At 62.9% G+C, this 110036-nt stretch carries 109 protein-coding genes and 1 pseudogene (1 of these 110 running past the window's edge); 45 read left to right on the forward strand and 65 right to left on the reverse strand.

The window, feature by feature from the left end; genetic code table 11:
- The 4 genes from glmS to AC5E6W_RS17990 form a co-directional block, all read right to left on the reverse strand.
- The coding region (gene glmS / locus AC5E6W_RS17975; RefSeq protein WP_491753709.1) for a glutamine--fructose-6-phosphate transaminase (isomerizing) at positions 1-1738 on the reverse strand (1738 nt) is incomplete at its 3' end.
- 189 nt (positions 1739-1927) lie between these two features.
- Complete coding sequence (locus AC5E6W_RS17980) at positions 1928-5542, reverse strand: carboxypeptidase-like regulatory domain-containing protein (protein WP_491753710.1); 3615 nt, start codon at positions 5540-5542, stop codon at positions 1928-1930.
- Positions 5543-6037: 495 nt separating this feature from the next.
- Positions 6038-7540 carry a hypothetical protein gene (locus AC5E6W_RS17985; RefSeq protein WP_491753711.1) on the reverse strand — a complete coding sequence of 501 codons (1503 nt, stop codon included), beginning with the start codon at positions 7538-7540 and terminating at the stop codon, positions 6038-6040.
- A 96-nt stretch (positions 7541-7636) separates the two neighbouring features.
- Positions 7637-8083, reverse strand: a complete 447-nt coding sequence (locus tag AC5E6W_RS17990) for a response regulator (RefSeq protein WP_491753712.1) — start codon at positions 8081-8083, stop codon at positions 7637-7639.
- Positions 8084-8304: 221 nt separating this feature from the next.
- Here AC5E6W_RS17990 and AC5E6W_RS17995 point away from each other — a divergent pair, with 221 nt between their 5' ends.
- Complete coding sequence (locus AC5E6W_RS17995; protein ID WP_491753713.1) at positions 8305-8436, forward strand: hypothetical protein; 132 nt, start codon at positions 8305-8307, stop codon at positions 8434-8436.
- Between the two features lie 127 nt (positions 8437-8563).
- Here AC5E6W_RS17995 and AC5E6W_RS18000 read toward each other — a convergent pair whose 3' ends face one another.
- Entirely contained in the window at positions 8564-9298 is a 735-nt protein-coding gene (locus AC5E6W_RS18000) for an SDR family NAD(P)-dependent oxidoreductase (RefSeq protein ID WP_491753850.1), read from the reverse strand.
- 121 nt (positions 9299-9419) lie between these two features.
- Here AC5E6W_RS18000 and AC5E6W_RS18005 point away from each other — a divergent pair, with 121 nt between their 5' ends.
- Together AC5E6W_RS18005 and AC5E6W_RS18010 are read left to right on the forward strand one after the other, a co-directional pair.
- The gene (locus AC5E6W_RS18005) at positions 9420-10424 is read left to right on the forward strand and encodes an AraC family transcriptional regulator (protein WP_491753714.1); all 1005 of its coding nucleotides are present in this window, start codon (positions 9420-9422) and stop codon (positions 10422-10424) included.
- Positions 10425-10835: 411 nt separating this feature from the next.
- The gene (locus tag AC5E6W_RS18010; RefSeq protein ID WP_491753715.1) at positions 10836-11393 is read left to right on the forward strand and encodes a hypothetical protein; all 558 of its coding nucleotides are present in this window, start codon (positions 10836-10838) and stop codon (positions 11391-11393) included.
- A 44-nt stretch (positions 11394-11437) separates the two neighbouring features.
- Here AC5E6W_RS18010 and AC5E6W_RS18015 read toward each other — a convergent pair whose 3' ends face one another.
- Both AC5E6W_RS18015 and AC5E6W_RS18020 read right to left on the reverse strand, forming a co-directional pair.
- A complete protein-coding gene (locus AC5E6W_RS18015; RefSeq protein WP_491753716.1) occupies positions 11438-12181 on the reverse strand; it encodes a Type 1 glutamine amidotransferase-like domain-containing protein in 744 nt (247 codons plus the stop codon).
- 41 nt (positions 12182-12222) lie between these two features.
- Positions 12223-12921: a DUF4386 domain-containing protein gene (locus AC5E6W_RS18020; protein WP_491753717.1), complete on the reverse strand. Its 699-nt coding sequence runs from the start codon at positions 12919-12921 to the stop codon at positions 12223-12225.
- Between the two features lie 127 nt (positions 12922-13048).
- Here AC5E6W_RS18020 and AC5E6W_RS18025 point away from each other — a divergent pair.
- Positions 13049-13111, forward strand: a pseudogene (locus AC5E6W_RS18025) (DUF4259 domain-containing protein); the annotation flags it as partial.
- A gap of 36 nt (positions 13112-13147) precedes the next feature.
- Here the strand turns inward: AC5E6W_RS18025 and AC5E6W_RS18030 are convergent.
- The 3 genes from AC5E6W_RS18030 to AC5E6W_RS18040 form a co-directional block, all read right to left on the reverse strand.
- Complete coding sequence (locus tag AC5E6W_RS18030) at positions 13148-13804, reverse strand: hypothetical protein (RefSeq protein WP_491753854.1); 657 nt, start codon at positions 13802-13804, stop codon at positions 13148-13150.
- Positions 13805-13964: 160 nt separating this feature from the next.
- Positions 13965-14642: a peptide-methionine (S)-S-oxide reductase MsrA gene (msrA, locus tag AC5E6W_RS18035; protein ID WP_491753718.1), complete on the reverse strand. Its 678-nt coding sequence runs from the start codon at positions 14640-14642 to the stop codon at positions 13965-13967.
- Positions 14643-14893: 251 nt separating this feature from the next.
- Complete coding sequence (locus tag AC5E6W_RS18040) at positions 14894-16327, reverse strand: CCA tRNA nucleotidyltransferase (protein ID WP_491753719.1); 1434 nt, start codon at positions 16325-16327, stop codon at positions 14894-14896.
- Positions 16328-16511: 184 nt separating this feature from the next.
- Here AC5E6W_RS18040 and AC5E6W_RS18045 point away from each other — a divergent pair, with 184 nt between their 5' ends.
- Both AC5E6W_RS18045 and cysS read left to right on the forward strand, forming a co-directional pair.
- Positions 16512-17732 carry a tRNA (adenosine(37)-N6)-threonylcarbamoyltransferase complex transferase subunit TsaD gene (locus AC5E6W_RS18045; protein WP_491753720.1) on the forward strand — a complete coding sequence of 407 codons (1221 nt, stop codon included), beginning with the start codon at positions 16512-16514 and terminating at the stop codon, positions 17730-17732.
- Positions 17733-17860: 128 nt separating this feature from the next.
- Positions 17861-19369: a cysteine--tRNA ligase gene (cysS, locus tag AC5E6W_RS18050; protein WP_491753721.1), complete on the forward strand. Its 1509-nt coding sequence runs from the start codon at positions 17861-17863 to the stop codon at positions 19367-19369.
- Between the two features lie 98 nt (positions 19370-19467).
- Here the strand turns inward: cysS and AC5E6W_RS18055 are convergent, their stop codons facing one another.
- Positions 19468-20076: a cupin domain-containing protein gene (locus AC5E6W_RS18055; RefSeq protein WP_491753722.1), complete on the reverse strand. Its 609-nt coding sequence runs from the start codon at positions 20074-20076 to the stop codon at positions 19468-19470.
- 242 nt (positions 20077-20318) lie between these two features.
- On the opposite strand from AC5E6W_RS18055, the gene AC5E6W_RS18060 reads away from it, so the two are divergent.
- A complete protein-coding gene (locus AC5E6W_RS18060) occupies positions 20319-20939 on the forward strand; it encodes a hypothetical protein (protein WP_491753723.1) in 621 nt (206 codons plus the stop codon).
- Positions 20940-20965: 26 nt separating this feature from the next.
- Here AC5E6W_RS18060 and AC5E6W_RS18065 read toward each other — a convergent pair whose 3' ends face one another.
- The 5 genes from AC5E6W_RS18065 to AC5E6W_RS18085 all read right to left on the reverse strand — a co-directional run bounded on the left by AC5E6W_RS18065 (position 20966) and on the right by AC5E6W_RS18085 (position 26693).
- Positions 20966-21952: a DMT family transporter gene (locus tag AC5E6W_RS18065; RefSeq protein ID WP_491753724.1), complete on the reverse strand. Its 987-nt coding sequence runs from the start codon at positions 21950-21952 to the stop codon at positions 20966-20968.
- Positions 21953-22160: 208 nt separating this feature from the next.
- On the reverse strand, positions 22161-24980 hold the full coding sequence (locus AC5E6W_RS18070; RefSeq protein WP_491753725.1) for a TonB-dependent receptor: 2820 nt from the start codon (positions 24978-24980) through the stop codon (positions 22161-22163).
- Between the two features lie 282 nt (positions 24981-25262).
- Positions 25263-25628, reverse strand: a complete 366-nt coding sequence (locus tag AC5E6W_RS18075; RefSeq protein ID WP_491753726.1) for a hypothetical protein — start codon at positions 25626-25628, stop codon at positions 25263-25265.
- A 209-nt stretch (positions 25629-25837) separates the two neighbouring features.
- Positions 25838-26122: a hypothetical protein gene (locus AC5E6W_RS18080; protein WP_491753727.1), complete on the reverse strand. Its 285-nt coding sequence runs from the start codon at positions 26120-26122 to the stop codon at positions 25838-25840.
- 220 nt (positions 26123-26342) lie between these two features.
- Positions 26343-26693, reverse strand: a complete 351-nt coding sequence (locus AC5E6W_RS18085) for a hypothetical protein (RefSeq protein ID WP_491753728.1) — start codon at positions 26691-26693, stop codon at positions 26343-26345.
- Between the two features lie 175 nt (positions 26694-26868).
- Here AC5E6W_RS18085 and AC5E6W_RS18090 point away from each other — a divergent pair, with 175 nt between their 5' ends.
- From AC5E6W_RS18090 to AC5E6W_RS18105, 4 genes are all read left to right on the forward strand, one after another.
- Positions 26869-27048: a hypothetical protein gene (locus AC5E6W_RS18090; RefSeq protein ID WP_491753729.1), complete on the forward strand. Its 180-nt coding sequence runs from the start codon at positions 26869-26871 to the stop codon at positions 27046-27048.
- A gap of 98 nt (positions 27049-27146) precedes the next feature.
- Positions 27147-27902, forward strand: a complete 756-nt coding sequence (locus AC5E6W_RS18095) for an SIMPL domain-containing protein (protein ID WP_491753730.1) — start codon at positions 27147-27149, stop codon at positions 27900-27902.
- 176 nt (positions 27903-28078) lie between these two features.
- Positions 28079-28789 (forward strand): site-2 protease family protein, encoded by a 711-nt coding sequence (locus tag AC5E6W_RS18100; protein WP_491753731.1) that lies wholly within the window; start codon positions 28079-28081, stop codon positions 28787-28789.
- Positions 28790-28998: 209 nt separating this feature from the next.
- Positions 28999-29703, forward strand: a complete 705-nt coding sequence (locus tag AC5E6W_RS18105; protein WP_491753732.1) for an O-methyltransferase — start codon at positions 28999-29001, stop codon at positions 29701-29703.
- Positions 29704-29905: 202 nt separating this feature from the next.
- Here the strand turns inward: AC5E6W_RS18105 and AC5E6W_RS18110 are convergent, their stop codons facing one another.
- On the reverse strand, positions 29906-31936 hold the full coding sequence (locus AC5E6W_RS18110) for an alkaline phosphatase family protein (RefSeq protein ID WP_491753733.1): 2031 nt from the start codon (positions 31934-31936) through the stop codon (positions 29906-29908).
- A 127-nt stretch (positions 31937-32063) separates the two neighbouring features.
- On the opposite strand from AC5E6W_RS18110, the gene AC5E6W_RS18115 reads away from it, so the two are divergent.
- The 4 genes from AC5E6W_RS18115 (at position 32064) to AC5E6W_RS18130 (ending at position 35018) form a co-directional block, all read left to right on the forward strand.
- Positions 32064-32321, forward strand: coding sequence for an antitoxin (locus tag AC5E6W_RS18115; RefSeq protein ID WP_491753734.1), 258 nt, complete (start codon positions 32064-32066; stop codon positions 32319-32321).
- Positions 32318-32740, forward strand: a complete 423-nt coding sequence (locus AC5E6W_RS18120; protein ID WP_491753735.1) for a type II toxin-antitoxin system VapC family toxin — start codon at positions 32318-32320, stop codon at positions 32738-32740. Before AC5E6W_RS18115 ends, AC5E6W_RS18120 begins: the two co-directional genes overlap by 4 nt.
- A 104-nt stretch (positions 32741-32844) precedes the next feature.
- The gene (trpS, locus tag AC5E6W_RS18125; RefSeq protein ID WP_491753736.1) at positions 32845-34026 is read left to right on the forward strand and encodes a tryptophan--tRNA ligase; all 1182 of its coding nucleotides are present in this window, start codon (positions 32845-32847) and stop codon (positions 34024-34026) included.
- Positions 34027-34028: 2 nt separating this feature from the next.
- Positions 34029-35018 (forward strand): segregation and condensation protein A, encoded by a 990-nt coding sequence (locus tag AC5E6W_RS18130; protein WP_491753737.1) that lies wholly within the window; start codon positions 34029-34031, stop codon positions 35016-35018.
- Here the strand turns inward: AC5E6W_RS18130 and AC5E6W_RS18135 are convergent.
- From AC5E6W_RS18135 to AC5E6W_RS18145, 3 genes are read right to left on the reverse strand one after another with little or no spacing between them, the layout of a single operon-like run.
- Positions 34988-35380 carry a DUF2442 domain-containing protein gene (locus tag AC5E6W_RS18135; protein WP_491753738.1) on the reverse strand — a complete coding sequence of 131 codons (393 nt, stop codon included), beginning with the start codon at positions 35378-35380 and terminating at the stop codon, positions 34988-34990. The two genes, AC5E6W_RS18130 and AC5E6W_RS18135, sit on opposite strands and share 31 nt — an antisense overlap.
- Positions 35370-35615 carry a DUF4160 domain-containing protein gene (locus tag AC5E6W_RS18140; protein ID WP_491753739.1) on the reverse strand — a complete coding sequence of 82 codons (246 nt, stop codon included), beginning with the start codon at positions 35613-35615 and terminating at the stop codon, positions 35370-35372. Before AC5E6W_RS18140 ends, AC5E6W_RS18135 begins: the two co-directional genes overlap by 11 nt.
- Positions 35616-35640: 25 nt before the next feature.
- Positions 35641-36144: a GNAT family N-acetyltransferase gene (locus AC5E6W_RS18145; protein ID WP_491753740.1), complete on the reverse strand. Its 504-nt coding sequence runs from the start codon at positions 36142-36144 to the stop codon at positions 35641-35643.
- A gap of 84 nt (positions 36145-36228) precedes the next feature.
- Here AC5E6W_RS18145 and AC5E6W_RS18150 point away from each other — a divergent pair, with 84 nt between their 5' ends.
- Positions 36229-37140 (forward strand): LysR family transcriptional regulator, encoded by a 912-nt coding sequence (locus AC5E6W_RS18150; RefSeq protein ID WP_491753741.1) that lies wholly within the window; start codon positions 36229-36231, stop codon positions 37138-37140.
- Between the two features lie 168 nt (positions 37141-37308).
- Complete coding sequence (locus AC5E6W_RS18155) at positions 37309-38382, forward strand: purine nucleoside permease (RefSeq protein WP_491753742.1); 1074 nt, start codon at positions 37309-37311, stop codon at positions 38380-38382.
- Positions 38383-38456: 74 nt separating this feature from the next.
- On the opposite strand, the gene AC5E6W_RS18160 is transcribed toward AC5E6W_RS18155, so the two are convergent.
- Genes AC5E6W_RS18160 through AC5E6W_RS18170 form a run of 3 tightly spaced genes read right to left on the reverse strand, consistent with a single transcriptional unit; the run spans position 38457 to position 41145 of the window.
- On the reverse strand, positions 38457-39863 hold the full coding sequence (locus AC5E6W_RS18160; RefSeq protein WP_491753743.1) for a hypothetical protein: 1407 nt from the start codon (positions 39861-39863) through the stop codon (positions 38457-38459).
- Positions 39860-40765 (reverse strand): ABC transporter ATP-binding protein, encoded by a 906-nt coding sequence (locus tag AC5E6W_RS18165; RefSeq protein ID WP_491753744.1) that lies wholly within the window; start codon positions 40763-40765, stop codon positions 39860-39862. The genes AC5E6W_RS18160 and AC5E6W_RS18165 overlap by 4 nt, the downstream gene beginning before the upstream one ends.
- The gene (locus tag AC5E6W_RS18170; protein ID WP_491753745.1) at positions 40762-41145 is read right to left on the reverse strand and encodes a GntR family transcriptional regulator; all 384 of its coding nucleotides are present in this window, start codon (positions 41143-41145) and stop codon (positions 40762-40764) included. Before AC5E6W_RS18170 ends, AC5E6W_RS18165 begins: the two co-directional genes overlap by 4 nt.
- Before the next feature lie 348 nt (positions 41146-41493).
- Between AC5E6W_RS18170 and AC5E6W_RS18175 the strand changes: the two genes are divergently transcribed.
- From AC5E6W_RS18175 to AC5E6W_RS18195, 5 genes are all read left to right on the forward strand, one after another.
- On the forward strand, positions 41494-43128 hold the full coding sequence (locus AC5E6W_RS18175) for an inorganic phosphate transporter (protein ID WP_491753746.1): 1635 nt from the start codon (positions 41494-41496) through the stop codon (positions 43126-43128).
- 137 nt (positions 43129-43265) lie between these two features.
- Entirely contained in the window at positions 43266-44861 is a 1596-nt protein-coding gene (gene scpB / locus AC5E6W_RS18180) for an SMC-Scp complex subunit ScpB (protein ID WP_491753747.1), read from the forward strand.
- A 143-nt stretch (positions 44862-45004) separates the two neighbouring features.
- The gene (locus AC5E6W_RS18185) at positions 45005-46912 is read left to right on the forward strand and encodes a hypothetical protein (RefSeq protein WP_491753748.1); all 1908 of its coding nucleotides are present in this window, start codon (positions 45005-45007) and stop codon (positions 46910-46912) included.
- A gap of 180 nt (positions 46913-47092) precedes the next feature.
- Positions 47093-48649: an alpha-L-fucosidase gene (locus AC5E6W_RS18190; protein ID WP_491753749.1), complete on the forward strand. Its 1557-nt coding sequence runs from the start codon at positions 47093-47095 to the stop codon at positions 48647-48649.
- 168 nt (positions 48650-48817) lie between these two features.
- A complete protein-coding gene (locus AC5E6W_RS18195) occupies positions 48818-49678 on the forward strand; it encodes an aldo/keto reductase (protein WP_491753750.1) in 861 nt (286 codons plus the stop codon).
- 128 nt (positions 49679-49806) lie between these two features.
- Here AC5E6W_RS18195 and AC5E6W_RS18200 read toward each other — a convergent pair whose 3' ends face one another.
- The gene (locus AC5E6W_RS18200) at positions 49807-51192 is read right to left on the reverse strand and encodes a tRNA dihydrouridine synthase (protein WP_491753751.1); all 1386 of its coding nucleotides are present in this window, start codon (positions 51190-51192) and stop codon (positions 49807-49809) included.
- Between the two features lie 474 nt (positions 51193-51666).
- Here AC5E6W_RS18200 and AC5E6W_RS18205 point away from each other — a divergent pair, with 474 nt between their 5' ends.
- Positions 51667-52578: a hypothetical protein gene (locus AC5E6W_RS18205; RefSeq protein WP_491753752.1), complete on the forward strand. Its 912-nt coding sequence runs from the start codon at positions 51667-51669 to the stop codon at positions 52576-52578.
- Between the two features lie 69 nt (positions 52579-52647).
- On the opposite strand, the gene AC5E6W_RS18210 is transcribed toward AC5E6W_RS18205, so the two are convergent.
- The 6 genes from AC5E6W_RS18210 to AC5E6W_RS18235 all read right to left on the reverse strand — a co-directional run bounded on the left by AC5E6W_RS18210 (position 52648) and on the right by AC5E6W_RS18235 (position 57414).
- Positions 52648-52899: a hypothetical protein gene (locus AC5E6W_RS18210; RefSeq protein ID WP_491753753.1), complete on the reverse strand. Its 252-nt coding sequence runs from the start codon at positions 52897-52899 to the stop codon at positions 52648-52650.
- 713 nt (positions 52900-53612) lie between these two features.
- Entirely contained in the window at positions 53613-53846 is a 234-nt protein-coding gene (gene rpmE, locus AC5E6W_RS18215; protein WP_491753754.1) for a 50S ribosomal protein L31, read from the reverse strand.
- Positions 53847-54043: 197 nt separating this feature from the next.
- On the reverse strand, positions 54044-54760 hold the full coding sequence (locus AC5E6W_RS18220; protein WP_491753755.1) for a hypothetical protein: 717 nt from the start codon (positions 54758-54760) through the stop codon (positions 54044-54046).
- Positions 54753-55088 (reverse strand): PadR family transcriptional regulator, encoded by a 336-nt coding sequence (locus tag AC5E6W_RS18225; protein WP_491753756.1) that lies wholly within the window; start codon positions 55086-55088, stop codon positions 54753-54755. Before AC5E6W_RS18225 ends, AC5E6W_RS18220 begins: the two co-directional genes overlap by 8 nt.
- A gap of 58 nt (positions 55089-55146) precedes the next feature.
- Positions 55147-55893, reverse strand: coding sequence for an ethanolamine ammonia-lyase subunit EutC (gene eutC, locus AC5E6W_RS18230; protein WP_491753757.1), 747 nt, complete (start codon positions 55891-55893; stop codon positions 55147-55149).
- A 69-nt stretch (positions 55894-55962) separates the two neighbouring features.
- Complete coding sequence (locus AC5E6W_RS18235) at positions 55963-57414, reverse strand: ethanolamine ammonia-lyase subunit EutB (RefSeq protein ID WP_491753758.1); 1452 nt, start codon at positions 57412-57414, stop codon at positions 55963-55965.
- Positions 57415-57555: 141 nt separating this feature from the next.
- Between AC5E6W_RS18235 and AC5E6W_RS18240 the strand changes: the two genes are divergently transcribed.
- Together AC5E6W_RS18240 and AC5E6W_RS18245 are read left to right on the forward strand one after the other, a co-directional pair.
- Positions 57556-58689, forward strand: coding sequence for an ATP-binding protein (locus tag AC5E6W_RS18240; protein ID WP_491753759.1), 1134 nt, complete (start codon positions 57556-57558; stop codon positions 58687-58689).
- 93 nt (positions 58690-58782) lie between these two features.
- Positions 58783-59289, forward strand: coding sequence for a DUF2393 family protein (locus AC5E6W_RS18245; protein WP_491753760.1), 507 nt, complete (start codon positions 58783-58785; stop codon positions 59287-59289).
- A gap of 89 nt (positions 59290-59378) precedes the next feature.
- Here the strand turns inward: AC5E6W_RS18245 and kdsA are convergent, their stop codons facing one another.
- From kdsA to acpS, 6 genes are all read right to left on the reverse strand, one after another.
- Entirely contained in the window at positions 59379-60239 is an 861-nt protein-coding gene (gene kdsA, locus AC5E6W_RS18250; protein WP_491753761.1) for a 3-deoxy-8-phosphooctulonate synthase, read from the reverse strand.
- A gap of 100 nt (positions 60240-60339) precedes the next feature.
- A complete protein-coding gene (locus AC5E6W_RS18255) occupies positions 60340-61608 on the reverse strand; it encodes a lactonase family protein (RefSeq protein WP_491753762.1) in 1269 nt (422 codons plus the stop codon).
- Between the two features lie 110 nt (positions 61609-61718).
- Complete coding sequence (locus AC5E6W_RS18260; protein ID WP_491753763.1) at positions 61719-63104, reverse strand: beta-propeller fold lactonase family protein; 1386 nt, start codon at positions 63102-63104, stop codon at positions 61719-61721.
- A 372-nt stretch (positions 63105-63476) separates the two neighbouring features.
- On the reverse strand, positions 63477-65576 hold the full coding sequence (locus tag AC5E6W_RS18265) for a M13 family metallopeptidase (protein ID WP_491753764.1): 2100 nt from the start codon (positions 65574-65576) through the stop codon (positions 63477-63479).
- A 258-nt stretch (positions 65577-65834) separates the two neighbouring features.
- On the reverse strand, positions 65835-66920 hold the full coding sequence (locus AC5E6W_RS18270; RefSeq protein ID WP_491753765.1) for an MlaD family protein: 1086 nt from the start codon (positions 66918-66920) through the stop codon (positions 65835-65837).
- A 241-nt stretch (positions 66921-67161) separates the two neighbouring features.
- Positions 67162-67539, reverse strand: coding sequence for a holo-ACP synthase (gene acpS, locus AC5E6W_RS18275; RefSeq protein ID WP_491753766.1), 378 nt, complete (start codon positions 67537-67539; stop codon positions 67162-67164).
- Between the two features lie 191 nt (positions 67540-67730).
- Here acpS and AC5E6W_RS18280 point away from each other — a divergent pair, with 191 nt between their 5' ends.
- Positions 67731-68153 (forward strand): hypothetical protein, encoded by a 423-nt coding sequence (locus tag AC5E6W_RS18280; RefSeq protein WP_491753767.1) that lies wholly within the window; start codon positions 67731-67733, stop codon positions 68151-68153.
- An 18-nt stretch (positions 68154-68171) separates the two neighbouring features.
- Here AC5E6W_RS18280 and AC5E6W_RS18285 read toward each other — a convergent pair whose 3' ends face one another.
- Complete coding sequence (locus AC5E6W_RS18285) at positions 68172-68702, reverse strand: DinB family protein (protein WP_491753768.1); 531 nt, start codon at positions 68700-68702, stop codon at positions 68172-68174.
- 43 nt (positions 68703-68745) lie between these two features.
- Between AC5E6W_RS18285 and mutM the strand changes: the two genes are divergently transcribed.
- Positions 68746-69561, forward strand: a complete 816-nt coding sequence (gene mutM / locus AC5E6W_RS18290) for a bifunctional DNA-formamidopyrimidine glycosylase/DNA-(apurinic or apyrimidinic site) lyase (protein WP_491753851.1) — start codon at positions 68746-68748, stop codon at positions 69559-69561.
- Between the two features lie 64 nt (positions 69562-69625).
- Here mutM and AC5E6W_RS18295 read toward each other — a convergent pair whose 3' ends face one another.
- The 3 genes from AC5E6W_RS18295 to AC5E6W_RS18305 all read right to left on the reverse strand — a co-directional run bounded on the left by AC5E6W_RS18295 (position 69626) and on the right by AC5E6W_RS18305 (position 72217).
- The gene (locus tag AC5E6W_RS18295; RefSeq protein ID WP_491753769.1) at positions 69626-70138 is read right to left on the reverse strand and encodes a nuclear transport factor 2 family protein; all 513 of its coding nucleotides are present in this window, start codon (positions 70136-70138) and stop codon (positions 69626-69628) included.
- 297 nt (positions 70139-70435) lie between these two features.
- Positions 70436-70723 carry a putative quinol monooxygenase gene (locus AC5E6W_RS18300; RefSeq protein WP_491753770.1) on the reverse strand — a complete coding sequence of 96 codons (288 nt, stop codon included), beginning with the start codon at positions 70721-70723 and terminating at the stop codon, positions 70436-70438.
- Positions 70724-70891: 168 nt separating this feature from the next.
- Complete coding sequence (locus AC5E6W_RS18305; RefSeq protein ID WP_491753771.1) at positions 70892-72217, reverse strand: adenylosuccinate synthase; 1326 nt, start codon at positions 72215-72217, stop codon at positions 70892-70894.
- Between the two features lie 115 nt (positions 72218-72332).
- On the opposite strand from AC5E6W_RS18305, the gene AC5E6W_RS18310 reads away from it, so the two are divergent.
- Positions 72333-72611, forward strand: a complete 279-nt coding sequence (locus tag AC5E6W_RS18310) for a hypothetical protein (protein ID WP_491753772.1) — start codon at positions 72333-72335, stop codon at positions 72609-72611.
- Positions 72602-73084 carry a PIN domain-containing protein gene (locus AC5E6W_RS18315; protein ID WP_491753773.1) on the forward strand — a complete coding sequence of 161 codons (483 nt, stop codon included), beginning with the start codon at positions 72602-72604 and terminating at the stop codon, positions 73082-73084. Before AC5E6W_RS18310 ends, AC5E6W_RS18315 begins: the two co-directional genes overlap by 10 nt.
- 57 nt (positions 73085-73141) lie before the next feature.
- Here the strand turns inward: AC5E6W_RS18315 and AC5E6W_RS18320 are convergent, their stop codons facing one another.
- Positions 73142-73792, reverse strand: coding sequence for a TonB family protein (locus tag AC5E6W_RS18320; RefSeq protein WP_491753774.1), 651 nt, complete (start codon positions 73790-73792; stop codon positions 73142-73144).
- A 102-nt stretch (positions 73793-73894) separates the two neighbouring features.
- Here AC5E6W_RS18320 and AC5E6W_RS18325 point away from each other — a divergent pair, with 102 nt between their 5' ends.
- Positions 73895-74632: an ABC transporter ATP-binding protein gene (locus tag AC5E6W_RS18325; protein ID WP_491753775.1), complete on the forward strand. Its 738-nt coding sequence runs from the start codon at positions 73895-73897 to the stop codon at positions 74630-74632.
- A 12-nt stretch (positions 74633-74644) separates the two neighbouring features.
- Here AC5E6W_RS18325 and AC5E6W_RS18330 read toward each other — a convergent pair whose 3' ends face one another.
- Positions 74645-75367, reverse strand: coding sequence for an energy transducer TonB (locus AC5E6W_RS18330; protein ID WP_491753776.1), 723 nt, complete (start codon positions 75365-75367; stop codon positions 74645-74647).
- A gap of 182 nt (positions 75368-75549) precedes the next feature.
- Between AC5E6W_RS18330 and AC5E6W_RS18335 the strand changes: the two genes are divergently transcribed.
- The gene (locus AC5E6W_RS18335; protein ID WP_491753777.1) at positions 75550-75996 is read left to right on the forward strand and encodes a ComEA family DNA-binding protein; all 447 of its coding nucleotides are present in this window, start codon (positions 75550-75552) and stop codon (positions 75994-75996) included.
- Positions 75997-76363: 367 nt separating this feature from the next.
- On the forward strand, positions 76364-77125 hold the full coding sequence (locus AC5E6W_RS18340; protein WP_491753852.1) for a DUF4397 domain-containing protein: 762 nt from the start codon (positions 76364-76366) through the stop codon (positions 77123-77125).
- Between the two features lie 144 nt (positions 77126-77269).
- On the opposite strand, the gene ahcY is transcribed toward AC5E6W_RS18340, so the two are convergent.
- From ahcY to AC5E6W_RS18360, 4 genes are all read right to left on the reverse strand, one after another.
- On the reverse strand, positions 77270-78694 hold the full coding sequence (gene ahcY, locus AC5E6W_RS18345) for an adenosylhomocysteinase (protein ID WP_491753778.1): 1425 nt from the start codon (positions 78692-78694) through the stop codon (positions 77270-77272).
- Positions 78695-78720: 26 nt separating this feature from the next.
- Positions 78721-79074 (reverse strand): four helix bundle protein, encoded by a 354-nt coding sequence (locus AC5E6W_RS18350; RefSeq protein WP_491753779.1) that lies wholly within the window; start codon positions 79072-79074, stop codon positions 78721-78723.
- A gap of 96 nt (positions 79075-79170) precedes the next feature.
- Complete coding sequence (gene coaE, locus AC5E6W_RS18355) at positions 79171-79842, reverse strand: dephospho-CoA kinase (RefSeq protein ID WP_491753780.1); 672 nt, start codon at positions 79840-79842, stop codon at positions 79171-79173.
- 15 nt (positions 79843-79857) lie between these two features.
- On the reverse strand, positions 79858-80781 hold the full coding sequence (locus AC5E6W_RS18360) for a bifunctional 5,10-methylenetetrahydrofolate dehydrogenase/5,10-methenyltetrahydrofolate cyclohydrolase (protein WP_491753781.1): 924 nt from the start codon (positions 80779-80781) through the stop codon (positions 79858-79860).
- Positions 80782-81026: 245 nt separating this feature from the next.
- Here AC5E6W_RS18360 and AC5E6W_RS18365 point away from each other — a divergent pair, with 245 nt between their 5' ends.
- Positions 81027-81299, forward strand: coding sequence for a hypothetical protein (locus tag AC5E6W_RS18365; protein ID WP_491753782.1), 273 nt, complete (start codon positions 81027-81029; stop codon positions 81297-81299).
- Between the two features lie 81 nt (positions 81300-81380).
- Here the strand turns inward: AC5E6W_RS18365 and AC5E6W_RS18370 are convergent, their stop codons facing one another.
- The 5 genes from AC5E6W_RS18370 to AC5E6W_RS18390 all read right to left on the reverse strand — a co-directional run bounded on the left by AC5E6W_RS18370 (position 81381) and on the right by AC5E6W_RS18390 (position 84502).
- The gene (locus tag AC5E6W_RS18370) at positions 81381-81677 is read right to left on the reverse strand and encodes a DUF5076 domain-containing protein (RefSeq protein ID WP_491753783.1); all 297 of its coding nucleotides are present in this window, start codon (positions 81675-81677) and stop codon (positions 81381-81383) included.
- 148 nt (positions 81678-81825) lie between these two features.
- Entirely contained in the window at positions 81826-82839 is a 1014-nt protein-coding gene (plsX, locus tag AC5E6W_RS18375; RefSeq protein ID WP_491753784.1) for a phosphate acyltransferase PlsX, read from the reverse strand.
- Positions 82840-82967: 128 nt separating this feature from the next.
- On the reverse strand, positions 82968-83153 hold the full coding sequence (rpmF, locus tag AC5E6W_RS18380) for a 50S ribosomal protein L32 (RefSeq protein ID WP_491753785.1): 186 nt from the start codon (positions 83151-83153) through the stop codon (positions 82968-82970).
- A 118-nt stretch (positions 83154-83271) separates the two neighbouring features.
- Entirely contained in the window at positions 83272-83820 is a 549-nt protein-coding gene (locus AC5E6W_RS18385) for a YceD family protein (protein ID WP_491753786.1), read from the reverse strand.
- 88 nt (positions 83821-83908) lie between these two features.
- Entirely contained in the window at positions 83909-84502 is a 594-nt protein-coding gene (locus AC5E6W_RS18390; protein WP_491753787.1) for a thiamine phosphate synthase, read from the reverse strand.
- A 216-nt stretch (positions 84503-84718) separates the two neighbouring features.
- On the opposite strand from AC5E6W_RS18390, the gene sthA reads away from it, so the two are divergent.
- Positions 84719-86116 carry a Si-specific NAD(P)(+) transhydrogenase gene (sthA, locus tag AC5E6W_RS18395; RefSeq protein ID WP_491753788.1) on the forward strand — a complete coding sequence of 466 codons (1398 nt, stop codon included), beginning with the start codon at positions 84719-84721 and terminating at the stop codon, positions 86114-86116.
- Between the two features lie 97 nt (positions 86117-86213).
- Positions 86214-87161, forward strand: a complete 948-nt coding sequence (locus AC5E6W_RS18400; RefSeq protein ID WP_491753789.1) for an ROK family protein — start codon at positions 86214-86216, stop codon at positions 87159-87161.
- 102 nt (positions 87162-87263) lie between these two features.
- On the opposite strand, the gene AC5E6W_RS18405 is transcribed toward AC5E6W_RS18400, so the two are convergent.
- Together AC5E6W_RS18405 and AC5E6W_RS18410 are read right to left on the reverse strand one after the other, a co-directional pair.
- Positions 87264-87614 (reverse strand): hypothetical protein, encoded by a 351-nt coding sequence (locus AC5E6W_RS18405; protein ID WP_491753790.1) that lies wholly within the window; start codon positions 87612-87614, stop codon positions 87264-87266.
- 365 nt (positions 87615-87979) lie between these two features.
- Entirely contained in the window at positions 87980-88561 is a 582-nt protein-coding gene (locus tag AC5E6W_RS18410; RefSeq protein WP_491753791.1) for an HIT family protein, read from the reverse strand.
- Positions 88562-88999: 438 nt separating this feature from the next.
- Between AC5E6W_RS18410 and AC5E6W_RS18415 the strand changes: the two genes are divergently transcribed.
- Positions 89000-90946, forward strand: coding sequence for a 30S ribosomal protein S1 (locus tag AC5E6W_RS18415; RefSeq protein WP_491753792.1), 1947 nt, complete (start codon positions 89000-89002; stop codon positions 90944-90946).
- A 174-nt stretch (positions 90947-91120) separates the two neighbouring features.
- Here the strand turns inward: AC5E6W_RS18415 and AC5E6W_RS18420 are convergent, their stop codons facing one another.
- Positions 91121-92515 carry a hypothetical protein gene (locus AC5E6W_RS18420; RefSeq protein ID WP_491753793.1) on the reverse strand — a complete coding sequence of 465 codons (1395 nt, stop codon included), beginning with the start codon at positions 92513-92515 and terminating at the stop codon, positions 91121-91123.
- 127 nt (positions 92516-92642) lie between these two features.
- Here AC5E6W_RS18420 and AC5E6W_RS18425 point away from each other — a divergent pair, with 127 nt between their 5' ends.
- Entirely contained in the window at positions 92643-94100 is a 1458-nt protein-coding gene (locus AC5E6W_RS18425) for a serine hydrolase domain-containing protein (RefSeq protein ID WP_491753794.1), read from the forward strand.
- A gap of 187 nt (positions 94101-94287) precedes the next feature.
- Positions 94288-94584: a hypothetical protein gene (locus AC5E6W_RS18430; protein ID WP_491753795.1), complete on the forward strand. Its 297-nt coding sequence runs from the start codon at positions 94288-94290 to the stop codon at positions 94582-94584.
- A gap of 24 nt (positions 94585-94608) precedes the next feature.
- Here AC5E6W_RS18430 and AC5E6W_RS18435 read toward each other — a convergent pair whose 3' ends face one another.
- On the reverse strand, positions 94609-94821 hold the full coding sequence (locus AC5E6W_RS18435) for a hypothetical protein (protein WP_491753796.1): 213 nt from the start codon (positions 94819-94821) through the stop codon (positions 94609-94611).
- A gap of 231 nt (positions 94822-95052) precedes the next feature.
- Between AC5E6W_RS18435 and AC5E6W_RS18440 the strand changes: the two genes are divergently transcribed.
- From AC5E6W_RS18440 to AC5E6W_RS18450, 3 genes are all read left to right on the forward strand, one after another.
- Positions 95053-95427: a BlaI/MecI/CopY family transcriptional regulator gene (locus AC5E6W_RS18440; protein WP_491753797.1), complete on the forward strand. Its 375-nt coding sequence runs from the start codon at positions 95053-95055 to the stop codon at positions 95425-95427.
- Positions 95427-96770, forward strand: coding sequence for a M56 family metallopeptidase (locus tag AC5E6W_RS18445; protein WP_491753798.1), 1344 nt, complete (start codon positions 95427-95429; stop codon positions 96768-96770). Before AC5E6W_RS18440 ends, AC5E6W_RS18445 begins: the two co-directional genes overlap by 1 nt.
- 148 nt (positions 96771-96918) lie before the next feature.
- Positions 96919-97608, forward strand: coding sequence for a hypothetical protein (locus tag AC5E6W_RS18450; protein ID WP_491753799.1), 690 nt, complete (start codon positions 96919-96921; stop codon positions 97606-97608).
- Positions 97609-97612: 4 nt separating this feature from the next.
- Here AC5E6W_RS18450 and AC5E6W_RS18455 read toward each other — a convergent pair whose 3' ends face one another.
- On the reverse strand, positions 97613-100396 hold the full coding sequence (locus tag AC5E6W_RS18455) for a ribonuclease R family protein (RefSeq protein ID WP_491753800.1): 2784 nt from the start codon (positions 100394-100396) through the stop codon (positions 97613-97615).
- Positions 100397-100800: 404 nt separating this feature from the next.
- On the opposite strand from AC5E6W_RS18455, the gene AC5E6W_RS18460 reads away from it, so the two are divergent.
- Positions 100801-100959 carry a hypothetical protein gene (locus AC5E6W_RS18460; RefSeq protein WP_491753801.1) on the forward strand — a complete coding sequence of 53 codons (159 nt, stop codon included), beginning with the start codon at positions 100801-100803 and terminating at the stop codon, positions 100957-100959.
- Between the two features lie 110 nt (positions 100960-101069).
- A complete protein-coding gene (locus AC5E6W_RS18465) occupies positions 101070-102026 on the forward strand; it encodes a hypothetical protein (protein WP_491753802.1) in 957 nt (318 codons plus the stop codon).
- 86 nt (positions 102027-102112) lie between these two features.
- Here the strand turns inward: AC5E6W_RS18465 and AC5E6W_RS18470 are convergent, their stop codons facing one another.
- The 5 genes from AC5E6W_RS18470 to dnaB all read right to left on the reverse strand — a co-directional run bounded on the left by AC5E6W_RS18470 (position 102113) and on the right by dnaB (position 105402).
- Positions 102113-102838 carry a helix-turn-helix transcriptional regulator gene (locus tag AC5E6W_RS18470; protein ID WP_491753803.1) on the reverse strand — a complete coding sequence of 242 codons (726 nt, stop codon included), beginning with the start codon at positions 102836-102838 and terminating at the stop codon, positions 102113-102115.
- 29 nt (positions 102839-102867) lie between these two features.
- On the reverse strand, positions 102868-103248 hold the full coding sequence (locus AC5E6W_RS18475; protein WP_491753804.1) for a VOC family protein: 381 nt from the start codon (positions 103246-103248) through the stop codon (positions 102868-102870).
- A gap of 86 nt (positions 103249-103334) precedes the next feature.
- Complete coding sequence (locus AC5E6W_RS18480) at positions 103335-103850, reverse strand: PIN domain-containing protein (protein ID WP_491753805.1); 516 nt, start codon at positions 103848-103850, stop codon at positions 103335-103337.
- Entirely contained in the window at positions 103744-103995 is a 252-nt protein-coding gene (locus AC5E6W_RS18485) for an AbrB/MazE/SpoVT family DNA-binding domain-containing protein (protein WP_491753806.1), read from the reverse strand. Before AC5E6W_RS18485 ends, AC5E6W_RS18480 begins: the two co-directional genes overlap by 107 nt.
- 21 nt (positions 103996-104016) lie before the next feature.
- Positions 104017-105402 (reverse strand): replicative DNA helicase, encoded by a 1386-nt coding sequence (gene dnaB, locus AC5E6W_RS18490; RefSeq protein WP_491753807.1) that lies wholly within the window; start codon positions 105400-105402, stop codon positions 104017-104019.
- 70 nt (positions 105403-105472) lie between these two features.
- Between dnaB and AC5E6W_RS18495 the strand changes: the two genes are divergently transcribed.
- The gene (locus AC5E6W_RS18495) at positions 105473-105727 is read left to right on the forward strand and encodes a hypothetical protein (RefSeq protein ID WP_491753808.1); all 255 of its coding nucleotides are present in this window, start codon (positions 105473-105475) and stop codon (positions 105725-105727) included.
- 53 nt (positions 105728-105780) lie between these two features.
- Here AC5E6W_RS18495 and AC5E6W_RS18500 read toward each other — a convergent pair whose 3' ends face one another.
- Positions 105781-106971: a pyridoxal-phosphate-dependent aminotransferase family protein gene (locus tag AC5E6W_RS18500; RefSeq protein WP_491753809.1), complete on the reverse strand. Its 1191-nt coding sequence runs from the start codon at positions 106969-106971 to the stop codon at positions 105781-105783.
- A 132-nt stretch (positions 106972-107103) separates the two neighbouring features.
- Here AC5E6W_RS18500 and AC5E6W_RS18505 point away from each other — a divergent pair, with 132 nt between their 5' ends.
- On the forward strand, positions 107104-107583 hold the full coding sequence (locus tag AC5E6W_RS18505; protein ID WP_491753810.1) for a GatB/YqeY domain-containing protein: 480 nt from the start codon (positions 107104-107106) through the stop codon (positions 107581-107583).
- 76 nt (positions 107584-107659) lie between these two features.
- Here AC5E6W_RS18505 and AC5E6W_RS18510 read toward each other — a convergent pair whose 3' ends face one another.
- From AC5E6W_RS18510 to AC5E6W_RS18520, 3 genes are all read right to left on the reverse strand, one after another.
- On the reverse strand, positions 107660-108205 hold the full coding sequence (locus AC5E6W_RS18510; protein ID WP_491753811.1) for a DUF6580 family putative transport protein: 546 nt from the start codon (positions 108203-108205) through the stop codon (positions 107660-107662).
- A 52-nt stretch (positions 108206-108257) separates the two neighbouring features.
- On the reverse strand, positions 108258-109511 hold the full coding sequence (locus AC5E6W_RS18515) for a metal-dependent hydrolase (RefSeq protein WP_491753812.1): 1254 nt from the start codon (positions 109509-109511) through the stop codon (positions 108258-108260).
- Positions 109512-109660: 149 nt separating this feature from the next.
- Positions 109661-110036: the final stretch of a L,D-transpeptidase family protein gene (locus AC5E6W_RS18520; protein WP_491753813.1), read on the reverse strand. Its footprint extends 1466 nt past the window's final position; 376 of the gene's 1842 nt are visible here — the last part of the coding sequence; the start codon falls outside the window, past its right edge; the stop codon is at positions 109661-109663.

Raw genomic sequence — 110036 nt, forward strand, 5'->3', positions numbered from 1 at the left:
TTTCGTCGATGAGGGCGTTGGGGCCGTGCTTCATCTCGCCGGCGGGGTAGCCTTCGGCGTGGATGTAGGAGATCTCCTTGAGCTTGAGGGCGCCTTCGAGGGCGATGGGGTAGTGGATGCCGCGGCCGAGGAAGAGGAAGTCGCGCGCGGTGGAGAAGGACTTGGCGAGCTCGCAGCACTGGTCGTCGACGGTGCGGAGGACTTCTTCGAGTTTTCCGGGGATTTTGGAGAGCTCGGTGACGAGGTGGAGGGAGTGCTCGAAGGTGACGGTGCCGCGGACCTGCGCGATGTAGAGTGCGAGCGTAAAGAGGGCCGTGAGCTGGGCGGTGAAGGCCTTGGTGGAGGCGACGCCGATCTCGGGGCCGGCGTTGGTGGTGATGACTCCGGCAGCGAGGCGGGTGACGGCGGAGCCGACGACGTTGCAGATGGCGAGGGTCTTGGAGCCCTTGGCGATGAGTTCGTGCTGGGCGGCGATGGTGTCGGCGGTTTCGCCGGACTGCGTGATGAGGAGGCCGAGCTCGAGGGGGTTGGGGATGGGGTCGCGGTAGCGGTACTCGCTGGCGTAGTCGACGTCGACGGGGAGGCGTGCGAGGCGTTCGATCATGAACTTGCCAGCGAGGCCCGCGTGCCAGCTGGTGCCGCAGGCGGCGATGGTGATGCCGGTGGTCTTGCGGAACTCGTCTTCGGAAATGTTGAACTCGTCGAAGAAGACCTTGCCGGTATCGAGGGAGACGCGGCCGAGGGTGGTGTCGCGGACGGCGCGCGGCTGCTCGTTGATTTCCTTGAGCATGAAGTGCTTGTAGCCGGCTTTTTCGGCCTGGATGGGGTCCCAGGTGATGCGCTGGGTTTTGAGGGGCTTGAGGCCCCCTTCGAAGTCGGTGAGGATGATGCCGGCGGTGGTGAGGGTGGCGACCTCGAAGTCCTGGAGGAAGTAGATCTCGCGGGTGTGGTGGAGGATGCCGGGGACGTCGGAGGCGACGAAGTATTCGCCGTCGCCGATGCCGAGGACGGCGGGTGGGCCCATGCGGGCGGCGACGAGCTTGTCGGGCTCGTGCGCGGAGAGGACGCCGATGGCGAAGGCTCCGGTGAGGCGCTTGACGGCGCGGCGGACGGCCTCTTCGAGGGGCAAGGGTTGAGGGCCAAGGGCCAAGGGGCCAGAGGATTCTAGGACGGTTTGGGATTCGTTGGAGTCAGCCGGGTCCGTGGCTACGCGGGCGTCGGTGGTGATGGGGGATTCGGTGGAAGACCCCACCCTTTGCGATGAAGCTGCAAAGGATGGGCCACCCGGATTTGTCGCGGCTAGCTCTAGTTCGTCCTGGATGACGTGGGCGATGATTTCGGTGTCCGTTTCGGACATGAACTTGTGGCCCTTGGCGATGAGGGCGTTCTTGAGGGCGAGGTAGTTCTCGACGATGCCGTTGTGGACGACGACGAGGGAGCCGGTGCCGTCGCGATGGGGGTGGGCGTTCTCTTCGGTGGGGCGGCCGTGGGTGGCCCAGCGGGTGTGGCCGATGCCGTAGGTGCCGTGGACGGGATCCTTTTCGAGGATGGCGGCGAGGTTGCGGAGCTTGCCGGGAGCGCGGCGGAGCTGCAGCGGGTTGGGCTTGCCATCGGGCGTAAGGCCGCCGGCGACGGCGATGCCAGCGGAGTCATAGCCGCGATATTCGAGGCGCGCGAGGCCTTCCATGATGACGGGAACACAAGCCTTGGGTCCGATGTAACCAACGATTCCGCACATGCTGAGAGTGTACTTGGGTGGCGAGATTGATCGCGTGGCGGAGGAAGGATTCTGTTGAGGTACGAGGTGTTGAGCGATGAGCTATGAGGAAAAGCACAAGGCCCACGCGGCGGTACGCGCGGGCCCTGGGGTGGGATGAGACGTAAGCCCGGGTCGAGACTCCGGACCCGGGCACGCTTTGTGCTGCGATTAGAAGGTGACCTTGATGGAACCCTGGAAGACGCGGGCGTTGTTGGAGGTGGAAGAGATCTGGCCGAAGGTGGAGGAGCTGAGGGCGGCGGCGCTGCCACTGTTAGCGGCAACCGTACCTGTCGTGGCGCCAGAGGGCGGATTGAAGTTGGGGTGGTTGAGAGCGTTGAAGGCTTCCAAGCGAAGGGTGGTGGAGAGGTTCTCGTAGATCTTGAAGACGCGCGAGATCTGCGGATCGAATTGGTACTGGGGTAGACCGCGGAAGCTATTGCGGCTGATATTGCCGTACGCTCCGGAGGCGACTGGGTTGGAGCAGGGGCTGGAGGTGGTTGAGCTGCCGCAGAAGGCTGCGGGGTTCAGATACCCGCGATTGATGGCGCCGGAGCCGGAGCGATTCGGGATGTGAATGTAGACCGGAACGCCTGGGATGAGGTTGGGACGATCGTTGCCGATGTCGGTGAGGGAGATGTCGGTGCCGGTGGTGACGGTGAAGGGTTCGCCGCTGGTGATGTGGGTGAGGGCTGCGAATTCCCAGCCGTTGATCAGGGTGCGGACGATGCTATTGGTCAGATGGAAGCGGCTCATCGCGACGAGGGAGATGTTCTCGACGTCACGATAATCCGAGCCGCAAGGACCGTAGTCCATACCAGGGTTGTAGGGGTTTTCGACGCCGGTGCCAGCGTAATCGCCTTGAGCGTCGTAGATGTTGAGGCACTTGGACCAGGTGTAGTTGGCCAGGACGCTGAAGCTGTCGGAGAGACGATGCTGGATGCTGGCGACCATGCCGTTGTAGTTACCCATGGCTCCATAGCCCACCTGCACCGAGCCACCACCGCCGCCGGCGTACTGATTGCCCTGGTTGGGATTCTGCTGCGTGAGATAGAAGCGCGAGTTTTGATTACCAGTGGTGGAGCACGGTGTGCCCGCAGCGCCGGGCTTCACCGCCGCCGCCCCGGTGGTGACGATGCCGGCGCAACCAGTACCGCCCGCTCCCCAAACGCCGGGGATGTAGATTGCCGGACTCAGCGGAACGCCGAGCGGCATGTGGGTGGTCTTGTTGCCGATGTAATCGACCGACAATTGCCAGCCATGGCCGAACTGGCGCTGGATGCTGGCGGTCCACTGCATGGTGTAGGAGGGATGGAACTGCGTAGGCATGACGATGTACTGCGATTGCGGATAGAAGAAAGCCGTCGTCGCCGTGGGAACCTGCGGCTGTGGGAAGGGGTTGGTGGTGAGGGAGCCGGAGGACCAAGGTGCGCTGAAGCTGACTGGACCTGAGCTCGAGGTCTGGGTCTGGCTGATGGCGGTGGCGAAGGGCGGGTTCTGCTGGGTACGCTGGCCGGTGAAGAAGTTGACCTCGTCGTAGATCAACTCGGTGCCGGCGCGGATGACCGTCTTGCCTTTGCCGCCGATGTCATACGCCAGCGCCACGTTGGGCGAGAACTGCCAGGGCGAGTTCTTGGTGAACTGGCGCGAGACGCCGTGATCGCCGTAGTAGTACGAGCCTGCAGGAGCGTTGGGATAGACGGTGCTGACCTGGTTGGCCAGGAACGCGCTCATGCTGAAGGTGGTGCCACGATTGAAGAAGTCGACGGGAAGATATTCCGGCGACCAGCGGATACCAGCCACGAGGGTGAGTTGCGGGGTGGCATGGAAGGTGTCCTGCGCATAGAGGCTGGGCACATTTCCGCGCAAAGCGTTCTGCTGTTCCTTGCTCTGCTGGAACGGGGGCGTCTGGCCGCTGGCGGTCATGGCGCCGCGGAGAAAGTCGAGGCCACCGTCGCCGACAGTGGTGCCACCGGCCGGACCGCTGCCGCTGGCAACCGCGCCGAACTCGAAGACGCCGTTGGCTTCATACGAGTTGGTGATATTGAGTTGGTTGTGGGCCCACTCACCGCCAAACACGATCTGGTGCTTGCCGCGCAGCATCGTGACATCGTCGTTGAAGGTGATGGTGTTGTCATTGAAGTGGGCCACTGAGTTAGTGCCACCACCCATGGTGAACTTATTGGCGACCGCGAGATAGAGACCGTTAGGGACTGCCTGATAGATATTCACGCCGAGGGTAGCAGCGTTGATATCGCTGGCTGCGTAGCCACGGTTATTGAGGCGGCGCAGACCGGTGAGATGGGCACTGTTGACCGTCTTGCTGCTTATCGTCCAGTTCTCGCCAAAGGTGATGCTCTGGGTGCGCTCCACGTTGCCGGAGGCGGTGGTGACGAGGATGTTATTGGGGAAGAAGAACGCCGGGGCCTGATAGCCATCGATGAAGTAACGGCCATAGAAGTTGTGTTTGGCGCTGATGTTCCAGTCGACGCGAGTATCAAATTCATTGTCGAAGACATCCTGCGGAATGGCGTAGCTGACCAGACCACAGCCATAGGGATCGACCGTGGGGCTGATGGCAGGCAGATACTTCTGCAGCGCGAGCGACTGGGCGTTCCATGCGGGCGGGGTAGCGTACTTGTTGCCAGGGATGGTGGCGCCTGTGAGGGGGTCGACGAGCTGAACAGTTTTGGTGTTGCAGGAGGTTGAGGTGATGGTCGTACCTGGAGGAGGGGACGTCACCGAGAAGTCGCCGGCGAGGTTGGCGGCGGTAGGCACGTGAGCCTGCGTCGAGGCGGAGGTCTGCTTGCTGATCAGGTGCTGGTACGCGACGAAGAAGAAAAGCTTGTCGCGACCATTCAAGACCTTGGGGATCCATACCGGGCCGCCGAAGGTGCCGCCGAACTGGTTCTGATGCAGTTGGTCCTTGGTTACAGAGAAGAAGTTGGTGGCGTCGAGATAGTTGTTGCGGATGAACTCAAAGCCTGAGCCGTGGAACTTGTTGGTACCGGAGCGGGTGACGGCGTTGACGAGGCCGCCGGAGTGCATGCCGTCCTGCGCGCCGAGTGCGGTGGACTCTACGCTGAACTGGCTGAGAGCATCGGGGAATGGGAAAGGCAGATTGCCGTTGCCCATGTAGTCGTTGTTGTCGCCGCCGTCCAGACGCCAGAGGGTGGTGTTGCCGGCGCCGCCGGCCACCGAGATGGAGATGGTCTGGTAGGAGTACTTGCTGCCGGTGAAGTCGCCTGCGGGCGCGGCGGTGGCGCCGCCGGTGACCAGCAGAAGACCGGTGATCTGGCGGCTGGCGGAGTTGAGCGGAAGCTCGGTGATGTCCTGCTGGTCGACGGTCTGCTTGAAGCTGGCGTCCTCGGTCTGGAGGGCGAGACCTTCCGCCTCGACGGTGACCGTCTGGGTCTCCTGACCGATGGTCATCTTCACATTGACGGCGATGTTGCTGCCGACTTCGAGCACGTTGTGCTTGCTGCTGAAGGTCTGGAAGCCTGGAGAGGTGACGGTGACCGTATAGCTGCCGATGGGGATGTTCGGGAAGACGTACGCTCCCTGGCTATCGGCTTGGATGGTCTGCGTTACGTGCGTCGATTCCGCCGTCAGCGTGATTTTGGCATTGGGGATTGTTGCGCCGGCAGGATCGATGACTGTGCCCTGGATGTTACCGGTACCGGCGACCTGGGCGTAAGTTGGGGACGTAGCGAAGGAGAGGACGAAGACAAGTAGCGTGGCGAGTCGGGTGGTAAGGGTCCGGCTGACACGGCAGAGATGGTCCATCGGGTTTTGCCTCCAGGCAACAAGGGCGACGCCGATACTGCCAACGCGTGCGTGGCTGATACGCCCACACTGTTATCGCGGCAGCACGAGGAGCATGCGGCGAAGGATGAAAACCAAGCGCGCGCATAAGTGAAGTTAGGCGCCGCCCGGTCGTGAACCGGTATAACCGCAGGCGACGCAAGTCTAGCTGGTTCTAAATCGGGAGACATAGTCCGCCCAATGGAATCCTTTTGTCAAGACTTGTTCTGCGATGGGGTACGGCGGCGGCAATGGGGGCGTGGAGAGGTCCGAAATACGCCTGAATGAGGGAACTTTCACGCGTGGGTGGGCGTCGTGCGATGCACGCGCTGACCGTCAGACGAAGATGGGATGGAAGGAAGCGCGGCCCTCCCGCTGCGGCGAAGAGGGCCCGGTACCGTGGCGCGACTTATCTGTGCGCAGTTACTCCTGCGATGCGACGACAACCGGCCTGACGGGTTGCGACGAGCAAGAGAGTTAGCTTCGTGTGCTGTAGAGGATGATGGCTGAGGCTGGGGGCACGACGCTGGCTTCATGGAAGCGGGCGGGCTCGCCGAGTTCGGCGGTGCGGGCTTCGAGGGTGGGCGCAGTTAGCGTGAGGCCGACGGAGTAACGCGCGAGGTCGATGACTAGGGGCTGGGTGCGGTCCTTGTTGATGAGAGCGACGGCTTGCTGGCCGGTGGGAAGGGTGGCGGCGTACGCGGTGGCGTTGACCGGGCCGGGATCGAAGTCGACGGCGAAGAGCTGAGCGCCGGCGAAGGCTCCGGCGAAGCGCATGCCGTAGCTGACGGGCTCGGCGACGTACTCCGTGCCGATGTGGGCGATGGGCGTGTAGTAGGGATGCGGGTGCTGGGCGGGATTGCCATGCGCGGCGAGGACGAGCTCATCGCCGGGCAGCTTGCCGCCGAGGGAGTTGGCGACCATCTGGCCATCGCCACCATGGAGATTTACTCCGGTGTAGCCGAGCGAGGCGAGCTTGAGCATGTAGTCCGCGGACCAGAGCGCGGAGGCGAAGACATCCGAGACTCCGGGCTTGCCGCCGCGATAGCAGGTGTTGCCTTCGGTCATGCGCCAGTGGGTGCCGAGCTTCTTCGCCGCGGTGGAGACCATCTGAGCCTGCTTGAGGACGGTGGGACTAGGGCCGAGGATCTTGTCGATGGTCATCTCGGGGTTCGAGGGCGGGCCGCCGATGTAGTAGTGGTGCGAGAGGCAGGCGATGTGGGAGCGGATGGGATCGTTCTGGAGGCGCTCGCCGATGGTGGCGAACCACTCGGCGTTGGAGGCGATGTCGGGCATGCCGAACATGGCGTCGGGGACGCGGGCGAGGATGGCTTTGGCGAAGGGGAGCCACTCGGCTAAGAAGGCATCGACGCCCCAGGTTTTGGGGTCGCGGATGGTGGAACCGAAACGGTCGGCTTCGTTGCCGATCTGGAGGTACTCGAGCTTGCGGCCGAGGATTTTGGTGACGAAGGCGGCTTCCTCGGCGGCGAGTGAAGGGATGTTGGTGCCGAGATTGATGCCGTAGAGGCAGGTCCAGCCGGTGACCTCGAGGAAGCCGTTGAGGTTGTGGATGGCCTCGGGCGTGACGGCGTAGGCGGTGTTGGGGTCGGGGTCGCCGACCTTGTACTCGCGGGGCTTGCGTGGCGGCATCTGGGAGTCGGGCGTAGGCTTCCAGTAGCCGTAGTCGGAGGTGTTGCCACCCAGGCGAAGGACGCCGCGCGGGGTGAGCGCGCGCAGCTGGGAGATGAGGCCGGTGTTCGCGGGCGAGAAGAAGGTGGGATCGGAGAGCTGCTGGGTCTCGTAGCTGAGGCCGAGGAAGCTGGCGGGGATCGTGGGACCGGGCTGGTCGGGATGCAGGACGAGCCTGGCCTTCGGCGCGGTCTGGGCGAGGGCCTTCCAGGGAGCGGCGCCGGCACAGGCGGTGGCGGCGAGCGACAGAGAGACGAAGCGGCGGCGGTCCAGAGGGCTACGAGAGGACATATCCCCAAGAGGGTACATGATGGCTCGCGGGGTTGGCGCTGTTTAAGCGTTCGTCTTTCGGGGGTGTGAGGGCCCGCTGGCGGAGCGGATGCCCTACTAGTCGCGGAGATGGCGAAGGAGCAGGGTGGGATGGATGGGTTTGGCGAGCAGCTCGAACTGGTAGCCGCGTTCGCGCGCGCGGGAGAGGATCTCGACCGTGGCGGCCTGGCCGCTGATGAGGATGATGCGGGTGTCGGGGCAGGCCTGGCGGATGGCGATGGCAGCCTCGACGCCGTCGATGTGGGGCATCATGACGTCGGAGAGCACGAGGTCGGGGCACTCGGTGCGGGCCAGCTCGATGGCCGCGGCGCCGGAATAGACAGCGGTGGCGCGGAATCCGTTGCGATTGAGGATCTGCGCGATGGTGTCCGCGATGAGGGTTTCATCGTCGACGACCAGAACCCGGGGTTTGCGGGGCTCCTGCGCGGCGGAGCTTTTCTCGTTAAAAAGCACTGGCGGCAGCTTGGAAAATGAGCTCCCACCGTCGAAGAGAATCGGAATCATGATCAGGGTCCTGGCAAGGGGACGATCGTGAGGCAGACGAGTGCGAGTCGTCGGCTCCGCTGGCTGCCCCAAGCGGGAGATCGAACGCCATCGTCGCAGCAACTGGCTGTGTCTCCGTTACACAGTCTAATCGACAACCGGCCGGAAGGAAATGCAAACCCTTCCGTACCTGTAGTTTCCTATGATGCGACAACACTTTTGTTCCATGGCATCATGCCACGATGGGCCTCAGCAGGCCGCTGCTGTCGATTGCGGATATTACGGGAAAGGGGCTGAAAGGTGCGGTGACGAGCGAGGCGGCGAGAGTTCCAGAGGTGGTGGCTGCTCCGGCGGTAGCTTACACGTTGCAGTAGAGCGGATGAGGGCGAACGGGCAGCGCAGGAATGAAGGACGCGCGTTATGCGCCCTCTCCGGTGCTGCTACCCGCTCCCCCCTCCGCCGACAAGCCGAGTTTCGTTGCCTATCCGGATTTCGGTGAGATTAGATCGCCGTCATGCCGCCGTCGACAGCCAACTCCACCCCATTCACGAAGCTCGAATCGTCTGAGGCAAGAAACAGCGCGACCGTTGCGATTTCCCCAGGCTGCCCCATCGTTCCCCGAGGGATCAGGGACTCGAACATCTCCTTCGCCTCCTTGGTGAGAACTTCTTCCTGCATCGGTGTGGCGATTGGCCCCGGGCTGAGCACGTTCACCCGGATCTTCCTGCCCTTGAGTTCGTTGAGCCACGTGCGTGCGAAGGAGCGCAGCGCCGCCTTGCTGGCCGCATACACGCCGAAGCCGGGGAAACCCTTCACCGAAGCGACGGATCCGGTCATGATGATCGATCCACCATCGTTGAACAGCGGCAATGCCTTCTGAACCGTAAACAACGTTCCGCGTGTATTCAGGCCGAAGGCCGTATCGAAGTGCTGCTCGGTGATCTCGCCCAGCGGTAGGGCCTCGCCGGTGCCAGCGCTCGCGTACAGGACGTCGATCTTGCCCTTTTCTCGCTTGACCGTATCGAACAGACGGTCGAGGTCGTCGAGATTGGCCGCGTCACCGCGCACGCCGGTCACGTTCCTGCCAATGAGCTTGACGGCCTCGTCGAGCTGCTCCTGCCTTCTACCTGTGATGAAGACGTAGGCACCCTCTTCAACGAACCGCCTGGCGCTGGCGAGCGCCAGGCCGCTCGATCCTCCCGTGATGACTGCCACTTTTCCTTCAAGCTTTCCCATCATTGCTCCCTTCGGTGGATGTCCAGCATCCATTCCTGAGGAGTAGAGTTCTTTGGTGATGGACGAGAACTGCTCAAGAGTCCTAGTTTTTTGTCCATTCGTCCAAAACAGGAGGATAACGTTGGACCCGATAACAGACATCTTCCGAACGATGCACGTGACCGCTTTCGGTCTGCACAGGCTCGAAGCCACAGCCCCGTGGGGCGTGAAACAGGAAAATCGGGCCGAAGAAAAAGTCACGCGTTCCGGTAAGGAGACCTACCCCACGGATTTGGCGCACTTCGCCATGCTTTCTCGCGGCAACTGCTGGCTAAGTGTGGAAGGGATTGCGGAGCCGATTCCGCTGACCGGTGGTGATTGCTTTTTGCTGGCTAAGGGGACTTCGATTGTTTTGCGCGACAGCCCGCGAACACGTCCGAAGTGGACTTTCCGTGAGATCGGGGCCAGGGCCAACGGCAATGTGGCACTTTGCGGCGGTGGCGGCGCACCGACGACCATCGTCTGTGGGTCGTTGAGTTTCGATCGCGCCAGTCTGAAGCCGATCAGTCAGTTATTACCGAGCTTCCTTCTGATGAAGGCCGATGAGGCACGCACGCTTGCTCTTCACAACACAGTGCAGGCGCTGGCTTCGGAGATGGCAGAACAGTCGCCGGGATCGGAAGTCGTCGCGACTCGGCTGGCGGAGGTTCTGTTTATCCAAGTGCTCCGGGCGCATATTGCGTCGGGACCGGAACGCAGTAAAGGATGGCTTCGCGGGATATTCGATCCTCAGATGGGCACGGCCCTGGGCGCCATTCACGACAGTGTGAATGCACCCTGGACGGTGGAATCCCTGGCCGAAGCGGCGGGCATGTCTCGCTCCGCGTTCGCAGCACGTTTCAAAGAGCTGCTCGGACAAACACCACTGGAATATGTCACCGAGTGGCGGATGCAGAAGGCGATGCAGTTACTCCAGCAGCGGGAGAAGAAGCTCATCGACGTTGCCCGGTTGGTCGGTTACGAGTCCGACGCTGCGTTCAGCAAGGCGTTCAAGCGGGTTGTCGGGGCCAGCCCTGGTGGATACCTGAAACGTGGTTTTGAGGGCCACGGTTATGCAGGAACGGTAGACCACGATCAGACCCGGTGAAGGGGTTTCTCGTCATCTATCGTCGCGGATGGATTACTCCTTGCCTGTAGTCGACGAAGAACTGGGGGAATCCTTTAGGGGATGTGCCTCCGCTGAAGCCGCTGGAGGGCGCAACGACGATCGCGGTGGCGAAGGCTCCTGAGGTGGCGGCTCCGGCCGCACCTTGCAAGCTGCAGTGGGGCGATAAGCGCCGTTGCTACATGAAGGTGTTACACCGTCTCGCCAAAGATGTATGGATGGGTCGTCCCCCTGCGCTCATCCTTAAGGAGTTTCGCGCTATCAAGTTTGCGGGGAGCGCGGCCGGTGGGTCGGGCGTTGAGGCTGCTGCAGTTCCAACACCGTCAACCTTTGAGTACGAGCGACATTGCATCGGGGAGATCATCCAGAGTCTCTTCCAGGTGGAGGAAAGCCTTGCTGAAATCTTTCGGGAATATCGTGTTTCTCGCGGTGGCACTGTGCTTCGCCAAGACGGTTGAGGCGCAAGCTCCGGCGATGTCCGCGGACGACACAGCTGCCTACATCAATGCGACGCTGCACAAATATCCGACGTTGGAGTTTGTCGATTCGGGATGTCCCGGCGATGAGCAGGTTGTCAGCATCTCAGAAGACCGGCGCAGCCTGATCATCAAGCAGACTTCGGGCACGGCTGCTGAAGGAAAATGCGATACCGTCCAAACGTTGACGGCGCCTATCTTCAGCTTGAACCTGGATATGCTCGGCACCTGGTCAAGGCAGGGTCAGCACTCTTCGTTTTTCCTGGATTGCGCTGGCCGCGTGGGTTGCTTCAGCCGCCGGTCTGACGCTCATACGCCAGTGGCCTCGGAAAACCAGTGGTTCCTGCAGGCGACAGCTCCCGACGTGATTTCGAACCGTCTGGCGAGAGCCATTCATCACCTTGTGGATTCGCTTTTGGCGGAGGCGAACATGCGAGTCGCTGCTAATGATCCCTTTTCCAAGGGTCCGCGCTAAGTCGTCGATTGTGCTCTGTGGCGAAGCGATGTGATGAGGGCTGATCAGGAGCCATCAGCGGTAAATCGCTTCCATGCTCCCTCGGAGATTACTTCGACGGAGTTGCCATCTACTTTGATGGCGGACTGATCATCGATTGCGTAGACGGGCACCGGTAACTTTGCCGCCCACATTGGCGCGTTCGCGAAAGAAGCATCCGGGCGATCTTCGTGGTTTGCGTGCGGGATCAAGGCAAAATCAGTGGATCCCGCACCCTTGGCCGTGATGAAGTTCATGGTGACGCTGTCTTCACCAGCGGGGAATGTCATGTCTTCGAGAGTAAGTCGGCTTCCGGTGCCCTCGTACGGTTTGTGATAGGTTTCGCCGAAGACTGGAGCTGCCACGATGCTGCCGGCGCTTACTCCGACATACACGACTGGCCGCTGCAAGGACGAAAAGAGATCCGGCAGGCCGGACTGGTGCATCCAGTAGCTGAGGTACAGCGGGTCGCCGCCCCAGACGAGGAGTGCATCGGTTTCCTCCACGGCGGGAACCCACGCACTTCGGTCGATGCTGGGCAACGCAGTAAGTTCGAGTAAGCCTAACGACTTCCAGCCCAACTCACACAAGGGCGTGCGGGCCTTTCCGCAGACCGCCTTATATGCCATGGCAGCGCCGACCGAGAAGGGATAGATGCCGGTAGGAACAACAAGGGCGTTGGATTCAGCAATCGGTTTGCCGAGGAGGTCCACCAGGGCCTGATGAATGCTCGGGTTACTGATGCCGGAAGAAGTAAGAAGAAGCTTCATGATGCTTGGCCTCCACCTCAGCGTGCTCGATGAGTTTACCTTTACGCATTTGCCGGGACAGCGGGGGCCTGTTCCTTCGCTCCTACGATGAGCAGCCAGAGCATGGCGACGATTTCGGCGAAGAATACTGGCTGGAAGTAGCGGAACAGCGTATCCGTGGAGTCGGGAGCGAGGAACCAGGTGATGCCGAGGATCACCCAGGCGACGCCGTCCACGAGAAGCCAGTATCCGAGCCAGCGTGGCAGGAAGCGGGAGCGCACGACCAGAGATCCAAACGGCAAGAGCCAGAGGCCCCAGAAGATCTGGTTGATGCTGTTGGCCTGCGAATGCATACGGATGAGAAGCATCCCGACGGCCTGACGCGTGGGCTCATCGAAGCCGGTGAAGGCGGCGCCTCCGCGAAAGACGAGGAGCGCGGATGCGTTGAAGACCAGGGTGACGAGGCTGAGGGCGGAGGAGACGAGTACCAGCGCCACGAGTTGCCGCGCGCGGTGGCGGTCTACGTCTTCGAAGAGGTGATAGAGCGCCAGGCTGAGGCCAATGAAGATGGCTGCCCCGAGCGATTCGGCGAGCATGCCCCAGCGGAAGAGCGTCTCGTTGGCGAGCACCCGCGCCGCTGTGGCAGCAGCGTCGTTGCGCACGATGGTGTGGGAAGGCACATAGAGCAGATAGAACGGTCCCAGCGTGAAGCCCAGATACCACAGCCCGGCGATACGAGCGGTTCGCTTCAGCGGTGTCATCGGCGTCTCCGGTGTGGAAGAGAGTACGCGATGGAGATGGATAAGTTCCGGGAAAAGGGTGCGGGGAGCGATCAGCCGATGTGGGAGCGGAGGCTGCGGCGAATTATGATTCGCCGTAGGGGGCGAGATGGGTGCGTGGGGTCCGGGGATCTACGAGAATGACGACGCAGCAGACTTCGTGACAGAGGTTATCAGCGGGAAGGGTCTGTCGGTCGGGGGGCCGTTCTTACCGCGTATGAATGACAAGACCCTGGCGTGCATGTTCAAGGAGCGCCTCTGCCGAGGCGGGCGACTCCGTTTCCAGATCGAGCCCGTTTGCGCGGACGGGGACAGAACTATCCTGCGGCAGGGCTTCCCCATAGATGATCATCAGCTCGCTGCGGTGATCGGCAGACGGTGAATGAAACATGCGCACGTGCGCAGCCCGATGAGGAAACGACAGGTGTTGCGTCTCGAACAAACGCTCGATCCCTGCCCCGTCCGACGCGGGATTCTTTGCCATCTCGACCAGGTAATCGGGCCAGCTTCCCACGTTGTAGACGAACGGAAGTCCGCCTATCTGTGTGGTCTGCTTTGAGCCGTACTTGTAGGTTCGATCGTTGGATGGCAGGAAGTGCTCAAACTGAATCCAGTAAAAGCTCGCTACCGACTTGTCGTGGCCGAGCCTTGCGAAAACAAACTGGTCCGCCTCCGCGACTCCGTAGAGGTTGACTTGTTGCGAACCGATGAAGCGATACCCCTTCCGGACACTCAGCTGTATGCGGGGAGACTGCTCTGAGAACAGCGTTCGGCCTCTGACGTGACGCACGGGCTTCGCGGCTGTTTCGTCGGCCCCGTAGGCAAACGCCGCAACCCCGAGCAGCAAAGCCGCCGCAGCGACCATTGTGGTTCTACTCGACCAGACGTGTCGTCCTAAGGGGCGCATCGACCCTCCTCAGTTTGAGGAAGATACGCTCGTCAAAACGAAAAGTTCCAGTTGAGTTTGCGCGGCGATGATGAGTTCCTGGAGACGCGCTTCGCCGCTCCGACCGTTTGCCTCGAGGCTATTTCCTGCCGGTGTATTCGACGAAGAGGTCGGGGAATTCGGATTTGAGGGTGGCGATTTTGGGACGGTCGCAGACGAGGATGTAGGTGTCGTTGGGGTTCTTGAGGGCGTAGTCCTGGTGATAGTCTTCGCCATCGAAGAAGCCGGAGTTCTTTGTGACCTCGGTGACGATCTTGTGGGGATATGCGTGGGCTGCGTCGAGCTGTGCGATGTAGGCCTGCGCGATGCGCTGCTGGCCGGGTGTGGTGAAGAAGATGGCCGAGCGGTAGCTGGTGCCGGTGTCGTTGCCCTGACGGTTGAGCGTGGTGGGATCGTGGACGGCGAAGAAGATCTGGAGGAGCTTGCCGAAGGTGATCTTCGAGGGATCGAAGACGACTTTGACGCTTTCGGCGTGCGCGGTGGCCTCGCTGGAGACCTGGTCGTAGGTGGCCGTGGAGGCGGTGCCGCCGTCGTAGCCGGCCTTGGTGTCGAGGACTCCTTTGACGCGCTCGAAGACGGCCTGCGTTCCCCAGAAGCAGCCTCCGGCGAAGATGGCGGTCTCGCGGCCAGGCTTCGCGGCGAGGGTGTCATCCTGCTTGGGTGCGGGGATGGGGTTGTGCGGGGTGGCCTGGCAGCCCAGGGTCGGGACGGTGAGCAGGGCGGCAACGAAGAGTGTGCGGAGCGGTTGCAGAGTCACGGGTGAGCCTCTGGGGATAAGACGTTGGGGCGGGGTGGGCGGATTCTATAGGGTGTTGTCGCCCATGCTGATGAGAAGCAGATCCTCTTCGAGGATGACAACAAGAAAGGCAAGAGCGAGGCTTGGGCTCTTCCGGGCGCGCTTATGCTCGTTAGCCCAGGTCCGAGAATCCGGACCCGGGGCACCCGTCGGGCGGGTCACTCAAGAAGAAGCAGATCCCCTGCGGGGATGACAACAAGAAAGACAAGGGCCTACCGCGGTGGGCCGAAGCGGTTGCGGAGCAGGGTGAGGCCTTCTTCGGGGGTGTGGATCTGGCCTTCGAGCTGGGCGTCTTCGGCGGCTACGAGCATGGCTTTGAACTGGGGGCCGGGTTGGTAGCCGGCGTCGATGAGCTCGCGGCCCGTGATGAGGAGCTGGGGGCGGAGTTCTTCGTGGCCGAGATCTTCGAGTTGCTCGAGCGCGTAGTTGTACGGGCCGAGGTTGCGGTTGGAGCTCATGACGTCGGCGTAGTGCAGCGCGAGGTGCTCGTCGAACTGCGGGAGGCGAAGGAAGCGCTTGAGGGTGGACTGCTTCATCTTCGTGATGTCGCCGAACTGCATGTGGTGCTTGATGAGCGCGAGGACCTGGTCGCACTCGTCGTTGGAGAAGCGGAGGCGGTTGAGGATGTTGCGGGCGATGGCGACGCCGACCTCGACGTGGCCGTTGAAGCGGATGCGGTCGCCGGGCTTGGAGGGATCGGGTGGGGTGAAGGTCGCGGGTTTGCCGACGTCGTGCAGGAGCATGCCCCAGGCGAGGGTGGGGCTGGCGGCTATTTTCCCTGAATTTCGCTCATTTTTCTTTAGATGATCGAGCAGCATCAGCGTGTGGATCCAGACGTCGCCTTCGGGGTGGTACTCGGGGGGCTGTTCGACGCCTTTCATGCGGGAGATCTCGGGGAGGATTTCGACGAGGAGGCCGGTCTCATCGAGGAGTTCGAAGCCGCGGCGGGCTCCGCCTTCGGTGAGGATGCGGGTGAGCTCGTCGCGGACGCGTTCGGCGGAGACCTGGTCGATGGTGGCGGCTTGCGCCTGGATGGCGGCGAAGGTGCGGGGCTCGATAGTGAAGTTGAGGCGAGCGGCGAAGCGGACGGCGCGCAGCATGCGGAGCTTGTCTTCTTCGAAGCGCTTGTGCGGCTCGCCGATGGCGCGGATGATGTGGCGCTCGAGGTCGCCGCGACCGCCGACGAGATCGAGGACGCAGCAGGCGGTTTGGCCGGGATGCGCGACGGTGAGGGGATCGCCCTGCTCGAAGGAGACGGGGTCGAGCAGCATGCCGTTGATGGTGAAGTCGCGGCGGAGGACATCGTGGCGTGCGTCGTTGGAGAAGCGGACGGAGTCGGGACGGCGGCCGTCGGAGTAGGCGCCATCGCTGCGGAAGGTGGCGACCTCGGTGGCGATGCGCTCGCCGGCGATTTCATTGATGACGAGGATGACGCCGAAGTGGGCTCCGACGCTTTCGGTGCGGAGGAAGGCGGCCTGCACGATGTCGGGGCGCGCGGAGGTGGCGACGTCGAAGTCCTTGGGCTCGAGGCCGAGGAGGATGTCGCGGACGCAGCCGCCGGCGAAGTAGGCGACGTGGCTGAGCTCATGCAGGCGGGCCGCGATGGCGAGCGCTGCTTCGTAGGCCGGATTGTGGAGGCGTGGCATCTCCTTGCTTCGATGATAGCCACTTGGCAGAGGGGCGATGTCTGGGCGGGCGTTGTTCGGAGGCGGCTTCGATCCCACCTCTCAAAATCGAGAGGTGGGGCACCCGGTCTCTTCGTGGGCATCCGCTGTTTGTCTGTAGAGCGATGAGGTTTCGAGCGATGAGCGACGAGGGGAGTCGCTTAAGATGGAAAGAGTGCAAGGCAGGCTCATTCTCGGGATTGAGAGCTCGTGCGACGAGACCTCGGCGGCGGTGGTGCGTGGCGGCAGCGAGGTGCTGGCGAACGTGGTGGCGTCGCAGCTGGTGCATGCGAGCTATGGCGGCGTGGTGCCGGAGCTAGCCAGCCGGGAGCATCTGCGGGCGGTGGTCCCGGTGACGCGCGAGGCGATGCAGCGGGCGGGGTCGGTGTTGGGTGAGGAGCTTCGCTACTCGGAGCTTGAGGCCATCGCGGTGACCGAGGGGCCGGGGCTGGCGGGTGCGCTGCTGGTGGGGATCACGTTTGCGAAGTCGCTGGCATTTGCGGCGGGGGTTCCGCTGATCGCGGTGAATCATCTCGAGGGGCACATCCATGCGGTGCTGATGGAGAGTGCGGCGGCGTTTGAGGGCAAGGCTCCGTTGCTGGCTGTCGTCGTGAGTGGCGGGCATTCGCATTTGTATTTGGCGGAGAAGGACTCGCAGGGGCTTTGGCGGTATCGCAATGTGGGGCGGACGGTGGACGACGCTGCGGGTGAGGCGTTCGACAAGGTGGCGAAGCTGCTGGGGCTTCCTTACCCTGGTGGGCCGTGGATTGATGCGCTGGCGCGGCATGGGGTGGCGGATCGCGAGCTGTTCGCGATTGCGCAGATCAAGCAGAAGGCTACGGGGCATGTGGCTCCGAAGCTGGTGAAGGATCGTGCTGCGGACGCCGAGGTTCCGGAGGACGCGACGCGATTCGATTTAAGCTTCAGTGGGTTGAAGACTGCGGTGCGGCGGTATGTGGAGCTGCACGCGATGCAGGGTGCGATTGCGGAGCGGTTCGAGGCGTTGAAGGCTGCGGGGCTGGACAAGGCGAAACCGCGTGGCGAGGCGCTGGAGGCGGCGGTTGCGCACTTCGATGCGGCGACGCTGAATCTGATTGCGAGCTTTCAGGATGCAGCGGTGCGGAACGTGGTGCGCGCGGCGTTTGGCGCGGCGGAGCACTATGGGGCGCAGGGGATTCTCGTGTCGGGCGGCGTGGCCGCGAATACGGCGCTGCGCGAGACGATGATCGCGCGGGCGGAGAAGCAGCGGATTGCGATTGCGTTTCCTTCGATTGCGCTCTCGACGGATAATGCAGCGATGATTGCGGCGGCGGCGTGGCCGAAGCTGCTCGCGGGGCGGTTCGCGGACGATACGCTGGAGCCTACGCCGCAGTTGAGGCTGGGGTGAGGGAGCGTTCTCCGTGCTCCGTTGACCGTTGTCCGCTGCAAACTAGCCCGGGTCCGAGAATCCGGACCACCCGAATTCCCCGGCTCTACAATAGAACTGCGAATTTCTACTGAGAAAGTCCCAGACACTTGCCGCTTAAACTTTTCAACACACTCTCCGGCCAGATCGAGGAATTGTACGCCTCCGATGGCTCGGCCGTTCGTTTTTATTGCTGTGGACCGACCGTGTATGACTACGGCCACATTGGCAACTTCCGCACCTTCCTGCACGTGGACGTGCTGCGGCGGGCGATCAAGCTCGAGGGCATGGGCGTGCGCCACGTGATGAACGTGACGGATGTGGATGACAAGATCATCCGCAACGCTGCGGCGGCGGGGCTGCCGATTGGCGAGTACACGGAGAAGTACACGCAGGCGTTCTTCGACGACTCGGACGCGCTGGGAATCGAGCGGCCGGAGGCGGTGGCGAAGGCTACGGAGAACATCCCGGAGATGGTGTCGCTGGTCGAGACGCTGGCGAACGAGGACATTGCGTACAAGGCCGAGGATGGCAGCTGGTACTTCCGCATCGCGAAGTTCCCGGAGTACGGCAAGCTTTCGAAGAAGGACTTTGAAGGCATCGAGGACGGCGCGCGCGTCGACGTGGATGAGTACGACAAGGACGCGGCGCGGGACTTTGCGTTGTGGAAGGGCGCGAAGCCGGGCGAGACGAGCTGGGAGACTCCTCTGGGCAATGGACGGCCGGGGTGGCACATCGAGTGCTCGGCGATGGCGATGAAGTTCCTGGGGCCGAGCTTTGATTTGCATGCGGGCGGCGAGGACCTGATGTTCCCGCACCATGAGAACGAGATTGCGCAGAGCGAGGCGGCGACGCACAAGCCGTTTGCGCGGCACTGGTTTCATGTGCGGTTTCTTCTTGTCGAAGGCCGGAAGATGTCGAAGTCCGAAGGGAACTTTTATACGCTGCGCGACCTGCTGCTGAAGGGCCACAAGGCGGCGGCGATCCGGTTCCTGCTGCTGAGCGTGCCGTATCGGCAGCAGCTGAACTTTACGTTCGATGGACTGGCGGCGGAGACGGCTGCAGTGGAGCGGCTGCGGACGTTCCATCAGCGCATCGTTGCGGGCGTGAAGGCGGGGACGTTTGCGGACACCGTGGCTGAGGGCGAGGGCACGCTGCAGGACACGATCGCGGCGAAGGATAAGGCTTTCGTCGACGCGTTGGAGAATGACCTGAACACGGCCGAGGCGCGGGCGGCGATCTTCGACGTGTTGCGCGCGGTGAATGCGGCGGCGGACAAGAACTCGCTGAGCAGGGCGGATGCGGAGGCTACGCTGGCGCTGCTGGCGAAGTTCGATTCGATCTTTGCGGTGCTTGAAGATCGCGATGGCGAGCTGACGAAGAGCGCGCTGAAGTGGGCCGAGGAAGAGGGCAAGCTGGATCAGGTAGCGCCGGAGGTGCTGGCGCAGTTCGGTGCGGGCTCGCTCAGCGATGCGGAGATTGATGCGCTGGTCGCAGAGAGAACGCAGGCCAAGAAGCAGCGGAACTTCGCGCGGGCGGATGCGATTCGCAATGACCTGCTGGCCAAGGGGATTGTGATTGAGGATTCGAAGGATGGGGTGCGGTGGAAGCGCAAGTAAACTTGCGCGAGTGAGTAGAGTGCAGTGAATAGTGAATAGTGAAGTAAAGCGCCCGCGGGAGCGATGTTGCGTTACTTCACTATTCACTTTTTCACTATTCACTTTTTCTTGGAGCCTATCAACGTGCGCAGGAATTCCTTTGTTGCCCAGGGGGCTTTGCCTGCGTAGCGGGCGATGAAGTCTTCGCCGGCTCCGATGACGACACGGTCGGGGGTGAACTCGGGTGAGAGGGTGTTGGCGGTGAGGGCGTAGGTTGCGCCTTTGCGGAGCACGAGAGCCTTCCAGCAGCCGGGTGGGACGGCGATGACGGGGCGTTCGCCGTGGGCTACGTCGCGGCCTAAGGTCTGCTTCTCGACGTGGCCATCGGGATGGAAGATGTAGTAGTCGACGGGGCCACCTTCGATGAAGATGTGGGTGTCGGCGGGCTCGAGCCGATGCAGGAAGTTGATGGGCAGGGCGCGGGTGAGCATGTAGTAGTTCTGGCTCTGGACGCTGAGCGCGCGGCCCTTCACATCCACTTGCAGAGGCGTGACGCCGATGATGCCGAGGTAGCCGGACTCTCGCGGAAGCACGCTGAGGTGCAGCTCGCGGATGAGCTCGCGGACGCGGGGGTCGGGCTCGTACGGTGTGGGTTGTTGGGCAGCAAGGCCAGCGAGGGCGAGACCCGCGAAGAGCAGAACGATTGATGCGCGAAGAGGCGGCCTCATGCTTTGCAGGCTAACAGGGGCATGGCTCCGAGGCTTGCGGCATGTAGTCGCTCCCGAATCGTTACTGTTGATTCGCGAATTCGACCGAGGCTCGTCACACCACGCGGTGTGGTTCCTAGACTCGATATGTGAGAGCTTTCAGGGGTCGTGTGCGGGCTGCGTGGGTTGTGGCCGTAATGATGATTTGCGCAGGGACTGGCTTTAGCGCGGCAGGGAGTTCGCCTCCGGTTGTTTCTGGTGGGATGTCGCTCTATGTCGAGCCGACGCTGCGGCTGACGATGAGTTACCCGAAGGGCTTTGTGCCGCGCGTTCCGGAGACGCTGGAGGCCGTGCTGGAGCGGGAGCATCTGAGCACGTCGGAGGACGCGCCGACGGAATGCATGCATACGATCTTCCGTGCGACGCGAAGCGCCGGGACGTCAGGCGGATCGACGCCGGAGACGATCCTGCTGATGGATGTAGATCGCTTCTGTCTTGCGGGGCGAATGAATGGCAGCCAGGGGCTGGCGATGGTGGCGGACACAGTGTTGCGCATGCGCGGGGTGATACCGCTGGTCGCGACGTCTGTTCGGCGAGTGAAGGAACATCAGGGCCATCCGATTCATGCGGGGATGTCCGCGGGGATGATGATCGCCGATGAAGCTGTGCCTGGCAGCGACGGAGCTGCGTTCGGTGTGCAGATGCCGGTGTACGTGATGGCGGCAAGCTTCGAGCAGCAGCAGCACTGGCTGCTGGTCCTGTATCTGAGTGGAGCGTACGGCAAACAACGCGCGACGATCGGAAGCATGAGCGTGAGCTTCGATGGGCAGCAGCAGGTGTCGCTGTTTCCCTTCCTCGCGGGACGGGCAGTGGACGGGGAGTAAGCGCGCCCATGCTGCTGATCATTTGATTATTCGACAGCTTGACCGGAGACGCCGACGATCTCACGCTTGCCGGGAATGCCGCGGCTGAGGACAACCATCGCTACGCCGGCGACGATGACGCCCATGCCGAGGAGCTGGATGCGCACCATGCGCTCGCCCAGGATGAGGAAGCCCAGCAGCACGGCGATGACGGGGTTCACGAAGGCGTAGGTGGAGACCTTGGTGACGGCGACGTTCTGCAAGAGATACGTGAAGGCGACCAGGCCGAAGAGCGAGCCGAAGATGGAGAGATAGACGATGGCGCTGCTTCCCTGCCAAGTCCAGACGGCGCGATGGAAGCCGCCGCTGGCGAGCGCGACGCAGAGATTGAAGAGGCCGGCTGAACCAATCTGCCAGCCGGTGGCGACGAGGGTGTCGGCCTGGAAGCGGCAGCGGCGGGAGAAGACGGAGCCCGCGGCGAAGGCGATGGCTGCGCCGAACAGCACGATGACGCCGAGGGTTGGATTGGAGTAGCCGACCATGCTCTTGTGGGTGAACTCGGCGCGGATGGAGGGCAGGACAAGGACAGCGAGACCGGCAACGCCGAGCAACGTGCCGAGCCAGCCGCGGCCGTTGAGCGGCTCGCCGCCGCGGCCCAGGCGCACCATCACGACTTCGATGAGGGCGATCATGATGGGCGTGCTGCAGACGACAAGGGCAGCGAAGCCGGAGGGGACCATGGTCTCGCCCCAGGTGAGGAGCATGTTGTTGGCGCTCATAAAGAGGATGCCAGCGACGGCGAGCCGCCAGCCTTCGCCTTTGGGGACGCGCAGGCTTTTTCCGGAGACGGCGCAGATGAGAATGATGAGCGCGGTGGAGAGCAGCGAGCGCGAGGCGGCAACGATAGGCACGGGGAGATGCTCCCCGGCGACGTGGATGGCGAGATAGGTGGATCCCCAGAAGAGGTACACGCTGGTGAAGGCGATGAGGATGAGCGTGTCGCGGGATCGTGCGGTGGAAGAGGGTTGAGACATCGAGTGTCTATGGTAGACGGCTCGGGAGCTGGGGTGGGATACGATGTGCGTCGAGGCTGCGGAAACCGGAGTGTGAGCTGTAGAGGTGTGAGGTGTCCAGGGAGGAGCGAGGAGTGAGGCGTCGGTTGAGATGACAGGTTCCCGCAGGAATGATGGAAAGACAAAGGCCCACTGCTCGCAGCGGGCCTTTTTCGCGTTGTTGTGCTGGTTAGAAGTGGAAGGCCAGCTCGCCGGTTACGGTTCTCGGGGTGACGTAGTGTGTGCCGGAGAAGGTGGAGAGGAAGTTGTAGAGCGCGTACTTGTCCGTGACGTTGATGGCGGTGACGCGGGTGGAGAACTTGTAGCGGTCGTGATGGAAGTGGAAGAGGTCGTCATCGCCCATGGCCATGTCGAAGAGGGCGCGGGGATCGATGCGGGTGGGGCCCTTGTCCGCGTTCTCAGTGCCCGGTGCGGGGATGTGGATGAGGTTCGAGGTGAGCTGCGAGGAAAGGCACTGGCTGAAGCCCGCGGTGGGCGTGGCGCTAACGCCGTTGCACGCAATGCCGGCCTGGAACTGCTGGTCGGGCGAGAGCTTGCTGAGGTTGAGAAGCGGCTGGCCGTTCTGCGTCAGCGGGGCGCCGTTGGCGTTGAGTGAGAACGGGAGGCAGTCCGTGTTGGCGCTGGAGTTGGCGTTGTAGCAGGGAGCGGCGCCGGCGACCATGCCGCTGTCATAGCGGAAGTTGACGCCGTACCAGAGCGACTTGCGGAAGGGCATGTTGTATTGCACATGCGTGGTCTCGTTGAAGCGCTCGTCGTGGTCGATGCGGAAGGGCGTGTAGACATGGGCGGCGGTGCTGGCCGAGGAGGGCACGGCTCCGACGCCGCCGATCTGCGGCGAGAAGAAGCGGGCGGCGACGCTGGAGGCGTTGAACTGGCCGGAGATGCCCTTCCAGTCCGTCATCGCGAAGGAGATGGCGTAGCCGGGGATCTTGGAGTTGTGCCACTCGATGGGGAAGGTGATGGGCGTGGTGCCGAAGACAGAGAAGTCGTAGGCATTGTGCGTGTACTTCCAGATGTACTCACCGGTAAAGACGAAGTGTTTGCCTGCGGACTGGCTGAGGCCGGCGTGGAACTCGTTGCGGAAGCCGGGATTGAACGGCGTCGCGGTGGTGGAGGTGCAGCCTCCGGTGACGTTGAAAACGGCGTAGATCACTGCGTCCGAGCAGCCGGTGGAGCTGAGGACGAGGTTCTCGTTGAAGGGCGTCTCCTGGGTGCGGGCGTAGGAGGCGCGGAGCACGGTGCCGGACTTCTTGATGGTGTAGCTGAGGCCGGTGCGGGGCTCGGCCTGACGCTGGATGGTGAGGCCGTTGTAGAAGTCGCCGCGGACGCCAAAGTTGATCTGCCAGGGACCGGCGGTGATCTGATCCTGCGCGTAGAGCGCGAGCTGCTTTACGTCGGCACGGCCGTGCCAGGAGTAGTAGCCGCCGCCACGGGTGAAGTCATAGCCGAGCAGTACAGGAGCGAACGGCGTGGGCAATGCGGAGGCGTTGGGATTGGCTGCGTTGTAGTTCGTGCCGTTGTTGGCGAAGAGCCCGGCTCCGGCGCACTGCGCGGTGGAGGTGAAGCCGTTGACGGGGTCGTTGCTGCTATCGAGGCAGGGAGCGTTGGCACCGGGATCGGTGAGGCCGGTCTGAAGGTTCTCGCGCAGGAAGGTCTGCGCATACATGAAGCCAGCCTTGGCGTTGTGGATGCCCTTCACGTAGGAGATGTCGCCGTGGGCGCCGGTGTTCATCAGCGAGCGCTGCTGGGCGACGGACTCCTGCTGCTGGGCGGGGGCGTAGTCCAGCAGGGGGTTCTTGCTGGGGTAGTAGTTATAGGCGTCGCGGCGGATGTAAACGCCGAGGTTGGAGACCGCATTGGCAGAGATCGTGTGCGTCCAGCTGGGAGCGAAGTCGACGGTTTCGATCTTGGAGCGCTGGTCGGTGTTGCCGAGGAGATGGCCGTTCTGGTCGGTGACGCCGAGGTTGGCGTAGTCGTTGGGGGTCTGGAACCAGGAGCGGGTGAACTGCACGTTGAAGTGCAGGGTGTCGGCGGCGGAGGGCTGTAGATCGACGCGGTCGAAGAGGTTGGTCTCGTTGCCCTGGTCGTGGAGGGCGGCGAACTCTGGGGTATCGAGGAAGCGGGCGGTGTCCATGCCGCTGGCGGCGATGAAGTTGCCCCAGTTCTTGCCGCCATAGGAGAGATCGCCACCGATGCTGGAGGAGCCGAAGCTGCCGTAGCTGGCGTTGATTTCGCCGGTGGGGGTGGTGACCCCCTGGCCGGAGCGGGTGGTGGCCTTGACGACGAGCGAGGTCTTGTCACCGTACTCGGCTGGCGGAGCGCCTTCGATGACTTCGAGCGACTGGACGGCGGCGGCGGGAACAGAGTTGGAGAAGACTTTGCTCTGCTGGTCGGTGATGGGCTGGCCATCGAGCGAGAAGGAGTTCTCGGCGTGATCGCCGAGGCCGTGCATCATGCCGTTGGAGTCGGAGCTGACGCCTGGTGAGGCCTGGGTGACGATGGAGCTGAGCTCGCTGGAGGCGCTTTCGAGGGGCATGTGCGCGATGAGTGAGCGATCGATGTCGGTGTGGGCGGTGGGATCGTTCTCGACGAGGTCCATGGGCGCCTCGACGGTGATGCTGTCGGTGGATGCGGCTATGGTGAGCGTCACCGGGAAGTTGACGGCGACGGGAGAGTCGACCGAGACGGGCTTGCTGAAGGAGCTGAAGCCGGGAGAGGCCGCGCTGAGCGTGTAGCCGTGGAACGGGACGTTGGGGAACTGGAAGTGTCCCTGGGCGTCCGAGGTGGTGGACTGCGCGTAGCCGCTGACGCTGTTGGAGAGCTTGAGCGTGGCGTTGGGGATGGCGGCGCCGGTGGAGTCCGTGACGAAGCCGGCGACGGTGCCGGAGTTCGACTGGGCGGTTGCCGCCAGGGCAAACGCAACGCCAAGCATGACCGAGCTAAGAGCCCGGAGGTGGCGTTGGAGGCGGCGAACGATAGAGCGTTGCAAGATCAACAAGAGACTCCTGTCTCACGGGCTGCGAGGCGACGTGGGCATCGCAGGCTCGGTATGGGGGCCCGGGGCACAACGAGAGCAGTGTGCGGGGGCCGGAACTGCGTCGGAGAAGGCCGTTTGCGATCGTCTGGAAACCAGTTCCAGGAGCGCGGTTGCGGTCCTTCCGGCGGAGGAGGCTCAGCATCCCGTTGCGAGGTAGGAGGAAGGTGTGTCCGGCGTGAGAGGGACACCTGGCCGGAACGAGTGCGGCACTTCCGCCTCCTGCAACGGGAGGAGCTATCCGAGTGGAACGGACAGAGCAGGCGGAGGCCGGGAGAACCCGGCAAAGTGCTCCGGCTCCTGCGCGAAGGCGAGATGCCCGGGGGTGTTCTCCGCGGTGAGCAGGCTCGGCGGAAGCGCGGCGTGGCCGCCAGCTACGGGAAGCGCCGAATGCATGGCCACGCAGAGCGGACAGACGGACTCGTCCGGCGCAACCGTTCCGGCGTGTTGCTTGGTGAGCTCCGGAGTGCGGCCAGGAAGGCCGACACCGTGAACATGCACCGCCTGGGCGGTACTCGCGAGCGCGACGAAGAGCAGGCAGAGCAACGCCACCCAAGGCGAGCTGCGGCGACCGTCCAGGTAGGACGGGTGGCCGGAGCTCAAACGGGTTCCGAAGTGGTGTCGCATGCTGATTGTCGCGAGGAGGCCCGCTGGGGCCAGTCTTACAGGATTGGACGCGGGAAGCTACCGGAAAGTTCTCTTGCGGCAACGCCGATAAAGCCAAAACGGCGAGCCTGTGGAGGGCTCGCCGTTGAGGATTTGACCGGTTTTGATGGCTTCAGCTCGCTACAACACCGGAAGAAGCCCGAAACCTAGTAGCTGAAGAACTCGTTGGAGCCGCGGCGGAGGCGCAGGCCGTTCATGAAGCTGACGATGGCGGCGAGCCAGAGGATGCCGTCCCAGTAGGCCATGGGGTGCGTCCAGCCGGGGCCATAGGTGAGGTCCTGGCCAGCCCAGAGGGTGACCAGCGTGGCGATGATGGTGAACTGGAAGCCCATGACCAGGAGGAGCTGGCCGCGGCGGCGGCGGCGGTCGAGGGCGTCGACCTCGGCCGGCGTCAGGGTGCGTTCATCCACGGGAATCAGCGTGTTGGCCATCGTACGTCGCTCCTGATGAGGGTGGTGCAGGAAACTGCCGGCGGGCTCGCGTGCGAGGCGAGGCTTGCCTAGCGACATTAGATCACAAACCGGGGCCGGGAAATGGCCGTTGACCGCACAAGGCCTTGCGCCTCAGCGGCTGAAGCCGCGTTGATTTCTGGCGGATTTTGTCACGGCTTAAGCCGTGACCTGCCGTTCGTGCCACATCGTCAGAGGTTCCCTAACCACCGATGCGGGATTTGCCGAAGGCGGCGCGGAGGCGGGCTTCGCGGTCTCCGGAGGAGGCGACGGAGGCTTCCTGCAGGGGCACGACGGACTGCAGGCTGGTGACCTCGAAGCGCTTGCGGCAGCGGATGTTCTTGCAACCGAGCATGTCGTCGCGGCGAACCATGTAGCTTTGGGCCTTGGCGAACTTGGCGCGGTCGAGCTCGTCGGCGCCGCGGGGCACCTGGGGACGCTTGCGGCGAACCAGCCAGCTGATCTGGTACTCATTGACCTGGCTGCAGTGGGGACAGGTGAGCGAATGATTCTTCTGCTCCGTCCGCTCCTCGAAAAAATCGCGCTCTTCCATCGGACTCCTTTGCGCGCCACACCGTGCGTTGCCGGGGGATTGAACGGCGCCGCGCCGGCACTCGAGTGCACGAATAAGTATCCCATACGGGATGCGAGATGATCTGTAGCTGCCGCCACAGAGGGCTGCGCGCTTGATAGGCTTGTGGGCACGCTGAAGGCGGAACGGAGATCGCATGTCCAAGGCAAAGAAGAAGGTTTTTTCGGTGGTCGCCGCGGTGAAGGCGGCGGCTCGCGAACACGTTGGCACGCCACCGGCGGAGAAGGTGCTGCCCGATCCGAAGGCGAAGGTGCTGGCCAAGCCGAAGCATAAAGAGACGCTTTCGGACCTGCTGAGCAGCGATCCGGAAGAGTAGAGAGCGGGGGATTGACGAAGTCCCTGCCTTGCCAAAGGTTCGCCGCGGCGTCTAAGTGTTCATCACCGAGACGAATTACGTCTCCGGAGGAACTACCGATGCGCACTCCCCGCTTCCCTCTTGCTTTGTTGCGTGCTTCCCTGCTGCTCGCTTTTCCCGTTGCCTTTGCGCTGCCCGCTCATTCCCAGATGAACGAGTCGCCGTCGCTTGCGATCAATAAGGACAACCGCACGCTCACGATCTCGGCGACGGACCATGCGGAGGCGGACGCGGAGGTTGCGGACTTGTCCGTGGGCTACACGGTGTATGGGGCTACGCTGCAGGCGGCGTACAAGGCGGCCTCGGAGAGCTCGAACGGGATTGTGAAGGCGATGCTGGATGCGGGCGCAACCAAGGCGGAGATGCAGAGCCGCGCGCAGCAGGTGGCTCGGCTGAACGACTATGAACAGAAGCAGCAGAAGGGCGCGAAGTTTCGTGTGAGCCAGACGTGGACGGTGAGCACCGAGCCGGGCAAGGCGGCGGTGATTCTCGACGCGGCGGTGCAGGCGGGAGCGAACCAGAGCGGCGACATTACGTGGCGGATGAAGAGCAATCTCGCGCTGGATGAAGCCGCGCTGCGCAAGGCCACCGAGCATGCAAAGGCATTGGCCATGACGATGGCGCAGAGCCTAGGAGCAACGCTGGGCAAGCCGGTGTATGCGACCAATAACGTGACGCAGACGGTGATTCGGCCGGTGTTTGCGATGCGCGCGATGGCCAAGACCGCGGATGCGAATGGTCCTGCGCCGCTGGACATCGAGGCGGAGCGGGTGCAGTCAACGGCTACGGTGCAGATTGTGTTTGCGATCGAGTAGGGATGTGCCGTGGACGCATCCTGCGAACCCACGTCTCAAAAATCGAGACGTGGGGCACCCGGAGTCTCGATGCCCCACAAATCTTTGCCACCGCCAGCGAGATACACGGGTTGCCCGCTTGCTACTCTCAGGGTCGGAATGATGGCGAGTCATCCGGTTCCCGTATCCTTGTCTTCATGCCGATGAGTCCTCTCAGCCTCGCCATCCTTGTGTTCACGCTGGTGGTGATGTATTTTTCGATTTCCCTGCACGATATGGCGCAGGCCTGGATGGCGAACCGGCTGGGCGATCCTACGGCGCGCATGGCGGGACGGATGACGTTGAACCCGATGGCGGGGTTCGACCCATGGGGCATGGCGTTGTGGCCTTTGCTCTCGCTGTTCGTGTTCCATAGCCGGCTGCCGTTTGGCTGGAGCCAGCCGGTTCCGATGACGTATCGCAACTTCCGGACGAAGAACGGCGAGGTGTTGTCGATCCTGGCAGGGCCAGCGGCGCAGCTGATCGCGGCTACGGTGTCGCTGATCGTGCTGGTGGTGATGAAGCACTATGCAGCGGGCGGACAGATCTCGCTGCAGGTGGCGTTCTATCTGGGCAAGGGAGCGCAGATGGATGCGCTGGGGCAATTGCCGGGCATCCTGCCCGTAATGCTGCTGCTGTACCTGTCGATCACGATGAACCTGCTGTTGCTGGCGCTGAACATCATTCCGTTTCCGTTCTTCGACGGTGGGCGCATTCTGGTGCTTCTGCTGCCGTACAACGCGGCGAAGGCGTTCGAGCAATACAGCATGTACTTCATGATCGCGTTCTTCTTTCTGGGCGGGCCGCTTACGCTGATGGTGTTTTCGCCGATGATTTCGGTGTTTGATGGGCTGTTGATGAGTCTGTAGGGAGTCGCTGTTTCACCACTCGCAGAGCCGAGCATCCGATCCCTCAGGGGCTAAAGCCCAGTGTTTCCGGGCCATGTGTGGCGGGGCTGAAGCCCCGACCTGACAAAGCTGGGCTGGCGCGGGGTAGCGGCCTGCCGGTAGCCGCTGCGCGGCTAGCGGTTCGCGAGAGACATTTTTCGGGGCCTTCAACAATCACGAAGGAGGAAGACATGGCTGCAACGCAACGGGAGTGGGTCGCCGTCGATGACTATGTTGGCGAGGTGATGCTGGGGCGGGATGAGGTGCTGGAGCAGACGCTGGCGGTGAATGGCGATGCGGGTCTGCCGTCGATCGATGTGTCGCCGGCGCAGGGGCGGTTTCTCGAGGTGCTGGCGCGGGCGTTGGGTGCGCGGCGCGTGCTGGAGCTGGGCACGCTGGGCGGGTACTCGACGATTTGCCTGGCGCGGGCGCTGCCGAAGGACGATGGGCAAGAGGGCAAAGGTCGCGGGCAAGCGCGGCTGATCTCGCTGGAGTTCAGCGCGCGGCATGCGGAGATTGCGCGGAGCAACATCGCGCGGGCGGGATTTGCGGATGTGGTTGAGGTTCGCGTGGGATCGGCTTTGGAGTCGATGCGGGCGCTGATCGCGGAGAAGCCAGAGGCGTTCGACCTCATCTTTCTCGATGCGGACAAGGACAACAATCCGCGTTACTTGGAGCAGGCGCTGGAGCTTTCGCGCGTGGGTACGGTGATCCTGATCGACAACGTGGTGCGCGAGGGCGAGTTGGCTGACGCAAGCAGCGATGACGCGCGCGTGCAGGGGCAGCGCAAGGCGGTGGAGCTGATGGGACGGCATCCGCGGCTGCGGGCGACGGTGATGCAGACCGTTGGCAACAAGGGGTATGACGGGTTTGCTATGGGTGTGGTGATCGCGTAGCTTCTGCGGCGGCTCGGTTGAGCTGTAGAGGAGTGAGGTCTTCAGGTTGCGAGGGGCGAGGCGCCTCCCATTCGCTACGCCCAGGGTCGGAAGGCGGGCTCACGCGAGCATTCGTGGCGGTGTTAGCCCGGGTCCCTTGAGGGACCAGGGGCAGACGGTTCGAAGAACAGATTCCAGCTGCCAGTTGGCCAGACTCCAGTGGCTACTTGCAGGTATGGACGTCTTTGGCGACGAGGCAGGCCTGGTCGTAGTACTTCACGCCGTTGAGCTGCTGGTACTCGAGGACGGTGTGGAGGCCGTCGGCGGTGGGTGTGGACTCGAGGGTCTTGTGGTCTCCGGTGGTGGGCTTGCCTTCCTTGAGGGCTTCGGTGGCGACGCGGCCTTTGAGAGTGCCAACGGAGGGCATGTCGATGCCGAGAATGTGGGCGATGGTGGGGACGAGGTCGATGTTGCCGAAGGGCGCTTCGTCGGCGTAGTGCTGCTTGAAGTCGGGGCCGATGGCTGCCATGTTGTTGAAGGTCTGATCGCGTGCGAAGCCGCCGTGCATGCCCTGGCCTTCCTTGAGCGTGTTGTCGGAGAGCTGGATGCCGGATTGCAGGTTGCCGGGCTCGAGATAGAAGTGCCTGAACGCGACGGCGATGGCGGGGCGCGGCACCTTGCTGTGGCCGACGAGGCCGATGTCGCTCATCTTGAGCGCGCCGGCGCAGGCTGAGGCGTCGGCGCAGTATTTGTCGTCGACGAAGATGCCGCCGACGTAGTCGAGCGAGGCGAGGACGCCGATGGTGTCCTTGATGAGCGCGGCGTCGTTCGAGGGGAAATACAGCAGGTCGGAGCCGCCGTTGGTGGCGACGATGAGCTTCGCGTCCTGGCCATCGAGGCGGGTGACCTTGTCGCCGAGCAGGGCGCTGCCACCGGACGGGAAGTGCGCCTTGTCGGTGAGCGGGACCTGCTCGTAGACGGAGGCGGTGGTGGTGGAGCGCTTGGCGGCGTCGAAGACGTGGAGGCCGAGCTGCGCGCCGAGGTCGAGCGCGAGGAAGCCGGTGGGGAGCATGTGCTCCTGGTCGTGGGCGAGAGGGTTGGAGGCGTCGTCCTGCATGCCAGCGGCGGGCGCGGAGGTGGTCGCGCCGGAGGCGTCGATCTCGCGACGGCTGATGGTGGCGAAGCCGTGATCGCTGGTGACGAGGACGTCGGTGTTGGCCTTCACGTCGGGATGCTTGTCGAGCCAGACGAGCAGTTCGCCGAGGCAGCGGTCGGCGTTGCGGAGCGCGAGGGTTGATGTGGGGCCGTTGATGCCGGGCGTGAGCGCGAGTGGACTGTCACCCTGGTTGTGCTGGGTGGCGTCAGGATCGCGGGACCAGAAGAGCAGGACGAAGGGCGCGGGCTTTTCGTCCGGGGATTGTGGCTCCTTCGTAAACATGGGCAGGAGGACCTTGGTGGTGACGTCGGCCATCCACTGCTGCTGGGTGAAGTTGGCTTGGAGGGTGCCGGGATTCTTCGCATCGCCGGAGAAGCCGTTGTTCCACTTGGAGCCGTCGGGATAGCCGTTGCTGCGCGTGGGGGCTTGGGTGGGAAGGCCAGCGGCTTCCATGGTTTCCTGCACGTCGATGGGCAGGACGAGGCCGGCGTCGGTGCCGGTGGAGTCGTCGATGACGATAGCGCCTTTGCTGTCGATGAAGCCGGTGGGATCCCAGGCGAGGGAGTCGTTCTGCTGGATGGCGGTGGGGCCGAGCTTGCCGACGGAGGCGACGTGGAAGCCCTGTTCGCGGGCGACGGAGAGCAAAGTGCGCTCGCCGAGGTAGTTTCCGTCGAAGACGGCGTTCATGTCGGCGAGGACTTCGTCGTTCTCGAGGAAGGGCGTGAGGAAGCCGAGGCCGGTGGTCTGGTCGGGTCGCGCGAGCCAGGCGCCGGGCCAGATGACGTTGGAGTAGTCGCCGGTGTCGCCGAGGCCGTGGCCGGTGGCGATGGCGGAGGCGTTGGCGGTGGTGAAGGTGGGGAAGACGGAGTGGCTGTTCGCGAAGTCGACGCCTTCGTGACGGAGCTTGTAGAACGCGGGCATGGTCTCGGGTGTGACCGAGTTACGGCGAAGGCCGTCGGCGACGAAGATGATGATGTTGTGGCGCCTGGCGTGGGGCTTTGCGGGCTGGGACGTTTCCTGCGCGGAGAGAGCGGCGGCAAACAAAGAGGCAGAGAGACACGCGGAGAGGACACGCGAAGGGGCTTTCAGGCGGGGCATAGGTCAAGGATAGGCACGGTGTACGCGGGACCGAACTTCTGTTTGGCAATATTCACGAGCGCGTAACGATAAGGTTCTTCCCTGTCGAGTCCTGCTGTCATATATCATGAGATATAGCAGGTGCGATATGGCGAACCAGGACAAGGCGAAGGTGTTCATGAGCGGTCGCAGCCAGGCAGTGCGGATCCCGGCGCGGTACCGCTTCAAGACGGACGAGGTCTTCATCCGGCAGGACCCTCATAGCGGCGTCATTACGCTGTCCGAGGCAGCTCCGCGCAGGCCGTGGGGCAAGCTCTTCCACGCACTGGATGAGGCTATCGAGAGCGAGGGCCCGCTGGAGATCGAGCGCGATGAACGCGAGGCTGCCGAGCGCGATGCGCTATGAAGGCTGCGCCGCTCTACCTGTTGGACACGAACACAGTCTCGTACATCCTCAACGGGCGCTCGGCGGAGGCGCGGAAGACGATGCAGCAGCGGTCGGCACACTCCGAGATCGCGATCTCGACGATTACCGAGGCTGAGGTCCGCTACGGATTGGCGCGGAAACCGTCGGCCACGCTGCTGCGGAAGCTCGTGGAGGAGTTCTTCGGCAGCCTGCAAGTGCTGGCGTGGGACAGCGCGGCAGCGGCAGCTTATGCCGATTTGCGTGAGCAGCTCCGGCGAAGTGGGCGGGCGCTCTCCGCGCTGGATATGCTGATCGCGGCACACGCCATCAGTGCTAATGCGGTGCTGGTGTCCGCTGATGGGGCATTTGCAAAGGCCGGCCCTCCTCTGCATACCGAGAACTGGGCGACAGATCTCTAAGGCCACCCAACTCCGGCGGCCGGGTCCTGTATTCTGAAGGTTCCGCGCCCGCGGCCGGTTTTGAGCAGCATCCGCGCCGGACGGTGGCGACCCCAGACCTACGCATGAGTGCATCTTCTTCCCGAATCGTTCCTCGCCCGCGCGTGCTCTCCGGCATGCGACCCACGGGCCGGCTGCATCTTGGCAACTACATGGGCGCACTGCACAACTGGGTGCGGCTGCAGCAGGACTACGACTGCTACTTTTTCATCGCCGACCTGCATGCGCTGACGACGGATTATGCAGAGCCTGGGGATGTACGGGAGAAATCATTCCAGATTGCGCTGGACTTTCTTTCGGCCGGGCTTGATCCCGAGCGCTGCGTGATCTTCAAGCAGTCGGATGTGCCGGCGCACTCAGAGCTGTTCCTGCTGTTCGGCATGTTTACGCCGGTGGCATGGCTGGAGCGCGTGCCGACGTACAAGGACCAGCAGGCGCAGCTGGCCGAGAAGGAGTTGAATACTTACGGCTTCCTGGGCTATCCATTGCTGCAGGCCGCGGACATCCTGCTGTACACGCCGGACTTTGTGCCGGTGGGCGCGGACCAGGTGGCGCATGTGGAGCTGACGCGCGAGGTCGCTCGCAGGTTCAACCAGCTGTATCCGGGCGAGTTCCTCCTGTCTCCGGATGCCGCGCCGTGGGAGATGCCGGCGATTCTGGAGAAGGCTCGGAAGCTGGCGGGCGAGCCCAAAGAGTCGACGCGTGCCGAGTTCAATGCGAGCCATCTTTACGCAGCAGCGCAGGCGACGAAGAAGATCTCGAGCTTTGGGCGGAGGGAGATTCTGCCTGAGCCGCAGGCGCTGCTGACGCCTTCGCCGAAGCTGCCGGGGCTGGATGGACGCAAGATGTCCAAGAGCTACAAGAACCACATTGAGCTGAGTGAGAGCGACGAGAGCCTGCGCGCGAAGATCAAAGGCATGGTGACCGACCCGGCGCGGGTGCGGCGTGACGATCCGGGCGAGCCGGACATTTGCCCCGTCGGTGATCTGCACAAGGTGTTCTCCAGCGAAGAGACGATGTTGAAGGTGTATGACGGCTGCCGGTCGGCGTCGATTGGGTGCATCGAGTGCAAGGGCTGGGTGGCGGATAACATTGTGACGATGATTGCGCCGATCCGCGAGCGTCGTCACGAGTTGGAAGCGAAGCCGGAGTATGTGAACGAGGTGCTCGCCCGTGGCCGCGACCGTGCTGCAGCACGCGCGAACAAGACGCTGGATGATGTGAAGCACGCGATTGGGATTGCATGAGCATGAGCGAAGAACAAGTGCGCGAAGAGCAACCCGAAGAAGAGATCACGAGCGCTGAGCAGGCGACGCCGGAGGTCGTGGTTGAACCTTCGGAGGAAGCTGTGACTCCGCGCGAGACGCTTGTGCTGGCGCCAAAGCCTGTGCCTCCTGCGCCGGAGCCGAAGAAGGTTGCGAAGGAAAAGCCAACGCCCGAAGAGGCATCGCAGTCTCCGTTTTCGATCACCATCGGGCAGGTGTATGACGGGCCGTTCGATCTGCTGCTGGATTTGATCCGCAAGCAGAACCTCGACATCTACGACATTCCAATGTCGAAGATCACGGCGCAGTTTCTGGAGTACACGCATCACCTTCGCGAGGCGGATGTGGATGTGGCGGGCGAGTTTGTGTATGTGGCGTCGATGCTGATCCACATCAAGAGCAAGACGCTGCTGCCGCGCGATCCGATGGACGTGGCTGCGGGAACGGATGAGGATCCTCGGCGCGAACTGGTGGAGCGGCTGCTGGAGCATGAGCGCTTCAAGGCAGCGGCGCAGATGCTGCAGCAGAAACAGATGCTCGAAGATGCGAGCTGGTCGAAGCCAGGGATGCGGGCGTTCCTGCGCGAAGAGGGCTTGGATTCGCCGGATGGAGAGCGCGAGATTGCCGCAACCACGAATGATCTGCTGCTGGTCTTCCGCGACATACTCAATCGGCTACGAGAGCGTCCGGTGCACTCGATCAACGAGGACTCGGTAACGGTCGCGCAGATGATCGACTTCGTGAAGCGCCGCTTGTTGATGGAAGAGAAGCCGATCAGCCTGCGCAAGATGCTGAACAACGTGAGGAGTGAGCGGGCGCTGATCTGCACGTTCCTGGCGATGCTGGAGCTGGTGCGGCTGCAGGCGATGTTGCTGCACCAGACGGAGGTCTTCGGCGACATCCTGCTGAAGAAGACGGAGCACTTCGACCAGGTATTTGCGGATCAGGCTGCGGTGCGGGACGACTGGGGCTGAGCAGGGGCGGCGAGCTTCTTCCGGCGTGCCGTTGACCGTTCCCGCCGTGCCTGTTGGTCCATCCATTTACGGGAGCCCATCAGTCCGCCCAACACACCCGGTAGCCAGATGCCTTCCTCGAGAGCTGGAAAGAACAGCTCGTATCCGGCCGCGTTGATCTCTATGTTCTTCAACGCGGACGGCTTCGCGTTTTCCAAGGCCTGGAGGCGGGAAGGATCGAGAGCTATCTCCAAACCATCGCTCAGCGTGACGAGGAGCCGGCGAACCTTCGGAGCGTAGGCCGCAGCGACAGCGTGAGGCACGTGACGCTGCATGTCGCGCATGCTGCGCCCAGCTGCCTTCCATTCGCGTTCAGTTGCCATGCAGTTCCCTCCACGCTTCGCACAGTAGGGTCAGGTTATCACCGACAAATTCCTCGAGGCGACGGATCGTAACGCGGCTCAGACGCGTCCGTCCTCGCAGGCGGACCTTCTTTGCCTGGCAATCCAACTCAAAGACGACGAGTTCCCTGCCCTTAACCGCATGAACGTGGATCGGAAGATGATCTTCGGTGTAGATCATGATGCGGAAGCCGAGAAATCTCAGGATGGTCGGCACGGCGGAAGTCTAACCGAAAACCGAGCTAGAGAAACAGCTCCATGAAGACATCGGCGCGCTGGTAGGGCGAGGGCCTGAGTTGTTCTTTGGGGACGTCGCGAAATCCTGCGGCAGTGTAGACATGAATGGCTGGCAGCAGGGCGTGGTTGGTTTCGAGGTAGAGGCGGGTGGCTCCGATGTTGCGTGCGGCTTCGACGATGGCGTGCATGAGTTGGTGGCCGATGCCGAGGCCGCGTGCGGTTGCGGTGACGCCCATCTTGGCGACTTCGTATTCGCCAGGCGCGATGGGGACCAGGGCTACGGTGCCCAGTGCGATGCCATTCCGCACGGCAAAGAAGATGCGGCCGCCCTTGCTGAGGATCTTCTCCTGGGGATGCTGGAGTGCGTACACGTCCGGTGGCTCGAGCTTGAAGTAGAGAGTGATCCACTCTTCGTTGAGGCGGCGGAAGGCGTCCTCGTCGCCGGGCTGGAATTCGCGGATTGTCACCTCGCTGCGCTGGGTCTTTGGATCTTCGGCTAACAGGTCCATCGGTCGATCTCCTCTCTTTCAAAGTACGCACTCGTGCGGCGATACGTCCAATCACTGAAAGCTATCCATTGATAGGATTTGTGTATGACTGACGAGATCGAGCTGCGGCACCTGCGGTACTTTCTTGCGGTCGCGGAGACGCTGCACTTTACGCGGGCGGCGAAGCAGTTGCACATTGCGCAGCCGGCGTTGAGTCAGCAGATTCGCAGGCTGGAGACGCTGCTGGGGCATCCCCTGTTTGTGCGTACGACGCGTGGCGTGCAGATGACGGATGCGGGTACGCTGCTGGCGCAGAGGGCGCGGGCGACTCTGGCCCGCGTGGACGATGACCTGGCGCAGGTGCGGCGCGTGGGGCGCGGCGAAGAGGGCACGCTGAGCGTGGGCTTCAGCGGGTCCGTGATGTTTACGGAGCTGCCGGCGGCGATCCGGCGATTTCGGAAGCGGTATCCGAAGGTGGAGTTGCAGCTGCGCGAGATGTGGACTTCGGCGCAGGTGGAGGCGTTGCGTGATGGGGCGCTGGATCTTGGCTTTCTGCGCGATGGCGAAGGCAGCGAGGGCCTGACGACGAGCACGCTGCTGCGCGAGCGTTACATTGCGGTGTTGCCGGAGTCGCATGCGCTGGCGGCGAAGAAGACGTTGCGCGTGGCTGACCTGCGGGATGAGCCGTTTGTGCTGTTCGCACGGCACATGGGGCCGCTGGCGTTCGATCGCACGGTGGCGTGCTGCGAGCGGGCCGGGTTCCGGCCGAATATTGTGCAGCTGACGCCGCAGTTCCCTACGCTGTTCCGGTTGGTAGCTGCGGGCATTGGTGTGTCGCTGGCGCCGGCGTGTATGACGCAGCTGATCGTGCCGGGCACGGTGTATCGCGAGGTGGCGAGTGCGTCGCGGACGAGCATTGATCTTGCGATGCGGCCCGGACTGGCGAGTCCGCTGGCGGAGAACTTTTTGCGTATCGTGCGGCAGCATCTTGGAAAGAATGAGCGTGGGCTGCGTTAGGCTAGAGTCATCAGCTCAAACGAAAGACCCGCCTGAATAGGCTCCCGGCATTATTTCCTCAGCGGCTAAAGCCGCGTTGTCCTCACTGCCTTATGGCGGGATTGAAGTCCCGCCCTGACAAAACCGGGACTCGTTCCGAGGCCCGCTCACTTCCCCTCGGGAGACTTCATGCGCCTCCATCGTCTTCGTGTCTCGCTGCTCGTTACGCTGGCGGCGTTACTTGTTCCCAACGTGCGTGCGCAGCAGAAGCCCTGGCCGATTCGGGCGGTGGTGATTGCCACGTTCGAAGTGGGCAAGGATACGGGCGATGTTCCGGGGGAGTTTCAGTTCTGGGTGGAGCGAGAGCACCTGGATGAGGTGGTGGAGTTCCCGGGCGGGGCGAACCTGCCTGAGGGTCAGCATGCGCTGCGGACCAACAAGGACCACACCATGCTGGGCATGCTGAGCGGGACGACGCTGGTGAACGCGACGGCGAGCATGATGGCTCTGGGGCTCGATCCTCGCTTCGACCTGACGCATGCCTACATCCTGATCAATGGGATTGCGGGCGTGGATCCGAAGTGGGGATCGATTGGGTCGGCGGCGTGGGCGCGATATGTGGTGGGCGATGTGGTGCGCGAGATCGATCCGCGCGAGATGCCGAAGAGCTGGCCGTACGGCTGGTTCCCGACGGGAGCGACGGAGCCGAATCCTCCGCGGACGGATGCGCCGACGTGGCATCGGTCGAACTTATATCCGATGAACGTGAAGCTGGCGGAGTGGGCGTATGCGCAGACGAAGGATTTGAACCTGGGCGATGACGACAAGGTGAAGGCATTCCGCGAGCAGTATGTGGGCTTTCCAAATGCGCAGAAGCCGCCGTTCGTGGGGCTTGGCGAGAGCTTTGCGAGCGACTACTACTGGCATGGGGCGATCATGAACCAGTTTGCGGAGGACTGGGTGCGGATGTGGACCGATGGCAAGGGCACATTCGCGATGACGGAGATGGAAGATTCGGGATTTATGGGAGCGATCGAGCGGCTGGCTCCGATGCATCGCGTGGATGCGCAGCGCGTGATGGTGCTGCGGACGGGATCGAACTTCGACATGCCGCGACCGGGACATGAGCCGGTGGAGTCGCTGACGGCGCCGTATATTGGCGGCAAGCTGGCGCTGGAGTCGGCGTGGCTGTGCGGGTCGACGGTGCTGCATAAGTTGATGGCGGACTGGCCGAAGTACTACGAGCACGTGCCGGGGGAGTAGGCGGTTGCTGTAGAGGTACGAGGTCTCCAGGTTTTGAGGGATGAGTGACCCTCGTTATTGTCGCGTTGATGGTCCTACAGCGCGCGGTACTGTCCGAGCTTGATCGCTGGCACATCGAGCGCGACGCGGAACATCCCCGCGGGGCCGTACTCGGTGAAGCGAAGGAGGTCTCCCGCACAGACTGCGCCCTTGATTGGCAAGGTGTCGTACATGACGGGATCGGCTGCGTTCCCGATGACATTCTTTAGCGCCGCCCAGGTGTCGCCGCTGCATGTCTTCGCTTCCACGCGGACGGGCGCGAACTGTTGGTAGGCGTGCCGACAATAGACCGTTCCATGGACCAGCGAGCAGAGCCCGTTCTTGGGTCCGGCAAATGTATCTGCCGCGACACTCTGGATCACGGGCAGAGGACGCAACTCGTCGGCGGCGAGTTCCAGATGCAGGTGCACATCCGTGTTTGCGAGGCGTTCGAACATAGCCATCGGCATGATGAAGCCAATGGCATGGTCGCTGACCATTGCGTCCTGCCAAGGTGGGGCGTAGTGGATTCCGGCCCCGTCGAGTTCGATCTCGAGATGCGCGTCGCGGACTTTGGCGTCGGCGGGCCAACCCTGGATCTGCACGGGAAGTTTCACCTCAACCTGGTTGCGAGGGATGCGCACCTCATCCTCGCGACGCTCTTCGTAGGGCATGGAATCCGTAAGCACCAGCCGTAAGGAATCACGCAGCGGATATTCCGCGCGGATCCATGACTTGATGGGGGCTCCGAAGCCGGCGGCGCCAACGCCAAAGAGCATCAGCAGACTGAAGGCGAGGACTCCCGCAACCGCGAGGCGCGAGTACACGGTGCGACGCCGCGCATACTGGTAGATCAATATCGCCAGCATCAGGACAGCAAACAAGGCTCCGAATAGCGCCAACGCATTCGGCGGAGAGACTCGTTCCTGCGTGTGCGACAGCACGAACGTGAGCAGCCCTGCCCAGGTGACCACGATGGCCACGAGCAATGTGAACATGGAGGCGAGGTTCTTCGTAACCGAAGCCAGGACGAAGAAGGACAAGAGCATCTGGATTGCAAAGCGGAGCAGCAATTTCGTTCCGGCCTTCGCCGCGAACGGAGGCAGTCCGCCCTCCAGCAGGAGAACCCACTGCATCGCGACGAACGGCAACGCTACGCACACCACCACGAACATTGTCTTGGCCAACAGCAGCGAACTCCAGCGATAGGGCCGGGTGATCCAGAACTGCTCTTCCCCCACGAGGCTGTCCGCTTGTACCGCTCGCGTAATCAGCACCATCCACAACACAGGCATCAGCTGGCTCAGCAGGGAGACAAACATGGTGAGGAATGGATTCGGGGGCTTTCCCGGCCACGTCTGCGGCGCGGCAATGGCGTAGGCCGCGAGCAGCAGGAGATACACGCCCTGCTCCATCCGCAAGTAGCGCACATCCTTCCAGAAGATCAGGCCGATCTGTTTCATGCGCGGTCTCCCTTGTTCAGCGCGAGGAAGATGGCGCGCAGATTCATAGGCTCGGACTGGACCTGCAACGCGTCCGGCATCAGTTCGCGGATTGCGCCTTCGTGATCCTCGACGTTGGCCTGCGTGTCGACGAAGCGGAGCATCGCGCCGTTCGCCTCCGCAGCGGCACATCCTTGAGGGAGCTTTGCTTTTGCAGCCTCTGCGGTCTCTCCTTCAAACGTCACCGTCACTTCACGACACCGCTCGAGGAGCGACTCGATGGGCTCGGCGAAGGACAACCTGCCGGCACGCATGAAGGCCACATGGGTGGCGAAGGTCTCTATCTCATCGAGATCATGCGATGAGATGACCACGGTCGTCTCCATGTCATGGGTGCGGTCCAACAGCGTTTGAACGAACTCAGACCGCACGGCGGGATCGAGGCCGGAGAAGGGTTCGTCCATGAGAAGAAGCTTGGGCTGAAAGGCGAGCACGCTGGCGAGGGCGAGCTTCATCCTCATGCCGCGCGAGAGGTGCTTGATCTTGCGCTCGGGAGGAAGCTGCAGGTCGCGGAGCAGGCCGGCATCGTTCCATCGGGGATACAAGGGGCGGAGATGCTGCATGAGCTGCCCGACGGTCATCCACTCGGGCATCTCCTGGTTTTCGGAGACGTAGCCGATGCGGGTGAAGACATCGCCGCGCAGGTCTACGGAGGGTATTCCGAGTACGGTTGCGTGGCCGGATGTGGGTCGAAGGATGTTGAGCAGCAGTTTGATGAGCGTCGTCTTGCCCGCGCCGTTGTGGCCGATCAGCGCGAAGATTGCGCCTTGCGGCACGCTGAGGTCCATGGGCTGCAACAACGTTGCTTTACCGATGCGCTTGCTCAAGCCGTGCACTTCAATCGCGAGGGATTGGGAGATCACTGATAGGTCTCCTCGCGAGCGGTGAGGCGTTTCCAGTGCTTCTCCAGCGCGGCCGTTACCTGATCGAGGTCGATCGAGAGGCGCTTGGCCTCGACGACCAACTGTTCGATCTGCCCATTCAGCAACTCCGTCCGTTCGGTTGAACTTGAGCCTGGAAGCTTCGCGACGACCGTGCCAATTCCGGGTCGAGACTCCAGCAGGCCGTCACTGAGCAACTGCGCAATCACTTTATGCGCCGTGTTGGGATTGATCTTCAGCTCGCGCGACAAGGTGCGCACAGAAGGAAATGGATCGCCGACGCGCATCTGTCCTGCCACGATGGCTCGGGTGGCGGCATAGACGGCCTGCTCATAGACCGGGACGCCGGGTTTTCCTGTCAATCGGAATGGAATCATGTGTACTAGTACAGATAGTACACTGCGCGGATGTTGTCAACAGCGTGCGCGATGAGACTTAGCGCGAGCTGTAGAGGTGCGAGGTCTTCAGGTTTCGAGGGATGAGGGAGCTGGTCGTTCGCAACCGGCATCGAGTTTGTCGGCGCGTTTCGATGCGCTGGGGTTCGCCAGCCTGGTTTCCACCCTCCTTGCACAGGATTTCCGGAGCGAATTAACGGGAATCCAACGGGGTTTTCCTGAATGTTCACGAGACTTTCAAGGTCGGCGTTACGGGCCGGGGCTAGGCTGGGTTCGCGCTCCCCTCATCCTCTGTACGAAAGAAGAACAAAGAACATGGCTACCAGCCCTGTCTCAGATCCAGTAGACGCACTGCTCGCAGAGCCGCAAGGATCGCTGCTCGACACCAAGTTTGCGCATAGCTCGCCCGGTAAGTGGGGCGCGATCGTGTTTGCGGGCGCGATGCTGGTCGGCGTGATCTATATCGGCCGCAATATCTCCACGGACCTTGCGCTGGTGCATTCGGCGAACGTGTTTCCGTTCATCCTGCTGGGCATCGCGTTGTTCATCGCGCTGGGGTTCGAGTTCGTCAACGGCTTCCATGACACGGCCAACGCCGTGGCGACGTGCATCTACACTCACTCGCTGGAGCCGCATGTGGCGGTGGTGTACTCGGGCATCCTGAACTTCATCGGCGTGCTGTTGAGCTCGGGTACGGTGGCGTACTCGATCGTGCAGCTGCTGCCGGTGGAGCTGATTCTGCGGGTGAGCTCGGGCTCGGGCTTTGCGATGGTGTTTGCGCTGCTGGTGGCGGCGATCCTGTGGAACCTGGCGACGTGGTGGAAGGGTTTGCCGGCGTCGAGCTCGCACACGATGGTGGGCTCGGTGATCGGCGTGGGCATCATGAACCAGCTCATCCATGGCCGTTCGGGCATCAGCGGCGTGGATATGGACCAGGTGATCAAGGTCTTCAAGGCGCTGCTGGTTTCTCCGCTGGTGGGCTTCGTGATGGCCGGCCTGCTGTTCCTGCTGTTCAAGCTGGTGGCGCGCGATCCGCGGCTGTACAAGGCTCCTGAAGGCACAGAGCCGCCGCCGTTCTACATCCGCCTGCTGCTGATCGGCACGTGCGGCGGTGTGAGCTACTTCCACGGATCGAACGACGGCCAGAAGGGCATGGGCCTGATCATGCTCATCCTGGTGGGAACGGTGCCGACGGCCTATGCGCTGAACCACACGGTGAGCGTGAAGGATGTGCAGACGTTCACGGCGGTCTCCACGCAGACGCAGAACACGCTGCACAACTACGAGACGCAGGGCATCACGATCGGCGACGCGCAGACGGAGCTGGAGCGGTTTGTCTCGGAGAAGAAGGCCGAGCCGCAGACGGTGCTGGCGCTGGAAGAGATGGTGGGTGACATCCGCAACGAAGCGACGAGCTATGGCTCGCTGGCGACGGTGCCTCCGGCGATGCAGGCGAACGTCCGCAACCAGATGTACCTGACCAGCGCGAGCTTGAACCTGCTGACCAAGGCGGGGCCAAAGATGAGCGCGGACGATACCAAGGTGCTGGCGAACTATCGCGGCTACCTGGATCGCTCGACCAAGTTCATCCCGACGTGGGTGAAGGTGGCGGTCGCGCTGGCGCTGGGCCTGGGAACGATGATCGGCTGGAAGCGCATCGTGGTGACGGTGGGCGAAAAGATCGGCAAGACGCACCTGACGTATGCGCAGGGCGCGGCAGCCGAGATTACGGCGATGATCACGATTTGGGCGGCGGATGCGTACGGCGCCCCGGTGAGTACGACGCATGTACTGAGTTCAGGCATTGCGGGCACGATGGCGTCGAACGGGAGCGGGCTGCAGGCCTCGACGGTGCGGAATATCGCGCTGGCGTGGGTGTTCACGCTGCCGGCGGCGGCGCTCCTTTCGGCGGGGCTGTACTTCGCGTTCAACAAGATGGCGGGTGGCTAGGCCACCATCGCGCTACCGCAGCGACCTGAACCAGTGTCAAGGGCGGCCGATGGCCGCCCTTGTTGCTTTTCTGGGGCATGTTGATTTCGCGGGCGAAATTGACGCGGGCCAGACGATACACTCGGTACTGCATACGCATGAGCCTGAAATCCAAGATTGAAGCCGTTATTTACGCCTCCGAAGAGCCAGTGACGCTGGTGCAGCTGATCGGGCTGCTGAGCGAAGAAGCGCAGGCCGAGCTGGACGCGATCGCCGCACAGCAGGCGGAGCTGGCACTCGATGGGACTGCCGGCGCGCCGGAACCCTCGTCCGAGCACACGGACGTGCCGACTGCAGCGGAAGATGCTGCGGACGACGAGTCGACGCCCGCTCCTGATGCGGATGCGCTGAACGCCGAGGTGCTGGAGCCGTCGGAGACCACGGAAGAGCTGGAGGGCGAGCCCTCATCGCCTGAGGTCGAAGAGGGTGGCGAGGCTGATCCTGCGGGCGATGCCGAGGCAACGGAAGATGCTGCCGAGGCGGCGGTCGTCGAGGAGATGGCCGACGCGATTGAGGCGGAGGAGGCTTCCGCCGAGGAAGCGGCTGCCGAAGCTGGTGGGGATGAGGCTGTGGAGGTCCAGGAGGCTGGGACGGAGGTCGGCCACGAAGTCTCGCCGGAGGTTGAGCCCGAGATCGAGATCGAGAGTGAGCCTGCTGAGGCAGAGCCGGTTGCGGCCGAGGCGAGCCATGAGGCGCCTGCTTCGCTGGCGGAGTTTCGGCAGACGACTCCGGAAGAGGATGAGGCCTACGCGAAGGCGTGGGCGCGGGCCAAGGAGCGGGAGCTGCGCAACTACCTGCGATCGCTGGTGGACCAGCTGATTGCGGAGTATGCGAACTCGGATCACGGGATTGAGATTCGCGAGGTGGCGGGGGGCTTCCGGTTCTCGACGAAGCCGGAGTATCACGACGCGGTGCGCGGGTTCATCAAGTCGCTGAAGCCGCCGATGAAGCTGTCGCTGCAGGCCCTGGAGACGCTGGCGGTGATTGCGTACAAGCAGCCGATCACGGCGCCGGAGATCAGTGAGATTCGCGGCGTGGATTCGGGCGGCGTGGTGGGGTCGCTGATTGCGCGCAAGCTGGTGACGACGGCGGGGCGCAAGCAGGTGATCGGCCGGCCGATCCTGTACAAGACGACCAAGGACTTCCTGGTGCGGTTTGGACTGAAAGACATCAACGAGCTGCCGAGCATCGAAGAGTTTGAGAAGATGGCCGGCGAGCTCGCAGACATGGAGCCGACGCAGGAGGAGATTCCGATGGATGTGGTCGGTGATGCGGAAGCTGAGGATACGGCCGCGTTGCGCGAGGCTGCGGAAGAAGCGGAGCCGATGGCGGATGAGCATGAGGCGCAGGCCGATGGTGTTCCCGACGGGGACGAGCCAGAGGAATCGGCTGGCGAGGATTCCGAAGACTTCAACGTGGACGCGGATGTGAATGTGTCGATTGATGCCGATCTGAAGCCGTTTGAGCACTCGGAGCTTCCCGCAGAAGGCGCGGATGAAGCTGGCGACGAGGACTCCGATGCGGAAGCCGAAGCGGATGCAGAAGCCGAGGAGCGTGCGGAGGAAGAGGGTTCGGCTGGCGATGTGGACGAGATCCTCGTCGATGGGCGGATCGCCGGAGTGGAAGGCGACGCTGCCGAGGAAGATCCTTCGGAGGCTGAGGCTGAGATTCAGGCGGAAGAGGGCGCGGAGTAGCGCGTCCTGATTCCGCCAGGCGTTGCCGCATAGAGTCTTCTGAGACCTTGTACCTGTACAGATGCTTTGTCTGTAGAGGTGCGAGGTCTTCAGGGTTTAAGGGGCGAGTGCGTTGGGGCCGCGCTGGTGGTAGCGTAGGCAGCATGTCTCCGCCACGAGTGGTTTCCGCGGACAACACGCCCTCGCAGACTCCTGAAGAGGTGGCTGCGGCGCTTGAGAGGTTCCTTGCGACGCATCGTGATGCTGCGGTGCTCGAAGATGGCAAGGTTGCATTCGACCTTCGCAACGCGCAGTACAAGCTCTCCACCGAACATGGCCGATGCACGCTGCACCTTTGGAGCGGCGAGCGCAGCGTGGTGAGGACGGTCGTCGCGACGGAAGAGCGTGGGACTTCGCTGCGGCTGACGACGCAGCGTGTGGGGCATGCGCAGACCAAGCAGATGGAGATGGTTGCGGCGAGCGACTCGCGCGCCATGAAGAAGACGGCGACAGTGCGCGATAAAGCGCGCAGTGAGTATCAGCGTGCGCTGGAGCGATTGTTGCCGCGGTTCTTTCCGGAGTGGAAGCCTGAAGGTCTGCGCACGGCGATGGACCTGGAGCGGAGTTTCGGGCCGGCGTATCTGCGCGGGTCGCTGGTGCGCGGGTCGCGGGCGTGGGCTCTGGTCGCGGTGAGCGAGCACGAGAGTGCGGCGATCATCGATGGCGCGCTGACGGTCGGCATCCTGTGGCTGGATCATTGCCGGCAGCGCGGCGATGGGCGCGTGTTGTATGAGGGCCTGAAGCTGATTGTGCCGCGTGGGGCGGCGATGCTGACTGCGGCGCGCATGGCCTGGCTCAACCCGAAGGCTGCGCAGTGGGAGTTGTGGGAGCTGGATCGCGTGCACGAGGAGCTGACGCAGCGCGACCTCGAGGACCAGGGCAATCTGCGGACGCGGCTGATTCATCGGCCTGATGAGCGCGCGGCGCAGGAGCGCTTTGCACGGGCGATTGAACAGGTGTGCGAGCTGGCGCCTGAGGGCGAGAGCGAGCGCATGGAGCAGCATCTGCGGAGTTCGACCGAGCTGGCGTTTCTGCTGCATGGACTGGAGTTTGCGCGAGCGCGCATTGAGCCGACATCGGTGGGCTTTGGGCATACGCTGAAGCTCACAGTGGGCGTGGGCGCGAATGAGACAGAACTTAGTTCGGTGACACGCGATGAGCTTCGCGAGCTGGTGGGCGATTTGTTTGCGCGACGTCGCGCGACGATGCCGGAGGTGGACTTCGGTGCGCGGCGAGGGCAGTTGAGCGGGCGGATTGGGTCGGCGACGAAGACGGACGCCGCGCATGCGCGGATGAATCTCGGCGTGACTGCGGGCAAGCGCCGCATACCCACGTCGCAGGATCCGCTGTATCGCGCAGCTCCGGAGAAGTGGCTGGAGAGTGTGTTGCGCGCGGACTTGAAGCCGCTGACGCGAGGGTTGGCTCCGCGGCCTGATTCGCTGTCGGCTCCGCATACGAGCACTGCGAACGAAGATCCGGACACGGTTGGCAATCGTGCGGACGATGCGACACAGGCTGTGCGAGGGAACGCGTGGGCTGACTTGCGCGCGCGTTCTACGCAGAAGACGGGGATCATTGCGCGGCTCGATCCGCAGCATTTGTATACGCAGGTTTCGGCGATTGCGGGCGCGGGAGACAAGGGGTTGCTTGATCTGCTGGGCGTGACCAGCGATGGACGGCTGGCAGTGATCGAGATCAAGGCCGATGACGATATGCACTTCGCGCTGCAGGGGCTCGACTACTGGGTCCGGGTACGGCATCATCACGTGACTGCGCCGGATGCAGCGACGGGCATGGGCGAGTTTCAGCGGCATGGATACTTTCGCGAGGTGGAGCTTTCTCCGCTGGAGCCGCGACTGTTTCTGGTCGCTCCCGCATTGCGGATTCATCCGGCGACGGAAGTGGTGCTGCGGTATCTCTCGCCGCGCGTGCCGTGGGAGCTGCTGGCGTTGGATGAGCGGTGGAGGCAGCAGGTGCGGGTGGTGTGGCGGAGGAGTGGGGGGAAGGCGTAAGGACGACGGGATTCGCGAGAGAAGCAGATCCCCTGCGGGGATGACAACAAGAAAAGCAAGAACATCCGAAAAGTGCAGGAGCTCCCAAAATCGCGAAAAGCTCAACAGTTAGCGGTTTGCGGTGGTGTGCCTGCAACGGCTATGCTGGCTGCGATGAAACTCTCTCGCAGATCTGTTTTGATGGGCGCTGGCGCGGTAAGCGCGGCGTCGATGATGAAGTCCAATGTGCTGCTTGCACAGACGGGCGCTCCTGCAGGTGCGCCGGATGCTTACGCGAAGCCGAAGCCAGATCTTGCGGGGCCGGTGCTGCCGACGTGGGAGAGCGTGCGCGACCACTATGCGACGCCGAAGTGGTTCAACCCGGCGAAGGTGGGGATCTTCATCCACTGGGGGGTGTACACGGTGCCGGCGCATTCGAGCGAGTGGTATCCGCGTTACATGTATACGACCGAGGTGAAGTGGCACACGGAGCACTATGGGCCGCCGGACAAGTTCGGTTACAAGGACTTCATCCCGATGTTCAAGGGCGAGCACTTTGACGCGGATGACTGGGTAACGTTGTTCAAGGAGGCGGGGGCGCGTTATATCTGCCCGGTGGCGGAGCATCATGATGGCTTCGCGATGTGGGACTCGGCGCTGACGCCGTGGTGTGCAGGCAAGATGGGTCCGAAGCGCGATGTGATCGGCGAGATGGCGAAGGCGATTCGCAAGCAGGGGCTGACGTTTGCTTGCTCGACGCACAGGATGGAGCACCACTGCTTTATGTATCCTGCAGCGGGTGTGCCGAACGATCAGTTCGATCCGAAGTGGGCTGGGTTCTATGGGCCGCCGATCGACGAAGGGATGAATGGGCCGAATGCTAGCCAGGCGTTCCAGGAGGATTGGCTGGCGCGGATCCAGGAGTTAGTCGATAAATACCAGCCCGAGATGCTGTACATGGATAATGGCGTGAACCCGCGACAGTATGACCCGATCAAGCTGCGGGCGGCGGCGTATCTGTTCAGCCGCGCGAAGGAGCAGGGCTATGAGACGACCCTGTGCACGAAGCAGTGGGCGTACCTGTTCGGCAATGTGTATGCGGCGGAGAGCAGCGGCGGCGCGCCGCAGTGGATCTATCCGGGAGCGTGGCAGTGCGATACGCCGATTGGCAACTCGTGGGGATACATCAACAACCTGCAGGTGTCGAATGGGTATCAGCTGGTGAACCAGTTGCTGGCGATCGTGAGTTGCGGCGGCAATTACATGCTGAATGTGTCGCCGCGCGCCGATGGCGTGATTCCTGACGATCAGCGGGCGTCGTTGCACGTGATGGGCGAGTGGTTGAAGCGCCATGGCGAGGGCATCTATGACTCGCATGCGTGGAGTGTTCCGGGCGAGGGGCCGCATGTGCCGCAGGAAGTTCCGCAGGACTGGCGCGGATATCCGACGGCGATGGATATGCCGCGGGTGAAGCGGAATAAGTATCCGGAGCGCAATCCCACGAGCGCGGACTTTCGATTTACGCACAAGCCCGGCGCGATTTATGCGTTTGGGTTGAAGGCTCCTGAGACCCGTGAGGTGAAGCTGTTTACGTTCCGCAGGGGTGTTGCGAAGATCGAGCGGGTCGCGTTAGTCGATGGGGCTCGGCCGTTGAAGTTCCGGCAGACGGACGAGGCGCTGGTGATCGAGGCGCCGCTGGAGGCGCTGCCGAAGGACATGCCGTATGGGCTGAAGCTCGAGGGCAGCGTGGCGATTTGAGAGTGCAGGACATATCGAGGTTCCCTATGCAAAGGCTGCAACCGGCCGCCTTTGTGTTTTCCGACCCATTTTTTGCTTAGGAGAAACTCTTTCGCGCTGGCCATCCAGATCCCGTGCGTCCCGAACGCCGCGGGTGACATCGAACCAAGCACAAGGAGAAATTTTCCGATGGCGACAACGACGGCAGTGGCAAAGACATTCAAGCTGGGTGGCGAGCTGGAGATTCACAGGCTCGGCTATGGCGCGATGCGCATTACGGGTAAGGGCATCTGGGGTCCGCCGGCGGACCTGGAGAACGCGAAGGCCGTGCTGCGGCGCGCGGTGGAGCTGGGCGTGGACTTTATCGACACGGCGGACAGCTATGGCCCAGCGGTGAGCGAGCCGTTGATCGGCGAGACGCTGGCGCCTTATAGCAAGGGCACGATCATCGCGACCAAGGGCGGACTGACGCGGCAGGGACCGGACAAGTGGCTGCCCGTGGGCCGGCCGGAGTACCTGACGCAGCAGGCGGAGATGAGCCTGCGCTGGCTGAAGAAGGACACGATCGACCTGTGGCAGCTGCATCGCATCGACCCGAAGGTGCCGGTGGAGGAGTCGCTGGGCGCGGCGGTGAAGCTGAAGGAGCAGGGCAAGATCCGGTTCATCGGGCTGAGCGAGGTGACGGTCGAGGAGATCGAGCAGGCGCGCAAGGTGACGGAGATTGTGAGCGTGCAGAACGAGTACAACATCGGCAATCGCAAGAGCGAGAAGGTGATGGAGTACTGCACGAAGGAAGGGATCGCGTTTATCCCGTGGTTCCCGGTGGCGTCGGGCAAACTGGCGGAGCCGGGCGGCAAGCTGGATAAGGTGGCCAACAAGCATGGCGCGACGGTGTCGCAGCTGTCGCTGGCGTGGCTGCTGCACCGCTCGCCGGTGATTTTGCCGATCCCGGGAACGAGCTCGATTGCGCACCTGGAGGAGAACCTGAAGGCCCAGGATGTGGTGCTGAGCGAGGACGAAATGGTGGAGCTTGAGGCGGCGGCGAAGTAAGACGTCGCTACGACCGAACAGCAAACGCTAAGGACGCGAAGTACACCAAGGTGCGCCACGGTATTCGTGGCGCACCTTGGCGTTTTTGTGGGCCTGAGTTGATTGTGGCGACGTGCTTGCCTTACAACTCAACCCCACGCGGCAGGTGCGGCGTCTAGCTCTGCGTCGGGCTCGGGAGCGAAGTGAATTTCCTGGGACTCGAGGGCGTCGGAGCCTAGCTTGTCGGCGAGCTTTTCGCGTTCGGCGAAGAAGTCGTCGACGCGGGACATGACTTCTGCGCCGCGTTTGGAGTCGAAGATGCCGCGGCGGAGGGCGGCTCCACCGGGGACGCCGTGGGTGAACCAGCTGGCGAACTGCTTCATCTTGCCGATGGCGTCGCGCTGGGCGGACTCGTGGTGGCGGCGGAGGCGCCTGGCTTCGTCGATCTCGGCTTCGGAGCCGGATTCGTCGTAGTCGGGATTGGGATGCTCTTCGACTTCGGCCATGAGGCGATCGAAGTAGTCGCGGATCATGCGGTAGCGGTCGGCGTCGGTGGGGCGCGTGTACGTGCCGACGCCGGTGGCGAGCTGGCTGGCCGTGTACTCGGCGATCTGGCGGAAGATCCAGGGGTTGCCGGGAGCGGCGCGGCCGATCATGACGGCGTCGCAGTGGGTGGCGGCGACCATGGCGACGGCGTCCTCGGGGGTGCGGATGTCGCCGTTGCCGATGACGGGAATCTTGACGGCATCCTTGACGGAGGCGATCCACTCCCAGCGGGCTTCGCCGGCGTAGCCCTGCTCGCGGGTGCGGGCGTGCAGGGCGACGGCGTTGAGGCCGCAGTCTTCAGCCATCTTCGCGAGCTCGACGCAGACGATGTTGGTGTCGTTCCAGCCCATGCGGAACTTGACGGTGAAGGGGATGTTGACGGCGGCGCGGACTGCTTCGAAGATCTCGCGGATCTTCGGGAGGTCGCGCAGGAGGCCGGAGCCTCCATTGCAGGCGACGACGCGCTTGGCGGGGCAGCCGAGGTTGAGGTCGACGATGTCGAAGCCGGCGTCTGCACACACACGCGCGCTTTCAGCGAGCGTGACGGGGTTCGACCCGAAGAGCTGCGCGCTGATGGGGTGCTCGTCCTCGTAGTAGGTGAGGTAGCGCTTGCGCTTGGATTCGCGCATGCGGGAGAGGCCGTCGGCGGAGGTGAACTCGGTCATGATGAGGCCGCAGCCGGAGGTCTCGTTCGACGTTGCGTCTTCGACGCACGTCGAAGAGGGTCCAGGGTCCAGGGCCAAGGGTCCAGAAGACAGCGGATCGGCACTCTGGACCCTGAGCCCTGAACGCTGAGCCGTGGCCGCCGAGTACATGCTGGCGTTCTTGATGAAGCGGCGGAAGACGGTGTCGGTGACGCCGGCCATGGGAGCGAGCACAGTCGCAGGAGCGATGCGAATGGGGCCGATGTGGAACTCGGCGGGCACACGGGCCTGGGCCGGCATGTTGCGGGCCTCGGTGGCGAAATCAGATGTCCAGCGCTTATCCATAGATACAGAAGACGAGAAACGAGATGCGAGAGACGAGATGCGAGAGACGAGATGCGAGAGACGAGATGCGGTTCGTCACAACTGTCTCTTCCAGTTTACCGGGCGGCGGCGGGTGCGGGACCGAGCGTTGCGGAGTGGACGTTGGACGCAGATGGGGAAAATTCGTGACCGGCGGCGGGAAATATTTTCTGCGACGCCGCAACTTCGCCAACCTGCCGGGTTAGTGCCGGAAAGTATTCTCTGCAATCTGAGGAATACCGGTTGGTTTGGGCCCCTGGTTCCACGACGAATTTCCGTCGCAGCACCGCACGCGTGTCACTGTGCGCAAGTGCCGGACGGTGCAGCCATGGGCCGAAATACGGTGCGCCGCTCGCGACGCCCGCAGCCGGACGCCCCGTTCGTTGTGAGCGTCTTCGTCGTGCTTTATGAAAGCAGTTCAGAAGAGAAGTTCATTTCCGTTCCGGGGGCACGTCCATGAAATGCAAGCTGTTCCTCACGCTTCTGGCGGCAGCGGCCGTCACGACCACCTCGGCCGCGCGGGCCGATCAGCTGATCCCCGCAGGCTCCGTCATCAGCTGCACTGTCGCGGAGGGCAAGATCTCCTCGAAGACGGAGCACGTGGGTGATCCCGTGCTGTGCACGCTGGGCCACAGCGAGGCCTATGGCCGAAGCTCGTTCCCGTATGGCAGCTACCTGATCGGGCACTTTGCGGCGTTCAAGGATCCGGGCCACTTTGTGGGTAAGGGCTGGATGGAGCTGGACTTCGACCGCATGGTCGTGCAGCCGGACACCATCATTCCCGTCAATGCGCGGGTGATCCAGGCGGCCAACTACAAGGTGGACGACCTGGGCCGCATCGACGGCAAGGGCCACGCGGTGAAGGATACCGTGATGTGGCTGATCCCGGTGTTGTGGCCGATCGACCTGATCAATCTTCCGCGGCGCGGTCCCCGGCCGGTGTTGAAGCCTGAGGACCGGCTGACGCTGAAGGTGATCGACGACTTCGGGATCCCGACGCCGCAGGAGAATGCCGTGCGTAACCCGGCGATTGCCAGCCGCGTGACGGCAGACGAGCCGACGTATCAGGATTACCAGTCGCCGCAGCTGCAGCGCAGGCCGATGACGCAGGAGGCTGCACCGATCCAGCAGGCCTACCAGCCGCAATACGCTCCTCAGCAGCAGTATTATGCGCCGCCGGTGCAGTATGCTCCGCAACCGCACTATCAGCAGCCGGTGGTGGTGAACAACTACATCCAGCCACAGCCACGGATGGCGTATGCGCCGCGGCCGCAGGTGATTTATGCGGTTCCGCCTCCTCCGCCGCCACCGGTGGTGTACGCGCCGTATCCGTATGCGTATCGCGTGGGACCTTACGGGCCGTACTAGATGTGCTTCGGGTGGAAACAGCAAGGCCTCCGCGGGTACGAGGCCTTGCTGTTTGCTCCTGATTTTCGTTCAAATTCGCACAAACATGTCGGGCTTTGCTCGATCAAGGAAGCGTTCGACGCGTGCGGCATCCGTGGGAGGCAAGCGGAATCGTTCCGGTTTGACGGCCAGTTCCACGCTCAGCAACGCGTCCTGGGTCTCCTCGATCATCAGCAGGCCAACTCGTCCGATACCGTCGGGAGAGAACATCAGTGAACCATCACCGAGGGTCAAGCTAACGGAGTTCTTATTCACCGTCAGATACTTGAAATGCGCTGGCACATTCTTGACCTCCTCAATCAGAGCGCGGGCCGCTGGGAGACTAATTGGGTAAGACAGAAACCTCACTTCGGCAGCATGGATGTCCCCACTCCCAGCTCCATCGGCCGCTACAACATCGACGCCCTTCCATAGAGCGGACTTAGGCTCTAGATAGACGTTGGGAACCCTCAAATGTCCCCGCAAGAAATCTGCGACTGCATTTACGGCTCGGCCGTGGCGGAGGCGCGCGTTAATTTTCGGCCTTCCAATAGCTCGCACGTTGGTCATGTCTTGATCAATGGCCGTACCCATCTCTCGAACCTTTCTGAGGCAATCGCCAAACGCATTGCCACCTCGATCGTCGTCCTCTCGCCACTGTATGACACCCTGGTCTTGGCCCTGACGAGATCCTCTAAATGCTTCACTCCGTCGGATGGAATCCGTCGAGAGGAACACTGCTTCCTGGTAACTCGCACCGACTCCATATGATCTTCGCCACGGTGATGGCGGCCAGTGACCTTGGACAGGAATGCATCATTCAGGGCGATGGCGCAGTGGATGGAGACAAGCGCGAGAGCCGAAGCATACTGGGGATCGTTATCCATGAGCCGTCGACTGTCGGCCAACTGGTTGCCCCGCTCAACAAAGACCTCAACCATGGCCGGATGATACAGCAACATCAAGGCCTCCGCGGGTGCGGAGGCCTTGATGTTTGTCTGGCTTGTGAAGCTCGCTTACTTGGCGGAAGCGGCCTTCTTGGCTTCTGTATCCGCGAACTTGCGGCGGAAGCGCTCGATACGTCCGGCGGTGTCGACCAGCTTCTGCTTGCCGGTGAAGAACGGGTGGCAGGCGGCGCAGATTTCGAGGACGATGTCGCCCTTATGGGTGGAGTGGGTCTTGAAGATCGAACCGCACGCGCACTTGACGTTGATCTCTTCGTACTGGGGGTGAATTCCCTGCTTTGGCATGATGCTTTCCTTTTCGAAAGGGCGGGAGGTTCGAGACCAACCCGCTGACTTTCTATCGCTAACCCGCCCGAGAACGGTCCGCTTGCATGGTTGTCGTCCTGGAGTGTTCACGGGAAGACGGGCGATGCATCAGATTCCTGTCGCGCTCGGAGCTTGAACCGCGTCTCATCGCGGTTTCAGGTGCGTTTCTTATTTTATCAGACGCGGGTGGCGTCGAAACGACTCCAGCGCTCCATCCTGGAGAGCACGGCGGCCTCGAGGAGGAAGCAGAGCAGGATCGAGGCCGAGCTGACCTCCGCCCGCGCCACGCCCAACTTCTCCATCGCGAGGTAGATCCCGGAGAGTACCGCGACGCCAACGAAGAAGCTCGACATGGTCACGAGGACGGCCGGAAGCAGCCGGCGCAGGCGGGCGTTGCGAAGCGCGAATCCGAGCGCCGCAAGCAGGACGACCGGGGCATAGACGATGGCGTACGGATCGAAGGCGAGGCAGCTGACAACCATCAACAGGAGAGAAACCGAGAGGCTGCTCAAGGCGAGCCGGCTAAGTACACCGTAGCGCACCACAGCGAGGCCAAAGACGCCCCCGGTTCCGGCCCCGAGAAGCATGGACAGCACAAAGAGCCAAGCGGCCACAGAAGTCGGCCAGAGGGTGACGAGGGCATCCCGGTGGAGCTCGGCGTAGGGCTTGAGTCCGAAGGTGATTCCCGGGGTGATGCTCGCGATCATGAGGATCGGCGCCAGGGCGACTGCAGGAATCCATCGCCAGGTCGAGGAGAAGACCAGGCGCAGTACCGTCCGCCACACCATCGCGGGCGATGCCTGCTGCTCCGTGAGGTCGCCGACGACCTCTGCCGCACGCTCGCGCGAGGTCACGCGGCGAAGAACGAACTCTGCTGCACGGTGATTAGCCATGTTGCTCTCCTAGTAGGTTGAGACCGCGAAGAAGTTGTTGAAAGGCAAGCTGGGCGGCCGTCAGGGCATTGCGTCCGGCGGGAGTGAGGCGATAGAGCCGGCGGGCGCGGCCTCCACGCTGCGCGGTAGGTTCTCCCTCGCGCACCGTCACAAGGTCCTTTTGCTCGAGGCGCTCCAGCGTGGTGTAGATCGCCCCAGGCGCCACCACCCGCCCGGTACAGGCATGGATCTCCTCACGAATCGTCACGCCATAGGCGTCGTCCTGCAGGCGAAGGATGGCGAGGAGGACGATCTGCTCGAACTCACCGAGGGGATTTGGCGCTTTCATGTTAACTACAATGTAGTACTAATCGAGCGATGTCAAGCGGAAATATGCGGATGGCGCGTTACCGTAGCCGTAGCTGGCCGTCGTCTGGATCCTTGAGGGCAATGCCGGTGGCCTGCATCTGCTCAGCCTCGCGCAGATACCAGGCGATGCGAGCGGCGGCGTGGTCGTACGAAAGGCCCTCGGCGCGGATGTTGGAGATGCAGTTTCGCTCGGAGTCGGCGCGGCCGGGGCGGGGGTTCCAGGTGAGGTAGGCGCCGAGGGAGTCGGGGGAGCTGAGGCCGGGGCGTTCGCCGAGGAGCATGACGGTCATGCGGGCGTTGAGGGCCTCGCCGATGGCGTCGCCGAGCGCTACGCGGGCCTGGGTGGCGAGGACTACGGGGCCGAGGGTCGAGGGCCAAGGGTCAAGGGATTGGCGAAGCGCGTCGAGTAGGGGCAGGGCGTGGCGTTCGACGGCCAGGGCGGAGAGGCCGTCGGCGAGGATGACTGCCAGCTGCGGCGCGGAGGTTTGCTGCGACGCGAGCTCGCGGAGGGTATTTGCGGAAGCGGCGTCGAGCTGGCGGCCGAGGTCGGGGCGGCGGAGGTACTCGCTGCGATCGCGCGCGGCGGAACGAACGTGCAGCGAGGGGATCCCGCGTTCGTGGAGGCCGCGCTCGAGCAGCGCCACATCGAGCGGCGTATGCACGGCGTCGCGGGCCATCGCGTGATCGAGCTGGAAACGGAGATGCTCGCGTACGGCGAGCGTGTCTCCCGTGCGCGCGAGGGCGATGCGGGCGGTGGTGGTCTGCCTTGTTAGCTCGTTGGGCATGGAAGAAAAAAGTTTGATTGAGTTGGGAGCTTCGAGCTCAGAGTTGGGAGTTGAGCTCCGGGGCGTGAATCAGGTTCCAGTGGGCCAGATGCCGGATGCCAGCTGAAGGAAGGATGCTGGGTTGGGGCCGAGGCGTTGGAGATCGGCGAAGTGATCGCCGGCGAGCCAGGCTTCGAACTCGGGGGCGGGGCGGAGGCCCAGGGTGCGGCGGAGGTAGAGCGCGTCGTGGAAGCTGGTGGACTGGTAGTTGAGCATGATGTCGTCGGCGCCGGGGACGCCCATGATGTAGTTGACGCCGGCGACGCCGAGCAGTGTGAGCAGGGTGTCCATGTCGTCCTGGTCGGCCTCGGCGTGGTTGGTATAGCAGACGTCGCAACCCATGGGCAGGCCGAGGAGCTTGCCGCAGAAGTGGTCTTCCAGGCCGGCGCGGAGGATCTGCTTGCCGTCGTAGAGGTACTCGGGACCGATGAAGCCAACGACGGTGTTGACCAGGAACGGGTGGAAGCGGCGAGCGACAGCGTAGGCGCGGGCTTCGAGGGTCTGCTGGTCGCAACCGTGGTGGGCTTCGGCGGAGAGGGCACTGCCCTGGCCGGTTTCGAAGTAGAAGAGATGGGACGAGGGCCAAGGGTCAAGGGCCAAGGGATCGCTGCTTGATGGGTTGCGGTGCAGCGATGCGGCCATCGCGTTGGCTTCGGCTAACAGATCGAGGGTGATGCCGAAGCCTTTGTTGGCGAGCTCGGTGCCGGCGATGGACTGGAAGATGAGGTCGAGCGGAGCGTTGCTGCCGGAAGCGGCAGCTTGCTCTATTGCCCGCATCTGCGTGGTGACATGCGCGAGCACGCAGCTTTGTGTGGGGATGGCGAAACGCTCGCGGGCGTGGTCGATCATGGCGAGCAGCTTGAGGACACTCTGCGGGCTGTCGGAGGCGGGGTTGATGCCGATGACGGCGTCGCCGGAGCCGAGGAGCAGACCGTCGAGGATGGAGGCAGCGATGCCTGCGGGGTCGTCGGTAGGATGATTCGGTTGCAGGCGTGTGGAAAGGCGGCCGGGAAGGCCAACGGTGGTGCGGAAACGGGTGATGACGGAGCACTTGCGCGCGACGGCGATGAGGTCCTGCACGCGCATGAGCTTGGAGACGGCGGCGGCCATCTCGGGAGTGAGGCCAGAGGCTAGTGCGGTGAGTTTGTCGGTTGTCGCGTTGTCGGAGAGGAGCCAGTCGCGGAGCTCGCCGACGGTGAGCGAGGCGATGGGGGCGAAGGCGGCTTGTGCTTCAACGCTCGCGTGCGTATCGACGATGAGGCGGGTGACGTCGTCGGCTTCGTAGGGGATGATGAGGTCTTCGAGGAAGGCGGCGAGGGGTACGTCGGCGAGGGCGTACTGGGCGATGGCACGGGCTTCGGCGGTGTGCGCAGCTACGGCTGCGAGCTCATCGCCGGAGCGTAACGGCGAGGCCTTGGCGAGCAGGTCGCGGAGGCTCGCGAAGGTGTGGCGGACGCCGCGCAGTGTGATGCTGTAGGGCATGGCTTGCGGCGATTGTAGCCTGGTCGCGGCTAAGAGTCGGGTGAAGCAGATCCCCTGCGGGGATGACAACAAGAAATGCAAAGACAGGGGCAGAAGCGATGCACACAGGACATCCTCTTTGGCACAGGAGTCCTGCGGGCTGTGGATCGGGGCGAACTGCGATACTGGTGGCTGGAGTTTGTCGCTGCGATGGAAGCTGTGTGCGAGATTTGCGGGGGTGCGGGGCTTCGGCTGGTGGAGCGGCCGGATGGGTCGCGGGTGGCGAAGGAGTGCCGCTGCCGGATCGAGCGCCGGGCGGAGCGGAGGATTGCGTCCGCGAAGCTGCCGGAGCGCTACCTGCACTGCACGCTGGAGGACTTCGACACGCAGTTCCCTTCCGCGGACCGCTCGCTGGCGATGGCGCTGAATATCGCAAAGAGCTTTGTCGAGGGCTACCCGGTGGCGACCGACCGGACGGGGCTGATGTTTGTCGGCACTCCGGGCCTGGGCAAGACGCACCTGGCGGCGAGCGTGCTGCGCGGGTTGATCGTCGAGCGCGGGGTGCAGGGGCTGTTCGTGGACTATCGCGACCTGCTGAAGCAGGTGCAGAACAGCTATGACCCGAAGGTGTCGGCGACGGAGCTGAGCATCCTGAAGCCGGTGTTTGAGGCCGAGGTGCTGGTGATCGACGACCTGGGCGCCTCGAAGCCGAGCGAGTGGGTCTTCGACACGGTGGCGCACATTCTGAACACGCGCTACAAGGACCGGCTGACGACGATCGTCACGACGAACTACACGAATGCTGCTGAGACCAATCGCGATGTGCTGGCGCAGATGAACGAGGCGCAGCGCGTGATGAGCGATCGCACGCTGGGTGACCGCGTGGGCAACCGCGTGCTGAGCCGCCTGCAGGAGATGTGCGTGGTGGTGGAGATGCGCGGCGTGGACTTCCGGCGCACGGTGAAGCGGGCGGACTTCGGGCGCGCATCGCGCGGGATAGCGTCTATGGTGACGCCGGGGCACGCTCCAGTGCAAGCTCCCGCGCAGGTTCCGGCTCCTGCCGCCATGCCTCGCTCTGCTGCGACGCCTCAGAACTTTGCCGCGCCACGGGCTACCTTTGTTCCGGAACCGGTCACAACGGAACAGGTGTCGCAGGAGGACGAGTTTATTCTCAAGGCAGACGGTAGTCTTGAGGTTCGGCGTGCGCCCGGGGATAGCAACAAGACTCCCGTGGGGCGCGCTCGCATGGGCCGCTTCGCTGCTCGAAATCAACCTCGTGACGACGAGCGCTGGTAAGCGTTCCCCGAGACAACAACATTGCCGACGACCGGAAGCAAGAGGAAGACAATGCCCAACTCCCAGCACATGCCCGAACGGAACAGCCCCCCGATGTTTCTCACTCCGAAGATGGAGGAGCGCGGCTTTCCGGCGACGGCGGTGGCCATTGGAGCGGGAGCGCTGGTTCTGCTGGTGGTGTCGCTGAGCCTGCTGGGGCGGCATGACCACGTCGCGACACAGTCGACGACATTGCGGCCGGCGGCGGTCTACGCCGCGAACCTTCCGCTCTCCAGCCTGGCCATGAGCGAGGCGAAGAGCTTTTCCGGCGCGAAGCAGATGTACATCGATGGCCGCATTACCAACAACGGCAGCTCAACGGTGACGGGAGCGACGGTGCAGGTGGTGTTCGGCAATGTTGTCGGCAACCCTCCACGGATCGAGACGGCTCCCGTGATGCTGATCCGCTCCCGCGAGCCCTACGTCGATGTGGAGCCGATCGGCTCCGATCCGCTGAAACCCGGCAAGAGCGATGACTTCCGGCTGACGTTCGAGAACGTGGACCCCAACTGGGACCAGCAGCTGCCCGAGGTTCGGATGATTCGCGTGGGGACGAAGTAGGGGAGAGCAGTGAATAGTGAGTAGTGAATAGTGAGTAGAGGGGCTTGGTTGACGCACCTGGCTCTCACGTTTCCCGCTACTCCCGCGCGTTACTTTGCTACTGCTGCGTGGATTGCTAGTAACGACTCCAGCACAGACTTGAGATTGTTGAGGTGCAGGGCGTTGGCGCCGTCGGACTTGGCGTGGGCGGGGTCGTCGTGCGTCTCGAGGAAGATGCCGTCGATGCCAGCCGCTACGGCGGCGCGGGCGAGCACGGGGATGAACTCGGGCTGGCCTCCTGAGACTCCATTGGCTGCGCTGGGGGTCTGCACGGAGTGGGTCCCGTCGAAGATGACGGGCGCGAAGCCACGCATGACCGGGAGCGAGCGCATGTCCACGACGAGGTTGTTGTAGCCAAAGCTGGCGCCACGCTCGGTGAGGCAGACACGGGCGGTGCCGTTGGTGAGTGCGGCGGTGTCGCTGATCTTGGCGATGTCGCTGATCTTCTCGACGGCGTGGCGCATGTCCCACGGAGCGACGAACTGGCCCTTCTTCACGTTGATGGCCCGGCCGGTTTCGGCGGCGGCGATGAGCAGGTCGGTCTGCCGGCAGAGGAAGGCGGGAATCTGGAGCAGGACTTCGGCGGAGCCGAGGGCGTCGCTGGCCTGCTTCGCCTGCTCGGGGGTGTGGACGTCGGTGAGGACAGGGAGGCCGTTCGACTCGGCAATCGTGCGCAGGATACGGCAGCCTTCTTCGAGGCCGGGGCCGCGGAAGCTGTGGATCGAGGTGCGGTTGGCTTTGTCGTAGCTGGCCTTGAAGACGTAAGGGATGCCGAGGTCGGCGGCGATGCGCTGGATGGCGTCGGCCATCTTGCGGGCGTGCTGCTCGCTCTCGATGACGCAGGGGCCGGCTATGAGGAAGAGCCTGGGCCCGCCGACGGTGATGGGGCCAAGCTGAAAGCTGTTTGCCATGGTGTTCCTTTCTCAGCGTGGGGCTGATCTGCCGCACATGCGAAGGCCCGCCAGCGATTGGAATCGTGGCGGGCCTTCGATTTCAGTTCCTGCTACCTGCTTACGGATTGACCAGCGAGCTGGAGTGCGATCCGTTGGCCACCGACGCGATGCAGACGGGCTGCGTTGTGGTCGGGAACGGCGAGTCGACCACGCCGGTGAGCTGGCCCGTGTTGGCGCTGAGCTGACCACCGGAGATGGAGCCGTCGAGGTAGTTGGAGGTGTACAGGTAGATGCCCAGAGCCGGCTCGATGGTGACGCAGGTGGGTCCGGTCTTGGTGCTGAAGCCCGAAGCGGAGGCGATGGATCCCAGCGAGCCGTTGGAGCTGTTGATGGCGAAGCCCGACACCGACCCACCGTTGTAGTTCGCGGTGTAGAGGTAATCGCCGCGCGGGTCGATGGTGAGACCCACGGGGAAGGAACCGGTGGTGTAGGGGCTGGAGACCAGCGGGGTCAGCGTGCCATTGGAGGTGTTCGCAGTGGAGTAGCCGATGACTTCGTTGGAGGTCTTGTCCGTGACGTAGACGAAGCGCCCGGTCGGGTCGACGGCGATCGCACTAGGAGTGACGCCGGCCTTGGCGCCGGTGCAGGTGCTTGGCGTGGCCGCGGTGCAGGCGCTGCCGCCGGTTGCGGTCAGAGCTCCGGTAGCGACGTTCTGCGCGAAGACAATGACGGACTGATCGCCCTGATCCACGACGTAGACGAAGACATTCTGGTTGCCGGCGCCGTAGGTGCCGGTGCAGGCCGGATTGGTGGAGCCCAGCGCGGCGGTGGGGGCGCAGGTGACCGCCGAGACCGCAACCGCGGCCGGATTCATGCCGAGATTGACATTAACCGCGGTGCCCAGTGTGCCGTCCGTGTTGATCGGGAAGATCGTGAGACCGCCAGGGCCGACCGAAACCGGTGTGTAGGCCTTCTGGTACTGGTAGGTGACGTACAGGAACTTGCCGGTGGTATCGACCGCAGCGGCAGTGGGGTAGGTTCCGGTGATGTTGTACGTGTTGGAGCCGTAGAGCTTGCCGTCGGTTCCGACGGCATACTCTTCCACCTCGGCATTCTGGGTTCCACCAATGAGATAGAGGTACTTGTTGTTGGGGTGGGTGACCAGGGTGACGGGGTTGGTGAGCTGGCTGGGGAACGGCGAGCCGTTGATCTGGGTGAGTACGCCGCTCTGGTAGTCGACACCGTACGCCGCGATTGAGCCCGTGGTGTTGGAGGGAGCGTAGACGTAGGCCGCCGTGTAATCACGGCTGCAGGCCGTGAATCCGAGGCTTACGGCCAGAGCGGCAGCCGCTGCCAGCGTGGGGCGAACCATCGTGTGGAACTTCATGTGTTTCCCTTGCCTGGAACCGCCTCGGCGGTCCGTGGTGTACCCGGCCTTGGCCGGAATGAAACAGGTTCGGGAGGGTGCGATCGACGCACCCTCCGCCAACTCGGGGCTTAGTCGACCGAGCCGCTAAGGGCCAGACACGTGGACTGTCCCGTGGCTGTGAAGGTCGATCCGCGCGAGAGCTCCAGCAGTCGGCCCGTGGTCGGGTCAAAGTGCTTGCCGGTCACCGTGCCGTCGTTGAAGTTTGAGATGTACATGTACTGGTTGGTCGGGTCCTCGACCATGCACACCGGGCCGGAGCCGACCGTATACGGTGCGTCCGAGATCGGGGTGAGCTGACCGTTGGTCGTGTTCACCGTGTACGCGGAGATGTAGCTGAAGGCCTGGGTCGAGCTTCCAGAGACGACCTGCGCATGGTTGAGCACGTAGAGGTACTTGGAGGTCGAATCCAGCAGCGTGTACACCGGGTCCGTAGCGCCCGACTCATTCGCGACGCTGCCGCCGGTGACCGGGGTCAGGGTGCAGCTGGTGCCGAGCGAGTACGGGATGATGGAGTTCAGCGTGTTGTCGGTCAGGTAGATGTACGAACCGCTGCCGTTGATGGAACTGATGCTCTTCGCACCGGAGATGAGGTAGTTTCCGGTGGAGCCGGTGAAGCTGAGCTGACCGCTGGAGCCGAAGGTATAGGGCGAGATCGAGTTGTCCGTAGCGTTGACGGTCAGCAGGCAGCTTCCCTGGCTCTTCATCATGAAGGGGCTTCCGCCGACCTCGAAGAAGGGGGAGTTGATGCTGCCGTTCAGAACCGTGGAGTTCGTCACCAAGCTCAAGCGACCAGTCGTGGCATCGATGGAGAACGACGTGATCGAGCCATTTCCGTCTTTGTTTTGAAGGTACGTTCCGCCAGTGTTGGCGCTGACGTTCTTATCGAAGCCGCAAATCAACGTACCCGACCCGTCATTGATCTGCCCGGAGACGGTGCCTGTGGTCGTGTTGCAGCCGGGCGAGTACTTGTCCAGCACGTAGAGGAAGCTGCCGGTGGAGTCGAGCGCGAGCCACTGGGGGCCGTAGCCCTGGCTCTGGTAGGTAGCCTGATAGGTCAGGGCTCCATCACCGCTCACGCTGAACACCGCGACTCCGGAGGAGTCCCATGGCGCCGCGTTGGGGCACGGGGTAGCGACTCCTGATGGGCACTTGGTGCTCGAGGGCGTGCCCTGGTTGAGCACGAACACGAAGCGACCGCCACTCTTGACCACAATGGACACCGGATTGGTGCCCTCAGAGGAAAAGGGCGAATGGGTCACAGCGGTGAGGTTTCCGGTGTAGTCATCCACCTTGAACCCAGCAATCTGGCTGTTGAAACCCGAGGCCGCGTTGTATTGCTGGCCGAGCACCCACAGATAGGCGATCGTACCGCCGCCGCAACCGGTCATTCCCAGACCCAGAACCAACGACGCGAACAGGGCCAAGCCTAGCCGGCCGAACAAACTCAACTTCATGCGTTTCCTTCGTTACCTTCCCGGCCCGGCAGCGCGCCCGGGCAGGAGGAAAACTTTCTCGGGGAGGAGATACAAACCTTCCCCTGATTGTAGAAGCTAGAACCTGTTTCTGCCAATTTGGACGCATGGCGCTGCAGATCGTTTGGGCAGCGGGAGCAGTTTGTGCAGAGACGGGGCCCCTAGCGTTAGCAAAGCCCCACGCACGCCGCAGCCGGAGCCGCGACCCCCGTGGGGCTCTGGAGCAAATTCCCTGTTCGCACGATACGGAAAGAGGAGTTCAGTACCGTTTTTTTTGAAGAAAAACGGACATGAGGCCCTGCGCATCGCTCTACACCTACAGGGAATTGGCTCTGTGGGATCACAAGAGACAGGCTACCAGACGCGGCAGCCCCCCGATACGGGCATCATCGGCTGGCCTACCTTGCAGCCAAAAGCCTTGCCGAACTGGTCGAAGTTCTGGACCGTGCCGTCGACACGCCACTTTCCGGAGCTGTGGGGGTCGGTTTTGGCGCGGACGCGCTCGATCTGCTCGGTCCGGTTTTCGCACCAGATCTGGCCAAACGAGAGGAAAAAGCGCTGATCGGCCGTGTAGCCGTCGACCTTTTCGGCAGCCTTCGCCCCCTGGCTGGCGAGCACGCTCTGCAGCGCCTGGAAGGCGATGCGAATGCCGCCATTGTCGGCAGTGTTCTCGCCGAGGGTGAGGTGACCATCGAGATTCTGCCCCGGAGCGACGTTGAAGCCGCTGTATTCGCTGGCCACGCACTCGGTGCGGTCCTTGAACTTGGAGAGGTCTTCGTCGGTCCACCACTGGCGGACGTTGCCGAGGAGATCGTACTTGGAGCCCTGGTCGTCGAAGCCGTGGGTCATCTCATGGCCGATGACGACACCGATGCCACCGAAGTTGACGGCAGCATCGGCGGAGTTGTCATAGAACGGCGGCTGCAGGATGCCGGCGGGGAAGTTGATGTCATTGAACGAAGGGCTGTAGTAGGCGTTGACGGTGGGCGGCGTCATGCCCCACTCGGTCTCGTCGACGGGCTTGCCGTACTTGGAGAGGTTGCGGCGGTACTCGAAGGTACCGGTGCGGTCCACGTTGCCGAGAAGGTCGTCGCGCCTGACCTCGAGCTTCGAGTAGTCGCGCCAGGTAGCGGGATAGCCGATCTTGTGGCGGATGGCGTCGAGCTTCTTCTCGGCTTCGGCCTTGGTGGCGGGGCTCATCCAGTCGAGCTGCTGGATGTCCTTGCCCAGCGAGACCTCGAGCGCCTTGACGAGCTTCTCCATGTTGTCCTTGGCGGAGGGTGGGAAGTTCTGCTTGACCCAATCCTGGCCGACGGCCTCGCCCATGGAGGCATCGACCAGCGTGGTGCAACGCTTCCAGCGGGGCAGCTGTTCCTTCTGGCCGTTGAGGGTCTGCGCGAAGAACTCGAAGTTGGCATCGACGAAGGGCTGCGAGAGCCACGGCGCGGCGGCGTGCACTGTATGCCAGCGGAGATAGCTCTTCACGGCATCGACGGGTTCCTTCACGAGCACGTCATTAACGGTCTTCACGTAGCTGGGCGAGGAGACATCGATGGTGGCGACGGTGCCCATGCCGAGGCCGGCGAGATAGGTCTTCCAGTCATAGTCGGGGCTCATGGACTGGAGCTCCGAGATGGTGACGATGTGGTAGCGCTTGGCGGGATCGCGCATCTCAACGCGGCTCATCGAGCCCTGCGCGAGGGCGGTCTCGATGCGGAGGACGGATGCGGCTTCCGCGGCGGCCTGATCCTGCGAATCGCCTGCGAGGCCAAACATCTTGGTCATGTGCGCGACGTACTGCTCGCGGATCTTGACCATGCGGGGTTCGGTGCTGAGGTAGTAGTCGCGATCAGGCAGCGAGATGCCGCCTTGATTGGTGGCGAGGATCTGCTTCGAAGCGTCCTTCTGGTCGACGGTGACGCCCACGCGATAGAAGCCTGCGCCGCCGCCGAAGCGTTCGATCATCTTCAGGTTCAGCGCGGCGAGATCCTTGTTGGACTTCAACGCGGCGACGGCGTCGAGCTCCCCCTTGACGGGCTCAAGGCCTTTGGCATCGATCGCTGCGGTGTTCATGCAGGCGGCAAAGTAGTCGCCATACTTCTTCTGCAGCGGCGTCTTGGGAGCGTCGGCGGCCTTCTTGAGGTCGGCGTAGAGGAGATAGTTGTTGTAGTCGGCAAGCTCGTTGAAGCGGCCCCAGGTGGTGCGGTCGGCGGGGATGGGATGGTTCTTGACCCAGTTGCCGCAGGCGTACTGATAGAAGTCGGTGCAGGGATCCGCGGTCTTGTCGATGGCGGAGACATCGAAGCTGAGGGGCTTGACCGGGACCGCGGTCGGTCCTGAGTTGTCAGCGGGAGCGCTGAACGACTGCGCCACGAGCGACTGTGCCATCAGCGACTGTGCCCTGCACAGGGGCGCGACGACGGCCAATAGAGCGAGCGAGAAAGAGGCGCGCATGAAGCTCCTTGAGGCTTTGGGGATCTGCGCTCAGCATACGCGCGGCGGCGGACGGCGCGCCAACGGGGAGACGGAAGCCCATCGTGCGCAGCCCACAGATTTGGACGGCGGGATGCAGAGCGGCCGTCCGTGGGCTTGGAAGATGATCTGTCGAGCTATGAGCTGCGAGGTATGAGGGGGATTGGGCGCACCTTCTCCTCGCGCAGACAAAACGCGGTCTCCGGAGCGATGTGGCTTGCGGCTTGAAGGCGCCGTAGCCTAGAAGATCTTCAGGTGGATCGTGAGGTATTTCTTGGGGTCTTTGCGGATGGTTTCGACGAGGTTGGTGCTCGAGGTGAGGAGGTTGTTCACGTTCTTGTACACCGAGTCATCCGTGGCGATCTTGCCCAGGGTGCCCTTGCCTTGATTCACGCCGGTCATCAGCGTATCGAGCTGGGTGATGGTGTCATCCAGCTTCCTGGCGAAGTTGGGGTCCTTGGTGAGCAGGCCGAGGCTGCCGCGGCCGGCGTCGGCTTCCGCGAGCAGCGAGTTCGCGTGCTTCAGCGTGGAGTTGAGATTGTCGTAGGCCTCGTTGTCGTTGATGAGCTTGCCGATGCTTCCCTGGCCGGAGTCGATCTTCCTGGTGATGTTGTCGAGGCGCAGCGTGGCATCGTTGAGGCGGTTGTAGGCTTCGGGGTCGGTGAGCAGCTTGCCGACGGCGCCCTTGCCGCCGTTGATGTTCGTGGTGAGGACATTGAGCTGGTGGATGGTGCTCTGGGTCTCGTTGTAGAGCGCGGGATCGGTGATGAGCTTGCCGACGGTGCCTTTGCCCTGCTGGATGTCCGTGACGACCGCGTCGAGCTTGGCCAGCGTCTGATTGAGGTTCTGGATGGTGGCCTGGCCGGCGGACATGAGCGAGGCGATGCCGCCGCCATCGGTGGTGTGGAGCTCCGCGCCATCGGCGATCTCGGGCCCGGTGGCGCTCTTGCTGTCGATGTCGAGGACGGTATCGCCGAGGACGCCGACAGTGGTGAGCGAAGCGACGGAGTCAGTGTGCAGGTCGGGCCGGAACTTGGGATTGAACTCGATGGTGACCTTGACGGGGGTCTGCTTGCGCGCCGGGTCGGTGATGATCTGGACCTTCTTGACCTCGCCGATGGAGACTCCCTCAAGGCCTACGGGAGCGCCGACCTTGAGGCCGCCGGAGTTCGACAGGTAGAGATAGGCGAACATCTTGTGGCTCCAGAGGCTGAAGCCGGCGGCGCTGGTCATGAGGAACAGCAGGATGCAGAGCAGCGTCGTGGAGACGATCACGATGACTCCGACCTTAAGCTGGGACCACTTGACTTCCTGCTGACTGGGCATAGCCCTCCCTTTCGCGTCGAGGTTGGCGGCGGTCCGTTGGTGCGCCAGCAGTTCCCCTCGAGCCTTGCAGCTCCATCGAGCAAGGTTCGAAACAGGGGGGACGTGGCTTGAGCCGGGCTGGAAACCATCGTACCAGCGCGGCACCGCCGGGACCTCAAGCGATCGAACCTGCAAACTGTCCCAGTTGGATGCGGAGGCAGTGCAACGAGATGCGGGGGTTGTGCGGCTCTGGTTGTACGGCTTAGTCTTCGGCGACGACGAAGGCCATGGAGAGCTCGCGGGAGTGGGTGATGGAGAGGGAGAGCCTCCGGATGCCCAGATAGGCGGCGATCTCCGCGGCGCGGCCGTTCAGGTGGAGCTCGGGGCGCTGGCCAGGACGACGCCGGACCTCGAACTCCCGCCAGCTGACGCCACGGCTGATGCCCGTGCCGAGCGCCTTGGCTCCAGCCTCCTTGGCGGCAAACCGGGCCGCGAAGCTTTCGGCGGAGAGCCTCTTGGCCTGGCAGTAGGCAATTTCCCCAGGGGTATAAACGCGGTGGAGGAACGACTCGCCGTAGCGTTCCACGCTGCGTTCAATGCGGGAAATTTCGATCAAATCTGTCCCCACGCCGACAATCATGGGGCCAGTGTACAGTCCTGCGACACGGCGCGATGTTTGGCGCGATCTCCAAGTGCAGGTTGTTCAAGGGGTTGGGATGGAGGTGTAGCAAACTGGGACAATATGACGCCAAAGGGTGATCATTAATGCCGCGCGACAGCGTTCCTGAGACAGCTTTGGCGGCTTCGCCCGCAGAGCCGATAGTTGGGCCCATGACTCCGAGGATCCAACCCGAGCCACACGAGCGACCCGTCGCTGCGACGTCCGGCACCCTCACGATTGAGGTCCGCTGCTTCAGCTACGAGGAACGCCGCGCGGTGCTTCCCGCGCTGCTCGACGCAGTGAACACCACCGGCGGCTGGATCCTGGATCGCCAGGTTCTGCCCAGCGGACGCGTAGAGTTCTGGTTCGAGGTGCAGCTTCGCTCCGTGATGGAGTTGTACTGCGCGATCGTGTCCTCGGGGCTCGAGTTCACGCGGGCTGGCCATCGCGACCTAACCGGGCTGTGCACGCTGCGCCAGAACACGTCGGCAGGCGGTGGTCATCGGCTGATCGGCATCCGGATGGAGGTCAGCTTCCTGGATGAAGACGACCTGAGCCTTCCGGTGGTGGCGTCGCGGTCGGCGGCTGCGTAGCTTCCCTCTCCCCCAACTTCAGCGGGGCGATTTCGCCCTGGGCATCGAAAGATCCAGGTCCGAGGCCGTGAGGCGCTTGGTCGCCATCACGATCTGCCCGGCGTGGTGATCGACGTGGCCGACGACCTTGTAGATGGCCTGCAGGATGGTGGGGTTGCGCCAGGTCCCGTTGGGCTGTGGGTCGATGACGATGAGCAGGCGGGCCGGATCGACGGCTTCGAGGATCGTGGCGGCCTCGGCGATGGTGGCGTCGAAGATCGCGCGAGCTTCCGCGGGCGTCTCGGTGGGGACGAGCGAGAACTCGGCATCGCGGGTGCGGACATCAGGATGGCCGGCGATGCCGTGCATGACCCACTGGCGCATGTTTCCGGAGAGATGCAGCAGAAGATTCGCGACGGAGTTGTCGAACTCCCCGGCGCGGGCGAGCATCTGCTCGTTGGAGAGCCGGTCGCAGCACTTCGCGATGACCGTCTGGAGCTCGCGCAGGCGGCGGGCGGAGTAGGCGAGGAAGGCGTCGGCGATGGCGTTGTCGGGCTGGATTGCGGACATGGCGGCTATTCTATCGGGCGCGCATGTCGCTATGCTGGAGGACGTGCCTGAGCTTCCCGAAGTCGAGACCGTAGCCAATGGTGTACATGCGCGCGTGGCGGGCCAGCGCGTGGTGCGGGTGTGGACCAGCGGCAAGCCGCAGACGTTCAAGTCTCCCGAGAGTGAGATTGTGGAGACGCTGACCGGCGCGACGCTGGCGCACATCCGGCGGGTGGGCAAGTCGATCGTGATGGACCTGACGCGGCGCAGGAAGCCTGCGGGTCTGTTCCTCGTGCACCTTGGGATGACGGGGCGGCTGCTGGTGTCGTCAGCGGATGTCGCTTTGCCGCCGCACACGCATGCCGTGCTTTCGCTTGCAGATGGGCGCGAGGTTCGGTTTGTCGACGCGCGGCGTTTCGGGCGGCTCTCGGTGGTGACCGATGCAGAGGGCTATACAGGCCCGGGCGTGGAGCCGACGACGGTCAGCGCGGAGGAGTTCGCGACGCTCTTCAAGGGGCGCAAGCTCGCCATCAAGGCAGCGCTGCTGAACCAGTCGATCCTGCACGGCGTGGGGAATATCTATGCGGACGAGAGCCTGTTCCGGGCTGGGATTCGGCCGACGCGTCCGGCAGGTAAGCTGACCCGCGCGGAGCTGGCGCGGCTGCATACGGCGCTGCAGCAGGTGCTGGCCCATGCGATCCAGCTGGGCGGATCGTCGGTGTCGGACTATGTGGATGCGGATGGCGTGCGGGGATTCTTCCAGCTGCAGCACAAGGTGTATGGGCGCGCCGGAGAGGCTTGCCTGGACTGTGGTGCGGGGCTGAAGAAGATCGTGGTGGGTGGGCGGACTACGGTGTACTGCCCCAGCTGCCAGAAGTGAGGTGGAGCAAAGCTATTAGCCGTTAGCTTATAGCTAGAAGCCAAGAGCTAAAAGCTGATGGCTTCTACCGCACCTGGGCGGAGGCGGGCTGGATTTCAGCCTGGCTGTTTTGCTTGCGGACTCGGGTGGCTTCGAAGTTGGTGAGCTTCCAAGACCCGCTGGCAAGCTTCTGGTAGACGCGTGTGGACCGAAAGCTGCCATGCATGGGCTTCATGTCCATGGTGCCGTCGATGTCGGCGATGGAGGTAACGATGGCGACCGCGCCGAGCAGCTTCACCTTGACGTCCGAGAGCTCCAGCCGGGTGAGCGCTATGGAGCGGTTGCGCATTCGATCCAGCTGCTGCAGCTTGGTGACAGCCTGGCCGCTGCCGGTGATGCCGAGGTAGTCGTCGGAGAGCAGGCGATCCATCGCGGCGGCGTCATCGGCGAGGATGGCGGAGCGCCACTGGCCGTCAAGGGACGAGACCTCTTCGCGCGCCAGGCGCTTGGCATGTTTCTGGGCGACGAGAGGTTGCGCGGCCAGGAGTGTGGCCAGAAGGAGAGCGGAGACCCGGCGGAGTAAAGACAAGCGATGCATGCGCGGCTCGCGATCTGTCCGCCGGGTCGGTTTGAGCGAGTCGCGGCGGGCCAAATGCGTACTGGATACTAGACCGATCTTCGAAGCAGCGTCAAAACATATTTCGATAACAATATGCGACGCTGCCTAGTGTGATGCAGGAATCGGAACCTACGTCCTCAACTGGCGAGAGACTCCCGATTCCTTCCAACGCACATGATCGTGCGCGGAGACTGCGGGCGCGGCTGTGATGCGCTTCACCGTCTACTCCATAGACGGTTCAGATTTGGGACTGTACGCACGCGACGCGGTACCTCTCTAGGCAACCGCGTGCAGGGTCTCGACGTGGCGCTCCAGCATCTTCTGGTAAAGACCGCCGACGGCGTATTTTGCGAAGTGCGGCGTCTGGCGATGGGCTTCCACCGCGGCCTCGTCGTTGTACTGCTCGTAGATCACGACGGTGTCCGGCTCGGACTCGACGAAGTGCGGGACGTAGGTGGCGCAGCCGGGTTCCAGCCGCGAGGCGGCGGTGAGCTGGCGCAGCACTTCGGCGATCTCCGCCAGATCCTCCTGGCGGAACTTCATGCGGACGGTGAAGGAAGTCATAGGTTTCAAGATACGAGAGGCGAGATACCAGAGGCGAGGAATGCCTGACTCCGGAGTGTGAATCTACGGTGACAGGCAGTCGGCGCGTTCCCAAAACGAAGATGCGAGACACGGCGGGGGCCGCATCTCGCATCTCGTATCTCGTATCTCATCTTTCGAATCTTTGCTTTAGCCGAGCAGTTCGGCGAAGCCTGGCAGGTTGATGGTCTGGACGCGGTCGGGGCCGGTGGAGATCATACCGATCTTGGCTCCGGACTCCTTCTCGATGAAGGCGAGGTACTGCTTGGCCTTCTGCGGGAGCTTGTCGTAGTCCGTGATGCCTTCGGTGGATTCCAACCAGCCGGGCATGGTGGTGTAGACGGGCTCGATCTTGCGGAAGCCGACCATATCGGCCGGAACCTCTTCGGTGAGCTTGCCGTCGATCTTGTAGCCGACGCAGACGGGGATCTCCGGGCACTCGTCCATGACGTCCATCTTGGTGACGACAAGCCACTCGGTGGAGTTGATCATGTTGGAGTAGCGCAGCAGCGGGATGTCCAGCCAGCCGCAGCGGCGGGGACGTCCGGTGACGGCGCCGTACTCCTGCCCGCGAGCGCGGAGAAGCTCGCCACTCTCGTCCTTGATCTCCGTCGGGAACGGGCCTTCGCCAACGCGGGTGACATAGGCCTTGGTGACGCCGATGACGGTGCCGATGCGGGTGGGACCGACGCCGGTGCCGGTGACCGCGCCGCCGGCGGTGCAGTTGGAGCTGGTAACGAAGGGATACGTTCCGTGGTCGATGTCCAGCAGAGCGCCCTGGGCGCCCTCGAACATGACGTTCTTGCCTTCGTTGAGGGCGTTGTTGAGCAGGTACGCGGTGTCGGTAACGAAGGGAGCGATGAGCTCGGCGGCGCGGGCATACTCCTCGTACATGGAGCGCGGGTCTAAAGGTTCAGTGCCAAACAACGCATGGGCAATCGTGTTCTTCTCGTGGCAGGCGTTGTTGATGTGGGTGCGCAGCAGCGAGGAGTTGAGCAGGTCGGCGACGCGGAGGCCGTTGCGGTGGATCTTGTCCTCATACGCTGGGCCGATGCCTCGGCGGGTGGTGCCGATGGGAGTGCGGCCGGGAGCGGTCTCGGCGGCCAGCTCGATCATGCGGTGGTAGGGCAGGATGACCTGGGCGCGGGAGCTGATGAAGAGCTGGCCGTCGACCGGGAGGCCGGCGTCCTTGAGCTTCTTGACCTCGCCGAGGAAGGCCATGGGGTCCAGCACGACGCCGTTGCCGATGACGCCGGTGCAGCCGGGGCGGAGCACGCCGCAGGGGATGAGCTGCAGCACGAACTTGCGGCCATGAATGATGACCGTGTGGCCGGCGTTGTGGCCGCCAGCGTAGCGGGCGACGATGTCGAACTTTTCGCTGAGGACGTCGACGATCTTGCCCTTGCCCTCATCGCCCCACTGGGCTCCTAGGATGACGGCGGACGGGCGGCTGCTTTGCTGCGCGGAATGACTCACGGGATGGTTGTCTCCGGAACGGGTGGTGCAAAGGGGGGAAGTGCGTGCGTCCACTCCGCGAGGGGAGGGCCACGCCCATGAGTCATTATACTGTTTGGGAAAGGAGGGCTGAGCGATGCTAAACGTAAAAGAGGCCGTCAGGAAGGCTCAGACGTACCTCCCTGAGGTCTTCGAGTCTGCCGCCGGTGCGAGTCTCCAACTAGAGGGCGTCGAGCTATCGGAGGACTCGAAATTCTGGCTAGTGACCTTCTCGTACTCCCTGTCACCCGATATGATGCTCGGTTTAGATGGCAAGCCCGCCATCACTCCGCGTGAGTACAAGACCATCAAGCTGGATTCCGCCAGCGGCAGTCTCTTTGGCGCTAGAAACGCCTTTGTCACCGCATGGGCGTGAGCTCCGGCCAGCCACAAAGAAGGCTGTTGCTCCTTGATACCTCAGTGTTGCTGCTCTGGCTAACCTGGCAGGCAGATCCGGGCATCATTTTCGAATTCAAGCGCGTTGCCAACTTCACGGCGGAAGATGGTGAGGAGCTCACCGCATTCGTCCGGAAGTTCCACGGATTCCTTTCGACGCCCCACGTTTTGGCGGAGGCAAGTAACCATGTCGATCAGGCGCCGATGAACCGTAGAGCAGAGCTGATGGACGCGTACAAAGACTTCGTCCGCAACGTGGATGAGATCTTCGTCGAGGCCTCGGAATTGATCGTGCCCGATCACTTCAACAGTCTGAGACTAACGGACTCGGGTCTCATCTCCCTCAGTGACCGTGCCACTATCCTGACTACCGACTGGCAACTGAGCAACAGGATTCTGGCGCTAGGAGGACTGGCCGTGAACTTCAACCACCTCCGACACCTGATCAGTTGATGACCCACGAAGCGGATAGCGTGGGACATGCGTATGCCGAGAGACGATGCTCTACGGCTACTTTTGCGCGTTCTTGTAGATGGACTCAGGAAGCGCGGGCTCAAAGGTGCCCATGTTGTAGGCGAAAGTGATGCAGAAAACCACGGGGTGGTCGATGCCGGCGGGGAGCGGCGGAAAGGCGTGGAAGGAGCTGATGGCGGCGAGCGCATGCTCATCGTCGTTGGTGTGGCCGGAGGTGGCTGTGACCTCCGGGTAGATCAGGCTACCGTCCGGCCGTATGGCGAAGCGTACGCGGAGGCTCTTACCGTGGGCCCAGGCGTTGCGCTGGCCCACGGACATGGTGTGGGCCCACTGGCCGTTGATGCGGGTAGAGACATCCTGGAAGTAGGCAGAGACCTGGCCGCGCAGGCTATCTGGGAAGTGACGGTTTTGTTCGGTGTACACGCCGCGCGGAGGCGCGCCACAGACCTCGGGGTCCTTCGGTTTGGGTGCAGGCGTGGCGGGCTCGTCCGGCGGGGGCGGCTGGTAGGTGGGCGAGGGCAGCGCGAAGCTGGGTTTTGCGGATGCTGGAGCTGCCGCGGCGGGAGCCGAGGGCGCGGACGGCAGCGGAGCGTCGGGAACCTGCGTCTGGGCTGGGGCCGGAGTGGCGGTGAGGACAAGAGCCAGGGCGAGGCCCGGCATGAGCAGGCGAAGGGGTTCGGAGGCCATGGAAGTGGGTACAGGGTAAACGATGTGGGTTGCTGGAAGCCCACCTCTCTTCGAGATAGGGGGCACCCGGATCAGGAGCGCGTCAACCTCGTCGCGTGGGTCATGCCCCGCGATACACTAGGCCTCGTGCCGATTATCTCTGCGCAGCACCTTGGAAAGACGTACCGTTCGGGCAAGCTGGAAGTCCCGGCCCTCCGCGATGTGACCTTCGATGTGGAGGCGGGCGAGTTTGTGTCGATCGTCGGGCCTTCGGGGTCGGGCAAGTCGACGCTGTTCTACATCCTGGGCGGACTGACGTCGCCGACATCGGGCACGCTCAGTATCCAGGGGCGGGATTTTTCGCGGCTGTCGGATGCGGAGCGGACGAAGCTGCGGAAGGCTCATATCGGGTTCGTCTTCCAGCGCTTCAATCTGCTGCCGACGATCTCGGCGCGGGCCAACATCGAGCTGGCGCATGACATTGGAGAGAGCGGCAGGGCGTTCGACGAGGGGCTGCTGCGGCAGCTCTCAGAGATGCTGAACATCGACGGCAGGCTGGACCATCGGCCCAATGAGCTTTCCGGCGGCGAGCAGCAGCGTGTGGCCATTGCCCGCGCGCTGATTACGCGGCCGGCGATCGTGCTGGCGGACGAGCCGACCGGCAACCTCGACACGGTGAACTCGAATGCTGTGCTGTCCATGCTACGGGAGAGCAGCCGCGAGCTGAACCAGACGGTCCTGATGATTACGCATAACCCCGAGGCCGCGCAGATTGCGGACCGCATCCTGCATATCCGCGATGGGCGGGTGCTGCGGATCGAGCAGGGGATGGGCAAGCTGCCGGAGTCGTTGCTGGTCTAGCTTGTGGCTAGGCTAACGTGCCGCGACTGATGGCCCGTTGATTTCGACCCTGAGCATGATGGTGGTCTCGATCTCGACCGGCTCGCCGTTGAGCAAATACGGCTTGTAGGTCCACCGCCGAACGGCGTCCATGACAGGGCCCTGCAGCGTTGGGGGTCCGCTGATCACGTGCAGGTCGGAGACTGTCCCGTCCCGGGTGATGACCGCGCTCATCACTACGGAACCGGACACATATCCATGTCCTGGAAATACGGGCTGTACTCGGTGCACAGGTTGCGCCGCCATCACGAAGCCGGGAACATGCAGCACGGTCGGTTGATCTGGCTGGGAAGGTGCAGGTGGTAATTCCTCACCGTTCGCGCGGAAGTTCAGCGTGACGGTAAGATCCATCGCGACCGGTTCACCGCCTACCCGGTAGGGTACATATCGCCATTGGCGGACCGCCTCCTCAGAAGCGGGAATCAAGATGGGAGGTCCAGTGAGGGGCCTCACCTCCTTGACACCTCCATCAATGCCGACCGAGACGCGGAGTTTTACCGTTCCACTGATGTGTCTGGCACGCGCCTCTTCGGGATAGATCGGGTTGGCCTTCGTAAAAGGCATTCCGGGCATGGGGCCAGATGCCAGATGCGGGTGGAGGGTTCCGGACGGGACGGTGGACGTCTGCGCCGACGAAAAGGGAGTCAAGAACGGTGCAAGCAGAAGGGATGCGGCGAAGGGGCGAAGGGTGCGCATGGAAGCTCCGGGTTTGCGTGCCCTACAGAGTACCTCAGGGGCTGAAACCCTGTTTCCAGCGCATTGTCTTGGCACGGTTGAAACCGTGCCCTGCCGTTCCTGTCGTCCCTGCGCCTGACGTTACGACGTGACGGGGAGTATGCTGGCCCGGACACGGCACACCGCATATGGAGCTTTACGCCATGCCGCTTCTTTACGCCATGCCGCTTCCGGGACTTCCAGTTCGCAGCGCTCTCCCGGCGCTTGCCTGGGCTGCGATGATGCTGGCGGTTCTCACTTCCCCTGCACCCGTGTGGGCGCAGGTGATGCGGGCTCCGGGGTACTATCTTCCTCCGCAGACGCCCCGGCCTGCAGCGGCGCGCAGCTCATCCCCTAGCGGCAACCTGTTGGACCTGAACACCGCGACGGTGGAACAGCTCAATTCCCTCCCCGGTATGGGAGCGATCTATTCCCGGCGCGTGATCGCGGGTCGGCCGTACCACGCGAAGAATCAGCTGGTGCGGCGGGGCATCCTGCCGGCGGAGGAGTATGCGCGGATCCGTGGGCTGATCGTGGCGCATCGCGCGACGGCGTCCGCTATCGGAGCGGCAGCCGCGAGCTCCAAGGCCACGAGCGCGCAGCAGAGATGAAGCGTCCGTCATGTTTACAAAACGCACAGTGATGCGAATTCCATCGAAAGATACAGGGTTTCGGGGGTTCGCTGGCCTTTCGATACCAGCTTGCGGGGGTAGGGTGAATACAGCAGCAAACAAGAGCTAGCCCTGCAGGTTGATGCCTTCGCTGAAGGCTCCCTGCAGGGCTGATTTTTCTCTCGGGCTAAAGGGCCGGGAGCGAGCGCACCGCGGTGCTGGGCTGCGGCAGCAGGGGGTGATCCCCTCGGCACTCCCCCGGCTGTGCCATTTTGCTGCTGCACAGGGCGCGATAGGGTTACATTGGAGCCAGCCCGTCTTCTTTGTCCGAGTGCACCGAGTAGACCGAGCCGGGCCCTTGACCTCTATGCGCCGCCTGACGTTTCGCCAACTTGCTTCTCCGCAACAGCTCGTGCGCGTTGGCGCGGGCCTGGCTGTCCTGCTGACACTCTCGGGCTGCCAGGTCGTGGATGTTGGCTTCGGCAACTATGCGCAGGTGCGCTTCATCCAGGCCTCGCAGAACGCTCCGGGTATCGATTTCTATGCCAATGCCGCGGCGCTTGCGTACAACGTGGGCTTCGATCAGGGGACCTCTTACGTTCCGGTGAACCCGGCTGCCTATACAGTGACGGCCGATACCGCGGGCAGCAAAACGCCGCTGGCTACCGCAAGCCAGGGCATGGCCGCAGGCAAGCAGTACACCGTCGTGCTGGGCGGAAGCCTGGCGACGCTGCAGGAGACGATCCTGACCGACCAGACGACGGCTGCGCCGAGCGGCAACATCTCGGTGCGCATTCTGGACGAGGCGACCAAGGTGAGCGGCGTGGATGTGTACCTGGTTTCGTCGGCGGGCAAGCTGGCGGGTACGTCGCTGATCTCGAACTTCACAGCGATGACGTTCGGCACGAACTCCGGCTACGTGAACCTGCCATCGGGGACGTATGCCATTGTCGTGGTACCCACAGGTACCGTGCCGACCTCGACGACGACTACGCTGTTGACCGGACCGGAGCTGGGCTACAACGGCGGTTCCGTGCGGACTGTGGTGATCATGGACGCGCCCAACGGCACGAGCACGCCAGGCGTGGCGGCGTATGTGGCCGTGGATTACGACTCGCCGAGCGCGTAGATCCTTTCGAATCCGTTAGAACATCGCAACAAAGTGAGTCGTGATCAATGAGTAGAGAGCAGTGAAGAAAAGAAAAGGCCGCCAATCGATTGGCGGCCTTTCTCGTTGCTGATCTCTACTCTCTACGCACTGACCTCTACCCGCTTAGTAGCGGTAGTGGTCCGGTTTGTACGGTCCTTCGACCGGCACGCCGAGGTAGTCAGCCTGCTTCTTCGAGAGCGTCGTGAGCTTCACGCCGATCTTCTCGAGGTGCAGGCGGGCGACCTCTTCGTCGAGCTTCTTGGGCAGGACGTAGACGCCGACCTTGTAGGTATCCTTGTTGGCCCAGAGGTCGAGCTGCGCGAGCGTCTGGTTGGAGAAGCTGTTGGACATCACGAAGCTCGGATGGCCAGTGGCGCAACCGAGGTTCACAAGGCGGCCCTCCGCGAGGAGGAAGATCGACGGGCCACCGGGGAAGGTGTACTGATCGACCTGCGGCTTGATGTTGAGGCGAACCGCATCCGACGACTCGAGCTCGGCCATCTGGATCTCGTTATCGAAGTGGCCGATGTTGCAGACGATGGCCTGATCCTTCATCTGACGCATGTGCTCGAGGGTGATGATGTCGAGGTTGCCGGTGGTGGTGACGTAGATGTCGCCAGTGCCGAGCGTCTCCTCGATGGTCGTGACCTCATAGCCTTCCATGGCGGCCTGCAGCGCGTTGATGGGATCGATCTCCGTCACGATGACGCGGGCGCCGAGGCCACGCAGCGACTTCGCCGAGCCCTTGCCGACATCGCCATAGCCGCAGACCACGGCAACCTTGCCGGCGATCATGACGTCGGTGGCGCGCTTGATGCCGTCGACGAGGGACTCGCGGCAACCGTAGAGGTTATCGAACTTCGACTTGGTGACGGAGTCGTTGACGTTGATGGCGGGGACGAGCAGCTTGCCCTGCTCCATCATCTTGTAGAGGCGATGGACGCCGGTGGTGGTCTCCTCGGAGACGCCGCGCCAGTCCTTGACGACGGTGTGCCAGCGCTGGGGGTTCTCGGCGTGGATGCTGAGCAGAAGCTTCTTGATGACGGCTTCTTCCGCGGAGTTCGCATAGGCGTCAACCCACTCGCGCTCGCCGTTTTCGAGCTCATAGCCCTTGTGGATGAGGAGTGTCACGTCGCCACCGTCGTCCACCACGAGCTGGGGCCCAAGACCGCCTTCGTGACGCAGCGCCTGATCGGTGCACCACCAGTACTCCTCGAGGCTCTCGCCCTTCCAGGCGAAGACCGGAACGCCGGAAGCGGCAATGGCCGCGGCAGCGTGATCCTGGGTGGAGAAGATGTTGCACGAAGCCCAGCGGACGGTGGCGCCGAGAGCCGTCAGGGTCTCGATGAGCACGCCGGTCTGGATGGTCATGTGCAGCGAGCCCGTGATGCGCACGCCCTTGAGCGGCTGCAGCGGAGCATACTTGGCGCGGATGGCCATCAGGCCGGGCATCTCCGCCTCGGCAATCGTCAGTTCCTTGCGGCCCCACTCGGCGAGCGAGATGTCCGCGACCTTATAGTCCAGCTGCTGCAAAACCTCAGTCGTCATAGCGTCTCCAATTCTCCTTGAGGATATCAAACTGCCTGCGAGCGGATCAGGCCGGTAAGCATCTTGCGAACTTCTACGAGGTCCGTTTGCATGGGATCGTAAGAGCCTTCGGGCAGGAAGGCAAGATCGCGGGCGAGGAGGAGCTGGTACTCGAGTTCTACCGAAAGGCCACGGGACTGGCGGAGGCATGTTGCGTATTCAGCAGAGGTATCGCGACCACAACCTTCAGCGATCTTCATCGTCATGTTCGTAGCCCAGCGGCGCATGGAGGCGGACAGACCGAAGGCCTCTGACTTTGGGAAGCTCTCCGTAATGCGATAGACCTGCAGCGTAAGTGCGTGGGACTTATGCCAGGCGTCGAGGTATCGATAATCTCGCAAGGATTCTCCGCGGTACGAGCGATTTAGGGATTTCTGTTCAGCCACGAGCTTTGAGCTATCGAGCGACGAGGTCCTCATTGCTGAGATCCTCGTGGCTCATGGCTCAGCAGAACCCCTCTGTGCGAGCGATTGTAGCGTTTCCCAGAGACGATCGACTTCCGCAGTCAGAGAGGTGAGGTCGCCGTTGTTCTCGAGGACGATGCAATCCGCGGCCTGTTCGGGAGTGATGGATTGCTTGCCGAGACGGGCGCGAGCGTCGGCTTCCAGGGCACGGCGCTGTTCGGGAGACAGCGCCTGGCCAGCCGCGGAGCGGTCGACGAAGCGGGCGATCTTCACCTCTTCGGGTGCGGTCACGAGCACGATGGCGTCGAAGCGATCATGCCAGGGTGTGACGCCGTCTCTTGCAGAAAAGATCAGTGCGGATTCGATGACGACGATGGCGTGGGGCTGCGTGCGTCGCAGGTCATCGATGAGACGGGCCTGCTCGCCGATGACGGCGGGATGCACGATGGCGTTGAGTTCTTCGACTCTGGGGCTTGTGGGATCGAAGGCGAGGCGGGCGAGTTCGCGGCGATCCAGCGAGCCATCCGCCTGCACGACCGAAAGCCCGAAGCGAGCGACGATCTCGTTGTAGACAGCCTGACCGGGCTGCATCATGGCGCGGCCCATCTCGTCGGAGGAGAGCACGATCGCGCCGCGCTGCGCGAGCATTCGCGCCACGGTGGACTTGCCGCTGCCGAGATCTCCGGTCAGTCCAACACGTAGCATTGGAGCGGTCGCAATCTAGGCGCGGCGCATGGCCGCAGCCTTTACGGTGTTGGCCATGAGCATGGCGATGGTGAGTGCGCCGACGCCGCCTGGGACCGGGGTGTACGCGGAGCTCAGCGCGAAGGCGGCGGGATCGACGTCACCGATGATCGTGGAGCCGCGCTTGATAAAGCCTTCGCGGCGCGCCTGGTCTGCGGAGAAGAACTTCTCGAACTCGGCTTCGCCGGTGATGCGATTGATGCCGACATCGATGATGGTGGCGCCGGGACGCACCATATCGGCGGTGACGAAGCCAGCGCGGCCGATGGCGGCGACCAGGATGTCGGCCTCGCGCGTGTAGTCGGCGATGTTCTTCGTCTTCGAGTGGCAGACGGTCACGGTCGCCGAGGCGTTGATGAGCATCGAGGCGATGGGCTTGCCAACGATGTTGGAGCGACCGAGGACCACGGCACGCTGTCCCGCAACGGGAATGCCGCTGCGCTCGAGGACCTCCATGATGCCCGCGGGCGTGCAGGGCGCGAGGACTTCGCTCATGGGAGCGCCGCTAAGCAGGCGCCCGGCGTTGATGGGGTGGAAGCCATCGACGTCCTTGCGTGGGTCTACCGCTTCGAGCAGCTTCGAGGTATCGACGTGCGCGGGCAGCGGAAGCTGGATGAGGATGCCGTCGATCTCATCGCGCTGATTGAGCTGGGAGACGAGGTCGAGGAGTTCTTCGGTAGTCACGCTGGCGGGGGGCGTGTGCATCTCGGAGTAGAGGCCGAGCTCACTGCAAGCCTTGATCTTGCTGCGTACGTAGATCTGCGAGGCGGCGACCTCACCGACCAGGATTACGGCGAGGCCGGGCGTGTAGCCCTTGTCCTTCGCGATGGCCGCGTCGCGCGCGACCTCCTGCTTGATCACCGAGGCAATCGCCACACCATCGAGTACACGCGGACTCACCGAAGCCACTGTTTCCACCACAGACGTCATAGAGAAAGGATATCGCGACGGCGCAGCAAACGCGCTTTCGCTGGGACTGCAACGCTGCGGGGTTGCCCGTTACTTCCTAGAATCTCGCTGCAACCCCTTAGGAGGCGATGTGTTCTAACCAGAGACGCCGCGCTGCAGAACAAGGCGGTTTGTGGGATCAGAAATTGGTGTCACCGCAGCACAAATCGGAAGCAAAGCACTCCCGGAGGTTGGCCGTGAAAGACACCATGAAGGATTCCCAGGCACGCGACGACCGTTCTCACGTGGAGAAGTTCACGCACTCCGACCTGATGACTCTGCGCACTGAGTTACTACAGAGCAGCGTGGATTCATTTCAGGCAGCGGAGATCGTATCGAACTTTCTCTCGGGGCGAGGCTATGGAGTTTGTTCGCAGGAGGCTCGCAAGATTGCGACCAGCCTGGAGTTGCACCACGCTACGCCGGAGACCATGCAGGCCGAGCTGGAGCGCGTTGCGAGAGTGATGTAGATCTCGTGATACGTTCTACGTTGTGCGTTCTACGTAAGACCGTCTCGCGCGTACCACGCAGGACGTCCCACCTATAACGCTCTACTGGATCTCGCCTTCGGGCTCATCCGTGGGCGACTCGATCTCGGCGTTGAAGCCTTCGAGGATGCGATCGAGGAAGGCTTCGCGATCGACGTCCTTGCGAGCGATGGCTTCCGCGTTGACGATATGGCGCGCGAGATCTGCAAGCACAATGCCCCACGCAAAGGGGTCTTCCCATACGCCGGAGCGCAGGCTGACGTGCTGTCCCTGCTCGGCCACCCAGACGCGCAGGAGCTCAAAGGCAGCCTTGTCGCGTGTGGCAGGTGGGGGCGGATCGAGAAACTTCTGCGTGTCCATCAATGGGCTCCTTGCTATCGAATTCTCAGAATGCCATGCGTCGGGAAAGGCGTCCTTGTCCCTCAGGGGCTAAAGCCCTGTGTGTCTCCGGATTGCTTGTGGCGGGGCTGAAGCCCCGCCCTTTCAAAGCAGAACTGTGCCGACTCCCTTAGCGATTGGCGAGAGCTGCTTCAATGCTGGCGCCGACGTTCGCACTGGCAAACTCGGCGGCGACGCGGATTCCATTCATGATGGCACGATCGTTGGAGCTGCCGTGGCCGACGATGGCCGCGCCGCGCAGACCCAGCAGCGGCGCGCCGCCGTATTCGGTGTAGTCGAGGCGCTTCTTGAAGGCCGCGAAGGCCTTCTGCGAAAGCAAGGCTCCCACCGTGGAGGTAACGGTCGACTTGAGGCTCTCGCGGAGGCTGGTGTTGACGAGCTTGGCGAGGCCTTCAGCAGTCTTCAGCGCTACGTTGCCGACAAAGCCATCGCACACGACGACGTCGACGCGACCGTTGAAGAGATCGCGCCCTTCGACGTTGCCGATGAAGTTCAGCTTGGTTTCGCGCAGCAGCGGGAGCGTGTCCTTGGTGAGGGCGTTGCCCTTGGAGTCCTCTTCGCCGATGGAGAGCAGGCCAACGCGGGGATTGGAGATGTGCAGGACATCGCGCGCGAAGCGGTCGCCCATGATGGCGAACTGGACGAGATTTTCGGGATCGCAGTCGGAGTTGGCGCCCACGTCGAGGACGAGGGTGGGCGAGCCGGTGGATGTCGGGAAGACCGTTGCCAAGGCAGGGCGATCGACGCCCCCGAGCGAGCCGAGGACCATCTTGGCTGTGGCCATGGCGGCGCCGGTGTTACCGGCGGTGACGAAGCCTGCCGCGCGGCCTTCGCGCACCATCTTCAGGCCGACGCGCATGGAGGAGTCACGCTTGGAGCGAACGGCCTGGGCGGCCTTGTCCTCCATGGTGATCCATTCGCTGGCCTGAACGAGGAAGACGGCGGGACGGTCCTGGCGGCGATAGCCACGGAGGGCCTCACGCAATTTTGGACGCAGGATCTCTTCCGGCCCAACGAGGTGGACACGGACATCCAGCGTCCGAGCGGCTAGAATAGCGCCACGAATCTCAGGATCGGGCGCTTTGTCCGACCCCATGGCATCAAGGACGATGTCGATCGGCATGGATGCGCTGCGCAGTCTCGTATCGGTTGGAGCGTTGGGACTCTGACAGAACGGGCCCGGCTGTGGTTACTAGCGAGGGCCCTGGAATGCAAAGGGATGCGCCGCCGGAAGGCAGCGCGGTCAGCAGCTTAAGCTGCTTCCTTGGCTACGCCGTAGGTGCTCTTGCCGTAGACCTTGCACTTCTTGCAGATGCGGTGGGGGAGCTTCTTTTCGCCGCAGTTGGGGCACTGGCTGGTGCCGGTGACGGTGAGGAAGTCGTGGCTGCGGCGCTTGGCGGTGCGCTGCTTGGAATGACGCCGTTTCGGATTAGGCATTTCAGGTCCTCTCGAGCAATGGGCTGGGACCTTGAAATCCGGCCACATCCATCCCAGGGCTCAAACATCGAAAATTCTGGCGGGCCTTTGGGGCTCGCAGCAGGTATGGCTCAGGGAGTCAGGCTTTGGGCGCGGCGAGATCGGCAAGCGCCTTCCACCGGCTGTCCACTGCAGGCTGCACGCAATCGCAGTTGGTGCGGTTGCGGTTCGCGCCGCACTGCGGACACAGTCCCTGGCAGTCCTGCTGGCAGAGCATCCGTCCGGGCAGGGCAAGGAGCACCTGTTCCCGTACGGCGTCCTCCAGCAACAGGCCGCTGGTTTCATAATAACCGATTTCCGTCTCGTCTTCGGTAATAGAATGCTCGCCGGCGACGGCATCGGCCCCGACAGGGCGGAAGATGAGGTCGAAGGTGGCTTCAACGCGCTGGTCGACGGGGTCGAGGCAGCGGGCGCAGAGCGCCTCGAAGTCGCCGGCGACCGAAGCGCGGAGGCGGATGTCCTCGACGAACTCCCTGGGTCCGCGGTGCTCGACGATGAGCTCAGCGCGGCCGTCGAGCTTGAGCGGGCCGACCTGCCGGATCTCCGGCGTGTAGTCGATGACGCCTGGTTCGAAGGTGACGTCCAGCGCGAGCGGTTCGTCGACGAGATCTTGCGGTTGAATGACCATGGCCCTGCCTCTATTTTCTCATGTATTGGACGGTGGGAAGCGGCGTAGGGTGCAGCGGGGGGACCGGCTCTGATCCCGGAGCCAAACGTTACTTCAGCGACGCAAAAAGGCGGATCGCGGCGATTCCGGCAGCGCCTGCGGCGAGACAGTCCGGCGTATTTTCCGCTGTCACGCCTCCGAGGGCGAGGACCGGAGTCTCGTCAGCAGCGGAGCAAGCCGCACGCAGGAGATCTATACCGCTTCCCTCTTGCACCAGCTCACCGTGGACGCGCTTCTCGAAGACCGGTCCGAAGAGGATGAGGTCCACTTGCTGGTCGCGGGCGCGGCGGACGTCCTCGAGTGTGTGCGTGGAGATGCTGACGATGGGCTTCGGCAGGCCTGCAGCAGCGTAGAGCGTGCGCACCTGTCCCGCGGTGAGCTCGCCGGGGCGTGAGGTGAGGTGAACGCCGTGGGCTTCGGCAGCGACGGCGACATCGGCGCGGCTGTTGATGAGGAGCCTGGTGGGGGCGTGATGGGAGGCGATGGCGGCGAGCATGGCGCGCGCGGCATCATAAAGTGCGCCTGCAGAGAGCGTTGGCTCACGAAGCTGGATGAGATCGATGCCGGCGACGGCCCAGCGCCGGGCCCGCGTAGCCAGCTCTGCCGGGGCGGCGCCATCGCCCGGCGTGATGGCGCAGCGCATACAAGCTGATAGCGCGAAAGAACCTGATTCCGCTGTGATGTCGAGAACGCTCATGCCCGGTCCTTCATGGTACTGAAGCAGTGACGTTCTATGATGAGGATTGAGTGCCAGGCTTTCTCGCTCCTTCTTCGTGAAGGCTTTCGAGCGCCTGTGGGGAACCGGACCCCGGCCCGAAGTGCTTTCAGGAATTTACCCAGGAGATATCCCACCGAACGTATGCCTGTAGCCTACGACCTCATCGTGATCGGATCCGGCCCTGCCGGACAGCGTGCGGCGATTTTTGCCGCGAAGTTGGGCAAGCGCGTCGCCCTGGTGGAGTCGCGCGAGGTGGTGGGAGGAGCGTGCATCAACACCGGCACGATTCCCTCAAAGACCATGCGCGAGGCCGTGCTGCACCTCTCGGGCTACAACTACAAGTCGATCTACGGGATGAACTATCGCGTGAAGGAACGCATCACGATGGCGGACCTCGCCTTCCGTGTGCAGCACGTGATCAAGACCGAGGTCGATGTGACGGAGGCGCAGCTCTCGCGCAACAACATCGAGATGCTGGTGGGCACCGCAAGCTTTGAAGACCCTACGCACGTGAAGGTGACGAACTCGCGCGGGGCCACGGTGTATGAGGCTACGAACGTGCTCATCGCCACGGGCACCAAGCCGGCGACTTCGGACAAGGTGCCGATCAACGGCACGACGATCGTGAACAGCGACCTGGTGCTGAACCTGAAGGAGCTGCCGAAGACGATGATTATCGTTGGCGGCGGCGTGATCGGCGTGGAGTACTGTTGCATGTTCGCGGCGCTGGGCGTGCGGGTGACGCTGATCGAGCGGCGGCCCCGACTGCTGGAATTTGCGGACCAGGAGATCGTCGAAGCACTGAGCTACCACCTGCGCGATGCGCGTGTGACCATGCGCCTGAACGAAGGCCTGGACTCGGTGGAAGAGAACGCCGACGGCATGGTGGTGGCGAACCTGGAGTCCAAGAAGAAGCTCTCCGGCGATGTGCTGCTCTACGCGGTGGGCCGCCAGGGCAACGTGGATGAGCTGAACCTCGGCTCGGTGGGCGTGGAGGCGGACAAACGCGGCCGCATCCCGGTGGACAAGGACTTCCGCACCAAGTGTCCGAACATCTTTGCCGCGGGCGATGTGATCGGATTTCCGTCGCTGGCGTCGGTGTCGATGGAGCAGGGCCGCATTGCAGCGGCGCGGTCGTTCGGAGACGTCACCATCGTCTCCAACCCGAGCTTTTATCCCTATGGGATCTATACGATTCCGGAGATCAGCTTCATCGGCAAGACCGAGGAGCAGCTGACCGACGAGGATGCGCCGTACGAGGTGGGCCTGGCGTACTACCGAGAGATTGCGCGTGGGCAGATTCGCGGCGATACCACCGGCCGGCTGAAGATCATCTTCCACCGTGAGACGCACGCGCTGCTGGGGGTGCACATCATCGGTGAAGGCGCCAGCGAGCTGCTGCACATTGGCCAGGCGGTGATGGCGCTGGGCGGCAAGCTGGAGTACTTCGTGGATACGGTGTTCAACTACCCGACGCTGGCGGAGTGTTACAAGGTGGCCGCCTTCAACGGGCTCAATCGCGTCTCGAAGCTGGATTAGGCTTCGCGGCGGCGATTGACGATCCGTCGCTTCAACAGCTACCGTCACCTAGCCGCGCCGCCCATGGCGCACTTGAGTTCGACGAGAGGATTTGACGATGAGCGAAGTCCCCCCCAACGAGGAACAGCGCACTGCGGTGACGATTGTCGGCGTCACGGTCGCGGAGCGCCTGTATGCCGGCGTGGTGACGGACCACGCGCTGGAGGGCCCGCTGGTGGCGTTTCCGGAGCGGCGTCCGGGAGACGAGGAAGACGATGCCCCACTGATCGAGATGCCTGCGGACCAGTTGGCGAGCTCTATCTGCGAGCTGGTGGCCAAAGTGATGGCAGGCCGCGAGAAGGAGCTGAAGGCGGTAGGGATTTCGCTGCCGGGCTACGTGCACAACGGGGTGGTGGAAGAGGCTCCGAACCTTCCGCAGCTGAAGGGCGCACGGTTCCGCGAGGTAGTGATGGCAGGGCTGGCGAAGCTCGGCATCGAGGTGCCGGTGGTGCCCTCGAACGATGCGGATGCGATCGCGGCGGGGCTGGCCTCGCAGCATGGCAAGCTGGATAGCTGCATTCGGGTGTGGACGCTGGGCACTGGCATCGGCTTTGGGATGTACCCCTTCACCGGCGAGGTGATGGAGGGCGGGCACAGCGTGGTCACGCTGGACGACAAGGAGAACTACTGCGGCTGCGGCGGGCGGGGTCACCTGGAAGGCATCATGGGGCATCGCGCGATGCGGCTGAGGTTCCTGGACATGGAGCCGGAAGAGGTCTTCGAGGCTGCCAACAAGCGCACGGATGTGCGCTGCGTGGAGTTCAAGCAGCTGTGGCACAAGGCGCTGGCGGCGGCTACCGCGAGCTCGATCCACTTTGCGGGGGCGGGCAAGTTTTATCTCTCCGGCTACAACGTGCGATTTGTGGATCTGCCGATGCTGCGGGACTACCTGCACCAGATGGTGAAGATGAGTTCGCTGCAGAGCTATTCGATCGAGATCGTCGCGGAGGACCAGGGAACGCGGATTGTCGGTGCCGCGGTCTTCGCGGAGCACGCCGAGCTTTAGCCAGGAAGATATTTGGAAGCAAAAAGAATGGCGGCCCGTGGGCCGCCATTCTTTTTGAATCAAGCTGGATTGTGTCAGGCGCGCCTGATCCGCCGCGTGCGGCTAAGCTACCTGGGTCTGAGCGACCTTGATGGCGCGTGCGCCGCGCTTCTGAGCTGGGACCGGGACGGCCGGAGCCATGACGTTGAGGCCGAGGACGCGCCGCATGAGCGAGCGGGTGCCACCGGTGAGGCGAGCATCTTCCGGCTCGCCCGTGAGTCCCGGAGTGGAGCTGCGCAGCGATGCCACGCGCGAGGCGGAGGCTTCAGTGGCGCCATCCTGCGGCTGGCGGAGGCGCATATCCTCCGGCCGCTGCGGCGTGGCGCTGGAGCCATGTCCCGACCGGCGCCAGCTCATCGACTCAACGGTCGATTCCTGCAGGCTGGTGGGTACGTTGTTACGAAACAGAGGCATCGTTCCTTGCATTTCTATGTCTCCGAACCATGAAGCTCTTGCTGAGACACCAGTGGTTTGCGCGCTGAAGGCGCGAGGAGTGGGGTCAAGATTGAAGCTGCTTGCTGCCTTAGACCGCTTGCTGCGGCTCACCCAGAGGGGCCGTAGATGCGAGGCTAGAGACCTCGAGGATCCGAAGTCCGGGAATGCGCGGGGTGCGCCGTACAACAATACGATGAGGCCAAAGTGCTCCCCGTTGCCCGATTTTTGTGCGAAGACATGGAGAATTTTGACGGACAGAGCCAATTTGGATCAGAAACAACAAAATTTCCGGCTCATGAAACGCCCGTGCTCCTGACATTTCAGGATGGGAGCAACACCGAGGGTTAGATTTCCTGCGGGATCGTCGCTAACGCCTCGCGGAGCTTGGTCCAGGCCTGGTCGATCAACTCAGGCAGGACACGAGTCTCGGCGAGCACGCTCATGTAGTTGGTGTCGCCGTTCCAGCGCGGGACGACGTGCCAGTGGAGATGATCGACGACGCCGGCGCCGGCGGCTTCGCCCAGATTGAGCCCCATGTTGAGGGCGTGAGGCTTATAAGCCTGACGGATAGCGGTTTCGGCGCGGCGCAGCATTCTTGTCAGCTCGTCGGCGGTAGCCAACTCCAATCCCGCAAGTGACGACAGGTGGGTATAGGGGACGGCCATGACGTGGCCGCTGTTGTAGGGATAGGCATTGAGCACGAGGTAGCAGGACGGGCCACGCTCCAGGATGTTGGCGGTCCGGTCGGCTTCCAGGGGATCCATTCCCCGCTCGACGGCCCACGCGACCGCGCCCAGCATGTTGCAGAAGACGCATTGCTTGTCTCCGGACCAGGCGCGCAGCTGGGGCGGAACGCCGCGGCGGGGGTCGGTCTTCTCGCCGCCGGCGACGTAGTTGTAGCGCCATGGAGTCCAGAGGTGATCCATCTCGCAACAGTATAGGTGGGGCTGCGCAGTATGGACGATGGATAGGATGAGGCGTCAAGGCGGGCAGCGGGTTTTCAGCGGGTCGACGAGGCAATGGACGGGAACGAAACTTTCTTCTCGCGTCATGCCGGTTTTCGCACGCTTTCCAGAAGCCAGAAGATAGGTGGCCGCGTCTATTTAGCGTGAAGGCCTCGTTGTCGTTGTTCCCGTTTGCAGGTTGCGTTGACCGGGCTTGTGGCGGCTGCTACACTGTATTTGACCCCCTGTGTGCGGGACCCAGTCGCAGGCGGTTCTTCCAAGGCTTCAATTCTCGCTCCCGCTGACATCTTCGACCTGACAGCTAGCCTTCCCTTTGAAGGCGAGATGTTGTGCCGCCGAAAATGCGTGCAGTACCTGCAGCGGAGAGCCGGAGCCACTGGGTCCGGAGTCGTTTGACCGATGGCCGAGACCGACCAGATATCCAACCACGAGAGTATAGCCCTGAACACCACACTCGAAACCACGCCCGAAACTCCTGAGACGACCGCCGACACGACGGCCACCACCCCGACCGCAGGTGAGCAGCTTTCCGCTGCCGCTGAGCAGCCCACAACCGTCCCGCAGGTCACTGCGTCCGCCGAACCGGTGGAAGCTGCAGAGCCCGAGTACGACGCCGAGGATTTTGCCAAGGCGCTGGAGAGCTTTGACCGTGAGCAGGCAGCCGAAAAGGATGCAGCTCAGGCATTGACCAGCGACGAAGCAGTCGTCACCGGAACCGTCGTCAAGATCACCGACAAGCATGTGGTGATCGACATCGGTCTCAAGAGCGAAGGCCTGATCCCCCTGGAGCAGGTGCTGGATCACACGGGCGCGCCGAAGGTGGCCGTAGGCGAGTCCATTGAGGTCGTTGTCGAGCGCGAGGACACCGAGAACGGTGGCTACATCGCGAGCTACGAGAAGGCCCTGCGCCACAAGGTGTGGGACAAGCTCGAAGAGGCTTCGAACACCAAGGTTCCGGTCAAGGGTATGGTTCTGGCCCGCGTCAAGGGCGGCCTGACGGTCGACATCGGCATCAAGGCGTTCCTGCCTGGATCCCAGGTGGAGATCCGTCCGGTGCGCAACCTGGATGCGTACATTGGCCAGGAGCTCGAAGTCCGCGTCATCAAGCTGAACAAGAAGCGCGGCAACGTCGTGATCTCCCGCAAGGAGATTCTCGAGGAAGAGCAGAACGCCAAGAAGGACGTCACGCTGTCCTCTCTCGAAGAGGGTTCGGTGTTCACGGGTGTCGTGAAGAACCTGACCGACTACGGCGCGTTCGTCGACATGGGCGGGCTGGACGGCCTGCTGCACATCACCGACATGAGCTGGGGCCGCCTGACGCATCCGCGCGACCTGGTCAACGTTGGCGATGAGATCCAGGTGAAGGTGCTGAAGTTCGACAAGGAGAAGCAGCGTGTCTCCCTCGGCTTCAAGCAGCTGACGCCTGATCCGTGGCTGGACGCCTCCGAGCGTTACCCGATCGGCGCGCAGGTTCGCGGCCGCATCCTGTCGGTGACCGACTACGGTGCGTTCGTTGAGCTCGAGCAGGGCATCGAAGGCCTGGTCCACGTCAGCGAAATGACCTGGTCCAAGCGGATGAAGCACCCCTCGAAGATGGTGAAGCCGGGCGATGAGGTCGACACGATCATCCTCGCGGTGAACCCGAACGACCGCCGCATCTCGCTGGGCATGAAGCAGCTCCAGGACAATCCCTGGGAGCAGCTCGAGAACAAGTACCCCACGGGCGCCATCGTCGAAGGTCGCGTTCGCAACCTCACCGATTTCGGCGCTTTCATCGAGATCGAGGACGGTATCGATGGCCTGGTGCACGTCTCGAACCTGAGCTGGACCAAGCGCATCAAGCACCCCTCCGAAGTCCTGAAGAAGGGCGAGAAGGTCAAGGCTGTAGTGCTCGGCGTAGAGCCTGAGAACCGCCGCCTGTCGCTGGGCATCAAGCAGCTGCAGCCGGATGTGTGGGATACGTTCTTCGACCAGCATCGCGTTGGCGACGTCATCAAGGGCAAGGTTCTGCGCACGGCGCAGTTCGGAGCCTTCGTTGAGATCGCTGAGGGTGTCGAAGGTCTGTGCCATGTCTCCGAGGCTGTCGACGAGACCGGCAAGCAGATCACGCTGGAAGTCGGCGGCGAGCACGAGTTCAAGATCGTCAAGATGAACCAGGAAGAGAAGAAGGTCGGTCTGAGCATCCGCGCTGTCGGCGAAGAAGCCAGCCGCGCCGAGGTGGAGAGCTACAAGGAGTCTGTCAAGGGTCCGAAGCAGGGAGGCTCTTCCAAGAGCTCCGGCTCGAGCTCGACCACGACCCTGGGCGATCTGCTCAACTGGAAGCGCGAGGAAGAAGAGAACCGCTAAGGTTCGCTTCTCCACTAAACAAGAAAGGCCGCCTTCGGGCGGCCTTTCTGCTTTGGGGCATGGCCCCGTGGACCGATCCTGTCCCGTTCCCTCAGCGGCCAAAGCCGGAGGTGTTGCCGAGCGAGGCGGCGGGCTGAAGCCCTGCCCTGACAAAACTCCGACTCGCGGACCTCCCTAGCGTTGCAGGGCGAAGTCTTTGATGGCGACCTGGGCTCCGGCGAGCGAACGCATGCGGCCGGGCTGGATGCGCACGGTGATGGCGTCGATGCTGCGGGTGTGGAGATACGACGGCAGTGGGAAGCTGACGCTATCGTCCACTGGCAGCCGCTTCAATGGCATCGGCGAGACCAGGCTGGTCTTGAGGTATTGCTGGCCAAGCGTGGCATTCATGGCCCTGCTCTTCCCTGCCGTCTCATGCAGGATGACTTCGACAGCGATCGGGCCAGCGACGGTATCGGCGTTGGTCACGTCGACACGCAATGTGCCGCAGCAGCTCATCGCGAGAGGACGTCCGAGCTTCTGGTGCGCTTCCATGATCAGCGGGAGGTTATCTGTAGAGCGGATGCGGTTCTTCACTGGGTCGCCGCGCATCATGTGCGGCGTGGGGCCTGGATCGGCTTCGGGAGACTTGAAGTACCAGTAGGCTCCGTCGAAGGGGATGACCTGCGGCTTGCCGGGAAGGATGCTGGTGGCGTCGCTCGCGATGGGGGCGACGATGGGATGCGGCACAGGAGGATGCACGAGGATCAGACCCATGAAGCCGCTGGACTTGCCGTGGCCGAGCTGCGGCGGTCTGATGGGCCTGCTGTGCGTGTCGATATGGATGAGGCCGGCGAGGACGCTCTCCGCGTAAGTCGCCATGAAGGGCATGAGCGCAAGCACCAGCAAAAGCCACACTACGACGGAGTTCGCGGATGCGGCGCGGTTTGCGGAGCGATCGCTGGAGAGTGCATCCTGCTTGCGTTGCGGAAACCGTCGCAGCGGATATATTGCCGCGGCTCCCAGTAGGCAGCCCGCGGTCCAGGCGTGGCCCGCGGCGAGCATCGTGATCCCTAGCTCGAGCGCGAGGGCGGCGCCAGCAGCAGGCAGCAGGGTGCGCCAGAGTTCGGTGCGCTCCGGGATATGGAAGAGCGCTCGGGGCTCGGGTGCTTGTTCGAACTCAAGCTGGGCGGAGGCGTTCGCTCCTCGCCAGCGCAGGAGCAACACCGCGAAGATTGCTGTTACGGGAAGAATCAGTGAGACCCAGGGTGAGTGCTCCGCGGTGAGCAGCGCCAGCAGGGGCAGCCACACGACGACGATCCACGCGGCCCAGATAAGGGAGAGCATGAGCCGCCAGCTGGAGGCTTCGCTCTCTTCGCGGACGCGGCAGACGCTCCAGATGGCGAGAGCATGCACACCGGCGGCAAGCAGCACATAGGCTGTGGCGAGCGAGAGGATCTGTCCCCACGAATGGAGCTTGTGCGCCGGTGGGGAGCAGACGAAGCCTGCGACCAGCGCCGTAGCAACACCGCTGACTGCAAGAGGCCATGCCAAAGGAAGCGAACGCTGTTTCGCGACTGCTGCACTCATGAGGAGCCCTTCCAGGTGAAGATGCCCAGCGAGAGGAACAGCTCGATGCTGGCATAGCCGCGAGGGTGGTGGCAACAGGAATCGCTGCAGGATAAAGCACACCTCACCCGGGTGATACGCTCCCACCATGTGTGCTCTTGTTTCAGGTCTGCTCCTTTCCATCGCATCCATCGCGCTCAACGTTCCAACCCATGCCCAGCTTCCCGACGACACACAGGCAAAGGTGGAAGCGCTTGCGGCCGAGACGCTGCGCTCGACGGGAGTTCCTTCGGCATCGGTCGGTATCGTCCGTGGTGGAAGCCTGGCGTACACGCAAGCTTTCGGGCTCGCGCATGTGAGTCCGGATGTGAAGGCTTCCGCGGCGATGGCCTATCCGATTGGATCGATCTCCAAGCAGTTCACCGCGACCGCGATGCTGCTGTTGCAGCAGGATGGCAAGCTCTCGATCGACGACAAGGTCGCGAAGTATTTCCCCGAGCTGACGCGCGCGAATGACATCACGATCCGCAACCTGCTGACCATGACCAGTGGCTATGAGGACTATGCTCCGCAGGACTACATCATCCCGGCATGGCTGAAGCCCGTCGATCCGTTGGCGCTGATCCATGTGTGGGCGGAGAAGCCGCTGGACTTCGAGCCAGGCACCGACTGGCAATACTCCAACACCAACTACGTGCTTGCGGGGCTCATCGTGGAGAAGGTCTCGGGCGAGCCGCTGATGACGTTTCTGCGCGAGCGCGTGTTCACTCCGCTGAAGCTGGAAGGCGTGGTGAACACCTACACCGAGCGCGAAAAGCTGCAGGTGACGGGCTACGTCTCCTACGCGATGGCGCCGGTGCGCGAGCAGCCGCTGGAGGCCGCGGGGTGGTACCAGGGCGATGGCGATCTTGCCATGCCGGCAGCGACGCTGCTGCAGTGGGACCTTTCGATCATGAACCAGACGCTGTTGACGCCGGAGAGCTATAAGGAGTTCGAGACAGCGTTTGTGCTGAAGAATGGCAAGGACTCAGGCTATGGGCTGGGCATCGATGTGCGCATGAGGAATGGGCATCGCATGCTCGCGCACAGCGGCGAGGTAGGAGGGTTTGTCTCCGACAACGTGCTGTTCCCGGAGGACCACTTCGCGGTGGTGGTGCTGACAAATGAGGTTGCGGCTTCTGCCGCTTCAACCATCGCAAATGGCGTTGCCGGCCTCATGGTGCCGGGAGTGGCTGCACGGCAGCCTGCAAACGCAGCCGCCAGCGTGACGGCCTCTTCGAATGAGCCCGAAACTGGCGTGCTGAAGGGCTTCGGCTCCAAGCTGACTACGATCCTCAATGGCTTCGAACGGAAAAAGATCGAGCGCAAGCTCTTCACTTCCGATTGCAATGCGTACTTCGATGCAGACACGCTGAAGGACTTCGCCGCGACACTGTCTCCGTATGGACCAGTGACCGGGGCGGTGCTGAACAGAACCGCGCAGCGCGGAGGGATGACCTTTGGAGCCTATACCGTGAGTTTTGCGCATGGACCTTCGGTCATGGTGACCGTCTACATCCAGGCTGACGGGAAGATCGAGCAGTTGCTGGTGACGGGCAAGGCGTAGCGGACCCTACCGATCCTGGTGCTCTTCCCAAAGAAGGACAAGCGTCCGCAACAAGGCTCGTTCGCCGCGGGACAGCGGTGATGCTGCCTGATCCCCCGCCGATAGGCGAGGCATGTTGCGTATCGTGCGCTCGTGGCTGGCCGCTTGTCTGTTCCTCAGCGCTTCCTGTTTGGTAGGCGCGACACCGATGGCTGCAGCAAATCTGAAGCGGCCTGAGGTCCAGCAACCGCACGCGGCGGAGCCATCGGATAGCGACCCGGTGCAGGCTGCGGAGCCAACGGCTGGCGTGGGCGATGATGAAATTGGAGAGCTGCCGCCGACCGAAGGCGCGCAACTCGGAACGACCGGCACCGGGCTCGGACCAGCCGACCATCATCCTCTTCCGATGAATGGTCCGTCCGATGGGGCTCTCTGGATGTATGCCCTGAGCGGGTGCGCCGCCGTCGGGCTGGTCGCCTTCCGGACCGGGGAACCGAAGAAATAGGCCGCCTGCGGTTCTCCCGCAGGGTTACGCTGAGCGTTCTCCGGTGTGTTCTTCGGCTGCGTCAGGTTCGGGAAAGTCCGAATCGGCGTCCTTCAGCATGGGATCCTGATCGCGATGGCCGAGCTGCCCACTAAGCGAAGACTGCGACGGTGTGCTCTCAACATCGGCAGGATCGTTCTCGACTGCGCCGAGCGAAGCGTCTTCGTCGGGTTGCACCATACTGTTGGGATTCGTCATACGCGTTGCCTCCATGGCAGCTGGGGGTTGGATGGTCTGAGCAGCGGGGACGTTGGCTTGTTCGAGATAAGTCGAGCGGTCACAGCGCAAGATGGATCCACGCCAGCCCTGAATCCAGATTGACCCGGACGCCATCCGTTGTCCCGTTGAAGCGGAATTTCCCCATCTCCTAAACTTTTAGTTGACAGATGCACTTCACGCGGCTAATGTCCTAATTCATTAGGAGGTACGATGGCAGCCGGCGATGACAAGAGCGGTTTCACCAAGCTTGAGCTGGATCTGATGCAGGTGATCTGGCGGCGCGGAGCGAGCACGGTCGCCGAGGTCCAGGAAGAGCTCGACCAGGAACTGGCTTATACGACGGTGCAGACCATGCTGAACATCCTGGAGCGCAAGAGCAAGTTGCAGCGCGAGCTGCGGGGGCGAGCCTTCGTCTATAGCGCGGTGGTGAGCGAGCAGCGGGCCAATGGCAATGCATTACGGGACCTCATCGACCGCATGTTCGGAGGCTCGAGCGAGGAGCTGGTGATGAGCCTGGTGAAGTCAAAGCAGATCAACCCCAAGCGGCTGGCGAAGCTGGTGCGCAAGCTGGAAGAGGAGGAGTAATGCGGGCTTTCGAGACGCTGGTGCTCAACTATGCACTCAACGCGGCGTGGCAGCTCCCCCTGCTGTTCTGCGCCGCGTGGGCTGCGACCCGCATGTTGCGCAGCGATGGGCCAGCCACGGAACATCGTGTGTGGAGCGCGGCTCTGTTCGTTTCGGCGATCGCTCCCGCCGCCTCCTCGGCAGTGCCGGCTCTGGCTGACCTCTTCGCCTCTGTTGTCGCGCTGCTGCAGCGACATCCCGCGACCGTTGCACGCGGCAACGTTACGGTTCGCACGGGGCCAGCATGGACGCATGGGTCGCTGACGTTCACGGGACCGCTGGCGCATGTAGCTGCCGGCTTGTGCGTCGCGATCACGGCAGTCTTCGCTGCGCGGCTGCTGTGGTCGTTGCTACAGACGCGACGGCTTGCAGGCACGGCCGAACCACTGACGCTGCCCGCAGAAGCTATGGCGCGCTGGATGAAGCTTTGTGAGCTGCTGCACGTAAAGGCTCCGGCCATTGCGACAAGTTCTGCTGTGAGCGGCCCTGTGGTGCTGGGCGTCATGCGGTCCCTGCTGCTATTGCCACGTGGGTTTCTCGCCGAGTTGTCGCACGATGAGTTCGACGCGGCGATGGCGCATGAGCTTGCCCATGTGCGACGGAGAGACTTCGCGTTGCACTTGATCGTGCAGGTCGCAGCTCTGCTGCTGCGCTGGCATCCGCTGACGTGGCTGCTGCTGGCGAGGATCGAGCAATCTCGCGAGGCAGCGTGCGATGCGGTGGCCGCCGAGGCACTCCATGGTCCACAGTCGTATGCGCGCTCGCTGTTGAAGCTGGCCGCGTGGATTGGCGATCGCAACTCCAACCCTAACCCGCACGCACTCGGGCTGTTCGAGAGCGGGCCGCTCGAAAGGAGAATCATGCTTCTCACCGAACGTTCTTCCGCTCTATCCCGCCGGTCCAGCGTGCTGCTGCGTGGCGCTGCCGCAACGGTATTGCTTGCGTCCTGCGCCGCAGCGATGGCGCTGCATCTTGGTGTTGCTCCTCACGCTCCGCAGGCCACAGCACCGAATGCACCGATCAACGTGAAAGCCGGCATCATGGCAGGGCAGATCGTGACGAAGGTCAACCCGGTGTATCCGCCTGACGCGAAGGCCGCGAAGGTCCAAGGCGCAGTGGTGCTGAATGCGGTCATCGCCAAGGACGGTACCGTCCAGGTTCTTAGTGTTGTCTCCGGACCAGAGGAGTTGCAGCGGTCGGCGATGGATGCCGTGAGGCAGTGGGTGTACAAGCCTTACCTGCTCAACGGCAACCCCACGGAGGTTGAGACGAAGATCACGATCACGTATTCGCTGGCAAATTGAGTATTCCCCGGAGCCCAGGGAGCTGAATGAGAGCCGGGCGTCGGACGGCCTGATATCTGCCGACGCCTGAACTCGCTTCTGCTTTATGAAGTATGCTTGGCGGCAGTAGGTCCTTGGTTGTTGCGTTCACAGTCGGAAGGAGAAAGCATTGAAGCAGCGGCGGAACATATTATTATTCTTTTCTTTGATTACCTCACTTCCGCTATGCGCCCAAACGACGACAACTCTCCCTTCCTTGATAGCTCAACACGTAGACGACAACGCCGCGCTCAAAGCAATTTTCATTGCAGATCAACGGGACAGAGGAAACGACCCATTTGCTCGCCCGGGTGATCCGCAACCGGTCGCGCTTTCTGGCGCGGCGATCCGAAAGAATGACGACGAGCGGGACGGAGAAGTCAGGAGAATGCTGAATGAGGGCTCCATTCGGACAGGAACCGACTTTTATAGAGCTGCACTCGTTTACCAACATTCAGGGACCCCAGAGGGCTTTCTCTTAGCCCACGTACTCGCAACAGTCGCACTTTCAAAGGGCAATCAATCAGCTCTTTGGCTCTCGGCATCAAGCCTGGACAGGTATCTCATCACGATTGGCAAGAAGCAGCTTTTCGGTACTCAATTTCATGGAGTTCCCAAACCGGACACATCAAAGGACTACGAGTACGTTCAGGATCCGATAGAGCCGAATCTCTTGAATGATGTTCTTCGCGCGCAGCTTTGTGTTTCCCCGCTCGCAGCCCAGACCAAAGGCTTGCCGGGACCACCACAAGGAACGAGCTTGCATCCCTGCCCGGCAGGAGAAGAACTGCGAGCGAGAGCGTCAGCAAGCTCTCACTAGGACGCTAGCGCTTCTTGCGACGATCCTTGGTGGATCCCTTGCGGTGTTGCTTCTTCGCGGAGGGCTTGGCCTTCTTCGCTTCGCTCTTGGCGCGGCGCATGCCTGGCGCGGGAGCTCCGGTGTTGGGCAATGGCTCCGTGCCGGGGAGCAGTGCAAACTGCAGGCGGCGCTGCTGGCGATCGATGCGATCGAGCACTACTTCCACGCGTTGGCCGATGTCGAAGATGTGCCCGGAGCGCGCGCCGACGATGGTGCGGTCGGTATCGCGGAAGCTGTAGAAGTCGCCGACGAGCGACGTGATGGGCACGAGGCCTTCGATGAACATCTCGTCGAGCTCGACGAAGAAGCCGTACTTGGTGACGGAGAGGATGACGGCCTTGAAGTCGTCGCCGACCTTGTCCGCCATGAACTTCATCTTCTTCCACTCGATGAGCTCGCGCTCGGCGTCGGCGGCGCGGCGCTCGGACTGCGAACTCTCGGCCGCAATGTCCTCGAGCTCCTTCGCGGCCATCGGGCCGTTGTCTTCGATACGCGGCCTATCGAATTGCTTCCCGCCCCAGGGCTGCGGCTCATCGCCATGGATGGGCGCACCGACAGGATCCGCTCCGTCGCGCAGCATGGCGCGCAGCAGGCGATGCACGATGAGATCCGGATAGCGGCGGATGGGCGACGTGAAGTGCGTATACGCAGGCGAGGCCAGCGCGAAGTGGCCTTCGTTCTTCTCCGCATAGCGGGCCTGCTTCAACGAGCGCAGCATGAGGTAGGCGAGGATGCGCTCCTCCGGATGGCCGCTGATCTTGCGCACGAGCTTCTGGTACATCTGCGGCGTGACGGGGATGGACTCAGGGATCTCGTGGACCTGCGGTGCGCGCGCGGTGCGGCCTCGCGACGCGTTGCTGCGGCTGTCGCGACGATCGGACTTCATCGTCATCTTCTTTACGGGAAGGTTGCCGATGCCGAGCGATTGGCCGAACTGCGAGGCGGTCTCTTCAAACTCGACGACGCGCTTGGGATCGGGCGTCTCATGGATGCGATAGATGGACGGGATGCCCTGAGCTTCGAGCCAGTGCGCGACGCACTCGTTGGCGCTGAGCATGAACTCTTCGATGAGGCGATGCGACCAGCCGCGCTCGGAACGGACGATGGCCTTCATGTTGCCATCAGGATCGAACTCGACGATGGGCTCAGGGAGATCGAAGTCGATGGAGCCGCGGCGTACACGCTTGGCGTTGAGACGCAGCGCGAGCTCGAGCATTTCATCGAACGCCGCAGGCAGGTAGGGGTGTTCGAGGCCGACACGCTCGCGCTCGGCGCGGTCTTCGGCGGAGGGCTCTGGGATGACGCGGCGGGCGTGTTCATGCGAGCCACGCAGCTCACCGGCGTTGAGGCAGTGCTGCACGGTGGTGTAGGTGCAACGGCGTGCGCTGCGGATGATGCCTTCCGCCAGGCGATAGGCCGCGATGTCTCCGCGGGCATCGATTTCCATCACGCAACTGAGGACCAAGCGATCTTCATTCGGAAGCAGCGAGCACATGCCGCTGGAGAGCTCGTGCGGCAGCATGGGCACGGCGCGATCTGGAAAGTACACGCTGGTGCCGCGCGTGCGGGCCTCGGTATCGAGCATGGAGCCAGCGAGGACGTAGTCGCTGACGTCGGCGATGTGGACCTGGAGCTCCGTGTGGCCGTTCGCCAGCGGGCGCACGAGGACGGCGTCATCGAAGTCACGCGCGGTCTCACCATCGATGGTGACGATGGGCAGACCGCGGAAGTCCTCACGCAGGGCTAGCTCTTCGGGATCGAGCGTGGCGGGACCGTACCCCGCTCGCTCGCGGGCCTCTGTTAATACGTGGGCCGGAAAGGCATGCGGGATGTGGTGCTTGCGGATGACGATCTCGACGTCAACCCCGAAGGCGTCAGGAGGACCGAGCACCTCAATCACTCGGCCGCGCGCGGGTTTGCCGGCCGAGGGAAAGCTCGTGACCTCGACGTCGACGGCCAGACCCTCGAGCGACCAGCGCGAGTCGTTCTCCCACGCAGAAGCCTTGGCTTCATCGCCGAGGGTACGGTGGGGTGAGTCGGGGGACTGCTGAATGACTTCCGCTCCCTCAGGAATCACGATGGGGCCACCGAGCCGCTCATCGATGGGATGAACGATATTCTCGCGGGCTCCGATGCCGGCCCAATCCCCGTTCCGACCGCCGGCACGAGCGTAGCGGAAGATGCCCACGATGGTGGGGTTGCGGCGGGTGAGCACGCGCGCGACGCGGCCGGAACGGCGGCCATCGCGGCCGGGAGGGGCCTCGTCGACCAGCACCACATCGCCCTGCATGGCGCCGTTGATCTCGTTGGGAGGGATGAAGATGTCGCCGGTTGCGCCTGGCGGGCCGCTGCCGGGATCGGCGCGGACGAAGCCGAAGCCGTCACGATGCAGGTCGAGGCGGCCGCTCACCAGGCGCTCGCGACTGGAGCGGGCAGTGTCCTCGAAGCCGGCCCACATGCCAGCGCCGGTGCGGAGCTTGCGGCCAGGATAGGGTTCGCCGGAACTGCGCGCCGCGGGGCCGGCAGCGTCGGGTTCGCGGCGGGGCAGAGCCCACGCCTCGTCGTCGACGCGGATCAACTCGCCGCGGGCGACCATGCGGGTGAGTTGCTCAAGCAGGAGCCGGCGCTCGCGCCCTCCGCCGAGTCCGAGCTCGCGGATGAGCTGCTTGTACCCAGCCCTGCCACCGGCGGAACGGCCGATGCGGGCGGCCAGATCACGGTCGCTGCGGGGATAAGGACTGCGGGCCATCTGTCCCGAGGATACCCTTCGGGCGGCCTTTTGGACGGGTTTGGTCGTCCGGGAGGCACCGGCCCTTTTTTATATCGCATCAGGGTATTTTTCCCAAATCGGTTGGCGTTGGGGGACTTACCCAGGTTGAGAGAGTGTCTCAAAACGGGAAATCGAAGCAGCGCAGAGGTCTTAAGGTGCACGCCTAAGGCATGTTACCTCAGTAACCTTAAACCATTGCATACTCCGTTAAGAAGCTGAGCACTATAGCTTTAGGTTCAGATACCCCTTATGTTGTAGGTGTCTCCCACGAAGGGAGGAGCTGTCTCCAACCTTCGTGGGACGGTTGTGGATCTCGCCGCCGGGATGTTGGAGCCGAGCACCACATTGCACCATTTCGGAACTTGGACCTAGGAGATAACAAAATGAAGATCACCCTCGTGCGTGCCCTCGTAGTTGCTCTTGCCCTGGCGGGCTTCAGCGCCACCACCGTTTCTGCAAAGACCACTGTGAAGTCTGGCACGAATGTAGTTCCCACCCCTCTGTGCGGCCCGCACGACCCGAACGGCTGCGGTATCGACTAGTCGTATAAAAATTCAGCCGATAGGGTGGATTTTTGTACCTAAAGTTGTACAGCGTTTTGCTTGTCGAAGCCCCTTATCCCGAGTACCTTCTGGGGTAAGGGGTTTAGTGTATGCAGACGAAAGTACTGCTTGAATACGCCAACATCGCTGAAGTCGCGTTGAGTGTCGCCGTACTTCTCGTGATGTGGAGGAAGCGGCTGCTGCGCGAATTTCCCGTGCTCGCGTTATTCCTGATCGTTCAGACCTTCAATGTCGCGACGTCCACAGCCCTGATCTTCTTCCGCAAGGAGTTGCATCTCGAAAAGGCGCAAGCGTACTACATCTACTTCTGTACCTACTGGTTTTGCTACGCGATCACAGCCATCCTTCTGGTGTTGATCATTCAGAGCGTGTTCCGCATCGCGATGAAGCCGATGGACGGCCTCCAGCAACTAGGGAAGATTATCTTCCGCTGGATCCTCGCCGTTTCGATCGTTTTGTCCGCGGTCGAAGTAGCCGGGTCTGTGGTCTCTTGGGGTACCCGGTCGGCCACCGAGATCGCAACGGCGATCGCCAGCCAGGTGCAGCAAGGTGTTTGCGTGTTGACCCTATGCCTGCTGCTCTTCGTCTGCTTTGCGGCACACCCCCTTGGACTGACTCCCCGCAGCCGGATCTTTGGTGTCAGCCTTGGCCTGGGCTTCCTAGCTTCGACCAACCTTGTCACCGCGGCCTGGTACACGAGCAATACTGCCCATTCGCTGTACTCGCCTATCTATCTCATCTCAATCGGCGGCGGCCTCGCCTCCCTGGTTATCTGGGGCGTGTATTTTGCCCTGCCTGAGCCTGAACGTCGCATGATCCTGCTGCCGACCACCTCGCCGTTCTTCTTCTGGAACAAGGTGTCGGAGGCGCTGGGTGACGATCCCGGTCAGGTTGCTGTCGCTGGGTTCACGCCTGACATGCTGGCGCCGGGCGAGTTGACCGTGTTAACGGCGATGAGCAGGGCCGCGCGCGAGCGTGAGCAGGATCGGGAGCATGCCTCCGAAGCGCTCGCGCATGTGAATAAGCCGTATACGATGGCGCAGTAAGTAAGCCCATACTCATCAGAACGAAGGCTCGGGTCCGGCTGCCGCCGGGCCCGATGTGCTTTTGTCCTGTCTCTCCTTGCATGGGTTCACGGTTTTGGTTCCTCGCGAAGCTGGCTGTTCGGAGCCTCGGCGCGCACGCGGCGCATGTAGTCCTCCAGCCGCTGCCCGCGCTTCGGGGTAAAGCTGCGCCCGGCCGGGACGTACTGCTCGATGCGGTCGAGGCGGAAGGTGCGGAAGTCCTCGCGCGTCTCGCACCACGCGGCCAGCGTCCAGACCCCGGACCAGAACGCCAGCGCGAGTGGCCAGACCATGCGCGGCTCGGCGCGAGAGTCGTCCTCGCCCAGGCGGGTATAGCGGAACGAAACGACATCGCGGCTGAGGCAGGCGGCGTGCAGCTTGTCCAGCAGGCGGCGGTGGGCCTGCTGCATTTTGTACCCCGGAGCGTAGAAGCGGATGGCCTCGAGCGGAGCGGAGAGCTCCGGCGGAAGGACCGCCTCGATACGCGCGAGTGCGGAACGGGCCGCGATGACGGACTCGGCGCCGCCCCAGGCCTCGACGAGGCGGGCTCCGAGGACCAGCGCGGTGAGTTCGTCGGGAGTGAACATGAGTGGGGGCAGGTCGAAGTCGCGTCGCAGGGTGTAGCCGACGCCGGCCTCGCCCTCGATGGGCTGGCCGGCGAGCTGGAGGTCGCGAACGTCGCGATAGATGGTGCGCTCGGAGACCTGGAGCCGTTCGGCGAGGGCGCGAGCGGTCTTGAGGCGTCCGGAGCGCAGCATCTGCACGATGCGAAAGAGGCGGTCAGCGCGACGCATGCTGGCCCCCTCTCTGTTGGGGGGTGGAGTTAGAACTCGCGGCTGTGCAGGCCAACGTGGTTGCCCTCGGAGTCCTCGATGCAGGCATAGAAGCCAAAGCCGCCGGGGATTTGCGTGCGCGGCACCAGGACCTTCGCGCCCAGCTTCTCCGCGCGCTTGATCGAGGCATCGAGCTTGCCGTCAGCGTTGAGGTAGACGACGGTACCATTGCTGTCCGGCTTTGCGGTGTCGCGGTGGATGATGCAGCCGCCCACGCCGCCGGGCTGCGAGGGAAACATGTTGCAGGGCTCGGGGCCAGGAAACGACTGCAGCTTGTCATCGAGCACGGTCTCGTAGAACGCGGTGGCGCGTGCAAAGTCGGTCGTCGGGATTTCGAACCAGGTGATGGCGTTGGCATCGAACTTCGTCATGGCGTGTCTCCTTCATGTCTCGTGCGAAGTGAACTACGAGAGTGAGAGTAGGAGAAGCCTGCTGACAGCATACTGTCAGGAGTGTGTCAGGAGTTCGATGTTTGCGGAAGAAAAGGATTGGTGATTTGTAGCGATCCGATCCGCTGCCCGTGTTGCATGTCCTCGGAATAGAGAACCGTGCAGCCCGCGTCTAACGCTGACGCGATGATCAGAGAGTCGTAGATTTTGTAGCCGTAACGCTTCGCGATCCGCAACCCTTCAACGTGGACAGCTAGCGTGATTGGCCGAGGCTCATCACATAGCAGACATATCTCCCCAATGAGGTCTGCGATATCATCCCACGACAACGAAGTCTTTCGGCGCGCCACCGCGACAAACTCATTCAGCACCTGGACGCTGATGCATCCGCCTCCAGCCAAGACTGCCTCAGCGATGTCCGATCGTCGGTCATCGGTGGCCATCAGATAGGCCAGCACGGAAGTATCAAAGAATATCTCACCGCGCATTCGCTTCGTCTCGATCAAACTCGAAGCCTGAGGGAAGCTGCCCTCTGAATCGACGGAGTCGCTCGATCGCACTCTGGCGGCGGCGGTCGACGCCAATTTCAAACTCCCGCGCCGACGCCACGCGAACTACGACCTCCGCGCCTTCCTTCAACTTGAGTTCCTCGACCACGCTGGATGGAATGCGTATGGCAAGACTGTTTCCCCACTTGGACACGCGCAAGGAAGACCTCCTGATATACATCACCTGGAGTATATCAACCGGCTAGTACGCGTCCCCTCCGCCGTCGTGCATGGTGTCGAGGTTTTCGAAGCGGGTGAAGTCGGAGAGGTAGGCCATCTGTATGGAGCCCGTGGGGCCGTTGCGTTGCTTGGCGATGATGATCTCGGCCTTGCCCTTCACGTCTTCGTTCTCGCGGTCGTAGTACTCCTCGCGATGGATGAAGGCGACGAGGTCGGCGTCCTGCTCGATGGAGCCTGATTCGCGGAGATCGGAGAGCAGGGGCTTCTTGTCGCCAGTGCGCTGCTCGGAGCCACGCGAGAGCTGCGAGAGCGCAATGACGGGCACACCAAGCTCCTTCGCGAGGCCTTTGAGACCACGCGAAATCGAGGCGACCTCCTGGGTACGGTTCTCGAAGCCCTTGCTGCTCTGCTTGGATCCAGTCATGAGCTGCAGGTAGTCGATGATGATGAGGTCCAGGCCACCTTCCTGCTGGCGGAGGCGGCGGACTTTGGCACGCATCTCGGCGAGAGTGATGCCAGGCGTGTCGTCGATGAAGAGCTTCGAGCCCATCAGGCGATCGAGTGCGGCGACGAGCTTGCCTTTGTCTTCGCGCGGGATGAAGCCGGTCTGCAGCTTGCGCGAACCGACCATGGCCTCGCTGGCGAGCATGCGTCGCAGCAGAGCTTCCTTGGACATTTCGAGCGAGAAGACAGCGACGACTTTGCCGTCTCGGACGGCGCAGTTCTGGCCGATGTTGATGGCCCATGCGGTCTTGCCCATCGACGGACGCGCCGCGATGATGATGAGGTCCGACTTCTGCAGGCCGGAGGTCATCTTGTCGAACTCGATATAGTGGGTGGCGAGGCCGGTGACTTCGCGGCCCTGCTCGTAGAGTGCATCGATGGTGCCAAAGGAGTTCGCGACGATGTCCGGAATGCCGGAGAAGCCGCGCTGGATGGCGGAGTCGGCGACCTCGGCGAGGCGGACCTCAACATCGTTGAGGACCTTGGTGGCCTCTTCGCTCTGGTCGGAGGCCGCCGCCATGCCTTCAGAGAAGATGGAGAGCAGCTGCCGCAGCAGCGACTTGTCCTTGATGATGCGGACGTAGTTCTCGATGTTCGGGTGACGAGGGATGCCTTCTGTGAGGAACGCGAGGTATGCTGGCCCCCCGACTGCGTCCAGTTCTTTCCTCTTTCTCAGCATCTCCGAGAGGGAAATATGATCGACCGCCTGCCCGACATTCAGCAGCTCCAGAATGGCGCGATAGATACGCTGATGGGAGTCTAGAAGGAAATCCTCCGCTTTCAGCCGTGCGGTCCCGTCCGAGATGGCAATTCCATCCAGAATCATCGCGCCGAGCACGGTGGTTTCCGTTTGAATCGAGGCGGGCAAGTGATCCGTTGACATCGGATCGGAGAAGGTGGCCATTGACCTATTTTAGTGGGCTTGTATGATCGACGATGACTTGAAACAGCCGTGTTTACAAGAGAATCCACACATGAGCGACAATTTGCAGAGATATTTGCCGGAGTATGACGACGACGAGGAACGCCAGAAGCTTGCGAGCTTCAGCAAGGAAGAATTGCTCGACATGCTGATCCGCGCTTACAAAGAAAAGCGGGTCATGGCGAAGCTCGCTGACGAAGAGCGCCACCGACTCGAGCGGATTCGCGACATTCTCGACGAGCCGTCCGCACTTCTTCAGATGCCGGACGTTCCAGGTCCGGACGATCTTCGAAACATGTTGAAGTAATCAAGAACGAACTGCGGCCCGAAGGCCGCCGCTCCCTTTCAGATACGTTGTTCTCAAGCCGTCTGCTCGGCGTAGACCTTCTGTGCCGCGATGAGGCCATCGCCGAACTTGGCGCCGAGCTGCGGCAGCGACTTGACCACCACCTGCTCGATGGCGCCGATGAGCGCGATCATGTCCATGTAATCGAAGTAGCCGAGGTGAGCGATGCGGAAGATCTGACCCTTCATCTCGCCCTGGCCGTTGGTGATGATGGCGGCAAAGCGCGACTTGAGCTCCTTGACGATGAGGCCGGAGTCGACGCCTTCGGGAGCGTAGACCGCGGTCGCGGCCGAGCCAGGGGAGTCGGTGAAGAGCTTGAAGCCGAGCGCGACCATCGCAGCGCGGGTCATCTCGGAGATGACCTCGGCGTTGTGGACGAGCTTCTTGCGGCCCTCGACGAGGTTGCCCGCGGGGTTGTCGGCCGTGGCCGCCTGCGCAGCGATCCAATCGAACGCCGCACCCAGAGCGGCGATGAGCGCCACCGCGGGCGTGTAGGCGCTCTCACCCTTGGCTGCGTTCTTGCGCTCCTTGCGGAGGTCGAAGTAGTAGCGCGGGTTCTTTGTGGATTCCATGCGAGCCCAGGCGCGCTCGCTGACGGCGAGGTAGCTGAGTCCCGGGGGAATCATCACGGCCTTCTGCGAGCCGCCAATGAGGACATCGATGCCCCAGGCGTCCATGTCCAGCGTGGAGGTGCCGAGGCCGGTGATGCCGTCGACGACCAGCAGCGCCTCGGAGTGGGTGTCCTTGAGCAGCTGCGCGATGGCCTTCACGTCATGCTGCGTGCCGGTGGAGGTCTCATTGGCCTGTACGAAGACCACGCGGGTCTCCGGCTTGAGGGCAGCCTTGACCTTGGCGAGATCGAAGGTCTGGCCGTAGGGCTCCTCGAGCACGTCGACGTTGCAGCTGAAGTTCTTCCCCAGCGCCGTCCACCGCTCGCCGAACTTGCCGGCCGAGAGCACCAGCACGCGGTCGCCGGGCGAGGTGAGGTTCGAAACCGAAGCTTCCATCGCTCCGGTGCCGGAGGAGGACAGCAGGATCACGTCGTTGGCGGTGCCGACGAACTCCTTGAGCTGCGCCAGCACGCGCGTGTAGAGGGCGCGAAACTCCGGCGTGCGATGGTGGATATCCGCAGCGGCCATTGCGAACTGCGCAGCGGGAAGAAGCGGGGTCGGACCGGGCGTAAAGAGGCGAGTCTTGCGAATCATGGTTTGTCTATTCTATCGGGTTTGGGAGGGACTCTCGACCCGGCCACCCTGCCCTGCAGAGGCTGATTCCATGGCGCACACAGCACCTTTGTCGTCATACTGTTGGATGAGAGTACGAGAAGGAGACGAACCATGGCAGAGATCGCCAACCGCCTGAATGCGGACATCATCACCGCGATGAAGGCCCGCGACGAGTTCACGCTCACCACGCTGCGCATGGTGAAGAGCGCGCTGAAGAGCAGAGAGATCGACACCCGCAAGGCGCTGACGGATACGGACGAGCAGAGCATCCTTACGACGATGATCAAGCAGCGCAAGGACTCCTTCGAGCAGTTCACGAAAGGTGGCCGCCCGGAGCTTGCGGAGAAGGAGCAGCGGGAGATCGCGCTGATCGACGCCTACATGCCCAAGGCGGCAGGCGATGAGGAGATTGCGAAGATCGTTGCGGGGGCAGTCGCGCAGGTTACCGCAGACAATGGCGGGACAAAGCCCGGCCCGAAGGATATGGGCACCGTGATGAAGATCGCCCGGGCGCGATCGCTGGCCGATGGCCTGCGCGTGGATGGCGGCAAGTTGAGCGAGCTGATCAAGACGGAGCTGGCGAAGGCGTGATCGTCGTTCGGACATCTTCTTCAGACAACGACGAACGCCGCGCACTGAGTGCGCGGCGTTCGTCGTTACAAGAAGACTATGCGAGGCGGTTGCCGAGACTCTGCGACTCCATCGACTCGTGCAGCTTGGCGGCCAGGACGGGCACGCCGAAGAGCACCGCGGCGAAGAACGCAGTCGAGGCCATGTCGTTCCAGAGGAACGGGAGCGCGGCTACGTAGCAGGCCTTGAGGCCGCCCATCGTGTGCGGATACATCGTGAGGAACGGCATGATGTCGCCGAAGACGTAGAAGCCTACGCTGGAGGTGAGCACACCCGCGACGACGCGCAGGAAGCTGACCTTGTGCAGCAGGCCGCTGGCCAGCAGGCAGAGCGCGGCGTACCACGCCCAGGTGATGAGGTAGCGCGAGGGCTGGAAGGCCATGCCGTAGACCTGCGTGGTCAGGTAGACATCGGTGAGCGCCATGAGGGCGGCGGCGATGAGAGCCTGCCAGCGCGCGCTGCGGGATCCGAAGAAGAGCAGGCCAGCGCCGACCGCCGTGAAGTTGAGACCCACGGCGTGGAAGTAGTGGTGCGGCAGAAGGCGGCTGAACGCTGCGGCGAAGAGTACGAGGAAAGCTGTCATAGGTGTCTGGACCTCCAAATGGAGCTCGAGGCTAGATTTTGATTGTACGCTTTCAGCGTGGAGAACCGCCTGCCAGCGGGTCCCCCAGCACGCCGCCGGCGCTGCGACCGTCGAGTGATTGGTCGATCACGCGGTTCTGTGGGTCGAGGTCGACCTCTCCGGTCAGGGGCGTGCGACCGTCGCGGTTGAGGAATGGGATGTCGCCCGCAAAACGCAGGTCGCTGAGGATGACGCTCACGCGGCCGGCCTGGTCGGGCTGATCCTGCTCCAGCAGTGCGGCAGAAGACCAGTCCAGGTAGACGCGGCCGAGGGGACTGGCCTCAGCGGCGAGGATCTGCGGCGTGGGCCGTGCCTTGGCCCGCGCCACGCCGTTGCCGGATAGGTTGTGATGCCACGTGTCCACGGTGTCGAGCTCGTAAAACGAGCCATAGTCGCCGATCGTGAACCACTTGAAGGGGTTCAGCGGATCGGGGCTGGCGAGGGCTCGCTGCGCTCCCATATAGATTGGCGGGGGAGCATCAGGAGTGAGCCCTGCGGCGTTCGGGTCGGCCTGGGTTTGGCTCACCTGGGCGAAGCCGACCTCCGGCGGAACAGCGACGGCCTGCTGCATCACCATCTCGACGGCGCGCGCGTGCTCGACCGTCCGCAGCCCCCAGTACGCGACGACGCAAACTAGCGCGGCGATGGCCCAGCCCTTCGCGCGGAACGGCTGCCTGCGCGTGCCGACCTCGCGCCCGATGAGGCCGAAGAGCCATGGCAGCGTGAGCGCGGCGAGCAGGAGAAGGAAGATGAGCGGATCGAAGATGAAGACGATCGAGCCGGCGTACCAGTGACGATCGAACGGGAAGAACGGCCGCAAACCGTAGTTGTTGGTGAAGTCGAGCAGCAGATGGCTGAGCAGCGCGAGGAGCGCGAAGCCATACAGCAGGCCCCAGCGAACGGGAGCCACGGTGAGCGGACGGATGATGCGCTGGTGGTCGTCGTAGTTGCGCGCTGTGGCATCGTAATTGGGCTCGGAGTCGGGTGGAGCGTCGGCGTACCTGCGGTGGTAGCGTGCCGCGCGCCAGCGATGCAGCAGCCACACGCCGCCAACGATCAATGCCGCTTCAAACGGGATGCCCACGAACGTGTGCGTGATGCCGCGATGGTGTGCGAAGCCGGCGACCGGTCCGCGCAGGCTCCACAGCGTGTCGATGTCCGGGAACTGCGCGGCGATGGCCATCGTCAAGGTCGCGTAGGCGGCCTTGCGATTGAGCCCTGTACGAGCGAGGCAAGCTCCGGTGAGGATGTGGGTTACCGGTTCCATGTGAGAAGTATCCTAGCGCTCTCGCACCCGTCGCTCGGAAAATCCTCGTCGCTCAATCCTGAATGCCTCATGGCTCTACAGACTTTCCTTGTTGCTCTGTAGAGCCATGAGGTCTTCAGCGATGAGCTGTGAGGGATGCCGCGCGATGGCTACTCGGTCTCGCCCGGAATCAGCTTGGGATTGATCTTGGCTTCGGCCCTGGGGTAGGGGCGGCCCTTCGCGAGCGCCTGCTCCAGCTCGCGATCGTAACCATAGATGTCATTGAAGAAGTTCACCGTGCCGTCCTCGGTGACGATGGCAGTGAAGTACATGATGGCGACCGGAATCGGCGTCTTCAGGTTGATGGTCTTGTTGTTGTTCTCCTCATTCTTCATCATGTCGGCGACCTTGTCTTCGTCCCAGCCGCCGTCGGGCTTGTCGGTGGAGAGCACCCACTGGGCCATCTGGTCGGCGTGCTGCAGGCGGACGCAGCCATGCGAGCGGTCGCGGCGTGTGAGGTTGAAGAGGTTCAACTCCGGCGTGGAG

Source organism: Bryocella sp., from assembly GCF_058498515.1.

What these genes read in the sequence shown, in the direction of transcription:
- AC5E6W_RS17980 (WP_491753710.1), bottom strand. Translation starts at nt 5,542, where the DNA reads ATGGACCATCTCTGCCGTGTCAGCCGGACCCTTACCACCCGACTCGCC.
- AC5E6W_RS17985 (WP_491753711.1), bottom strand. Translation starts at nt 7,540, where the DNA reads ATGTCCTCTCGTAGCCCTCTGGACCGCCGCCGCTTCGTCTCTCTGTCG.
- AC5E6W_RS17990 (WP_491753712.1), bottom strand. Translation starts at nt 8,083, where the DNA reads ATGATTCCGATTCTCTTCGACGGTGGGAGCTCATTTTCCAAGCTGCCG.
- AC5E6W_RS17995 (WP_491753713.1), top strand. Translation starts at nt 8,305, where the DNA reads ATGGGCCTCAGCAGGCCGCTGCTGTCGATTGCGGATATTACGGGAAAG.
- AC5E6W_RS18000 (WP_491753850.1), bottom strand. Translation starts at nt 9,298, where the DNA reads ATGGGAAAGCTTGAAGGAAAAGTGGCAGTCATCACGGGAGGATCGAGC.
- AC5E6W_RS18015 (WP_491753716.1), bottom strand. Translation starts at nt 12,181, where the DNA reads ATGAAGCTTCTTCTTACTTCTTCCGGCATCAGTAACCCGAGCATTCAT.
- AC5E6W_RS18020 (WP_491753717.1), bottom strand. Translation starts at nt 12,921, where the DNA reads ATGACACCGCTGAAGCGAACCGCTCGTATCGCCGGGCTGTGGTATCTG.
- AC5E6W_RS18030 (WP_491753854.1), bottom strand. Translation starts at nt 13,804, where the DNA reads ATGGTCGCTGCGGCGGCTTTGCTGCTCGGGGTTGCGGCGTTTGCCTAC.
- AC5E6W_RS18040 (WP_491753719.1), bottom strand. Translation starts at nt 16,327, where the DNA reads ATGCCACGCCTCCACAATCCGGCCTACGAAGCAGCGCTCGCCATCGCG.
- AC5E6W_RS18045 (WP_491753720.1), top strand. Translation starts at nt 16,512, where the DNA reads ATGGAAAGAGTGCAAGGCAGGCTCATTCTCGGGATTGAGAGCTCGTGC.
- AC5E6W_RS18055 (WP_491753722.1), bottom strand. Translation starts at nt 20,076, where the DNA reads ATGAGGCCGCCTCTTCGCGCATCAATCGTTCTGCTCTTCGCGGGTCTC.
- AC5E6W_RS18060 (WP_491753723.1), top strand. Translation starts at nt 20,319, where the DNA reads ATGTCGCTCTATGTCGAGCCGACGCTGCGGCTGACGATGAGTTACCCG.
- AC5E6W_RS18065 (WP_491753724.1), bottom strand. Translation starts at nt 21,952, where the DNA reads ATGTCTCAACCCTCTTCCACCGCACGATCCCGCGACACGCTCATCCTC.
- AC5E6W_RS18080 (WP_491753727.1), bottom strand. Translation starts at nt 26,122, where the DNA reads ATGGCCAACACGCTGATTCCCGTGGATGAACGCACCCTGACGCCGGCC.
- AC5E6W_RS18085 (WP_491753728.1), bottom strand. Translation starts at nt 26,693, where the DNA reads ATGGAAGAGCGCGATTTTTTCGAGGAGCGGACGGAGCAGAAGAATCAT.
- AC5E6W_RS18090 (WP_491753729.1), top strand. Translation starts at nt 26,869, where the DNA reads ATGTCCAAGGCAAAGAAGAAGGTTTTTTCGGTGGTCGCCGCGGTGAAG.
- AC5E6W_RS18095 (WP_491753730.1), top strand. Translation starts at nt 27,147, where the DNA reads ATGCGCACTCCCCGCTTCCCTCTTGCTTTGTTGCGTGCTTCCCTGCTG.
- AC5E6W_RS18100 (WP_491753731.1), top strand. Translation starts at nt 28,079, where the DNA reads ATGCCGATGAGTCCTCTCAGCCTCGCCATCCTTGTGTTCACGCTGGTG.
- AC5E6W_RS18105 (WP_491753732.1), top strand. Translation starts at nt 28,999, where the DNA reads ATGGCTGCAACGCAACGGGAGTGGGTCGCCGTCGATGACTATGTTGGC.
- AC5E6W_RS18110 (WP_491753733.1), bottom strand. Translation starts at nt 31,936, where the DNA reads ATGCCCCGCCTGAAAGCCCCTTCGCGTGTCCTCTCCGCGTGTCTCTCT.
- AC5E6W_RS18115 (WP_491753734.1), top strand. Translation starts at nt 32,064, where the DNA reads ATGGCGAACCAGGACAAGGCGAAGGTGTTCATGAGCGGTCGCAGCCAG.
- AC5E6W_RS18120 (WP_491753735.1), top strand. Translation starts at nt 32,318, where the DNA reads ATGAAGGCTGCGCCGCTCTACCTGTTGGACACGAACACAGTCTCGTAC.
- trpS (WP_491753736.1), top strand. Translation starts at nt 32,845, where the DNA reads ATGAGTGCATCTTCTTCCCGAATCGTTCCTCGCCCGCGCGTGCTCTCC.
- AC5E6W_RS18130 (WP_491753737.1), top strand. Translation starts at nt 34,029, where the DNA reads ATGAGCGAAGAACAAGTGCGCGAAGAGCAACCCGAAGAAGAGATCACG.
- AC5E6W_RS18135 (WP_491753738.1), bottom strand. Translation starts at nt 35,380, where the DNA reads ATGGCAACTGAACGCGAATGGAAGGCAGCTGGGCGCAGCATGCGCGAC.
- AC5E6W_RS18145 (WP_491753740.1), bottom strand. Translation starts at nt 36,144, where the DNA reads ATGGACCTGTTAGCCGAAGATCCAAAGACCCAGCGCAGCGAGGTGACA.
- AC5E6W_RS18150 (WP_491753741.1), top strand. Translation starts at nt 36,229, where the DNA reads ATGACTGACGAGATCGAGCTGCGGCACCTGCGGTACTTTCTTGCGGTC.
- AC5E6W_RS18155 (WP_491753742.1), top strand. Translation starts at nt 37,309, where the DNA reads ATGCGCCTCCATCGTCTTCGTGTCTCGCTGCTCGTTACGCTGGCGGCG.
- AC5E6W_RS18160 (WP_491753743.1), bottom strand. Translation starts at nt 39,863, where the DNA reads ATGAAACAGATCGGCCTGATCTTCTGGAAGGATGTGCGCTACTTGCGG.
- AC5E6W_RS18175 (WP_491753746.1), top strand. Translation starts at nt 41,494, where the DNA reads ATGGCTACCAGCCCTGTCTCAGATCCAGTAGACGCACTGCTCGCAGAG.
- scpB (WP_491753747.1), top strand. Translation starts at nt 43,266, where the DNA reads ATGAGCCTGAAATCCAAGATTGAAGCCGTTATTTACGCCTCCGAAGAG.
- AC5E6W_RS18185 (WP_491753748.1), top strand. Translation starts at nt 45,005, where the DNA reads ATGTCTCCGCCACGAGTGGTTTCCGCGGACAACACGCCCTCGCAGACT.
- AC5E6W_RS18190 (WP_491753749.1), top strand. Translation starts at nt 47,093, where the DNA reads ATGGGCGCTGGCGCGGTAAGCGCGGCGTCGATGATGAAGTCCAATGTG.
- AC5E6W_RS18195 (WP_491753750.1), top strand. Translation starts at nt 48,818, where the DNA reads ATGGCGACAACGACGGCAGTGGCAAAGACATTCAAGCTGGGTGGCGAG.
- AC5E6W_RS18200 (WP_491753751.1), bottom strand. Translation starts at nt 51,192, where the DNA reads ATGGATAAGCGCTGGACATCTGATTTCGCCACCGAGGCCCGCAACATG.
- AC5E6W_RS18205 (WP_491753752.1), top strand. Translation starts at nt 51,667, where the DNA reads ATGAAATGCAAGCTGTTCCTCACGCTTCTGGCGGCAGCGGCCGTCACG.
- rpmE (WP_491753754.1), bottom strand. Translation starts at nt 53,846, where the DNA reads ATGCCAAAGCAGGGAATTCACCCCCAGTACGAAGAGATCAACGTCAAG.
- AC5E6W_RS18220 (WP_491753755.1), bottom strand. Translation starts at nt 54,760, where the DNA reads ATGGCTAATCACCGTGCAGCAGAGTTCGTTCTTCGCCGCGTGACCTCG.
- AC5E6W_RS18225 (WP_491753756.1), bottom strand. Translation starts at nt 55,088, where the DNA reads ATGAAAGCGCCAAATCCCCTCGGTGAGTTCGAGCAGATCGTCCTCCTC.
- eutC (WP_491753757.1), bottom strand. Translation starts at nt 55,893, where the DNA reads ATGCCCAACGAGCTAACAAGGCAGACCACCACCGCCCGCATCGCCCTC.
- AC5E6W_RS18235 (WP_491753758.1), bottom strand. Translation starts at nt 57,414, where the DNA reads ATGCCCTACAGCATCACACTGCGCGGCGTCCGCCACACCTTCGCGAGC.
- AC5E6W_RS18245 (WP_491753760.1), top strand. Translation starts at nt 58,783, where the DNA reads ATGTTTCTCACTCCGAAGATGGAGGAGCGCGGCTTTCCGGCGACGGCG.
- kdsA (WP_491753761.1), bottom strand. Translation starts at nt 60,239, where the DNA reads ATGGCAAACAGCTTTCAGCTTGGCCCCATCACCGTCGGCGGGCCCAGG.
- AC5E6W_RS18255 (WP_491753762.1), bottom strand. Translation starts at nt 61,608, where the DNA reads ATGAAGTTCCACACGATGGTTCGCCCCACGCTGGCAGCGGCTGCCGCT.
- AC5E6W_RS18260 (WP_491753763.1), bottom strand. Translation starts at nt 63,104, where the DNA reads ATGAAGTTGAGTTTGTTCGGCCGGCTAGGCTTGGCCCTGTTCGCGTCG.
- AC5E6W_RS18265 (WP_491753764.1), bottom strand. Translation starts at nt 65,576, where the DNA reads ATGCGCGCCTCTTTCTCGCTCGCTCTATTGGCCGTCGTCGCGCCCCTG.
- AC5E6W_RS18270 (WP_491753765.1), bottom strand. Translation starts at nt 66,920, where the DNA reads ATGCCCAGTCAGCAGGAAGTCAAGTGGTCCCAGCTTAAGGTCGGAGTC.
- acpS (WP_491753766.1), bottom strand. Translation starts at nt 67,539, where the DNA reads ATGATTGTCGGCGTGGGGACAGATTTGATCGAAATTTCCCGCATTGAA.
- AC5E6W_RS18280 (WP_491753767.1), top strand. Translation starts at nt 67,731, where the DNA reads ATGACTCCGAGGATCCAACCCGAGCCACACGAGCGACCCGTCGCTGCG.
- AC5E6W_RS18285 (WP_491753768.1), bottom strand. Translation starts at nt 68,702, where the DNA reads ATGTCCGCAATCCAGCCCGACAACGCCATCGCCGACGCCTTCCTCGCC.
- AC5E6W_RS18295 (WP_491753769.1), bottom strand. Translation starts at nt 70,138, where the DNA reads ATGCATCGCTTGTCTTTACTCCGCCGGGTCTCCGCTCTCCTTCTGGCC.
- AC5E6W_RS18300 (WP_491753770.1), bottom strand. Translation starts at nt 70,723, where the DNA reads ATGACTTCCTTCACCGTCCGCATGAAGTTCCGCCAGGAGGATCTGGCG.
- AC5E6W_RS18310 (WP_491753772.1), top strand. Translation starts at nt 72,333, where the DNA reads ATGCTAAACGTAAAAGAGGCCGTCAGGAAGGCTCAGACGTACCTCCCT.
- AC5E6W_RS18315 (WP_491753773.1), top strand. Translation starts at nt 72,602, where the DNA reads ATGGGCGTGAGCTCCGGCCAGCCACAAAGAAGGCTGTTGCTCCTTGAT.
- AC5E6W_RS18320 (WP_491753774.1), bottom strand. Translation starts at nt 73,792, where the DNA reads ATGGCCTCCGAACCCCTTCGCCTGCTCATGCCGGGCCTCGCCCTGGCT.
- AC5E6W_RS18325 (WP_491753775.1), top strand. Translation starts at nt 73,895, where the DNA reads ATGCCCCGCGATACACTAGGCCTCGTGCCGATTATCTCTGCGCAGCAC.
- AC5E6W_RS18330 (WP_491753776.1), bottom strand. Translation starts at nt 75,367, where the DNA reads ATGCGCACCCTTCGCCCCTTCGCCGCATCCCTTCTGCTTGCACCGTTC.
- AC5E6W_RS18335 (WP_491753777.1), top strand. Translation starts at nt 75,550, where the DNA reads ATGCCGCTTCTTTACGCCATGCCGCTTCCGGGACTTCCAGTTCGCAGC.
- AC5E6W_RS18340 (WP_491753852.1), top strand. Translation starts at nt 76,364, where the DNA reads ATGCGCCGCCTGACGTTTCGCCAACTTGCTTCTCCGCAACAGCTCGTG.
- ahcY (WP_491753778.1), bottom strand. Translation starts at nt 78,694, where the DNA reads ATGACGACTGAGGTTTTGCAGCAGCTGGACTATAAGGTCGCGGACATC.
- coaE (WP_491753780.1), bottom strand. Translation starts at nt 79,842, where the DNA reads ATGCTACGTGTTGGACTGACCGGAGATCTCGGCAGCGGCAAGTCCACC.
- AC5E6W_RS18370 (WP_491753783.1), bottom strand. Translation starts at nt 81,677, where the DNA reads ATGGACACGCAGAAGTTTCTCGATCCGCCCCCACCTGCCACACGCGAC.
- plsX (WP_491753784.1), bottom strand. Translation starts at nt 82,839, where the DNA reads ATGCCGATCGACATCGTCCTTGATGCCATGGGGTCGGACAAAGCGCCC.
- rpmF (WP_491753785.1), bottom strand. Translation starts at nt 83,153, where the DNA reads ATGCCTAATCCGAAACGGCGTCATTCCAAGCAGCGCACCGCCAAGCGC.
- AC5E6W_RS18385 (WP_491753786.1), bottom strand. Translation starts at nt 83,820, where the DNA reads ATGGTCATTCAACCGCAAGATCTCGTCGACGAACCGCTCGCGCTGGAC.
- AC5E6W_RS18390 (WP_491753787.1), bottom strand. Translation starts at nt 84,502, where the DNA reads ATGCGCTGCGCCATCACGCCGGGCGATGGCGCCGCCCCGGCAGAGCTG.
- sthA (WP_491753788.1), top strand. Translation starts at nt 84,719, where the DNA reads ATGCCTGTAGCCTACGACCTCATCGTGATCGGATCCGGCCCTGCCGGA.
- AC5E6W_RS18400 (WP_491753789.1), top strand. Translation starts at nt 86,214, where the DNA reads ATGAGCGAAGTCCCCCCCAACGAGGAACAGCGCACTGCGGTGACGATT.
- AC5E6W_RS18405 (WP_491753790.1), bottom strand. Translation starts at nt 87,614, where the DNA reads ATGCCTCTGTTTCGTAACAACGTACCCACCAGCCTGCAGGAATCGACC.
- AC5E6W_RS18410 (WP_491753791.1), bottom strand. Translation starts at nt 88,561, where the DNA reads ATGGATCACCTCTGGACTCCATGGCGCTACAACTACGTCGCCGGCGGC.
- AC5E6W_RS18415 (WP_491753792.1), top strand. Translation starts at nt 89,000, where the DNA reads ATGGCCGAGACCGACCAGATATCCAACCACGAGAGTATAGCCCTGAAC.
- AC5E6W_RS18420 (WP_491753793.1), bottom strand. Translation starts at nt 92,515, where the DNA reads ATGAGTGCAGCAGTCGCGAAACAGCGTTCGCTTCCTTTGGCATGGCCT.
- AC5E6W_RS18425 (WP_491753794.1), top strand. Translation starts at nt 92,643, where the DNA reads ATGTGTGCTCTTGTTTCAGGTCTGCTCCTTTCCATCGCATCCATCGCG.
- AC5E6W_RS18430 (WP_491753795.1), top strand. Translation starts at nt 94,288, where the DNA reads ATGGCTGCAGCAAATCTGAAGCGGCCTGAGGTCCAGCAACCGCACGCG.
- AC5E6W_RS18435 (WP_491753796.1), bottom strand. Translation starts at nt 94,821, where the DNA reads ATGACGAATCCCAACAGTATGGTGCAACCCGACGAAGACGCTTCGCTC.
- AC5E6W_RS18440 (WP_491753797.1), top strand. Translation starts at nt 95,053, where the DNA reads ATGGCAGCCGGCGATGACAAGAGCGGTTTCACCAAGCTTGAGCTGGAT.
- AC5E6W_RS18445 (WP_491753798.1), top strand. Translation starts at nt 95,427, where the DNA reads ATGCGGGCTTTCGAGACGCTGGTGCTCAACTATGCACTCAACGCGGCG.
- AC5E6W_RS18455 (WP_491753800.1), bottom strand. Translation starts at nt 100,396, where the DNA reads ATGGCCCGCAGTCCTTATCCCCGCAGCGACCGTGATCTGGCCGCCCGC.
- AC5E6W_RS18460 (WP_491753801.1), top strand. Translation starts at nt 100,801, where the DNA reads ATGAAGATCACCCTCGTGCGTGCCCTCGTAGTTGCTCTTGCCCTGGCG.
- AC5E6W_RS18465 (WP_491753802.1), top strand. Translation starts at nt 101,070, where the DNA reads ATGCAGACGAAAGTACTGCTTGAATACGCCAACATCGCTGAAGTCGCG.
- AC5E6W_RS18470 (WP_491753803.1), bottom strand. Translation starts at nt 102,838, where the DNA reads ATGCGTCGCGCTGACCGCCTCTTTCGCATCGTGCAGATGCTGCGCTCC.
- AC5E6W_RS18475 (WP_491753804.1), bottom strand. Translation starts at nt 103,248, where the DNA reads ATGACGAAGTTCGATGCCAACGCCATCACCTGGTTCGAAATCCCGACG.
- AC5E6W_RS18485 (WP_491753806.1), bottom strand. Translation starts at nt 103,995, where the DNA reads ATGTATATCAGGAGGTCTTCCTTGCGCGTGTCCAAGTGGGGAAACAGT.
- dnaB (WP_491753807.1), bottom strand. Translation starts at nt 105,402, where the DNA reads ATGGCCACCTTCTCCGATCCGATGTCAACGGATCACTTGCCCGCCTCG.
- AC5E6W_RS18495 (WP_491753808.1), top strand. Translation starts at nt 105,473, where the DNA reads ATGAGCGACAATTTGCAGAGATATTTGCCGGAGTATGACGACGACGAG.
- AC5E6W_RS18500 (WP_491753809.1), bottom strand. Translation starts at nt 106,971, where the DNA reads ATGATTCGCAAGACTCGCCTCTTTACGCCCGGTCCGACCCCGCTTCTT.
- AC5E6W_RS18505 (WP_491753810.1), top strand. Translation starts at nt 107,104, where the DNA reads ATGGCAGAGATCGCCAACCGCCTGAATGCGGACATCATCACCGCGATG.
- AC5E6W_RS18510 (WP_491753811.1), bottom strand. Translation starts at nt 108,205, where the DNA reads ATGACAGCTTTCCTCGTACTCTTCGCCGCAGCGTTCAGCCGCCTTCTG.
- AC5E6W_RS18515 (WP_491753812.1), bottom strand. Translation starts at nt 109,511, where the DNA reads ATGGAACCGGTAACCCACATCCTCACCGGAGCTTGCCTCGCTCGTACA.